Source organism: Massilia agrisoli (assembly GCF_020831365.1).
Taxonomy (GTDB): Bacteria; Pseudomonadota; Gammaproteobacteria; order Burkholderiales; family Burkholderiaceae_D; genus Telluria_A; species Telluria_A agrisoli.
On the sequence record NZ_JAJHPV010000004.1, the window covers coordinates 56,650 to 168,712 of the forward strand.

Consider the following 112,063-nt stretch of genomic DNA (forward strand, 5'->3'; position numbering starts at 1 on the left):
AGCACGCAGGCTGCGCGACTTAGCGGACCTGATCGTGCAGCGGAAAGCGTAAATGAAATTGCTAGAGACTATCAACAGCCCGGCTGAGCTGCGCAAGCTGCCGCGCACGCAACTGACGCCGCTGGCGCACGAACTGCGCCACTTCCTGCTCGACTCGGTATCGAAGACGGGCGGCCACCTGTCGTCCAACCTCGGCACGGTCGAACTGACCATCGCGCTGCACTACGTGTTCAACACCCCGCACGACCGCATCGTATGGGACGTGGGCCACCAGACCTACTCGCACAAGATCCTCACCGGCCGCCGCGACCAGATGCACACGCTGCGCCAGTTCGGCGGCGTCTCGGGCTTCCCGCGCCGCGTCGAAAGCGAATACGACACCTTCGGCACCGCGCACTCGTCGACCTCGATTTCGGCCGCGCTGGGCATGGCGCAGGCGGCCAAGATCAAGGGCGAGCATCGGCACGCCATCGCCGTGATCGGCGACGGCTCGATGACCGCCGGCATGGCCTTCGAAGCGCTCAATAACGCAGGCGTCCAGGAAGACATCAACCTGCTGGTGGTCCTGAATGACAACGACATGTCGATCTCGCCGCCGGTCGGCGCGCTCAACCGCTACCTGGCGCGCCTGATGTCGGGCCAGTTCTACGCTGCCGCCAAAAACGTCGGCAAGTCGGTGCTGCCCGGCCCTGTGCTCGAACTCGCGAAGCGCTTTGAAGAGCACGCGAAGGGCATGGTGGTGCCTGCCACGATGTTCGAAGAATTCGGCTTCAACTACATCGGCCCGATCGACGGCCATGACCTCGAATCGCTGATCCCGACGCTGGAGAACATCAAGAAGCTCAAGGGTCCGCAGTTCCTGCACGTGGTGACCAAGAAGGGGCAGGGCTACAAGCTGGCCGAGGCCGAGCCTATCCTGTACCACGGCACCGGCAAGTTCAACCCGACCGAAGGCATCGTGCCTGCGAAGGCCGGCAAGATCACCTACACCGAAGTATTCGGCAACTGGCTGTGCGACATGGCCGCCGCCGACAAGCGCCTGGTCGGCATTACGCCGGCGATGCGCGAAGGCTCGGGCATGGTGCGCTTCGAACAGCAGTACCCGGAACGCTACTTCGACGTCGGCATCGCCGAACAGCACTCGGTGACGTTTGGCGCGGGCCTGGCCACCGAAGGGCTCAAGCCGGTCGTCGCGATCTACTCGACCTTCCTGCAGCGCGCCTACGACCAGCTGATCCACGACGTCGCGCTGCAAAACCTCGACGTGACGTTTGCGCTTGACCGCGCGGGCCTGGTCGGCGCCGATGGCGCCACCCACGCGGGCAACTACGACATCTCCTACCTGCGCTGCATCCCGAACATGGTCGTGATGGCCGCGTCGGACGAAAACGAATGCCGCCAGATGCTGACGACCGCCTACCGCTACGAAGGTCCGGCCGCGGTGCGCTACCCGCGCGGCGCCGGCATCGGTGCGGAGATCCTGAAGGAGCTGACCTCGATCGAGATCGGCAAGGGCGAGATCAAGCGCGAAGGCAAGGACGTTGCGATCCTCGCGTTCGGCTCGATGGTGGCGCCAAGCGTGGCTGCCGGTGCTGAACTCGGCGCCACGGTGGCCAACATGCGCTTCGTGAAGCCGCTCGATGTGGAACTGGTCAAGTGCCTCGCGGCCGACCACGACTACTTCGTGACGGTGGAAGAGGGCTGCGTGATGGGCGGGGCCGGTGCGGCGGTGGCGGAAGCGCTGGCCGCAGAAGGCATCGTCAAGCCGATCCTGATGCTCGGCCTGCCGGACAAGTTCATCGACCACGGCGACCCTGCCGCGCTGCTGGCTGGCGTCGGCCTCGACGCCAAGGGCATCGCCGCATCGATCCGCCAGCGCTTCATGGCCGGCGAACCGCGCCTCGTCGTCAACAACACCTGATACGCTCGTGTAGGGCGGATAAGCGCAAGCGCATCCGCCTTTCGTGCGCCAATCATACCCTCTTGCCGGAGGACCTTCGCGTACCAGCCTGCGTCGTTCCACTTCCCGGTTTTTTTGCTCAGCGGTTTTGACGATTGGGTCGAATGTCAGGCAGCACTACCCGTTTGGTTAGCGCGTCCAATTCCCGGCTGTGGTAAAGGTCAAGGCATTTGAGCAGGTTGAACTCGGCTACTGGGCCGCCTTGTTCACCTAATGGATTGCGGTACTGCCGGCCAAGGAATCGGTTCACCATCCGGTTGATCTCATCGGGGCTCGTCTCGGCGTCATACCGGGTCCATTCCACCAGCGCGTTCGCGCTACTCGCTGCATCCGCCGCTGCCTGGCCTTGCTGATACCGGGAAATGCAAACGGCTAGCACCATGTCTTTAAAATTAGCTGTGCTGGGCCGCACTGAGGCGCCGGGTGTCTGCGTCGGGTTTGCTTGGCTCTCATTGGCGGCGAGCGCGAGTAATCCAGCCGCTGTGAACACGGCCGCGGCTGCGCGCAGTAGTTGGATCATGGCAAGCTCCAATAGCTGGCCCGACTGGTTCGATAGTTCACGCCATCCTGATTAAAGTAACAATGGTCATAGCATCTGCTTCCGTCCCATAGACTGGCGTGCCCGCTCGCGTCTTGCCAGCCGCTGACCTCAAACAGGATAACCCCATGCTTATCGTTCATGGACTCGTTCCGCGAAACCGGGAAGGGTAGGATGAGGTCTGCCCGTCCCCAACGATATGTGAGAAATTCAATCAGGTCTCGGACCCGGTAGAAATACCATTTCTTGTCGGCGCCGGAAACTGTTTTGCCGACAATGCGCGGTATCGGCATTCCTGAATGATTAAGGATGTAGCTCATTCGTATAGCGCATGTATTTCTCCAGCCAACCGGCGGCGTAAGTCCGATATTTTTTGCTACCGTACCGCCGATCATCGACGCTACCTTTTCGCTTTGATTAACTGGGGAGATTATGCGTTGAGAAGCTGCCCACGCTGCTTTGAATGCCGGCCGTGTCATAGATCCTCGCTGTCGGAAATAATGGAATGAATGTTACCGATCCATTCCCATGTTGCACCTCGACAAGCGCAAACTTCGATCAGTTACCACTCCGCCTGGCGACCCTTACCATCAGCCTTGCCCGTACAGCGTCTCCGCGCGCTGGAACAGGATCCAAGACGTGGCAATGTACTTGTCGCCGCTTCTGGCTACATGCCCCTTGTGCGAGTGCGTAAAGCCGGCCGGCGCGATGATCAGCCGTCCCTGGCGCGCTTCTACCTTGCGCTCCTGGTACAGGAACTCGGTCTCGCCGCCTTCGTCGACGTCGTTCAGGTAAAACTGGAACAGCAGCGCGCGGTGCAGCGTCTCGCAGCTGGCGTTTTGCGGGTAGATCTCTGAATGCCAGTGGTGGTAGCCGCCGCTCGACTGAAGGTATTTCTGCAGGTTGATCGGCCCGGCGCGGTACATGTGCTGGATCAGCGCGTCGATGTTCGGCGCGCCGCATTCGTCGAAATTGGCCAGCGTCAGGACCACCGGCTCGCCGGTTTGTGGATGCGCCACCGTCGGCGACAGCGCTCCCACCAGCAGCATCCGGTACTTGTCCATGTAGGCCCGCAGGTGCTGGCGCACCACCGACAGCATCAGGTTGCCGACGTCGTGCCACTCCTTGTGCGGCCCGATCGTCAGGTCGTAGCTGTCCTTCTTTTCTACATCGACGCCATTGCCGGTCCTGCCGCGGATTACCTTGTCGCTGGCGTTGAAGCGCGCGATGATCTGGCTGCACTGTGCCGGCGTCAGCGCGCCGTCGTAAATCTCGATAAAGTCGCCCACCGTCCTGCCTCCGTTTTCGTTATCCGCACGATAGTACACAAGCCGGGCTGATCAGTCATTTCGTACTTGCGCCCGCTCCTAGTAAACCTGATAGGTTGGCCTTGGCGCGTGGTCGAACCGGGACGTTTCCGGTGTATGTTTCATGTTCAAAATTCAGATAGGGATCTGATGTGGCGAACTACAAGAACCTGATCAAGACGGCGGCCAGCTACGGGCTGATCGTCGCAGCCGGGCTCGGTGCTGGCTATGCGGTGAACGTGGTGCCGGCGATGCTCAAGCCGGCTTATGTGGAGGGCGACTATTCGGCGTATTTCCCGAACGCGCAAACCAAGGTGGTGCTGTACGGGACGTCGTGGTGCCAGTACTGCGCGAAAGCGCGCGATTATCTCAAGACGAACAATATTCCCTACGTCGATCTCGATATCGAGCAGTCGGAACAGGCCCGCAGGCAGCACGCCGCGCTGGGCGGGGGCGGCGTTCCGGTGCTGCTCGTCGGGGACCGCAAGATGACCGGGTTTAACCCGTCAGCCCTGCAGTCGGCAATCAAGGAACTGGGCGGCTGAGAAGCCCGTTAGCGCATCGAAGGCGGCGCGGACAAGACGGCGCGGCGCCGGTTGCACTTTATCCGTCTATATAAATCAATCGGAGACCAGCAATGAAGAAAAAACTCGGCCTGTTCCTGTTTTCACTGGCGTTTGGTGCGTCGTTTGCTTATGCCGGCGAATATGATGCGTGCTTCGCTACTTGCGACCTGAAGTACGAAGACTGCATTTCCAAAGGCTATATCGATGCGAACTACTGCCGCTGGCGCAAGGACGAGTGCAACCGCGCCTGCGTCGGTGAAACGCTGGATTAACAGCCAGGCAGGCCAGAAGGCGCGCTGGCGCGATGCCGGCGCGCCTTTTCCCTTATCCCCGCTTGCGGTCGTTCTGCCACAGGACGTCACTTCCGCCCGCATAGCGGTTCAGCACGCGCGACAGCACGAACATCAGGTCCGACAGCCGGTTCACGTACTGGCGCGGATGCTCGTTGATCTTCTCATCCCTGCCCAGCCTGACGATGCTGCGCTCGGCGCGGCGGCACACGGTGCGGCATACGTGCGCGAGGGCCGCGGCGCGCGATCCGGCCGGCAGGATGAAGTCCTGCAGCGCCGGCAGGGTGGCGTTGTACTTCGCCAGCAGGCCGTCGAGGCGCTCGACGTGGACATCGGTGATCAGCTGGTAGCCCGGGATGCACAGTTCACCGCCAAGGTCGAACAGGTCGTGCTGGATAGAGACCAGCTCCTCGCGCAGGTCGGCCGGCATGTCTTCGCACAGCAGCAAGCCGACGAAGGAGTTGAGTTCGTCCACTTCGCCCAGCGTATTGATGCGGATGCTGTCCTTTTCGGTGCGGCTGCCGTCGCCGAGTCCTGTAGTGCCGTTGTCGCCGGTGCGGGTGGCGATTTTTGAGAGTCGATTGCCCATGGTTGTGCCTTGAGTGCAAAAAAGAATAGGCTGAGCATACGACAAAACCGCTGGAATGTGCTTACAATCGCATCATGTCAGCCTCCATACACGTCAATAACGAGCGACGCCAGCAAGTCGCCGCCGCCCTGCGTGCCCGCGTGCCCGACCGCTGCATCCTGTCGGACCCGGAAGACACGCGTCCCTACGAGTGCGATGGGCTGGCCGCCTACCGCCAGCTGCCGATGATCGTCACCCTGCCGGACAATGAAGAGCAGGTGCTGGCGATTTTGAATGTGTGCCGCGAACTGAACGTGCCGATCGTGCCGCGCGGCGCGGGTACCGGCCTGTCCGGCGGCGCGCTGCCGATCGCCGATGGCGTGGTGATTTCGACGGCGCGCCTGAACCGCATCGTGCGGGTCGAGCCGTATGCCCGCCTTGCCGTGGTCCAGCCGGGCGTGCGCAACCTGGCCATCTCGGACGCGGCGGGGTCGTATGACCTGTACTACGCGCCCGATCCGTCGTCGCAGATCGCCTGCACCATCGGCGGCAACGTGGCCGAGAATTCGGGCGGCGTGCACTGCCTGAAGTACGGCCTGACCGTGCACAACGTGATGCGCGTGCGCGTCGCGACCATCGATGGCGAGATCATCGAGCTGGGCGGCGAATCGCTCGATTCGCCCGGCCTCGACCTGCTGGCTGTGTTCATCGGCTCGGAGGGCATGCTGGGCATCGTCACCGAAGTCACCGTCAAGCTGGTGCCAAAGCCAGCCACCGCGCGGGTCATCATGGCCTCGTTCGACGATGTGGTCACCGGCGGCAATGCCGTGGCCAGCGTGATCGCCGCGGGCATCATCCCGGCCGGGCTGGAGATGATGGACCGGACCTCGTCGCGCATGGTCGAACCCTTCGTCAAGGCGGGCTACGACACCGACGCAGCGGCCATCCTCTTGTGCGAGGCCGACGGCACCAAGCTCGAGGTGGACGAAGAGATCGCCCGCATGACGGCGGTGCTGGAGCAAGCGGGCGCCAGCGCGATCGCGGTGTCGGAAACCGAGGCGGAGCGCATGCGCTTCTGGTCCGGCCGCAAGAACGCTTTCCCGGCCGCGGGCCGCATCTCGCCGGACTACTACTGCATGGACGGGACCATCCCGCGCAAGAACCTGGCCCAGGTACTGATCGGCATCGAGCAGATGGAAACCACCTACGGCCTGCGCTGCGCCAACGTGTTCCACGCCGGTGACGGCAACCTGCATCCGCTGATCCTGTTCGATGCGAACAAGCCGGGCGAATTCGAGCGCGCCGAGGCCTTCGGCGCGGCCATCCTGGCGCTGTGCGTGGAAGTGGGCGGCACCATCACCGGCGAGCACGGTGTCGGCATGGAGAAGATCAATTCGATGTGCGTGCAGTTCACGCGCGAGGAACTCGACGCGTTCTTCGCCGTCAAGCGCGCGTTTGACGTGCCGATGCTGCTCAACCCGGACAAGGCGATTCCGACACTTAACCGATGCGCCGAATTCGGCAAGATGCGCGTCAGCGGCGGCGTGCTGCCGTTCGCTAACCTGCCGCGCTTCTGATGGGAGCCACTTTGCAGTCGATCGATCAATTGAAAGAACAGGTACTGGCGGCAGCGGCTGCGGGCAGCGCATTGCGCATCCGCGGCGGCGGCACCAAGGACTGGTACGGGCAACGCCTTGAAGGACAGGTGCTCGACACCCGCATCCACAGCGGCATTGTCGACTACGAGCCGACCGAGCTGGTGATCACGGCGCGCTGCGGCACGCCGCTGGCCGAAATCGAAGCCGCACTGGCCGAGCGCAACCAGATGCTGGCCTTCGAGCCGCCGCATTTTGGCATTGGTGCCACCTTTGGCGGCGCCGTGGCCAGCGGCCTGTCCGGCCCGCGCCGTGCCACCAGCGGCGCGGTGCGCGACTTCGTCCTGGGCGCCACTCTCCTTGACGGCAAAGGCCAGGTGCTCTCGTTCGGCGGGCAGGTCATGAAGAATGTGGCGGGATACGATGTATCGCGCCTGCTCGCCGGCTCGATGGGCACCCTTGGCGTGATGCTGGAAATGTCGGTCAAGGTGCTGCCGCGGCCGATACGCGAGACCACGCTGCGCTTTGAAACAAGCGAGATCGATACGCTGCGCATGCTGAACGAATGGGGCGGACTGCCTTTGCCCATCTCGGCCAGCTGCTGGCATTGCGGCGTGCTCACCGTCCGGCTGTCGGGCGCGCAGGCGGCCGTTGATGCCGCTGCGCGTGACCTGGGCGGCGAAGTGGTCGACAACGCCGGTGCGTTCTGGTCGCGCCTGCGCGAGCAGCAGCACCCGTTTTTCGCGGACGCTGGCAGCTTGTGGCGCCTGTCGGTGCCGACCAGCGCGGGAGCGATCATCCTCAAGGGAGATCAGCTGATCGAGTGGGGCGGCGCGCAGCGCTGGCTGAAAGCCGACGCCGACGCCGATATGGCGCAGCGCATCCGGCGCACCGCAGCGGCCGTGGGCGGGCATGCGACGCTGTTCCGCGGCGGCGACAAGAGCCTGGGCGTGTTCCATCCGCTCGCGCCTGCGGTGGCGAAGATCCACGAGCGCCTGAAAGCCTCGTTCGACCCATCGAACATCTTCAATCCAGGACGGATGTACTGACATGCAAACCAATCTCGCCGATTTCATCAAAGGCACGCGCGAAGGCGACGAGGCCGAGGCGATCCTGCGCGCCTGCGTCCACTGCGGCTTCTGCACCGCCACCTGCCCGACCTACCAGCTGCTCGGCGACGAACTCGATGGCCCGCGCGGGCGCATCTACCTGATGAAGCAGGTGCTCGAAGGGGCAGAAGTCACGCGCAAGACACAGATCCACCTCGACCGCTGCCTGACCTGCCGCAATTGCGAAACCACCTGTCCGTCGGGCGTCAAATACGGCCGCCTGGTCGACATCGGCCGCAAGGTGGTGGAAGAGCGCGTGCAGCGCCCGCTGGGCGAACGCATCAAGCGCACCGTGCTCAAGGAAGCGCTGCCGCGCAAATGGCTGTTCACGCCAGCCTTCAAGGCGGGGCAGCTGTTCCGCCCACTGCTGTCGCCCAAGCTCCAGGACAAGCTGCCGCGCACCGCCAGCCCGGGCAAGTGGCCCGCGCGCACCCATGCGCGCAAGATGCTGGTGCTGGAAGGCTGCGTGCAGCCTGCGATGGCGCCCAACATCAACGCAGCGACCGCGCGGGTGCTCGACGCGGTCGGCGTGCAACTGGTGATGGCGCCGAAGGCGGGCTGCTGCGGCGCCGTGCGGTACCACATGAACGACCAGGAAGGCGGCCTTGACGACATGCGCCGCAACATCGATGCATGGTGGCCGATGATCGAGCAGGTCGAGGCCATCGTGATGACGGCGTCCGGCTGCGGCGTCACGGTCAAGGAGTATGGCCATCTGCTGGAGCACGACAGCGCGTATGCGGCAAAAGCGAAGCGCATTTCGGAGATGACCCGCGACCTGTCCGAGATCATGCCCGCGTTCGAGGCTGAACTGGCTGCGCGGTTTGCGGGAAAGGTGGGGCCGAGGGTAGCGTTCCATCCGCCGTGCACTTTGCAGCATGGCCAGCAGATCAGGGGGAAGGTGGAAGGGGTGTTGCGGGCCTGCGGCGTCGATGTGAAGCTATGCGCCGAAAACCATCTGTGCTGCGGCTCGGCGGGCACGTATTCGGTGCTGCAGCCGGAGCTTTCTACTGAACTGCGGGACAGGAAACTGGCGAACCTGCATGCCACCCGTCCCGAGCTTATTGTGTCGGCGAACATCGGTTGTGTGACCCACCTTCAGTCAGGTACCGACACGCCGGTATCGCATTGGATCGAATTGATCGACCAGGCCTTGACGACGGCGCTTACCAGTCCAGCGTAGCCGACACGCCCTTGGCATTGACGACCAGGGTCGCCGATTTTTCAACGCTGTAGGCGCCAAGGTCGCCGGTGTGGCCCTGGCCAGCCGGCGACGCGAATGCAGCGGCGCTGGTCAGTACTATGGAGCCTACGATCAAAATAGCTTCCATGTGTTTGGCGATGTTCACAATCGTTCCTTTCTCTCTGGTTTGTATAGACAGATTATGGAATCGAGTGATTTATAAGGCCAATCACATTTCCTGATGGCGCCATTCAGTATTTGAATAACTCATCAGTGGAAATCGGACGATGCGCTTTGCTTAACCGCCCTACAGGTTCAAGCCAACAAAAGCTTTTCGATGTCTTGTGAGATCGACCGCGGCGAGGTCGTCGGGCTGTACCGCTTCACCACCCGCCCATCCTTCCCGACCAGGAATTTGGTGAAGTTCCACTTGATCAGCCCAGTCCCCAGCAGCCCCGGCTTCTCCTTCTTCAGGTACCGGAACAAAGGATGCGCGCCCTCGCCATTGACGTCGACCTTGGCAAACATCGGGAACGTGACGCCAAAATTCCGCTCGCAGAAGGCGCCAATCTCCGCCTCGCTGCCACGCTCTTGTTCGCGAAACTGATTGCAGGGGAATCCAAGCACCACCACGCCCTGGTCGCGGAACTGCTGGTACACCTGCTCCAGGCCTTTGTACTGCGGCGTGAACATGCATGCGCTGGCCGTGTTCACGATCAGCAGCACCTTGCCGCGGTACTGCGCCAGGTCGACCGGCTCGCCCTTGATGTCGGTGGCCTTGAAATCGAATACGCCGGTCACACGATGCCCAGGTGCTCAGTCCCGGCCGACAGGTCGCGGTTCTTGGCGTCCTTGCCCTGCAGCTTGATGGTCAGGCGCAGGTCGTTGACCGAGTCCGCATTGCGCAGCGCGTCTTCGTAGCTGATCTTGTCCGCTTCGTGCAGGTCGAACAGCGCCTGGTCGAAAGTCTGCATGCCCAGCTCGCGCGACTTCTTCATGATCTCCTTGATCTCGTGGACGTCGCCCTTGAAGATCAGGTCCGAGATCAGCGGCGAGTTGAGCATGATCTCCACCGCGACCACGCGGCCCTTGTTCTCCTTGCGGGGAATCAGGCGCTGCGATACAAGGCCCTTCAGGTTCAGCGACAGGTCCATCAGCAGCTGCTGGCGGCGCTCCTCGGGGAAGAAGTTGATGATGCGGTCGAGCGCCTGGTTGGCGCTGTTGGCGTGCAGCGTGGCCAGGCACAGGTGGCCGGTTTCGGCGAAGGCGATCGCGTGTTCCATTGTTTCGCGGTCGCGGATCTCGCCGATCTGGATCACGTCCGGCGCCTGGCGCAGCGAGTTCTTGAGCGCCGCTTCAAAGCTGTCGGTGTCGACGCCCACTTCGCGCTGCGTGATCACGCAATTCTTGTGCGGGTGGACGTATTCGACCGGGTCTTCAATCGTGATGATGTGGCCGTAGCTGTTCTCGTTGCGGTAGCCGACCATCGCGGCAAGCGTCGTCGATTTACCCGAACCGGTCGCGCCGACCATGATCACCAGGCCGCGTTTGGACATGATGATGTCGGACAGGATCGGCGGCAGGTCGAGGTCTTCCAGCTTCGGGATCGTGGTGGTGATCGTGCGCAGCACCATGCCCACGCAGCTCATTTGCACAAACGCGGAGACGCGGAAGCGCCCGAGGTCGCCCGGGCTGATCGCGAAATTGCATTCCTTGGTCAGCTCGAACGCGGCGGTCTGCTTGTCGTTCATGATGGCGCGCGCCAGGTCGGCCGTGTGCGAGGAGCTCAAGGCCTGGCTGGAGACCGGCGTCATCTTGCCGTCGATTTTCATCGCAGGCGGGAAGCCGGCGGTGATGAACAGGTCGGAGCCGCCCTTGCTGGTCATCAGGCGCAGCAGGTCGAACATGAATTTTGAAGCCTGGTCGCGTTCCATCGCGTGTCCTTTATAAGCTTAGCCGGGGAAGTTGTCCGGGATCTTGGCGGCGGAGCGCGCTGCGCTGCTCGAGATGATGTTACGGCGTACCAGGTCGGTCAGGTTCTGGTCCAGCGTCTGCATGCCGACGTTGCTGCCGGTCTGGATCGCCGAGTACATCTGGGCGATCTTCGCTTCGCGGATCAGGTTGCGGATCGCCGGCGTGCCGATCATGATTTCGTGGGCGGCCACGCGGCCATTGCCGTCCTTGGTCTTGAGCAGGGTCTGCGACACCACCGCTTGCAGCGACTCGGACAGCATCGCGCGCACCATTTCTTTTTCATCGGCCGGGAAGACGTCGACGATACGGTCGATGGTTTTCGCCGCCGACGAGGTGTGCAAGGTGCCGAACACGAGGTGGCCGGTTTCGGCCGCCGACAAGGCCAGGCGGATGGTTTCGAGGTCGCGCAATTCGCCGACCAGGATGCAGTCGGGGTCTTCGCGCAGCGCCGAGCGCAGCGCGTTGTTGAACGACAGCGTGTGCGGTCCCACTTCGCGCTGGTTGATCAGGCACTTCTTCGATTCGTGCACGAATTCGATCGGGTCTTCGATGGTCAGGATGTGGCCGTACTCGTTTTCATTGAGGTGATTGACCATCGCCGCCAGCGTCGTCGATTTGCCCGAACCGGTAGGGCCGGTGACCAGCACCAGGCCGCGCGGTTTCATCGCCAGCTCGCCGAAAATCTTCGGCGCGTTCAGGTCTTGCAGGCTTAGGATTTTCGATGGAATCGTCCGCAGCACGGCGGACGCGCCGCGTTCCTGGTTGAACGCGTTGACACGAAAGCGCGCCAGGCCCGGAATCGCAAACGAGAAGTCGACCTCGAGCACTTCTTCGTACTGCTTGCGCTGGCCGTCGTTCATGATGTCATAGATCATGCTGTGCACATCCTTGTGCTCCAGCGGCGGCAGGTTAATGCGGCGCACGTCGCCGTGGACGCGGATCATCGGCGGCAGGCCGGCGGACAGGTGCAGGTCGGAGGCTTTGTTCTTGACGGAGAATGCGAGTAATTCGGAGATGTCCATTTATAATCCCTGTGCCTGATATCGGTGTCTGCTCGATAACACCGTTAGCATTTATTTACCTAAGTGCTTGATTGCTCTAAGAAAATGATTATGTCCACAATCGCCCAGAACTTGCAAGCAGTCGATCACACAATTGTTGCAGCCGCAAACGCCTGCGGCCGCTCCCGCAACGATGTGCAATTGCTTGCGGTGTCCAAGACGTTTCCCCCTGAAGCAGTGGTCGAGGCGATCGCCTGCGGCCAGCGTGCGTTCGGCGAGAACTACCTGCAGGAAGCGCTCGACAAGCAGCTGGCGGTGGCCGCCGCGGTACCGGGTGTCCATATCGAGTGGCACTTCATCGGCCCGATCCAGAGCAATAAGACGCGCCCGATTGCGGCCAGCTTCGCGTGGGTGCACACGGTCGACCGGCTGAAGATTGCGCAGCGCCTGTCGGAGCAGCGCCCGACTGGCATGGCGCCGCTGAACATCTGCCTGCAGGTGAACATCAGCGGCGAAGCAAGCAAGAGCGGCATCGCCGCGGATGAACTGCCGGAGCTGGCGCGCGCGGTTGCGCTGCTGCCGAACCTGCGTTTGCGCGGCCTGATGGCGATTCCCGAGCCGGAGCTGAACCTGGCCCGCCAGCGCGCGCCATTCGCGCGCCTGCGCGAGATGCTGGAACAGCTGCGCGATGACGGTATCGCGGTGGATACGCTGTCGATGGGCATGTCGGCCGACATGGCGGCCGCGATTGCCGAAGGCGCCACCATCGTCCGCGTCGGCAGCGCCATCTTCGGCTCGCGCACATACGAATAAAGGGGAAGCACATGAAGATATCGTTTATTGGTGGCGGCAATATGGCCTCCGCGCTCATCTCCGGCCTGGCTGGCAAGTTCACGACGGGGTCGAACATCCACGTGGTCGATCCGAATCCCGAAGCGCTGGAGCGCTTGCGGCAAGCCCACGGCGTCACCGTGGCGCACGAGATCGGCGACGATATGCGTTCGTCCGAAGTGGTGGTGCTGGCGGTGAAGCCGCAGCAGATGCGCGAGGCCGCGGCACTGCTGCTGCCGCAGCTGCGCGCCGATACCCTGGTGCTGTCGATTGCAGCAGGCATCCGCGGCGCCGACCTGTCGCGCTGGCTGGGCGGGCACCGGGCGATCGTGCGGACGATGCCGAACACGCCGGCGCTGATCGGGCGCGGCATCACCGGCATGGTCGCCATGGACGGCGTCAGCGAGGCGCAGAAAACGGCGGCCGACGCGATCATGAAGGCGGCCGGGCAAACCGTGTGGCTCGATGATGAAGCGCTGATCGATCCGGTGACGGCGGTGTCGGGCAGCGGACCGGCGTATGTGTTCTATTTTCTGGAGGCGATGCAGCAGGCCGCGGTGGAACTGGGCCTGAGCGTGGACCAGGGCAGGGAGCTGGCGGTGGCCACGTTTGCCGGCGCGGCGGAACTGGCGGCGCGCTCGCCGGAGAGCCTGCAGGTGCTGCGTGAAAGGGTGACGTCGAAAGGCGGAACGACTTATGCGGCCATTACCAGCATGGAGCAGGGCGGCGTGAAGGATGCGGTGATCAAGGCGGTGAAGGCGGCGTCGGCACGCGGGCGCGAGCTTGGTGAGGAAATGGGTAGGAACTGAAAACGGCGGATGCGGGCTTCGCCCTTATCCGCCGAACTGCTAGCCGCGCTGGCGCCACGCGGCCAGGCCATCCCGGCCCAGCTTCCACAGCGACAGCCCCGTGGTCAGCATCGGCACCAGCCGCCCGCTGCGCGTGGCAATCAGCCCGCCAACCAGGCCCGCCAGCGACACCGGTATCGCAAAATTCCCGCCCACCTTATGCCGCAGGTTGTGCACCGGCGCCATGATCTCGTGGACTTCGCGCGCCACCGTAATGCGCTGCAGCGCGCACTCGGTCACCAAAGCCTGGCGCCGCGCCGCCAGCGCGGCGCGTGAATGTTTGCCTTTGTTACTCATCCGTGTTCCTCGCACTGCGCGCATACGCGATGTCGTTGCGGATTTCTTCGATGGTGTTTTGCAGCAGCCGCGGCTTGTTGTCGAAGCCGGACTTGACCTTCATCGCGATGATCGCCCCGGCCACGCCAAACAGCGCCGCCATGCCGCCGACGGCCGCGACGCGGTGCGTGTCCCAGAACAGCACGATGACAAGGAAGGCCAGCAGCAGGAAGGCGATCCCGAACAGGATGAGTGCCAGCAGGCCGAACAGCAGGTAGCCCAGCATCCGCTGGGATTCCTCCTCGACCTCCACCGCGGCCAGTTCCAGCCGCGTGTGCACCATGTCGACCAGGGTTGATCCCAGCCGGCCCACCGATTCGAAGATCGCCATATGCTTAGCGGCGCGAGATCAGCACGCCCAGCAGCAGGCCGACGCCGGCGCCGATGCAGACCGACTTCCATGGATTCTCATGGACGTATTCGTCGGTGGCCTTGGCCGCTTCCTTGGTGCCTTCCACGACGCTTTCCTGCAGGTGGATCAGGTCGGCCTTGGCACTGGTCAGCGTCTGCTCGAACTTGGCCTTGGCAGCCTGGAACTCTTCGCCGGTCAGGTGGCCGCCGTGGCGCAGCCAGGCTTCCGCGTCCTGGATCACGGTCTTCAGGTCGTTCATCAGCTGGTCACGGGCGCCGGTCTTGGTTGGGATTGATTGAATCATGAGTTCCTCACATGTTTAAATTATTGATCCACTGTAGGCAGTGCAGCCTTGCGCATATTGCGCTAGAACAACACTGGCCCGCCGTGCTTTTCGGACAACATTATCCTAGCGCGTAGTCTAACGCGACACCAGCAAAAACCGCCGCACCCAACCAATTGTTGTGGCGAAAAGCCGCAAAACAGGCCATCCGCTCGCGTCCGCGGATCAGGGTGTAGTGGTAGAGCGCCATCACGGCCGCCACGGCGATACCGGCGACGAACCAGTAGCGCAGTCCGAGATGCCAGCCGCACACGAGGATGATCGCCAGCGCCGCGCCGTAGCACAGCATGACGGCGGCCACGTCGAAGCGGCCGAAGGTGATGGCCGAGGTGCGGATGCCGATCTTCAGGTCGTCGTCGCGGTCGACCATCGCGTATTCGGTGTCGTAGGCCACGGCCCAGAACACGTTGGCCACCAGCAGCCACCAGGCCACCGCCGGCACGTCGCCGGTTACGGCGGCAAAGCCCATCGGGATGCCGAAGCCGAAGGCGATGCCGAGGTAGGCCTGCGGGATCGCGAAAAAGCGCTTGAAGTAGGGATAGGTGCCGGCAATGATGACGGCCGCCACGGACAGCTGCTTGGTCAGGGTGTTCAGCGGCAGGATCAGCAGGAAGGACACCACGGCCAGCACGCCGGCCACCATCAGCGCTTCCCAGCTCCTGATGCGCCCGCTGGTGAGGGGACGTTCGGCGGTGCGCTTGACGAACTTGTCGATGTCGCGGTCGGCGTAGTCGTTGATGGCGCAGCCGGCCGAGCGCATCAGGACGGTGCCGAGGACGAAAATCGCGACGATGGCGATGTCAGGCCGGCCGCCGGAGGCCATCCACAAGGCCCACAGGGTAGGCCACAGCAGCAAAAGGATACCGATCGGCTTGTCCAGGCGGACCAGCCGGTAATAGAGCGCCAGCTTGTTCATGTCGTGCTTTGCTTATAGTTGATGCAACGCACGATTTTAACCCCTTTGCGGGATGGGCGAGGGCGCGGGCTCAGGCGGCGACGGCTTCGTTGGCCAGCATGTCGATGCCCGGCAGGTCGCAGGCGGCCACGGCGGCGCAGACGGCGTCGATGGCGGCGCGGCGGGTGAAGCTCTTGCGCCAGACGATGACCACGCGGCGTGACGGCGGCGGCGCGTCAAACGGCAGGTAACGCAGCATGCCGTCCTTCGGGTGCATGTCGGTGACGGACGCGCGCGGCAGCACGGTCAGGCCGATGCCGCTGGCCACCATGTGGCGGATGGTCTCGAGCGATGAACCTTCAAAGGTGCGCTGCATGCCATTGCCCGGCGCCGAGAAGCGCGCCATCTCCGGGCACACTTCCAGCACCTGGTCGCGGAAGCAGTGGCCGTTGCCCAGCAGGAGCATGGTTTCCGACTTCAGGTCGGCGGCCGGAATCGATTTGCGGCTGGCCCACGGATGCTGCTTCGGCATGGCAACCACGAAGGGTTCGTCGTACAGCGCCTGCATCGACATGCCGTGGTCGGGCAGCGGCAGCGCCATGATGGCGGCGTCCAGCTCGCCCTGGCGCAGCATTTCCAGCAGGCGCACGGTGAAATTCTCTTGCAGGATCAGCGGCATCTGCGGCACCTGCTCGATCACATGCTTGACCAGCGGCGGCAGCAGGTAGGGGCCGATGGTGTAGATCACGCCCAGGCGCAGCGGGCCGGCCAGCGGGTCCTTGTTTTGTTTTGCCAGTTCCTTGATGGCCGCGGTCTGCTCCAGCACGCGCTCGGCCTGGGCCACGATCTGCGCACCCAAAGGCGTGACGGACACTTCCGCGCCGCCGCGCTCGAACAGCACGACGCCAAGCTCGTCCTCAAGCTTCTTGATCGCCACCGACAGGGTCGGCTGGGCGACATAGCAGGCCTCGGCGGCGTGTCCGAAATGTTTTGCACGCGCGACGGCAACGATGTATTTCAGTTCGGTCAGGGTCATGGGCGTATTCAACCACACTGGGTCGGAAAGATTTTATATTCTACCGGAAAGGTGTCGATATAATTGCCGCGGGGGCTAGTCCAGCTCCAGCATAATCCGTGAAAGGCTTCCATGTCTACGACCTTTGGCCCCGCCGAAGCCCAGGCTTACATCCACAAACTGCTCACGGTGATGCATCACCAGGGCGGTTCCGACCTGTTCATCTCGTCCGACTTCCCGCCCAGCATGAAGCACCAGGGTGCGATGAAGCCGCTGAGCCAGCAACGGCTGACCGGCGAAGTGACGCGCGCCCTGGCCATGTCCTTGATGAACGAGCGCCAGCGCGCCGAGTTCGATGCCGAAATGGAATGCAATTTCGCGATCTCACTGCCCAATGTATGCCGCTTCCGCGTCAACGTGTTTGTGCAGCAGCAGGCCGTGGCAATGGTGGTGCGGACGATTGCCTCCGAGATCCCGAACTTCGAAAAGCTTGGCCTGCCTGAAGTGCTGAAAGACGTCATCATGACCAAGCGCGGGCTGGTGCTGGTGGTGGGCGGCACGGGGTCGGGCAAGTCGACCACACTGGCGGCGATGATTGATTACCGCAACGCCAATTCGGCGGGGCACATCATTACCGTTGAAGATCCGGTCGAATACGTCCACAAGAACAAGAACTGCCTGATCACCCACCGCGAGGTTGGCGTCGATACGCACTCGTGGCACAACGCGCTGAAGAACACCTTGCGCCAGGCGCCCGACGTGATATTGATCGGCGAAATCCGCGACACCGAAACGATGGAGCACGCGATCGCGTTTGCCGAGACCGGCCACCTGTGCCTGGGCACGCTGCACGCTAACAACGCCAACCAGACGATGGACCGCATCATCAACTTCTTCCCTGAGGAGCGGCGCAACCAGTTGCTGATGGACCTGTCGTCGAACCTGCGCGGCATTGTGTCGCAACGGCTGGTGCGCACCGAGGACGGCAAGGGGCGCAAGGCGGCGATTGAGATCCTGCTCAACACGGCGACGATCAGCGAGATGATCCTGAAGGGGAACTTTCACGGCATCAAGGAGATCATGCACAAGTCGCGCGAGCTCGGCATGTGCACCTTCGACCAGGCGCTGTACGAACTCTACAACCAGGGCCACATCAGCTACGACGAGGCCATCCGCAATGCCGACTCGGCCAACGGCCTGCGCCTGCAGATCAAGCTGCGCGGCGACCGCAAGGAGCCGGGCAACGCCAGCGCGACGACGGCCGACGACCTGTCGATGGCGATTGAGGAAGAGCCGGAAGAAGACAAGCCGGCGCAGTGACCTTATTAACTTTGAAGCGATTCCATGCCTGATTTTGAAAACAAGATTTGCACCCGTAGCGAACTGAAGCAGCGCGTTGCTGGGCTGCCGAAACCGGTGGTGCTGACCAACGGCGTGTTCGACATCCTGCACCGCGGGCACGTGACCTACCTGGCGCAGGCGCGCGCGCTGGGCGCCTCGCTGGTGGTGGCGGCCAATACCGATGCGTCGGTCAAGCGGCTCGGCAAGGGCGACGACAGGCCGTTGAACACCTGCGCGGACCGGATGGCGGTACTGGCGGCGCTGGAGTCGGTGGCGCTGGTGGTCGATTTCGACGAGGACACGGCGCTGGAAGTGGTGCAGGAAGCGCGCCCGGAGATTTACGCCAAGGGCGGCGATTACGACATGACGGCGATTCCCGAAGGGCAGGCGGTGCTGGCTTACGGCGGACAAGCGGTCGCGATCGATTTTGAACATGACCGGTCGACGACCAAGCTGTTGACCAAGGTCCGGGCAGGCTAGCGATTCGGCGGATGCGCGCTTCCGTCCGTGCGTATCGCGTAGGGTGGATAAGCGCGAAGCGCGCATCCACCGATTTCACTGTGCGATTACCAGCGGCGAGTATTTCTTCAGGTTCCGATCCGCTGTCAGCATGTGCAAGCTTTCAAAAATTGCCTGTGCAATCAACAATCGATCAAACGGGTCTCGATGGAATTGCGGTAAATTTCGCACCTGGACGGCGTGGCTGAAGCGAATCGCGAGCTCGCGGAAACCACTGTTCTCGACAAATGCGGACAGCATTGCCACGTCCGCACTCAGCTTTCCCAAGCTGGTCTTGATTGAAATTTCCCAGATGCTTGCACTGCTGACGAATACATCTTCTGCGTCGCGAATCAGGCGTCGTGCCGAGCCCTCCAATTTTGGATCATCGCGCACGAACCACAGATAAATATGCGTATCGAGCAATAAGCGCATTACCTGCCTTCAAAGCCGGCAATTACGTCATCGGGTAACGGTGAATCAAAATCATCGGAAATTTCAAACTTGCCCTTCAAGAGTCCAGCACGCCGAGGACGCTTTGCAGCAGGTTCAATGCGCACCAGGCGGACCGCAGGCAGGCCATCCTTTTCGATGACCACTTCCTCACCACAAGCAGCCGCATCCACAAGCTGCGCCAGATGTAGTGCTGCTTCGGGAATAGACACGTTCTTCATGGTCGGCCGCCGTACTCGCGCTTAAATTTAACTTAGCATAAGCCACTGCAAAATCGGGTGCAAGGCTCGCACTTGAGGTCCCGCAGGCCAAAATGAGATTCACCCGCGCGCCGGGGTGAGCCGAATGCAGTGTGGCTTTCCTTGTTCGGGTGCCATTGCGGTTGCCGTCTCGCCGGCCGATACTGACTTTGAACCCACACGGGAGACGATCATGAACGAACAAGCCAACATCGAACTGATCCGGCAGGTGTACGACGCCTTCCTCAACGGCGACAGCCAGCGGCTGTTGTCTTACATGGCGCAAGACATCGACTGGGACGAGCCGCAGGTGCCCAACCTGCCGTTTGCCGGCAAGCGCCAGGGCCGCGACAGTGTCGCGGAGTTTTTCCGGATGGTCGCGACCGCGCAGCAGCTACGCGACTTCAGGCCCGGCGACTTCATCGCACAGGGCGACCGTGTTGTCGTGACCGGCCACTACGAGTGGACCGTCCGCGCGAACGGCGTGGACTGGGGCAGCGACTGGGTGCATCTTTTCACGGTTCGCGATGGCAAGATCACTGCCTTCCGCGAATTTACCGATACCCACCGCGCCGTCGAAGCCTTTCAAACCGGGCAGGCAGGCAGCCGCAACATCCCGGTCACGGACTCGTCGTCGCCACCGTCCATCCACTAGCTCAGGCGCCGCCGGCGTAGCCGTTCTGGCGCCACGCCTCGAACACCACCACCGCCACCGTGTTCGACAAGTTCAGGCTGCGGTTGTCGGGCATCATCGGCAGGCGGATGCGCTGCGAGGGCGGGAAGGATTCACGCCGTTCGGGCGCGAGTCCGCGCGTTTCGCTGCCAAACACAAACACGTCGCCGGGCCGGAAGCTGGCGCTGGCAAACGGCGACGAGCCGTGCGTGGTCAGCGCAAACATGCGCGCGCGGTCGGGCTGTTCCGACGCCAGGTAGTCTTCCCAGCTTTTGTGCACCTTCATGCTGGCGTATTCGTGATAGTCCAGCCCGGCCCGCTTCATCTTGGTGTCGTCCAGCGGAAAGCCTAACGGTTCGATCAGGTGCAGCTGCGCCCCGGTGTTGGCGCACAGGCGGATGACGTTGCCGGTATTCGGCGGGATCTCTGGTTCAACCAGAACAACATGGAACAAGGTGCTTCTCCTTTAAATCAGTGGGGCGGCGTGCGCGCGAACACCAGGTTGCTCACGCGCGCCGCGCCGAAACGCTTGAACGTCGCGGCCAGTTCATTCAGTGTGTAGCCGCTGGTCATCACGTCGTCGACAATGCCGATGTGCTGGCCGCGCACCATCGCCAGCGCATCCGGCGACACGATGAACGCGTTGCGGATGTTGCGGCGCCGCTGGTTCGGCGCCACGCCCGATTGCGCCGGCGTCTCCAGCGCGCGGATCGCCAGGCGCGGCCGCAGCGGAATGCCCAGCAGCTTCGACAGCGGCCGGGCAATTTCCAGCGCCTGGTTGAAGCCGCGTTCGGCCAGGCGCTGCCGCCCCAGCGGAACGGGGCACAGCACGTTCGGCAGCAGGAACTGGCGCTCGGCCCGGACCGTGTCGCCAATCATCTGCGCACACCATGGCGCCAGGGCCAGCCGCCCGCCGAATTTGAGCTGCAACACCAGCTGGTCGAGCGGCGCGGCATAATCCGTCGCCGCCAGTGTCGCGTCGAAGGCGCGCCGGTCGGCCAGGCACGCGCCGCATTCGATCCGCCCGTCGCCATCAAACCCCAGCAGGTTGGCGCAGCGCCGGCAGCGCGCCTTGCGCGGCGCCAGGTGTTCGCCATGGCAAGGCGGGCAGATGACCCCAGTGCAGCGCCCCCCGCACAGGGCGCAGGAGGAGGGCAGCAGCGCGCGTGCCAGCGCAGGTGGCCAGCCTTGCAGACACAGGCGTAAACGGTCGGCCACGGGCTCGCCTCGCAACAAACATGTACACTTCCGCCATTATCTCATTCCCGCGTCACGTATTCGCAACACCGCCATGGCAAATCCCCAGTCCCCTTCCAAAATGAGCGCGCCGATCGACCTGGCGCGTGTACGTACGCTGTTCGCCGATCCTGACCGGGTGGCGCCGTCAGGCTTCCTGCGCCGCGAAATTGCCTCGCGCATGCATGACCGGCTGGCGCTGGTGAAGCTGGCGCCGGCCCAGGTCCTGGATGCGGGCTGCGGCGATGGGGCCGACCTTGGCGTACTGCAAAAGGACTACCCGGCCGCCCAGGTTATCGGGCTCGACGCCAGCGCCGCGATGCTGGCGAACGCGAAAGGGGCGGCGCCGGCATCCGGCCTGAAGTCGATGCTGCACCGCCTGATGCCGGCCAGGACCGGCATCGACCTGGTGTGCGGCGATTTCGGCGCCTTGCCGCTGGGGCCGAACTCCGTCGACCTGGTGTGGTCGAACCTGGCGCTGCACTGGCATCCCCAGCCGGACCGGGTGTTTGCCGAATGGCGCCGTGTGTTGCGCGTGGAAGGCTTGCTGATGTTTTCGAATTTCGGTCCGGACACTTTCCGTGAACTGCGCGCGGCCTTTGCCGAGGTCGATGAGTCGCCCCACGCCTTGCCCTTCGTCGACATGCATGATTTCGGCGACCAGCTGGTGGAGGCGGGCTTCTCGACCCCGGTGATGGACATGGAAGTCATTACGGTCACCTATGACACGCCCGAGGCGCTGCTGGCCGACGTGCGCGCGCTGGGCGGCAACCCGCTGGCGACGCGCACGCGCGGCCTGCTCGGGCGCGCGGCGTGGCAGAACCTGCGCGCCGCGCTGGAGCGGCAGCGCCGTCCCGACGGCAAGCTGGGCCTGACCTTCGAGGTGATCTACGGACACGCTTTCCGTCCGGCGCCACGCAAGACGGCGGCCGGCGAAGCGATCATCCGCTTCGAGCCGCCGCGGCCGCGCTAGCGGGCCGGAACGTGGGTACGCCTCGGCGAAATACAAGGGTCTAGAGCATAACGGCGGCGATTATTCCTTGATGTAGACACTAGTCCTTGAGTATAATCAACGACTAATTTTGTCGACTGTGGCTGGTTCTGCTTAAAAAACGGGCGAACACAGCAGCATAAAAGTCGAGCGCAATAGCAAGCCAGCGTCCACAGGTGCGTTTTCTCCACCGGGTGCGCTGTGATTGGTTCCAACCGGATTCGCGGCAATTGGCGCGGGGACTCGGTATGGAGCCTTTTTGTGCGATGGTTTTGGAGCGTCGGCGGTAGCAGGCCAGGATTGCTGGGCGTTTAAAAATATTCTTATCTTTGGGTGGTTGGGGAAAACATGACATATGCAAAGCGACTTCAAGTCTTGATGCTCGGTCTGGCTGTTACGGCAGCCGGCCTGCCGGCATTGGCCGTGGCTCAGGTGCAGGGGCGTCCGGTTGAGAATCAGTTGAACCTGCAGATGCCTGTAACGCGCATCGCTGACGAAATCAACACGCTGCACACCTGGATGATGATCGTCTGCCTGGTGATCTTCGTCGCCGTGTTTGGCGTGATGTTCTACTCGGTATTCAAGCACCGCCGTTCGCAGGGCCACAAGGCGGCAACCTTCCACGAGTCGACCGCAGTCGAGATCGCATGGACCGTGGTTCCTTTCCTGATCGTTATCGGCATGGCGCTGCCAGCGACCAAGACCGTCGTGGCAATGAAGGACACCTCCAACGCCGACCTGACCATCAAGGTCACCGGCATGCAGTGGAAGTGGGGCTACGACTACCTGAAGGGCGAAGGCGAGGGCATTTCCTTCCTGTCGGCCCTGTCGACCCCGCGTTCGCAGGTTGGCGAGCCTGGCGTGGCCGCGACCGAAGCGCGCACCGAAAACTACCTGATGGAAGTCGACAACGAAGTCGTCGTTCCAGTCAACAAGAAGGTCCGCCTGGTCCTGACCGCCAACGACGTGATCCACGCATGGACCATTCCAGCGTTCGGCGTCAAGCAGGATGCGATTCCTGGTTTCGTGCGCGATACCTGGTTCAAAGCTGAGAAAATCGGTACCTACCGCGGTAACTGCGTTGAACTGTGCGGCAAGGAACACGCGTTCATGCCGATCGTTGTGCGCGTCGTCTCCGATGCCGACTACAGCGCATGGGTAGCAGGCAAGAAGAAGGAAATGGCAGCACTGGCCGATGATCCAAGCAAGGTATGGACCATCGACGAACTGAAAACCAAAGGCGAAACCGTCTACAACGCCAACTGCGTCGCTTGCCACCAGGCAAACGGCAAGGGCGTGCCAGGCGCCTTCGCGCCGCTGGATGGCTCGGCGCTCGTGCTGGGACCGAAAGGCCCGCAGATCGACGTCCTCCTGAATGGCCAGAAGAGCGGCAAGTACCCTTCGGAAATGCCAGCATGGAAACAACTGTCGGATTCGGATATTGCTGCGGTGATCACCTACACCCGCAATAACTGGTCGAACAAGGCATCGGAAAACATCGTTCAACCAGCCGAAGTTCTGGCTGCACGCAAGTAATTAGGAGCTTCAGATGAGCACAAGCACAATCGATCACGCACACGGCCACGACAGCCACGATCACGCGCACGATCATCCACATGGTCTGAGCCGCTGGTTGTTCGCAACCAACCACAAGGACATCGGTACCTTGTACCTGTGGTTCTCCCTCATTATGCTGATGTCGGGCGGCGTTCTCGCGCTCGGCATCCGTACCGAGCTGTTCCAGCCTGGCCTGCAGTTCTTCCAGCCTGAGTTCTTCAACCAGCTGACCACGATGCACGGCCTGGTGATGGTGTTCGGCGCGATCATGCCGGCCTTCGTCGGCTTCGCCAACTGGATGATCCCGCTGCAGATCGGCGCATCCGACATGGCGTTCGCGCGCATGAACAACTTCTCGTTCTGGCTGCTGCCGCCTGCGGCAATCCTGCTGGCCGCGTCGTTCTTCGTGCCTGGCGGCGCAACCGCTGCCGGCTGGACCCTGTACGCACCGCTGTCGACCCAGATGGGTATCGGCATGGACATGGGTATTTTCGCGATGCACCTGATGGGCGCGTCGTCGATCATGGGTTCGATCAACATCGTCGTCACCATCCTGAACATGCGCGCTCCTGGCATGACCCTGATGAAGATGCCGATGTTCTGCTGGACCTGGCTGATCACCGCCTACCTGCTGATCGCCGTGATGCCAGTCCTGGCAGGCGCGATCACCATGACCCTGACCGACCGTCACTTCGGCACCTCGTTCTTTAACGCTGCCGGCGGCGGCGACCCGGTCATGTACCAGCACATCTTCTGGTTCTTCGGACACCCAGAGGTGTACATCATGATTCTGCCTGCGTTCGGTATCGTGTCGCAGATCTTGCCAGCCTTCGCGCGCAAGCCGCTGTTCGGCTACGCATCGATGGTGTACGCAACCGCGTCGATCGCGATCCTGTCGTTCATCGTCTGGGCGCACCACATGTTCACCACCGGCATGCCGGTGACCAGCCAGCTGTTCTTCATGTACGCAACCATGCTGATCGCGGTGCCGACCGGCGTGAAGGTCTTCAACTGGGTTGCCACGATGTGGAAGGGCGAAATGACCTTCGAGACCCCGATGCTGTTCTCGGTCGGCTTCATCTTCGTGTTCACCATCGGCGGCTTCACCGGCCTGATCCTGGCTGTGACCCCGATCGACATCCAGCTGCAGGACACCTACTACGTGGTTGCTCACTTCCACTACGTGCTGGTGGCAGGTTCGCTGTTCGCGCTGTTCGCCGGCTTCTACTACTGGGCGCCAAAGTGGACCGGCCACATGTACAGCGAGTTCCGCGGCAAGTTCCACTTCTGGGCATCGCTGATCACCTTCAACATCACGTTCTTCCCGATGCACTTCCTGGGCCTGGCAGGTATGCCACGCCGCTATGCGGATTACTCGGCGCAGTTCACCGACTTCAACGCCATCGCCACCATCGGCGCGTTCGGTTTCGGCCTGTCGCAAGCGTACTTCCTGTTCTTCGTGGTCCTGCCGACCATCCGTGGCGGCGCCAAAGCTGCCGACAAGCCATGGGATGGCGCGGAAGGCCTGGAGTGGACCGTACCTAGCCCGGCGCCTTTCCACACGTTCGAAACGCCGCCGCTGGTGAAGTAATTGCAGTACCGGCTGCGCGGGCCCGACGGGCCCGCGCAGCGAAGGAAAGAGTGGTAACCATGACTGACCCGAAGAAACCGAATAACCTGAAGACCGGCCTGATCATCGGCGGGATCGCACTGTTCTTTTTCGTCGCGCTGTTCGTCAAGCGCATGTGGTTGATGTGATATGAGCCGCGAACAGTCAGGCAGGATCCAGCTCAATAAAAAGATGCTGGGCAAGTTGGTTGTACTGGCCGTGATGATGTTTGGCTTCGGCTACGCATTGGTCCCGATGTACAAGCAGTTGTGCGAAGTACTCGGCATTAACGTGCTGACGCAGGATGGCATGGCGTCGCGGCCTGAGAATACCCAGGTCGACAAGACGCGCAAGATCACCATCGAACTCGATGGCAATGCGCAGGGACCGTGGCGCTTCCGCCCGACCACGCGCAGCATCGAGGTTCACCCGGGCGAGCTGGCCACCGTGATGTACGAAGTGGTCAACACCCAGGCGCGGACGATCAAGGCGCAGGCGATTCCGAGCTATGCGCCGCAGTCGGCCACGCCGCACTTCATGAAAGTGGAGTGCTTCTGCTTCAAGGAGCAGACGATGGGCCCGAATGAAGCAAGGCAGATGCCGGTCGTGTTCTTCATCGACCCGAAGCTGCCGCGCGAAGTGAAGACGATTACGCTGTCGTACACGTTCTTTGAGATCGCCGGCATGAAGACCGCGGCGAAGTAACAGGGCAGGGCAATGGACGATGAACTGAAGCAGGCCGCGCGCCGCAAGGCGTCGTTCGGCGCCACGATGAAGGCCGTGTTCTGGTCCTTTTTCGGTGTGCGCAAGGGCAGGGATTACGCCAGCGATTCGGCCAACCTGAACCCGGTGCATGTGATCATCGCCGGCTTGATCGGGGCGGTCATCTTCATCGGCGTGCTGGTGATGGTGGTGCGGATCGCGGTAGCACAATAAGATTTAATTTAACAGCAGCAAGACATTCACCGAATACAGTTTGATTTAGGAGATGAAGATGAGTTCAACCAAAGCCGCCGCACCGTACTACTTCGTGCCCGGCCCGTCCCGCTGGCCGCTGTTCGCAGGCATGTCCCTGCTTGCCACGATGATCGGTGCATCGGGCTGGGTCAATGGCGCCTCGTTCGGCCCGATGCTGACCATCGCCGGCATCGCGTCGACGCTGGTGGTGCTGTACTTCTGGTTCGGCGACGCCATCAAGGAATCCGAATCCGGCCTGTACAGCAAGCGTATCGACCTGTCCTACCGCTGGTCGATGAGCTGGTTCATCTTCTCGGAAGTGATGTTCTTCGCGGCCTTCTTCGGCGCGCTGTTCTACGCCCGCGCCATCTCGATGCCGTGGCTGGCCGACCTGGACCACAAGGTCATCTGGCCTGACTTCTCGGCACAGTGGGGCAACACCGGTCCTGCAGGCGTCGTCGACAGCTTCCAGACCATGGGCCCGTTCCCGATCCCGACCATCAACACCGCGCTGCTGCTGCTGTCGGGCGTGACCCTGACCATCTCGCACCACGCCCTGCTGGCTGGCAAGCGTTCGAAGACCATCGTCTGGCTGGCTGCTACCGTGCTGCTGGGCGCCATCTTCATGGGCTTCCAGGTGTATGAATACATGCACGCTTACAGCGAACTGAACCTGAAGCTGACCTCGGGCATCTACGGCTCGACCTTCTTCATGCTGACCGGCTTCCACGGCTTCCACGTGACCGTCGGCGCGATCATGCTGGCAGTCGTGCTGTACCGCCTGATGAAAGGCCACTTCACGCCGGAGAACCACTTCGGCTTCGAAGGCGCCGCCTGGTACTGGCACTTCGTCGACGTCGTCTGGCTCGGCCTGTACGTCGTCGTCTACTGGCTGTAATTGCCGGAGGGGCGACCCTCCACTCGAAAAAGCCGCACGTGGGATAATCCTGCGTGCGGCTTTTTTGCCGAATCGCCGATCGTTTAGCAAACCAACAAAAACGCCATGAAAATCCTCGTCGCCCTAGCCTTCATCATGATTATCGCCAGCCTTGGCTCGGCGCTGTTCTTCCTGATGCGCGACAAGGGCAAGAGCCCGCGCACGATGCGCGCGCTGGCCATGCGCGTCGGCCTCTCGGTCACCTTGTTCCTGCTCATCCTGCTGGCCAATAAGCTCGGCTGGATCACGCCGACCGGCATCCGCTGATCCCGATGCGCGCCTTCCGCTTCCGCCCGATTCCGTTCGTCGCCACCGTACTGCTGGTGGCGCTGGGGATTTCGCTCGGCCAGTGGCAGGACCGCCGCGCCGCCGGCAAGATCGCGGTGCAGGAGCAGGTCGACGCCGCCGCCAAAGCCGCGCCGCTCGCGCTGGGCGGCGCGCTGGTCGATGCTGGCGCCGCCGAACACCGCAAGGTGACGGCCACCGGCGAGTTCGTGGCCGGGTGGCCGATCCTGCTCGACAACCGCCCGCAAGAAGGCAAGGGCCCCGGTTTTTACCTGTTGATGCCGATGCGCCTTGGCGGCACCGATACCCACGTGCTGGTGGCGCGCGGCTGGCTGCCGCGTCCCGCGGGCGCCGCGGGCCTGAAGCCTGCCTTCGACACCCCGGCCGGCACGGTGACGGTCAGCGGCGTGGCGCGCGCGACCCTCGGCAAGGTGATGCAGCTCGGTAGCGCGCCGCCGGTGGCGCCGGGCGCGATTTTGCAGAACATCGAAGTGGCGCAGTTTGCACAGGCCAGCGGCCTGAAACTGCAGCCCTTCTTCATCGAACAGACCGACCCAGTGCAGCCCGGCGAACAGCTGGTGCGCGACTGGCCGGCTCCCTCCCTAGGCGTAGAAAAGCACCAGGGCTACGCTTTCCAATGGTATGCGCTGGCTGTGATGGCGCTGCTGTTTTTCGTGATTACAGGATTCAGACGTGGACCAAAACCAGACCAGTAACATCAACAAGAAGCGCACCGGGCGCTGGAAGCTGTTCGCCGTGCTGCTCGTATGCGCGTCGCCCCTGCTGCTGTCGTACCTGGCCTATTACGTGATCAAGCCGACCGGCCGCACCAACTACGGCGACCTGATCGACCCGCGCCAGTATCCGATCCCGCAGCTTGGCGCGACGACGCTAGACGGCAAGCCGGCCAGCCTCGAACAGTTCAAGGGCAAATGGATCATGCTCAACGTCGACAACGGCGACTGCCAGCAGGCTTGCAAAGACCAGCTGGTGCAGATGCGCCAGCTGCGCCTGATGCAGGGCAAGGAGCGCGAGCGTATCGAGCGCGTCTGGCTGATCACCGACGCCACGCCGCTCGACACCATGCTGATGCGCGTGGTCGAAGGCACCCACTTCCTGCGCGCGCCGGCCGGTGAGGTCGCCAAATGGCTGCCGGTCGAGCAGGGCGGCAACGCGGCCGACCACATCTACCTCATCGACCCGCTCGGCAACCTGATGATGCGCTTCCCGAAGGACGCCGACCCGGCCAAGGTGAAGAAGGACATCGGCAAGCTGCTCAAAGCTTCCGCGATCGGCTGATCCATGGAGACCTCGGCACTGGTACTGCTGGCCTTGAAAGGCCTGCTGGCGGCAAGCCTGCCGCTGGCGATGGTGTGGATGTCGTCCGACGCCAATAAATACCGCAAGCTGGTCTGGGTGATCGTGTTCCTGACCTTCGACCTGATCGTGTTCGGCGCCTTTACGCGCCTGACCGACTCCGGCCTCGGCTGCCCGGACTGGCCTGGATGCTACGGCGCCGCCAACCCGTTCATCGCGCATGAGCAGATCGCCGCAGCCGAAGCCTTGATGCCGACCGGCCCGGTGACCGTGGTCAAGGCCTGGATCGAAATGACTCACCGCTACCTCGCGATGGGAATCGGCGCGCTGATCATGGCGCTGATGGCCACCAGCTGGATCCAGTGGCGCAAGACGCGCCGGGCCGAGTTCTCGCCGGCGATTCCGACCGCGCTGTTCTTCTTTGTGTGCGTGCAGGGCGCGTTCGGCGCCTGGACCGTGACCCTCAAGCTGCAGCCGGTGATCGTCACGATCCACCTGCTGCTCGGCATGGGCCTGCTGGCCCTGCTGGTGTGGATGGGCGGACGCCAGGACCACGCGATGCATCGCTTCCCGGCTGCCGGCAGCAACGCGCCCGTGCTGGCGGCGCTGCGCCCGCTGGCGATCGTGTCGTTCGTGCTGCTGTTCGTGCAGATCGCGCTGGGCGGCTGGGTCAGCACCAATTACGCCACGCTGGCCTGCACCGACTTCCCGCTGTGCGGAGGCAAGGTGGTGCCCGACATGGACTTCGAACATGGCTTTACCTTGTGGCGCGAGCTGGGCAAGACGGCGGCGGGCAGCTACCTGCCGTTTTCCGCGCTGACCGCGATCCACTGGGTGCACCGCAACTTCGCCTTCGTCGTGTTCGCGGTGGTTGGCTGGACCGCATGGCGCGCCTGGCCGCACGCGGGCCTTGGCAAGACCGCCCGCTTGATGGCCGTTGCGCTGGGCGCGCAGTTCGTCACCGGCGTGGCCACCGTGTTCCTCGACTTCCCGCTGGCCATCGCTGTACTGCACAACGCCGGCGCTGCCGTCCTGGTGCTGTTGGTGACCATGTTAAACTACCAGTTAAAGTATCAACTCGTTCCTGCGCAACGCGCTCCCGCAAGCGCGCTTTCGCCGCAAGCCTCACACCCCTGATGATGACCCAGACCGCAATCCCAAAACCGACCAGCCGTGTCGCCCAGTACCTTGCGCTGACCAAGCCGCGCGTTACCCAGCTGGCGGTGTTCTGCGCCGTGATCGGCATGTTCCTCGCCACCGATGAATTGCCGCCATGGCGCACCGTGCTGGCCGCCACGGCCGGCATCTGGCTGCTGGCGGGCGCCGCCTTCGCGGTGAACTGCATTCTTGAAGCGAAGATCGACGCGCGCATGGCGCGCACCGCCCGCCGCGCCACCGCAATGGGCGAACTGACCAACACCCAGACCATCGCGTTCTCCGCGCTGATCGGCGGGGCCGGCATGTGGATCCTGTACTTCCTGGTCAATCCGCTGACGATGTGGCTGACCTTCGTGACCTTTGTCGGCTACGCGGTCATCTACACGATGATCCTCAAGCCCGCCACGCCGCAGAACATCGTCATCGGAGGCCTGTCGGGCGCGATGCCGCCGGCGCTGGGCTGGGCGGCGATTGCCAACGACGTGCCGATGGAAGCATGGCTGCTGGTGCTGATCATTTTCGTCTGGACCCCGCCGCACTTCTGGGCGCTGGCCATGTACCGCCGCGACGACTACGCGCGCTCCGGCCTGCCGATGCTGCCGGTCACCCACGGCATGAACTTCACCGGCTTCCACGTCTGGCTGTACTCGATCATGCTGGCCGCGACCACGCTGCTGCCGTTCATCGTGAAGATGAGCGGCTTGATCTATCTCATTTCGGCGATCGTGCTCAATGCGGTCTTCCTCTGGCATGGCTGGCGCGTGTACCGCCACTACAGCGACCAGGTCGGCCGCAAGGCCTTCGCCTGGTCGATCATGTACCTGTCGCTGCTGTTCGCCGCACTGCTGGTCGACCACTACATCAAGCTCTGACATGAAAAAACTGCTTTCGATTTTTGCGCTGGCGCTGCTGCTGGCCGGCTGCGACAAGCTGCCAAGCCAGCCGCCAAGCTTCAAGAACACCGACCTGACTGGCCTCGACTACGCCAAGGACTTCGCGCTGACCGACCATACCGGCAAGCCGCGCACCCTGGCCGACTTCAAGGGCAAGGTGGTGGTGGTCTTCTTCGGCTTCACCCACTGCCCGGACGTCTGCCCGACCACGCTGGCCGAGATGGCAGGCATGATGAAGGCGCTCGGCCCGCAGGCGGACGACGTGCAGGTGCTGATGGTGACAGTCGACCCGGAGCGCGACACGCAGGAACTGCTGGCCCAGTACGTGCCGGCGTTCGACAAGCGCTTCATCGGCCTGCGCGGCACGCCTGAGCAGACCGCGGCCGTGGCCAAGGAGTTCAAGGTGTTCTACGCCAAGGTGCCGGGCAAGGAGCCGGGCAGCTACACGATGGACCATACCGCCGCCAGCTACGTGTTCGACCGCAATGGCAAGGTGCGCCTGTTCGTCCGCTACGGCCAGGGCGTCGAGCCGCTGGTACACGACATCAAGCAATTGCTGTAGTCCCCACAAAAAACAAAGAACAACATGGACCGACGCGAAGGACCGACCAACTACGCCAAGCTGGCCGCCATCTCACTGCTGACGATAGGCTGCCTGTACGTACTGCGCCCCTTCCTCGCTGCGATCCTGTTCGCCGGCGCCGTCGTCATCTCGTCCTGGCCCCTGTACATGCGGCTGCTCGCCGCCATGCGCGGCCGCCGCACGCTGGCGGCGCTGACCATGACGCTGTCGCTGACCTTTGTCGTCATCATGCCGCTGGCACTGGTGGCCTACAACCTGGCCGACGATGTCGGCCACTTCTACGAACAGCTGCGCATCGCGGTCGAAACCGGCAACGCCGACCCGCCGCTGTGGCTGCGCCGCATCCCGATGGTGGGGGAATCGATCTACGCCTATGCGGTGGAGCTGATGCACAGCCGCGAGCAGATGCTGGAACTGGCGCGCAACATGCTTGAGCCGGCCCGCAAATACCTGCTGAGCGGCGGCATGGTGCTCGGCGCGGGCGTGGCCCAGATGAGCCTCGCCGCCTTTGTCAGCTTCTTCCTGTACCGCGACGGCCTGCAGCTGGTGTCGTCGGTGGCCGTGGCCATGCAAAAGGTGATCGGCGAGGGCGCCGCCAAGGTCGCCGAGATCGTCAGCCAGACCGTGCGCGGCGTGATGTACGGCCTGCTCGGCACCGCGCTGGCGCAGGCGCTGGTGGCGGCCCTGGGCTTTGCCATTGCCGGTGTGCCGGGCGTGCCGCTGCTGGGCGTTGCCACTTTCATCATGTCGCTGGTGCCGATCGGCCCTCCCGTCATTTGGGGCGGCGCCGCACTGTGGCTGTTCGACCAGGGCAGCACCGGCTGGGGCGTCTTCATGATCGTCTGGGGCCTGGTCCTGATCAGCGGTGTCGACAACGTCGTCAAGCCGCTGTTGATCAGCCGCGGCAGCGACCTGCCATTCCTGCTGGTGCTGCTCGGGGTGCTGGGCGGCGTGCTGGCCTTCGGTTTCGTCGGCCTGTTTATCGGACCGACCCTGCTCGCCGTCGGCTACTCATTGATGCGCGATTGGACTGGCGTCAAGCCCGCGGTGCCCCCAGCCGAAGACTGAAGGTCTATACTCGGCAGGTCGAAACGCACATGGAGCATCCATGAACGGCGTTGCCCTGATTGACCCCGCACTCGCCGGCGCCAGGCATCTCCTGCGCCAGCTCAATCCCGCCGCCGCCGAATTCAACGACGGCTACCGCATGCTGGTTGAACTGGTGCCCGAGGCGATCTGGATCAATTGCGGCGGCCAGATCGTGTACGCCAACCCCGCAGCCCTGCGCATGTTCGGCGCATGCGACCCGGCGCTGTTGTCGGGCAGCGAAGCGCTGGCCCGGGTCCCGCTTGAGTCGCGCCACCAGATGGCGCAGTTTGTTTCGGTCGACGCAGGCTGTACGCAGCAGCCGCCGCGCTGCCCGCTGCAGCTGCGCCGCCTCGATGGCACCCTGGTCGACGTCGAGTACTTCGGCTGCGCGGTCCGCTTCAACGACTGCGAGTCGGTAATGAACGTCGCGCATGACGTCACCGAACGGCGCGAGCACGAACAGGCCATCGAACACCAGGCCACCCACGACCTGCTCACCGGGCTGCCCAACCGCGCGCTGTTCCTCGACCGCCTTGCGCTGGCAATCCGGCGCGCCGAGCGGCACCACGGGCGGCTGGCCGTCATGTTCGTCGACCTCGACAAGTTCAAGCACGTCAACGACACGCTCGGCCACGCCGCTGGCGACCAGCTGCTGTGCACTGTCGGCGCCCGGCTGGCGCAGTGCGTGCGCGACGCCGACACGGTGGCGCGCCTCGGCGGCGACGAATTCGTGCTGCTGCTCGACCATCCTCTGGGCGAGAGCACGCCCGCGATGGTGGCCGAACGGGTCGCACGGCGCCTGGGCGAGCCGGTGACCCTGGGCGGGCATGAGCACGTGGTGACCGGCTCGGTCGGCATCAGCATCTACCCCGACGACGGCGGCCAGGCCGAGGAGCTGCTGCGCCAGGCCGACATCGCGATGTACCGCGCCAAGGAGGGAGGGCGCAACGGCTTCCAGTTCTTCACCCATGACATGCAAAGCCGCCTCGACGCCCGCATGATGCTCGAGCAGGGCCTGCACCGCGCGCTGCAGCGCGACGAATTCGTGCTGCACTACCAGCCCCAGGTCGACCTGCGCAGCGGTCGGGTGGTCGGTGTCGAAGCGCTGCTGCGCTGGCAGTCGCCGGAGCTGGGCCTGGTCCAGCCTTTCCAGTTCATCCCGGTGGCCGAGGAGAGCAGCCTGATTACCCAGATCGGCCAGTGGGTGCTGGACAGGGCCTGCGCCACCTTGCGCGCCTGGCTCGACGCCGGCGTGCCGGTGGTGCCGATCGCCGTCAACGTGGCCGCCTCCCAGTTCGCCGACATGGCGATGGACCAGGTGGTGCGCGCCACCCTGGCGCGCCACGGCGTCGAACCGCGCCTGCTCGAGCTGGAGCTGACCGAAAGCCTGTCGATGGAAGACCCGGAGGCGTCGGTCGCCCTGATGCACCGCCTGAAGGCGACCGGCATCTCGATGTCGATCGACGACTTCGGCACCGGTTATTCCAACCTGGCCTACCTGAAGCGCTTCCCGGTCGACAAGCTGAAGATCGACCAGTCGTTCACGCGCGGGCTCACCTGCGAACCCGGCGACCGCGCCATCGTCACCGCGGTGATCCGCATGGCCCACAGCCTCGGGCTGCGCGCGATTGCCGAAGGCGTTGAAACCGAAGGCCAGTTGCGGGTGCTGGCCGAACAGGGCTGCGACGAAGTGCAGGGCTTTTACTTCAGCCGGGCGCTGTCCGGTTCCGCAATGGTGGCGATGCTGGCCGGGCAGGCGAAGATCGGTCTTGCGCCAGCGGCCGTGGCTTGCGAACGCCGTACGGTGCTGCTGGCCGCCGCCGACCCGCTGCTGCGCGAGGACTTGCTGCGCGTGGCCGGCCGCGCCGGGTACCACGTCCTGCTGGCGCACTCTGTCGACGACGCCTACGAGCTACTGGCGGGGAACGCGGTTGGCGTGGTGCTGGCCGGCCAGGAACTGGCGGGCGATTCGGCCATCGGCTTTTTCGGGCGGATCAAGCACATGCACCCTCGGACTGTGCGCGTGCTGGTGACTGACGATACGAGCGCAACCAACCTGGCCGACGCGATCAACCGCGGCTCCATCCATCAATTTGCCACCAGGCCGTGGTGTGATGCGATGCTCGACGGGCTGCTCGCCACCTCCTATTCGTATTACGAGCGTAGCTGCAACGAAGGCACTGAGGTATCCGGCTAGCGCGTTAAAGATACAACGCGTGTTGCTAACCGACGACACGAGCGCAACAAATCCGGCTGGCGCGATCAATCGGGGCGCGATCTGCAAAATCGCCCCCAAACCATGGCCAGACCTTGCCCTCACTGGGTTGCGCGCCGGGGCCCCGGTGATATTACGCGTACTTCTGATGCATCTTTATCCACATCGGGCGGGTTTGTATTAAATATCGCTCATGGCCGTGTCACAATATCCCCGATATACTCCAGCCTTCATATAATGCACTGGGGAAAAAAATGAAGGGCGTCGTATTCACGGAGTTCATGGAGCTGGTCGAGTCGCGCATGGGTCTGGACATGCTGGACCGGATCATCGGCGAGTCCGACCTGCCAAACGACGGCGCCTACACCTCGGTCGGCACCTACGACCACGCCGAGCTGGTACGGCTGGTCACGGCGCTCTCCAACGCCACCGGCCTCACCACCTCCGACCTGGTGCTGATGTTCGGCGAACACCTGTTCGTGCGCTTTTCGGTCGGCTATCCGGCGCTGTTTGGCGACGTCGCGAACTCCTTCGACTTCCTTGAGCGGATCGACGGCGTGATCCACGTCGAAGTGCGCAAGCTGTATCCGGACGCCGAGCTGCCAAGCCTGCAGTGCGAGCGTCCCGCACCGGGCCAGCTGGTGCTCACCTACAGTTCGCCGCGCGGCTTCGCCGACCTGGCCGAGGGCCTGATCAAGGGCTGCATCAAGCATTTCGGCGAGCCGATCACCGTTGTCCGCACCAACCTCGAGAAAGAAGGCGGCGTGCACCGCGCGCGCTTTAACCTGACAACCGGGCACGCATGACGGAACAAGTAGTCAGCACGGTCGCCTCGCGCAGCCTGATCCGCGAACGCACGGCCCGCAAGGAAGCTGAAACCCTGCTCGAACAAAAGAGCCGGGAGCTGTACGACATCAACCTGAACCTGCGCCAGCTGAACTCCCACCTGGAGGAGAGCGAGACGCGCTACCGCACGCTGGTTGAGCTGATGCCGGACGCGATCTGGATCCATACGGGCGGGCGCATCGTGTTCATGAACCCGGCGGCCCAGCAGCTGTTCGGCGCCTGCGCGCCCGAACAGCTGCTGGGCCGCGAAGCAATCGACCTGATTCCCGACGAGTTCCGCGCCCAGATGGCGCAAGGGATCTTCGGCGACCTCGCGGCGGCGCAGGAGCAGCCGCGCTGCGCGCTGCGCGTGGCCAGGGTCGATGGCTCGCTGGTCGACGTCGAATTCTTCGGCTGCGCGATCCGCTTCAACGACGCCGAATCGGTAATGAACGTCGCCCACGACATCACCGAGCGGCGCCAGCACGAAATGGCGATCGAACACCAGGCCACCCACGACCTGCTGACCGGGCTGCCCAACCGCGCGCTGTTCCTCGACCGGCTGGCGCAGGCGATCCGGCGCGCCGAACGGCACGGCGAACGGCTTGCGGTCATGTTCGTCGACCTGGATAAATTCAAGAACATCAACGACACGCTCGGCCACGCCAGCGGCGACGACCTGTTGCGCATGGTGGCCGACCACCTGCGCCAGTGCGTGCGCGGCTCCGACACCGTCGCGCGACTGGGCGGCGATGAATTCGTCCTGCTGCTCGATAACCCGCTGGGCGACACCACGCCGGCCATGATCGCCGAGCGCATCGCCGCGCGCCTCGGCGAGCCTGTCATGCTGGGCGGGCAGGAGCACGTGGTCACCGGCAGTATCGGCATCAGCATCTACCCCGAAGACGGCACCCGGGCCGAAGCGCTGCTGCGCCAGGCCGACATTGCGATGTACCGCGCCAAGGAAGGCGGCCGCAACAGCTTCCAGTTCTTCACCCAGGAGATGCAGAACCGCCTGGACGCGCGCGTGGCGCTGGAGCAGGGCCTGCACCGTGCGCTCCAGCGGGACGAATTCGTCCTCCACTTCCAGCCGCAGGTCGACCTGCGCAGCGGCCGCATCGTCGGCATGGAAGCGCTGCTGCGCTGGCAGTCGCCCGAGCTCGGGCTGGTGCCGCCGATGCAGTTCATCCCGGTGGCCGAAGAAAGCAACCTGATTAACGCGATCGGCCTGTGGGTGCTGAACAAGGCCTGCGCCACCTTGCGCGCCTGGCTGGATGCGGGCGTGCCGGTGGTGCCGATCGCGGTCAATGTGGCGGCCTCGCAGTTTTCCGACCAGGAGATGGACGAGCTGGTACGCAGCACGCTCGAACGCCACCGGGTTGAACCGGGACTGCTCGAGCTGGAGCTGACCGAAAGCCTGTCCATGGTCGACCCGGAAGCCTCGATCGAACTGATGCGCCGCCTGAAGGCGACCGGCATCGGCATGTCGATCGACGACTTCGGCACCGGCTATTCAAACCTCTCGTACCTGAAGCGCTTCCCGGTCGACAAGCTGAAGATCGACCAGTCGTTCACCCGCGGGCTGACCAGCAATCCGGAAGACCGCTCGATCGTCACGGCAGTCATCCGCATGGCGCACAGCCTCGGGCTGCGCGCGATCGCCGAAGGCGTCGAGACGGAAGGGCAGCTGCGGCTGCTGGCGGCGGAGGGCTGCGACGAGATCCAGGGCTACTATTTCAGCCGCCCGGTGCCGGAACAGGCGATGCTGGCGATGCTGGAGCGCGGCATGGGCATGGACATGGCGCCGCTCGCGCGCAGCGTGCAGCGCCGCACGGTGATGCTGGTCGACGACGAGCCGCAGGTGCTGTCGACCTTCCGCAAGATGCTGGACGGGCAGGGCTATGAGGTGCTGACCGCGCACGGCCTGCCGGAAGCGTACGAGCTGCTGGCCGGGCATGAAGTAGGCGTAGTGATTTCGGACCAGGAACTGATCGGCAATACGGGGATCGACTTCTTCCAGCGCATCAAGCGCATGTACCCGCGCGTGGTGAGGGTGCTGCTGACGGCCGATACCACGCCGGCCAACCTGGCCGATGCGATCAACAAGGGCGCGATCTACAAGTTTGTCGAGAAGCCATGGCGCGACGAGGATTTGCTCGGCGTGCTCGCCAGCGGGTTTGCGCATTACGAGAGGTTGTAGCGCCGGCGCGTGTCCGCGGATGCGGCCCTTGGCCTTATCCGCCCTACGCATGCGTCAACGGTTTTCGTGCGGTTGATAAAGCCGAGGGCCGCATCCGCGTGTCCGCCGATGCGTCAACGGTTTTCGTACGGTGGATAAAGCCGAGGGCCGCATCCGCGTGTCCGCCGATGCGTCAACGGTTTTCGTGCGGTGGATAAAGCCGAGGGCCGCATCGGCGTGTCCGCCGATGCGTCAACGGTTTTCGTACGGTGGATAAAGCCGAGGGCCGCATCCGCGTGTCCGCCGATGCGTCAACGGTTTTCGTGCGGTGGATAAAGCCGAGGGCCGCGTCCGTGTGTCCGCCGATGCGTCAACGGTTTTCGTGCGTGGATAAAGCCGAGGGCCGCATCCGTGTATCCGCCGATGCGTCAACGGTTTTCGTGCGGTGGATAAAGCCGAGGGCCGCATCCGTGTGTCCGCCGATGCGTCAACGGTTTTCGCACGGGACATAAAGCCGAGGACCGCATCCGCGTGTCCGCCGATGCGTCAACGGTTTTCGTGCGGCGGATAAAGCCGAGGACCGCATCCGCGTGTCCGCCGATGCGTCAACGGTTTTCGTGCGGTGGATAAAGCCGAGGACCGCATCCGCGTGTCCGCCGATGCGTCAACGGATTTCGTAGGGCGGATAAGGCCAAGGGCCGCTTCGCTAAGGAGTATCCGCGTGCACGCGGATACCGTTTCGCAGGCGAATCGCGTGCGATTCGAAACCCCTGCTTCACCATCCGCCGAACGTGTGCTTAATCGTGCTCGTCGTGGTCCTCGGGACGGTGCAGGCGCGGTATCACCTTCACCAGCACAATCCGCGGCCCGTTCATTTTCTTGACCACGATATCAAACTGCGGGAACTCGATCCGCTGTCCCTGCTTCGGAATATCGCCCAGCTTCACCATCAGCAGTCCACCCACCGATTCCACCTCGTCCATGCCAAGCGTCTCGTTGTCGATGTCGATGCCGAGGCTGCGTTCGAGGGAGAAGATCGGCAGGCTGGCCTTGCCGATCAGGGTGCCGTCCGGCTGGCGCAGCCAGTCGTTTTCATTGAGCCTGAATTCGTCGTGGATCTCGCCGACCATGGCGCCGAGCAGGTTGTCGAGCGTGATAAAGCCAACCGGGCGTTTGCCCTTTTCGCCGATCAGCGCAAAGTGCGGCGCCCCTTCGCGGAAACGGCGGAACATCTGCTGCGCCGGCGTGCGCGCGGACACCGTCTCGACGGGGCGCAGGAACGAGGTCAGTTCGGTGATCTTCTTGCCCGACTGCTGGGCGAAGAACAAGTCCTTCAAGTGGATCACGCCCAGCACTTCTTCGCCGGTGGCGTCAAAGTAGGGATAGCGGCTGAAGCGGTTGCGCTGCACCGTCTGCAGGTTTTCTTCCAGCGACTTGCTGGCGTACAGCGCGATCACTTCATTAATCGGCCGCATCAGGTCCAGCACCGTCAGCGCGCTGAAGTCGAGCGACTGCGCCAGGATGTGGCGCTCGTCGCGGGTGAACTTTTCGCCCGGCTGGCTGGTGCGCAGGATCAGCTTGAGTTCTTCGTTCGAGTAGTGCGAATCGTGGCCGCCTTTGCCTGACAGGCCGGCCACGCGCAGCACGAAGTTGGCGCTGCCGTTGAGCAGGTAGATGGCCGGGTACATCATCCAGTAGAAGGCGTATAGGGGCGGTGCGCTCCACAGGCCGACGACTTCAGGATTGCGGATCGCCATCGACTTCGGGGCGAGTTCACCGATGACGATGTGCAGGAAGGAGATGACGCTGAAGGCCACCACGAAGGAGATGCCGTGCAGCAGCTGCGGCGACTCGACGCCGACGGCAAGCAGGATAGGTTCGAGGATGCGGGCGAATGCCGGTTCGCCGACCCAGCCGAGGCCGAGCGATGCGAGGGTAATGCCGAGCTGGCAGGCGGACAGGTAGGCGTCAAGCTGGCCGTGGACCTTGCCGAGGATGCGGCCGCGCAGGCCCTGGGTCTTTGCAATCGCGCGCACGCGGGTCTTGCGCAGGGTAACGATGCCGAATTCGGCCGCCACGAAAAAGCCGTTGAGCACCACGAGGATGAGGGCAAGTACTACTAGTAGAAAATTTTCCATGAAGTAAGGTTAATTGAACAGCACGGGCTGTCGAACAAGCATTGTACAGTTCATGCCGAATGCAAGACACCCTGGTGAATTGCCGTCATGATGGCCTCCACCGCCGGATGGGCGATCTTGCGTTCGTTCGAGATGGCGTAGCATTGCTCCCGCACCTCGGGCACGTCGCCGACCAATGAGGCGCCGAACTGCTCCTTCATGTCGGCGGCGGCCATGCTGGAGGCAAAGAACAGGCCGGCGCCGCGGCGGCCAAATGTGGCGAGCAGGGCGTTGTCGTCAAACTCGCCCACCACGTCAGGGCGCAGGTTGTGATGGTCGAACCATTCGTCGATCTTGCCGCGCAAGACGTTGTTACGGGTGGGCAGGAGAAACGGCGCGCGGTCCAGGCTGCGGGGGAAACCGGCGCTGTAGGCCTCGGCCAGCGGCGCGGCGCCGACCACGATGGTCGGGCTTTCGAGCAGCAAATGGCTGAACACCCGTAGCGGCGTGCCCGAACGCACCGCGCGGTCGGTCAGCACCAGGTCGAGCTTGTGCAGGGCGAGGTCGGTCAGCAGGCCATCGAAGGGGCCTTCGTTGCACACCAGGCGCACAGGCGGCGTCAGCTGCATGGTCGCTTCCAGCAAACGGAACGCCGTGGGCTTAGGCAGCGAGTCCGAAATGCCGACAGTGAGGCGGGTGCGGGTGGTTTCGGGCTGGCCGAGCGCTTCCTGCATCTGTTCGCCCAACAAAAAAATCTGATCGGCGTAGGATAGCGCGGTGCGACCGGCCTCGGTCAGCACCAGGCGCCGGCCTTGCTGGGTGAACAGGGATTTCCCCAGCGACTGCTCCAGCAGGCCCAGTTGGGTGCTGACGGTCTGGATGGCAAGGCCCATGCGCGTGGCAGCGCGGGTGATCCCGCCTTCCTTGGCGACGACCCAAAAATAGTAGAGATGCCGAAAATTGACGCCGCTGTCTTTCATCTGACTTCCGTTTTTACGAAGTAATGCTTCAATTATCTCCTATTTTTAAATTGGCAAAGGCAAACTACACTCCTGCAGTTAACTAACAATATCGAGGGGAAGCATTTTATGAAGCATTTCAGGTGGTCATTTATTGTCGCAATCGTCTGTCTCGCCGTCGCCGGCTGGTGGGGATACCAGAACGCGGGCCTGGGCGGCGCGATGACCGCGCTCGGCATTGCCGTCATCCTTAGCGTGATGGAAGTCTCGCTGTCGTTCGACAACGCGGTGGTCAATGCGTCGGTCCTCAAGAACTGGGACGAATTCTGGAAGAAGCTGTTCCTTGGCCTGGGCATCATCATCGCGGTGTTCGGCATGCGCCTGGTGTTCCCGCTGGTGATCGTGGCCGTTGCCGCCGACCTGGGCATGGCCGAGGTGTGGAACCTGGCGCTGACCAACCCGAAGGCATTCTCGATGCACCTGACCAACCACCATGCGGAAGTGGCGGCGTTCGGCGGCATGTTCCTGCTGCTGGTTTTCCTGAATTTCCTGCTCGATGACGAGAAAGAGCTGCACTGGCTCGGCAACGTCGAGAAGAAGATCGGCTCGCTTGGAAAGGTATCGTCGATCGCCGTGATGATTGCGCTGGGCACCCTGATGGCCAGCATGACCATGGTCGAGGAAGCCCAGAAGATGATCGTGCTGATGGCCGGCCTGTGGGGCATCCTGATCTATGTCGGCGTCGACATGATCTCGAGCTTGCTGGAAAAAGGCGAAGAGGGCGGCGGCGAAATGGGCGAGATGGTCAAGCGCGGCGGTATCGGCGGCTTCCTGTACCTGGAAGTGCTGGACGCATCGTTCTCGTTCGACGGCGTGATCGGCGCGTTCGCGATCACCAGCGACGTTGTGATCATCATGCTGGGCCTGGCCATTGGCGCGATGTTCGTGCGCTCGATGACCATCTTCCTGGTCGAAAAGGGCACGCTGGACCAGTACGTCTACCTTGAGCACGGCGCGCACTATGCCATCGGCATCCTGGCCGCGATCATGTTGGCAAGTATGAAGTTCCATATCCCGGAGATTTTCACGGGCCTGATCGGCGTGGCCTTTATTGTCGCCTCGCTGTGGTCGTCGCTGCGCTACAACAAGCAACAGCACCTCGAGCAGGTGAAGATGGGCGTGCGCCACCATTAAGTAACACGCTGCGGCCAACAGTGCGCAGCGCGTATTGCATCTGTCAGTGACACCTCCCCGTCCGGTTACCGGACGGGCCGGGGAGCGGTCAGCGGCTGGTGCAATATGCGCTGCGCATTGTGCGTTTACGGCCCGCCTCTCAAAACCGCTTGACACCGGCCTCCGATATGTTTACTGTATTAATCACCTAATACACTAGACATCATGGCCATCCACTCCTCCAAGCTGTTTTCCATCGCCACCGGATCATCCGAGCCGATCTACCGGCAGCTGGTCGACCAGGCCCAGCGCCTGGTCGCTGGCGGCCAGCTGGCGCCCGGCGACGCCATGCCCTCCGTGCGCGAGGTCGCGCAGGCGCTTGCGCTCAATCCCATGACCGTGTCGAAGGCCTACGGCATCCTCGAACTGGAGGGTGTGCTGACGCGCAAACGCGGCATGGGCATGTTCGTCGCCGACGCACCGAAAGGCACGCACAGCGTCGCCAGCCGCATCGAGCTGCTGCGGCCCACGCTGGAGCGCGCCGCGCTGGAAGCGCGCCAGCTTGAACTCGACCACGACACCGTTCTCACCCTGTTCACCAAACTACTCAAGGAAAAACAATGAGCACTGCGATCATGCATGCGAAAGGCATCAAGAAGTCATTCTCCGGGCACGCAGTACTTAACGGACTCGACCTGGAGGTGAAGCCGGGCCAGGTGATCGGCCTGCTGGGCCGCAATGGCGCCGGCAAGTCGACGCTGATCGAATGCCTGCTTGGCCTGCGCGAGCTCGATGCCGGGCAGGTGTCGATTTACGGCGAAGATGTGGCAAACCTGTCGGAGGCGACCCGTGCGCGCATCGGCTATGTGCCGCAGAAGTCCGACCTGTTCGAGTGGCTGACGCCGGACCAGATGCTGGCTTACTTCAAGGCGCTGTACCCGCGCTGGAACGACGCCAAGGTCGAGGGCCTGCTGGAGCGCTGGGGCTTCGATGCGCTGATGCGTAACAAGGCAATCGGCAAGCTGTCGGGCGGCGAGCGCCAGCGCCTGTCGATCATCCGCGCGCTGGCGCATGATCCGTCCCTGCTGGTGCTGGACGAACCGGTTTCCGCGCTGGACCCGGTGGCGCGCCGCGACTTCCTGCGCGAGCTTGTCGACAGTGTCATCGAGCGTGGCACCACCGTGATTTTTTCTACCCATATCCTGACCGACCTCGAACGCGTGGCGGTGGACGTGGCTTTCCTCAAGGACGGCAAGATCGTGCTGCAGGGCGGCCTGGATTCATTGCTGGAGAAGGCCCGCCTCAGCCTGGAAGACCTGTTTGTCGAGGTGACGCAATGAGCGCGGTCCTTGCCGATTTCGGCCTGATCTGGCGTCACTCGGTCGCACCAGGCAGGCTGCGCAAAGTCATTGCTGGCGTCTGCGCGGCGCTGGCGATTGGTGCGGGCATGTTCGTCTACCGCGAAAGTGGCGGGCACCTTATGCCGCGCGACACGCTCCTTGTGTCCCTCCCGTGGCTTTTCCTCGGCATGCTGTACTGGCTGGATCTCGTGTCGGGCGCGGTCAGGCAGGATACGCCGGCCAATGCCAGGCTGGCGCCGCGCCTGCGCCTGCGCGCCATGCAGCTGGTCGGATCGTGCTGGCTTGTATTCGTTCTCCTGATCACGCTGGCGCTGAGTAGCGCTTTTGGCAATCCCGCCCTGTGGGCGGCGGCCGCCGCAGGCTGGCTGCTTGGGAGCGCCATGGTGCGAATCGGTTTCCAGTCAGGCATTGCGTTCATGTCCTTGCCTTTCCTGCTGATGCTGTTGCCGCACGAGGCCCTCCCGGCCGTGCGCTCCTTCGCCGGAACGGCGGCCGGCATCACAGCATGCGCACTGTGGATCGGCCTGGTTGTGTGGTTCGGCGCCCGCACGCTGTTCCCGCGCGGCGACCGCCACTTCGACCAGCGTGTGGTTGTCGAAAAAGGCGTGCGACAGTCGCAGGGCAACCATGCCGCGAGCATGCGCTCAAGCTTGTACGCCACGGAGCTGGCTCGCGCCAGCCATGCTCGAAACAGTGCTGGCGAGCTTGTGTTGCATGCGCTCGGTCCCGGCGCCCATTGGAGCGTATCGGCACGGATGTTCGTGGTGCTGGCCGCAGTGCTGGTCGCGGGAAGGGTGCTCATTGAGGTGATGGCGGCAGACAGCAAGGCGCTGGCCCCCTTTGTCGGCGGCTTCATCATCATGCCGCTGCTGTTGTCGTTCGCGGCGATCCCGCAACGGATAGTCGGCCGCGCCAGCGCGAGCCAGGGTGAGCAGGCCCTGCTGCGCCTGGCGCCGGTGGTGCCGCGCATGGACCAATACAACGGCGCGCTGGCCAGTGCACTGCTGCGCCGCGCGCTGGGCGAGTGGGCGATTGTCACTGCGGCCCTGGTTGCCGTCACGGGGGCGGTTGACGCGCACCCCAGCATTTGGCTGCTGCAGTTCGCGGCGTGCTGCCTCGCCATGCCGTTGATGACGATGGTCTTGCGCGACTACGCCCGCGCGCCCGCGCTGAGCATGGCCTACATGTACCTGGCGGCTGTTTACCTGGTCTTATCGGCGGGCGCGGCCTATTACGCGATGCTGCGCCTGACGATCGTGCCGGTCGCCGTCGTGTCATTTATCCTCGGCGTCGGCGCGACTGCATACCTGGCGGCGTCGCGGCGGCGCGCCATGGTCGGGGCGCCGGTGGCATTTCCCGCAGGCCGGCTGGCGGCGTAATCAGCGCGCCGGTTTCTGGACCAGCGCAGAGCCGACGCCGTGCCGCCTGGCTTCGCTGACGGCGGTTACGGTGCCATCCGCATGGAAGGCGATGGCGTTGGCCGCACCGATTTCTTCCGGCACCGGGTTGAACTTGTGGCCGATCCGCTCCAGCCCCTTCGCCTGCAAGGTGCCGGCGAAGCCGGGTTCGATGTCGGTGATGGTGTCGTTGCGCTGGCTCATGCGCGGCGCGTTCAGCGCGCGGTCCATCGGCATGCCGAAGTCGACGTGGTTGACGATGGTCTGCAGGACCGTGGTGATGATGGTCGACCCGCCCGGGCTGCCGAGGGTGAACGCGGGTTTGCCGTCGCGTAGTGCGATGGTCGGGGCCATGCTGCTGCGCGGGCGCTTGCCGGCTTCGGGCACGTTCGGGTGCGGTCCGCTGAAATCGAAGTCCGTCAGTTGGTTATTCAAGATGAAGCCATAGCCCGGCACCGTGATGCCGCTGCCGCCCCACGATTCGATCGTGAAGGTGTAGGCGACGATATTGCCTTGCTTGTCCGAGACCGTGAGGTGGGTGGTGTGGGCGCTTTCCGCCAACAGGCGCGCCGCTTGCGGGCGCAGCGGCACGCTGGCGTCGTCCTGGAACGGGTAGGGATCGCCCGGCCCGGTCTTGCCGAGCGCGCGCTCCATGCTGACCTGTGCGCGGCGGCGCGCCGCGTAGTCCTTGCTCAGCAAACCTGCGACCGGGACGTCGACATACTCCGGGTCGCCCGCGTAGGCGTTGCGGTCCGCAAAAGACAGCCGGCTCGCTTCGAGGTAGAGGTGCTCGGCGCTAGCGCGCGGCAGTGCTTTCAGGTTGAAACCTTCGAGGATGTTCAGCGCTTCGCCGATTGCGATGCCGCCGCTGCCCGGCAGCCCCATGCCATAGATCTCGTAGCCGCGGTAGGTGGTGCGAACCGGAAGGCGGATGCGCGATTCGTAGTTGGCCAGGTCGGCCATGGTTATCGCGCCGCCGCGCACCTTGACGCCGCTGGCGACCGGCGGCGTGTTCACCGCGCCGACAATCGCGCGCGCCATCGGGCCGCTGTAGAAGGCGCGGTAGCCCTTGGCCGCGATCTCGCGGTACGCCTTGGCCATGCCTGGGTTTTTCAGCACGTGGCCAGGCGGCAGTGCCTTGCCGCCCTTTAGGTAGAGGGCGCTGGTGCTGGCAAAGCGGCGAAATTTTGTTTCATTCTGGGCCGTCAGATGAGAGAAAGTTTCACTGACCGGGAAGCCCCTGGTGGCCACGCCAATCGCTGGCGCAAGCACGTCCTTGAACGACATCGTGCCGTAGCGCGCCAGCGCTTCGTGCCAGCCGCGCACCGTCCCCGGCACGCCGACCGATGCGCCGCTGGCGACGGCCGTCTCGAAGTCGATCTCGCGTCCGTTGGACAGGAACAGCGACGGCGTGGCGGCGGCGGGCGCGGTTTCGCGGTGGTCGATCGTGATCACGCGCTTGTCCCTGGCCAGGTAGACCATCATGAAGCCACCGCCGCCGATACCGCAGCTGAACGGATCGGTCACGCCCAGCGTGGCCGCCGCAGCCACCGCTGCATCGACCGCGTTGCCTCCCTTGTTAAGGATCGCCATCGCCGCTTGCGAGGCCTGGTCGCTGATGGTGGCCACGGCGCCGCCGGTGCCGGTGGCGACCGGTGTCTTGGCGGTTGCCGTCGGGTAGGCGGCGAGCAGTGACAGTGAAAGGGCGGTGGCGAGGAGGCGGCTTGTCATGCTTGGCAGGGGCGAGGGTTCAGATGTTGGTGACGCTGACGGTGACCGGATGTGGCGGTGGCGCCTGGTTGGACATGCGCACCGGCGGCGGCTCGGTTGTCGCCAGCACGATGCGCACGCCCTTGAGCAGCTTCGACTCGAAGGCGGGCTGGTCGATGTCGAGCTTGAACGGCTCGGATGCGGTTTTGCCGACCAGCGTGAAGTGGTAGATGATGATGCCGGCCCAGACGCAGCGCGCGTCTTGCGGGCAGCGGCTGTCGTCGGCGCGTTCGTAGCGCAGGCTGATGGTTTCGCCGAGGGCGAGCGTCTGCTGCGGCTGGAGGGTCAGCGTGGCGTCGTTCACGGGAGCCTCGCGGATGGTGGCGCATGCCGCGAGAAAGCATGCTGCTGCGAGAGTCAGATAGCGGGCGCGGTACACGTTCATGGCGTTATCCCATCGGTAGATGCGATGAGTGTATCAAACTTGCCATCGGCGGGACGCGCGCCCCAATGCAAGAAGGCGCCCGCAGGCGCCTTCGTTCGGTCAGTCCGTACCGGCTTAAACGAAAGCCGCCAGCGAACCTTTCATTTTCTTCAGTGCCGCCGCCTCGATCTGGCGGATGCGCTCGGCGGACACGCCGAACTCTTCAGCCAGGGTGTGCAGCGTGGCGCCCGAACCATCGTCGTTGGCCAACCAGCGCGCTTCGATAATGCGGCGCGAACGCGGGTCCAGCTTCGACAGCGCGGACTCCAGTCCTTCCGACTGCAGGCGCGTGACCTGTTCGGCTTCGAGCACCTTGGTAGGCTCCGACAGGTCGGACGACAGGTAGGCGATCGGCGAGAACTTGTCGTCTTCGTCGTCGGTCGGCGATTCGAGCGCGATGTCGCGGCCCGACAGGCGCGTTTCCATTTCGATGACTTCTTCGCGCTTGACGTCGAGCAGCTTGGCCAGCGCATCGATCTGGGTCGGCGACATGGCGTCCAGGCCCTGCTTGTTGCTGCGCAGGTTGAAGAACAGCTTGCGCTGTGCCTTGGTCGTCGCGACCTTCACCAGGCGCCAGTTCTTCAGGATGTACTCATGCATTTCGGCCTTGATCCAGTGCATGGCATAGGACACCAGGCGAACGCCCTGGTTAGGGTCGAAACGCTTGACCGCCTTCATCAGTCCGATATTGCCTTCCTGGATCAGGTCGGCGTGCGGCAGGCCGTAGCCCAGGTAGCCGCGCGCGATCGAGACCACCAGGCGCAGGTGCGACAGCACCAGTTCCTGCGCGGCGCCGAGGTCGTTGTTGTCGCGCAGGCGTTTAGCCAGCGACTGTTCTTCCTCGTGCGTCAGCATCGGCAGGCGGTTGACCGCCGAAATGTAGGCATCGATATTGCCAAGATTGCCAGTAAACCCGAGTCCGAGAGCACGACTTCCAGTCGGAACCAGTGCGGATTGTGCGGACGTCATAGTCATCTATTTCCTCGTATGTGAGCAGTGCTGCATCGTCAATTTGCCATGGCAGCTTAGCCCATGGAGCGGCTGTTACGGTTATTTACCAGACGCGAGCGGCAGTTTTTTCGATAGCTCCGCTTTGCGTTGGTCATATATTAGCACTCTCCAGCGGAGAGTGCCAATCGCACCCAGATTTGCTTTTCAACACTGATTTTTGCTTGCCGCTTGGAAACAATTTCACCAGGTTTCACTCTATGGCGAGTCCGGTTGTGCCGGCTTGATTTGAGTCAAAGGCGATGCAGAGGAATCATGCACCAAGGGCCTTAGGATGGCCTTAAGACACCTTAAGACAGCCGCACGATCGACGAGTTCATTCTAACTTCAGGGGGAGGGAGTTTCTGTACGATGACTCACGTACGCGCTTGAAGCGTGACCTTGCTGCTACCCCGGCGCGGCGGCCGGGATAGCAAACCTGCCCTTAAGCCAGCCGCGCCAGGTGGCGGCGGATCGACAGCATGGCGCCGACCAGGCCGAGTGCGGCGCTGATGGCCAGCAGGCCGAGGCTTTCCAAAGGACCGAGCGGCATCAGCTGGAACTCGGACGCATACAGTCGTGCAAACTCGGCAACCGCGCTGTTGAGCGGCTGCAGCGACAAGGCGACCGCCCCAAGCGCCACCACGCCAGCCGCAAGGCCGAGCAGCATGCCGGTGTAATAGAAGGGGCGGTGGATGAAGTTGTCGGTCGCGCCAAGCAGCTTGGCCATCGTGATCTCTTCACGCTGGGTCAGCACCTGCAGGCGGATGGTGTTGAACACCACCGCGATGACGACCATGCCGAGGGTGGCCGCCAGCAGCAGCAGCACCAGCCGCAGCACGTTAAGCAGCGCGGCCAGGCGCTTGACCCAGGCCGAATCCACATGCACCGACTCGACATTCGGCAGTACGCGCAGCTTGTCGGCCAGGGCGTCGATGCTGGCGGCGTCCTGCGCGCTTTCGTAGCCGTCGAGCTTGAGGACATAACTGTCGGGCAGCGGATTTTCGCCGAGCGTGTCGAGCACCTCGGCGGTCGCACTCTTGGCCTTGAGCTTTTCCAGCGCTTCTTCGCGCGGCACGAAGGTGATGACGGCGCGCTGGACGCCGACGCTCTTTTGCAGCGCCGGGGCAAGGGCGCGCGCCTGCTCGCGGGTCGCACCGGGCGACACGAACAGGCTCAGTTCAGGTTCGACCGCGAGCTGCTGCGACAGCGGCCTGACGTTATCGAGCAATGTCAGCCCCGCAAACGGCAGCGCCAGCGCGATGGCGACGACGATCACATTAAAGAAAAAGCTGCCCGGCGCGCGGCGGATGGTGGCAAACGCGCCATCGAGGGCGAAGCGGTGTTGGCGGATCCAGCTCTTCATGCCGCACCCCCAACCAGCTGGCCGTGTTCGATGTGGATCACGCGCTTTGCGCTGTCGAGCACCTGCTCGTCGTGGGTCGAGATCAGGCAGGTGACGCCGACCGCGTTAAACGCGCGCAGCGCGTCGAGCACCTTGTCGGCGCTGGCACGGTCCAGGTTGGCCGTCGGTTCGTCGGCCAGGATGATCTGCGGGCGGTTGACGATCGCGCGGGCGATCGCCACGCGCTGCTGCTCGCCGCCGGACAGTTCGAGCGGCATGGCGGGCGCGCGGTCCAGCATGCCGACTTTTTCAAGCGCGGCGCGGGCGCGCTGCTCGGCCTCGCGGCGCGGCGCGCCGGTTACCAAGAGCGGCAGCATGGTGTTGGCCAGTACGCTGCGGTCGGTCAGCAGGCGCTGGTCTTGCAGCACCAGGCCCAGTTTGCGGCGCAGGAAAGGCACCCCGGCGTGACCGAGCTTGCCGATGTCCTGGCCGTTGACCAGCACCCGTCCGGCGGTCGGGCGCTCGATCGCGGCGATCATCTTGAACAACGTGGATTTGCCCGCGCCGGACGGGCCGGCCAGGTAGGCCAGCTCGCCCTTGGCGATGTTGAACGATACGTCGCGCAGGGCGACAGCATCGGCGGAGTACTGCTTTGACACCGATTGAAATTCGATCATGAGGCCTTATCCGAGCAGCGCTTCGACAAATTCGTCAGCCTTGAATGGCTGCAGGTCTTCGATCTTCTCGCCCACGCCGATGAAATACACCGGCACCGGACGGGTGCGCGCAATGGCAGCCAGCACACCGCCTTTCGCGGTGCCGTCCAGCTTTGTGATGACGAGGCCAGTCAGGGTCAGCGCGTCGTCGAAAGCCTTGACCTGCGCCAGCGCGTTCTGTCCCGTGTTGCCGTCAATGACCAGCAGCGTCTCGTGCGGGGCGCCGTCCATGCCCTTGCCGATCACGCGCTTGATCTTGCGAAGTTCTTCCATCAGGTGCAGCTGCGTCGGCAGGCGTCCGGCCGTATCGACCATCACCACGTCCATGCGCCGCGCCTTACCCGACTGCACCGCGTCGAACGCGACGGCGGCCGGGTCGCCCGACTCCTGCGAGATCACGGTGACGTTGTTGCGCTGTCCCCAGACCATCAGCTGTTCGCGGGCGGCGGCGCGGAAGGTGTCGCCCGCGGCCAGCAGCACGGACTGTTTATAGGTCTGCATGTGCTTGGCCAGCTTGCCGATGGTGGTCGTCTTGCCGGCCCCGTTGACGCCCGCGATCATCATCACGAGCGGTTCGTAGCGGCCCAGTTCAAGCGGCTTCTCGAGCGGGCGCAGCATGTCGGTCATCAGCACCTTGAGCGCGGCCTTGACGGCGGCCGCGTCGAGCAGCTTGTCTTCCTTGACTTTCTTGCGCAGGCCGTCGAGCAGGTACTGGGTGGCGTCCATGCCGGCGTCGGACATCAGCAGCGCCGCTTCCAGTTCTTCGTACAGGTCTTCGTCGATGCGCGCGCCGACGAACAGCAGGCTCAGGTTGTTGGACGTCTTGGACAGGCCAGCCTTAAGGCGGTCCATCCATGACTTCTTGCGGTCCGCTTCGCTGCCGAGGCGTTCTGCGGTTTCGGGGATCAGTTCTGCGGCTTCGGCCACCGGCGCCGGGGCAGGGGCAGGGGCAGGGGCAGGGGCAGGCGCCGGCACAGGCACAGGCACAGGCACAGGCACAGGCACAGGCACAGGCACAGGCACAGGCACAGGCACAGGCACAGGCGTTGGCGCGGGCGGCGGCTGGATGACCGGCGGCGCGGTGAATGTCGAGGTGGTTCCGTAGCGCCGCGCCATGCCCGAAGGGGCTGGCGCCGGGGAGGTGGCCGGGGCCGGGGCTGCCTGGACCGGAGCTGGCGCCGCCGGAGGGACGGCAGGGGCTGGTGTTGGCGCTGGTGCAAAGGCTGCAGGCTGGACAGGCGCAGCTTGTACAGGCGCAGGCTGGACAGGAGCAGGCGCAGGAGCAGGCGCAGGAGCAGGCGCAGGAGCAGGAGCAGGTACGCGGGCGGCGGGTTCTACATGAACAGGTGCAACCGGCGCGGGAGCGGGCGGAGCAGGCGGCGGCGCGACCGGCTCAGGCGGATGGCTCTCTTCCGTGCGGAGAATTTTTTTGAAGAAACTAAACATGGGTCTGTATCGGCGGGCGCTGCATGCACATTCCCCTGAAAGCGGGGAACGATGAATTGGATCGCGCGTATTTTACCAGAGCAGGGCCCGTGTTTCTTGTCATCCTGTCTAATTGACAAGTGCGGCGCGGCTGCTGCGCCAGCGTTGGACTGCCCCGGCGATGCCTTCGAGGTCGAGTACGCATTCTGGCCCGAGCTGGCGCATCAGTTGCGCGGCGCAGGCCCCGCCCACCCAGACGTCGGCGGCGCCGTCGAGGCGCTCGCGCAGCTGCGAAATATTGTCCATTGCGGCGCGGCAGGAGACGCCCGCCGAGAACGACAGCGCCACGATGTCGGCGCGATGCGCCTTGGTCGCGGTGACGATATCGGACAGCGGCGTCTGGACACCCAATGAAATGCAGGAGGCGCCTTCCAGCGCAAACAGCGCTTCGGCCATCAGCAGGCCAAGTCCATGCCGTTCGATCGGAACGGTCGTCAAGAGGATGCGCGGGGCGGCCTGCTCGCGGTCGGTCTGCTGGCTGGCGGTGAAGATGGCGGCCCGCATCACGCTTTGCAGCGTCTCGGCATACAGGTGTTCTTCAAAAATGGCCAGCCGTCCGGCGGCCCAGGCGTCGCCCACCAGCGTGGTCAGGGGAGCCACCAGGTCGGTGACGAAGTTGCGCAGGCCGAGGCGCAGCTGCGCCTGCATCATCGCCTGGCGCAGTTCATGGACGCGGTGGGCGGTGATCAGCGCCATGCATTCGGCCAGCATCGGGTCGTCGGCATCCGGCGGCGGCAGCGCGGACTTGCGCGCCGCCAACTGGGCCAGCTCATTCAGTTCCTCACCCGGCAAGTGGACGATTTTCCCCGGGCGGTAGCCGTTGTCGATCAACCGCTTAATTAATTGCAACCGACTGCGTTGCTCCGACGTATATATCCGTTCACCGTTGGCATCCCGGCCCGGCTTGGGGAAGTCGTAGCGCCTTTCCCAGACGCGCAAGGTTTCCTTGGCGATTCCGGTCTCCCGTTCTACCTCGCTGATGTTGGTCATGCGGTCGTCGTTGCTTGTTGTGCTCATGGGAAACCCTGTAATGGAGCCGGTATGTATAGGACAGTTTTTTCATTGTAAGCGGATTTATGGTGGTTTTGCCACGAGATTCAAAAGAAAAGAAGAATTGTTGTATGATTTGAATAGGACAAATCAATTGACAAACGCAAGGAAGTTGTTGAATATCCGTCTCATGAGCGTTTTGTCATGGACAAAAATTAACCTGCAAGGAAGCACATGAAAATCGCAGTTATCGGCGCCGGCGTCTCCGGCCTGTCAAGCGCCTACCGCCTGGTCCAGGCCGGCGCCGACGTCACCCTGTTCGAAGCGGGCAGCTACTTTGGCGGGCACAGCAACACAGTCGATGTCGAGGTCGACGGCTTCCGCTTCGGCGTCGATACCGGCTTCCTGGTGTTTAACCAGCGCACCTACCCGAAGCTGATTGCCCTGTTTGAAGAACTTGGGGTGGACAGCGTCGGCAGCGACATGTCGTTTTCCGTCAAGTTACCCTTGCCAGGCCGCATGCTTGAGTGGGCGGGCAGCAATCTCGACACCGTGTTCACCCAACGCCGCAACCTGTTCAATCGACGTTTCTTGCGCATGCTGCGCGACATCGTGCGCTTTAACAAGGAAGCAACCAGCCTGGCCACCGGCAACGGGCCGATGCCGCCGGAGTCGCTCGGGCAGTTCCTGTCCGGGCGCCGCTACAGCGACGAATTCCGCAACTGGTACCTGCTGCCGATGGCGGCCTGCATCTGGTCCTGTCCCGCCGGTCAGATGCTGGCCTTCCCGGCCGCCACCTTCATCCGCTTCTGCCACAACCACGGGCTGCTGCAGGTGAGCGACCGCCCGCAGTGGCGCACCGTGCGCGGAGGATCGCGCAACTACGTCGACAAGCTGCTGGCCGCCATCCCGACCCGCCGCCTCGTCATGCCGGTACGCTCGGTCACGCGCGCGCCAAGCGGCGGTGCGCGCTCGGTACGTGTCGAGACGGCCGCCGGAGCGGAGCAGTTCGACCAGGTGGTGCTGGCCTGCCACAGCGACCAGGCGCTGGCGCTGCTGGGCGACGCCCGCGCCGACGAACAGGCCGTGCTCGGCGCCATTGCCTACCAGCCCAACCGCGCGGTGCTGCACACCGACGCCAGCTGCCTGCCAGCCAGCACCCGCGCATGGTCGGCCTGGAACTACCAGAGCACGGCATCTGCCACCCCCCAGGTCTGCGTGCACTACCTGATCAACAAGCTGCAGCCGCTGCCTTGCCGCACGCCGGTGATTGTCTCGCTCAATCCCATCGACGAACCCGACCCGCGCCTGGTACTGGGCGAGTTCGACTACGCGCATCCCGTGTTCGACGCCGCCGCCATCGCCGCGCAAAGCCGGCTGCCTGCGCTGCAGGGTGTCCAGAACACCTGGTTCGCCGGCGCCTGGACCGGCTACGGCTTCCATGAAGACGGGCTGGCGTCCGGGCTGTCGGTGGCAGCCGCGCTGTCGGCGCGCCTCGCAGGGCAGGGCGATGCAGTCGCCTGACGCAACATCGCCGCAGCTGTGCTTCGGCCAGGTCCGGCACCGCCGCTTGCGGCCGCGCGAGAATGCGTTCGCCTACGGCAGCTACTACCTGCGCCTGCCGCTGCGCGCGATGGGCAGCCGCGGCTTCGGCTGCAGGCTGGCGTCGCGCAACCGCTTCAACCTGCTGTCGTTTGTCGACGCCGACCATGGCGACGGCAAGCGCCCCCTGGTGGAATGGATCGACGCGCTGCTAGCCGCCGAGGGCGTGCACGACGCCGACGGCGAGATCTGGCTGCAGGCGATGCCGCGCGTGCTCGGGTATGCCTTCAATCCCGTCTCGTTCTGGTTCTGCCACCGCGCCGACGGCGCCCTGCGCGCCGTGCTGTGCGACGTGCGCAATACCTTCGGCGAACGCCATTTCTACCTGCTCGACACTGGCGCCGCCATCGCCAATGGCAGCGAGCTGAGGGCCCGCAAGGTGTTCCACGTATCGCCGTTCTGCCGTGTCGAAGGCGGCTACCGCTTCCGCTTCATGCGTGCGCGGCGCGGCCAGTCCGAGCACACCCTGGCCTGCATCGATTACGACGATGCCGACGGCCTGCTGCTGCAAACCAGCCTGTCCGGGTTGGCGGTGCGCCTGTCCGACGCCGGCGCGGCGCGCGCGTTCTTCGCTTTTCCCCTGATGACCTTTGGCGTCGTCGCGCGCATCCACCTGCAGGCCCTGCGCCTGTGGCTGCGCCGCGTGCCGTTTTATTCCAAACCCGCTCCACCTGAACAGAAGGTAAGCCGATGAGTTCCGATCTGATGCCGTCCGCAGCCGCGGTCCCCCTGCCAGCGCGTGCGCGCAAGCAGTCCATTCCATCTTCTGGCCGCGTGGCCCTGCGCCTGCTAAGCAAAATCCAGCACGGCACGCTGCACCTGCGCACGCCGGCTGGCGAGCACCTTGTGTTTGGCGCGGGCGGCGTGCCGGTCACGCTCGAACTGCACAACTGGAAGGTATTCGCGGCGGCCCTGCGCTCCGGTGATATTGGCTTTGCCGAGTCGTACATCGCGGGCGACTGGCACACCAGCAGCCTGCCTGGCCTGCTCGAACTGCTGGCGAACAACCGGGCCCAGGTCGAGTCGGCGCTGTACGGCAGCTGGTGGGGAAGGCTGGCCTACCGCGTGCGCCACCTGCTTAACCGGAACAGCCGCGCAGGCAGCCGCAAGAACATCCACGCCCACTACGACATCGGCAACGACTTCTACAAGCTGTGGCTCGATCCGTCGATGACCTACTCGAGCGCGCGCTTCACCGCGGCCAGCGGCGCCGACCTGGCGCTCGCCCAGGCCGAAAAGTACCGCGCCGTGCTTGGCCAGCTGCGCCTGCGGCCCGGCCAGCGGGTGCTGGAAATCGGCTGCGGCTGGGGCGGATTCGCCGAGGCCGCCGCGCGCGAAGCGGGCGCCCATGTCACCGGGCTGACCCTGTCGGAGCAGCAGCTCGCCTACGCCACCCAACGGCTGCAAGGCGCCGGCCTGGCGCACCTGGCCGACCTGCAGCTGTGCGACTACCGCGACAGCGACGGCCAGTACGACGCCATCGCCTCGATCGAGATGTTCGAAGCGGTGGGCGAGGCCTACTGGCCGAGCTACTTCGAGTGCATCAAGCGCAACCTCAAGCCAGGCGGGCGCGCGTGCGTGCAGACCATCGTCATCGCCGACGAGCTGTTTGACCGCTACCGCAAGGGGACCGACTTCATCCAGCAGTACGTGTTCCCCGGCGGGATGCTGCCGTCGCCGCAGGTGTTTACCCGCATGGCGGAGGACAGCGGCCTTGTCGTCACGCGCCAATTCGCATTCGGCATCGACTACGCCGATACCCTCGCGGCCTGGCGCACCGCCTTCCACGCCAGGCTTGACGCGGTGCGCGACCAGGGTTTCGACGAGCGCTTCATCCGCACTTGGGACTTCTACCTGGCCTACTGCGAGGCCGCGTTCAGGGCGGGCAATACCAATGTCGTGCACTTCACGTTGGAGAAGCCCTGATGGCGCGCCGCCTGCTGCTCGCACTGTTGGCGGGCTTGCTCGCCGGCGGCGCCGCCCTTGCGGCCATGCCGCAGGTCGCGCCTGACCTGCCAGGCGCGCGGATGGCGGGACAGGGTACCTTCACCTGGTTCGGCATGAAGATCTACGATGCCAGCTTGTGGGTCGGGGAAGCCGGTTATGCGCCAGGTGCGCCGTTTGCGCTTGAACTGCATTACGCGCGCGCCCTGAGCGGCGCGCGGATCGCCGAAGCCAGCGCCGACCAGATGGAAAAAACCGGCGGCGGCACCGCAGCCCAGCGCGCGCTGTGGCTGGAGCAAATGCGCGCCGTTTTCCCGGACGTGAAGGAAGGCAGCAGGATCACCGGGGTGTTCCTGCCCGGCGGCGCGGTGCGCTTCCACCTTGGCGCTTCCGTGCTCGGCACCATCGCTGAGCCGGGGTTTGCGCAGGCCTTTGCCGGCATCTGGCTCGGCCCCCGCACCACCGCGCCGCGCCTGCGCGAAGCGCTTTTGCGGGAAGCGGCGCGGCGATGACACACCTGGCCATGCCCCAGCTGGTGTCCTACGGCCTGCTCGGCCTGCCGCTGGCGATGGTCGCGCTGCCCATCTACGTTTATCTTCCGAAGTTTTACGCCGAACATTCAGGCTTGTCGCTGACACTGATCGGCGCCGCGCTGCTGGCCGCGCGCGTCGGGGCAGCCTTCCTCGACCCGCTGCTTGGTTGGTGGATCGAGCGCGGGCGCGGCGGCTTTGCGCGCTACGTCGCTGGCGGATCGCCGGTGCTGCTGGCCGGATTCGTGGCGCTGTTCCATCCTCCCGTGCTGGAAGGCGCGGCAGCGCTGGCATGGTTCCTCGGTACGCTGATGCTGGCCTATCTGGGCTTCGGGCTGGTGACCATCGCCCACCAGAGCTGGGGCGCGGCGCTGACCCAGGCCCCGAGCGAACGCGCGCGCGTGACCGGGGTGCGCGAAGCGTTCGCGCTGGCGGGCGTGGTGCTGGCAGCGGCGGTTACCAGCGCCGCCGGATATGTGGCCCTGTCGGTGTCGTTCGCGCTGGCGCTGGGAGGCGCGGCGCTGCTGCTGTTGGCAAGGGCGCCGCGTCCCGCGATGGCGCCCGCTGCCAGCGCCACGGGCTTGCAGGGAATGGCCGCGCCGTTCGCCAACCGGCGCTTTCGTGCGCTGTTTGCCGTCCTGCTCGTCAACGGGGTGGCATCGGCGATCCCCGCCACCCTGTTCCTGTTTTTCGCCTCCGACCGGCTGCGCCTGGCGCCGATGGCGGGCTTGTTCCTGAGCCTTTACTTCGTCGCCGCGGCGTGCTCGGTCGCGCCGTGGGTGGCTGCCGCGCGCCGGGTAGGGGAAGCGCGCGCATGGGCTGGCGGCATGCTGGTCTCGGCGCTGGTGTTCATATGGGCGTTCGGGCTGGGCGAGGGCGATGCGCTCGCCTTTGGCGCGATCTGCCTGCTGTCTGGCTTTGCGCTGGGCGCCGACCTGGCGCTGCCGCCCGCGCTGCTGGCCGGCGTGATCGCCAGCGAAGGCGACGCAGGCCAGCGCGAAGCAGCCTATTTCGGCATCTGGAACTGGGGCGTTCAAATCACATTGGCACTGGCGGCGGGCATCTCGCTGCCCTTGCTCGACTGGCTGGGCTATGTACCCGGCGGCACCGCTGGCACCGGCGCGCTCGCTGGCGCCTACGCGCTTCTTCCATGCGTCCTGAAACTGCTGGCCGCCGCAATGCTGTGGCGCGCCCCTTTACGCGATTGCTGAACAACCAAAAAGGAAACCGCTATGAGAATCTCAACTGTATTGATCGCGGCCGCTGCGGCCGTCACACTCACTGCCTGTACCGCGCCCAAGCCTTCGCAGTACGCCAGCGAAAAGCCGGTGTTGGATGTGCAGTCCTACTTCAACGGCACGCTCGACGCGCACGGCATGTTCCAGGACCGCTTCGGCAAGGTGGTCAAGCGCTTCGTGGTCGTGATGCGCTGCAGCTGGAACGGCGATGTGGGCACCCTGGATGAAGACTTCGTCTACTCCGACGGCACGCGCCAGAAGCGCGTGTGGACCTTGCAAAAAACGGGGCCCGCGACCTTTACCGCAACCGCGCCCGACGTCGTCGGCACCGCCGAAGGCATCGTCTCGGGTAACTCGCTGCGCTGGCGCTACGTGCTGTCGCTGCCGGTTGGCGAACGGGTCATCGACGTCAACATGGACGACTGGATGTTCCTGATCGACGACAAGGTCATGCTCAACCGGACGGCGATGAGCAAGCTCGGTGTCGACCTGGGCAACGTCACGTTATCGTTCACCAAGCGGTCGCCGTGAACCCGCGCATCGAACACTGGCAGGGCAAGCGGGTCTGGGTGATCGGGGCGTCGACCGGCATCGGCCAAGCCACTGCGGACCTGCTGCATGCGCTGGGCGCCACGGTAGCCCTGTCGGCGCGCAGCGGCGGCAAGCTGCAGGCTGCCGCCGCCGACATGATGCGTGCGATCGCCGCGCCGCTGGACGTCACCGACCATGAGAGCGTGATGGCCGCCAGCGAGCGGATCGTCAGGGAGTGGGGCGGCATCGACCTGGTGCTGCTGGTCGCCGGCGGCTACAACGAGATGCGCGCCGATGCCTTTGACCTCGACGCGGCCAATGCGCTGGTGGACCTCAACCTGCGCGGCGCGTTCAACTGCATCGACGTGGTGCTGCCGCAGCTGCTGCGGCAAGGGTACGGCGGCATCGGGATCGTCGCCTCGGTGGCCGGTTACGGCGGGCTGCCGAAGGCGCTGGTGTACGGACTGACCAAAGCGGCGCTGATCAACCTTTCGGAGTCGCTCTACCTCGACCTGCGCCCGCGCGGCATCGCCGTGTACCAGATCAATCCGGGCTTCGTCGACACGCCGCTCACGGCAAATAACGATTTCCCGATGCCCGCGCTGATGACGCCCGCCGACGCGGCGCTGGCGCTGGTCGACGGCCTGGAAAAGGGAGAGTTCCACATCCACTTTCCGCGGCGGTTCACCAATTCGCTGCGCCTGGCGCGCTTGCTGCCATACCGCCTGTACTTCTGGCTGGTCCACAAGGTGACGGGACTATGAGCCGCTCGCCCGAACTCGAACGGCTGGTGCGGTTTTACGAAACCATCGAACCCGCGACCCTCGAGGCGCGGCTGGCCGCCGTGTATGCGCCCGATGCGCATTTCAAGGACCCGTTCAATGAGGTGCAGGGGCATGCGGCCATCGGGCGCATTTTCTCCCACATGTTTCACCAGGTTAATGACCCACGTTTTGTGGTTGTCACCGGAATCCAACAGGGCAAGGATGCCTTCGTCACCTGGGAGTTTCGCTTCCGCATGAAGCGCTACAACCCGGAATTGCAGTGCATCCGCGGCGCCAGCCATCTTGTTTTCGACGACGCCGGCGCCGTGAAAGTGCACCGTGACTACTGGGACGCGGCCGAAGAGCTGTACGAAAAGATACCTTTACTGGGCGCTTTCATGAAAATGCTAAAACGCTCTGCCGCACGATAGAAAAATATTAGGGCCACTGCTGTGACAGTTTGCCTTCGATCCGCTAAGATTCTGGTCAGGGATGTCCTTTAATAACAATCACTTAGCATACGGCAACAGCCTGGAGAGACTGTGAAAGAAAACGATCATTTGCAAGCGCAACTTGCACTTCAAAAAGTGCAATCGTTCGGCGCCGTGGCTGCCAGGTATATCGTTTGCGGCCTGTTCATCGCCCTGATCGCACTGCTGGCAACGTCCGGCGAACTGGTCAGCGCATTCGACGCGCCAATTCCAATGCCGGCGGAACTCGGGCTTAAATAAGCCTGTTCCGCCAGCTTTCCAAAACGTCCTTATGTCGCCGCTTTCGAGGCCTGCGCGGTCTGGCGGATGGTCTCGAGCGTTGCATTCGGCGTGATCAGGTTGCCGTCGTAGCGTAACTCGATCAGCGCAGGCAGCTGGGTCGCACGCGTGTGTTCCAGTGCGCGCGCCAGTGCCGGGCCGAAGGCTTCCGTCGTGTCGACCTGCTCGCCGTGGGCGCCGTAGGCGCGCGCCAGCGCCGCGAAATCCGGGTTGTGCAGCTCGGTGCCTGACACGCGGCCCGGATAGTCGCGCTCCTGGTGCATGCGGATCGTGCCGAACATCCCGTTGTTAAACACGATGATCACCACACCCGCCTTGTACTGCACTGCGGTCGCCAGTTCCTGCCCGTTCATCATGAATTCGCCATCGCCAGCGAAGGTGACCACGGTGCGTTCCGGGTTGACGATCTTGGCGGCGACGCCGGACGGCACGCCGTAGCCCATGGCGCCGTTGGTCGGCGCCAGCTGGGTGCGCATGCCGCCGTAGCGGTAGAAGCGGTGCGCCCACGACGCGTAGTTGCCGGCGCCGTTGGTGATGAACGTGTCATGCGGGACCGCCTTCATCAGGTCCTGCACCACCTGCCACAGGTCGAGCGGCGCCTTGCCGTCCTTGAAGACCGGCGGCTGCTCCTGGTATGCGGCCAGTTCTGCCTTTGCCTCCGCCACGCTGGCGCTCCACGCGCTCGAATCGACCGGCGCCATCGCGGCCAGCATCGCGCAGGCCTGCGGCGCGCCGCTGTTGATCATCAGGTCGGCCTGGAATACGCTGCCCAGCTCCTCGGCGTCGCAATGGAAGTGCACCAGCTTTTGCTGCGGCACCGGTGACGACAGCAGTGTGTAGCCGCCGGTCGTCATCTCGCCAAGGCGCGGGCCGATGGCGATGACCAGGTCGGCGTTTTTGACGCGGGCGGCCAGTTTTGGATTGATGCCGATGCCGACGTCGCCGATGTAGTTAGGGTGCGCGTTGTCGAGCAGGTCCTGGAAGCGGAAGGTGCAGCCCACCGGCAGCGCGTTCGCTTCGGCGAAGCTGCGCAGGTCGGCGCAGGCCTGGGCGTTCCAGGTGCCGCCGCCAAGCAGCACCACCGGGCGCTTCGCTTCAGCCAGCATGCCGCGCAAGGTGTCGATTTGCGCTGCGGAAGGCGAGGCCTGCACCGGCTGGTAGCGGCGGGTATCGGCCACGGTGGCGGTCTCGATCAGCATGTCTTCGGGCAGGGCCAGCACCACCGGACCCGGGCGGCCGCTGGTGGCCACCTGGAAGGCGCGCGCGATGTATTCAGGGATGCGGTCGGCGCGGTCGATCTGGGTGACCCATTTGGCCATCTGGCCGTACATGCGGCGGTAGTCGATTTCCTGGAACGCCTCGCGGTCCATGAAATCACCGCCGACCTGGCCGATGAACAGGATCATCGGGGTCGAGTCCTGGTAGGCGGTGTGCACGCCGATCGACGCATTGGTGGCGCCAGGCCCGCGGGTGACGAAACAGATGCCGGGCTGGCCGGTCATCTTCCCGTAGGCCTCGGCCATGAACGCGGCGCCGCCTTCCTGGCGGTTGATGATGAAGCGGATGCTTGAATCATGCAGTGCGTCGAGCACGTCGAGATAGCTCTCGCCGGGCACGCCGAAGGCGGTGTCCACGCCATGGATCTTGAGCGCGTCGACCAGGATCTGGCCGCCGGTACGGGAAGGATGCGTCATGTGTCATGCCTCTTAGTTTAGGTATGCCTCATTCTATGCGAGCCGCTGGCGGCCGGGCTTTTGAAATAACGACACCAAATTTAAGAATCAGCCGCCATGACGCATCCTTTATCCTCAGCCCGCCGCTGGATAGGTATAGGTTGAGCCGATACCCAGTGGGATATCGAACGCCCAGAATCCGAGCAGGAAGGAAGTCCACAGCACCAGCATGGCGATTGAATACGGCAGCATCAGCGCGATCAGGGTGCCGATGCCGGTCGATTTCACGTATTTGCGGCAGAACACGACGATCAGCGGGAAGTAGGGCAACAGCGGGGTAATGATATTGGTCGACGAGTCGCCCACCCGGTAAGCCGCCTGGGTCAGGTCGGGCGAGACGCCAAGCTCCATCAGCATCGGCACCATGACCGCCCCGATCAGGGCCCATTTGGCCGAGGCCGAGCCGACCAGCAGGTTTACTGAGCTCGTCAGCAGCACGATGCCGACCAGTGTGAACCCCATCGGGAAGGACATCTCCTTGAGCCATATCGCGCCTTTGATCGCCATCAGCGCGCCGAGGTTCGACTGGCCAAACGCATAGATGAACTGCGCGCAGAAGAACGCCATCACAATGTAGTACCCCATCCCGCTCATCGCCTGGCTCATGCCCTTGACGATGTCGCGATGGTTGCTCACGGTGCCGGCCACATAGCCATAGACGACGCCAGGGATCAGGAAGAAGATGAAGATGATCGCGACGATGGACTGCATCAGCGGCGCGGACGAATGCGTCAGCTGGCCGTTGGTTGGGGAGCGCCATGCCGAGGTTTCAGGCAGGACCGACAACACCAGCAGGGCCAGGCTGGCAAGCATTGCGACAGTGGCCCAGCGCAGGCCTTTGCGCTCGCTGGCCTGCAAGGCGTCCATCTTCGGCAGGTCGGCAGGGTCGCCATCGACCGCGGTGGCTTTCAGGCGCGGCTCGATGAACTTGTCGGTCAGGACCCATCCGATGAGGACGACCAGGAAGGTGGAGGCGGTCGTGAAGAAGAAGTTATTGAGGGGATTGATGACGATGTTGGCGGCAGCCGGATCGGATGACAGGCGGGCAGCGACCTGGGTCAGGCCTGCCAGCAGCGGATCGAGGCTGGACGGCACGAAGAAGGTAGCCGAAAAGCCGCCCGACACGCCTGCGAAAGCGGCGGCGATGCCAGCCAGCGGATGACGCCCCGCCGCGTAGAAAATTACCGCGCCCAGCGGGATGACCAGCACGTAGCCGGCGTCGACCGCGACATGGCTCAGTACGCCAACGGCGACCAGTACCGGGGTCAGCAGGAATTTGGGCGTGACCGCCAGGATCGAGCGCAAACCGGCATTGATGAAGCCCGTGTATTCGGCCACGCCCAGGCCGAGCATGGCCACCAGCACCACGCCCAAGGGCGGGAAGGTGACGAATGTATTGACGAGTTTGGCGATAAAATCGGTCAGCGCAACGGGCGCCAGAAGGTTTTTGATTTCAATGGCCTGGCCCGACCGCGGGTCGATTTCGTTGAAGCTAACGCCAGACAAGGCCCAGGATACAAGCCAGACAACGGCCATCAACATGGCGAACAGGACGGCGGGGTCCGGCAGCTTGTTTCCAACCACTTCAATGGCATTGAGCGCGCGCGCCAGCCAGCCGGCCTTTGCTGCCGTAGCGTGTACAGACATGTTTATTCCCTTCTGGGGGCAAAATTGATAATGAATTTAATGGATGAGTGTGGCAGAAAAAGTTGGCGCCGGGAAGCCCGGCCAGCGCGCAAGGGCCCCGCCTGCACCTGTTACAATACGCCCCGTGAAGCAGGCCAAGGCAGCCGCTGGCTGGCGTGTAATGCGTCGGCGGGAGGAAGGTCCGGACTCCACAGAGCAGGGTGACGGTTAACGGCCGTCCGCTGAAAGCTTCCCGCGCAAGCGGGGGTATAAGGCGAGGAATAGGGCCACAGAGACGAGCGTATTAAGTTACGGTGAAACGCGGTAACCTCCACCTGGAGCAATTCCAAATAGGCACGCGTTGATGTTGCTCGCGGAGCGTGCGGGTAGGAAGCTTGAGCGCCGGAGTAATTCGGCGCCTAGAGGAATGGCTGTCATAGCGAACGTTCGCAAGGGCGTTCGCCGTATACAGAATCCGGCCTATCGGCCTGCTTTACACTTATATTCCGGCCCCGGCACACCCGCGGGCCACGCGCCGGGGGACCTGATCGATGACTCAATACATCCTCGCCCTCGACCAGGGCACCACCAGTTCCCGCGCCATCCTGTTCGACCGCGAAGGCCGCATCCGCGGCGCCGCGCAGCAGGAATACCCCCAGCATTTTCCCCAGCCCGGATGGGTCGAACACGACCCGCGCGATATCTGGAACAGCCAGTTGAAAGTGGCGCGCGAGGTGCTGCGCGCCAGTCATGTCACGCATGCGCAGGTTGCCGCAATCGGCATCGCCAACCAGCGCGAGACCACCGTGGTCTGGGACCGCGCGACGGGCGAGCCGGTGGCCAACGCCATCGTGTGGCAGGACCGGCGCACGGCGGGCGAATGCGACCGCCTGCGCGCCGAAGGGCTGGCCGAACGCATCAGCCAGCGCACCGGGCTTGAACTTGACGCCTATTTCTCGGCCAGCAAACTGGCGTGGCTGCTGGAGCACGTGCCGGGAGTCCGCGCGCGCGCCGGGCGTGGCCAGCTGGCGTTCGGCACCGTCGATAGCTGGCTGGTATTCAAACTATGCGGGCGCCATGTCACGGATGTGAGCAACGCGTCGCGCACGATGCTGTTTAATATCCACGAGATGCGGTGGGACCATGAACTGCTGGACCTGTTCGGCATTCCCGATTCGATGCTGCCTGAAGTCGTCGAAAGCGCGGGCGAGATCGGGGCTGCGTCGAGCGAGTGGTTTGGCGGCCCGGTTCCGATAGCGGGTATCGCGGGCGACCAGCAGGCCGCCATCTTCGGACAGGCATGCCATCGTCCAGGGATGGTCAAGAACACCTACGGCACCGGGTGCTTCATGCTGATGCACGCGGGGCGGCGCCCGGCGGTGTCGCACAACCGGTTGCTGTCGACGGTGGGCTGGAGCGTCGGCGGGACAACGGACTACCTGATCGAAGGCAGCGTGTTCATGGGAGGCGCGACGGTGCAGTGGCTGCGCGACGGGCTGGGCATCATTCGCGAGTCGCACGAAGTAGAGGCGCTGGCGTCAAGCGTGCCTGATAACGGCGGCGTATTCATGGTGCCTGCGTTTGCCGGTCTTGGCGCGCCCCACTGGGACCCGTACGCGCGCGGCACGCTGGTCGGCATGACGCGCGGGACCAACAAGGGCCACATCGCGCGCGCGGCAGTGGAGGCGATTGCGTACCAGAGCGCGGAGCTGCTGGCGGCGATGTGCAAGGATGCGTCGGTGCCTGTGGCCGAAGTGCGGGCCGACGGTGGGGCTGCGCGCAATGACTTGCTGATGCAGTTCCAGGCCGATTTGCTGGGCGTTCCGGTGGTCAGGCCGAAGGTGACCGAGACCACTGCGCTGGGCGCTGCGTACCTGGCCGGGCTGGCGGTGGGGTTCTGGGAGTCGCAGGAGGAGATTGCGGCGCAGTGGCAGGCCGAGCGCAGGTTCGAGCCGTCGATCGGCGACGATGAGCGGCGCGGGTTGATGGGGCGATGGGATGAGGCGGTGGGAAGGTCCAAGGGGTGGGCTTAGTTGAGTCGGCGGCCAGTGCCGGTGCGCGCGAGGACCCCGTGCAGCTCTACTAGTTGGCCATCGTCCTTCGCCGAAGTTGGAATGCCCCCGATACTGCGCAGGCGTTTTGGATCGATAAAAATCCTTCCATCCTTTTCTATCACGGGCGACCAGGACACTATGCCAGCTTCTTCGCTCACCAGGATCGGCTTTTCGGTTACCGGAAAACTTGGACCGTATTCGCCGATGCCCGACTTGAAATGCCGCGCCCCGGCGCCCGCCTCACCACGATAGATATGGTCGACCTTGACTTCCATTGTCTGGCAACCGCCCTGGTTCGATACGCAAACGGTTTGTGTACCGTCGGGGCGAACATTCGCTTTGGCAGGGCAGGGCGGCGGGCAATTCTCGGTTCCTGATGGTTGCAGAATGACCCGCTGGACGCGGCCAATCAGCAGTACATCTTGGGCGGAGACCATGGAGCATGCGCCGAACAGGGCAGTGGCGATGAGCTTGAACTTGGCCATTCTTCTCTTCGAATAACCTGGCAATCAGTTGCTTCATCTTACCTGCCATCACCGCAGAAAAATCCGCAAATTATTTCACTTGCCGAGATGCGGGTGGATTGCGAAAACTCGGACATTCGCTTCGCGAATGGTAGTACATCTAAATCGAGATCACCCGCTGACGAACGAACGAATCGTCTGAGGCATTAAATGTCGATTCCTGGGCGACTGCTGGCGGTTGCCAAAGGACCGGAATCAACCCACAGCGGACGTCCGCAGACTTGCTCAGGATCCAACAATGCTGGCCTGTCCCCTAGTGCGCCGCAAGCCGACCCAGAACAACCCGCCCAGCACGAAGCACAGAATCGATGTCATTACCTCGAATAGGCTTACCTGTGCTGGGGCTGTTGGAACGACCGCGAGAATGACTGGCAAGGCCGCTGCTCGAAGCATGAAAACCGCCGATGTGGCGTAGAGCAAAGGCCGGGATAAGGGTAAGGATCGAATGTTACCTGCTGTAGATAACGCAGCAAACCCAACGAGGAAGAGAAGCATCGCAATACTGGAGATTACTACTGGAGCAACCCAGGTCCCCTGCATTGCTGACTCAACAATGTTTGGAGGCGCTCCCAATGCCGCTATCAAGCCTGGACCTGAGAAAACTGCTCCCACATGAAGAACGGCAGCCCCTAATATTACGACGCCACCCAGTTGTAGTGGCCAACGTCCATTTCGCTTTTGCATTGCTCTGATCGCTTTCAAATATTGTGAACTTGCTTTAGAACCCTCTTTGAGGAGCGAGATTGTGTGTCGAGACGTTGACTGCACGGTAGACCTGTACCTCGACTCAATTGATGAGACATTCGCAGGCGCGAGTTCTTGCTGCATTTTTTCGACAATAACGCCTCGGCAAGCGGATCCTCGAAGCAATGCGATGAATTGCAGAAATAGCGGGCTGAAATGTACTTTTTCCCTCAACGCCATCAGCGCTTGCAGTTGCAGCTATGTCCGCGTTTGGCCGATTGCAGACGTGTTCTAGCGACCGCCTTTGGGCCGGGTTCCCGTCACACGGAGCATGACCGCTGTCGATCAGACGCACATCCCGTCCATGCACAGTCAAGGACCTCGCTTGGCGAGCAGAAAGAGCAGCGGAATCTCCAGGCGTTCAGACCAGGCCCTCTCGCTGTGATCGGTGCCGGGGAAAACCCGGTGCATGTAATTGGCGTCCGTGTAGCCACGTTCACGGATGACTTCAGCGCCGAAATCGAAGCTGGGACCGTACATCGCATCCAGGGTCTCGGTGCCGCGGTCCAGATAGAGGCGGCGTCCGGCCGGATCCGGCAGATGCTCGCTCAGGTAGGCGAAGGTGGCCATGGGGATGGCGGCATTCCGTTCGAACTTGCCGATCCAGTGAACGGACAGCCCGGCTGCACCGCCAAACACGCGCGGGTATTCGCTCATGGCATAGACCGAAAGAACGGCGCCCCGGCTCGAACCCATGACGAATGTCGACTCGCGCCCTCGCCGGGTCGCATAACGGCTGTCGATCACCGGCTTGAGTTCGTCGACGAGAAAGCGCAGATAGTTGTCCGATTGCGCCTTTCGTTCCATGTAGGTGTCGAGCATGAATCTGCGTTGCTTAGGAGCCAGGCGCTCCAGTACTTTTTTTGGAAAGTATTCCGAGGCGCGGAATTTGTCCCGATTCCAGATGGCGACGACGATCGTTGGGGCAATCTGCCCATTGCGCATCAATCTGTCGAGCGTTATATCGACGTGCCAGGCCTGTTTGTTCCAGGTCGTGGTTGGGTCGAACAACATTTGGCCATCATGCATGTAGAGCACCTGAAACCGCTCGCCTCGACGGACGCGCTCCACGTAGTCGGTCGGCAGCCACACGTCCACCGGTCGATTTTCAATATGGCGCGAGGGAAGTTCGATGCGCTCCAGGCTCCCGGTCGACGGCTTGGGCTGCCGGTCCTGCGCCCGCGCTGACGATAGCGTCAAGGCGGCGGACATGCACATCAATATGGCGAAGAAGCGAACAGGGTGGAAGGAGGGCATGAATGCTTTGAGGAATGAACAACGAAAAGCATTGTAACTTGGACCGCTCCTGGCCCGAACCCGTCCGTTGGATCAGCATAACAGGTGAGGCAATGCAAAGTCGTAGAGTGTATGTCGGCCGGTCCCATTGGCGCAGCCCAAAGCTGCCCTCTCAAAGTACTAATCGAAACCGCCGACTGGCGATTGCGATTTCGCGTGGGGGACTTCGAGCGAATAATCAAAACCCGATCCGCGATTTCGCCGGCGTCGTCTTCAAACGAATATCCTGGCCGCTCACCTCATCGCGCCCATCCGCCGCCGCGTATCCCAGCCCATCTAATAAAGTCTTGCGCATGTCCCTCGGCGACACCCCGGCCAGCTTGTCGAGCACTGCGGACGACAGCTCCGGCGCAAACTTCACCAGCTTCAGCTCGGCCACCAGCCCCGCATAAATCCGCTGCGCGATCCCGGCGGCCTGCTCCGGCGTTGGCGCCGGCACGTCGTACACGGCCATCCGGTTGAGCAGCGGCGCTGGTATTCCATCGGTGCTGTTCGCGGTCAGCACCCAAAAAATCTGGCTCGCATCGATTTCCACATCGATGAACTCGTCGCGGAACGCGCGCGAGGTCTCCGGCTCCAATAACTGGTACAGTGCCGCCAGCGGATCGGACTGGGTCGAGCCGCTTGCTTTTTCCACCTCATCGAGCACCACTACCGGGTTGGCATATTGACCACGGACCAAACGCTCGGCCACCTTGCCGCACTTGGCGCCTTTCCAGCTGGCCGAACTGCCTGTAATAACAAAGCCGGCCGACAAGGCGTTCATGCTGATCAGTTCACACTCGGTTGCCATCGCCCTGGCCAGCCGCTTGGCAAAGTGGGTTTTTCCCACCCCGGGGTCGCCCAGCAGCAGGATCGGCATCACATTGATTCCGCCGTCGCCTGCATTGGCCAGCGCCACGTAGCGGCGCAGGTCAGCCACCACTTCGTCGAAGTTGGGGCATTCGTCCATCAGGGGAGCGAGCGCGTCGGTGGAGGAGGGCGTGGTGACAAAGCGCTCGGCGCCGTTGTCGAGCATGCGTTCGTAGAACGCTTCGAGCTCCGGCGAGCGGCCCTTGCTGCGGTCGAGGGCGCCTTGCACTTCACTCAGGTCGTACACGGCGCGGGTACGGGCTAGGGTGATGTTCATGACATTCTCCTGACGCTTGGTTTGCCTTGCACCTGCGCCTTTATCCTAACTCTACTACTTGGTTTCTGCAATTTCACTTGTAACCAAAGTTGTTGCTAAAAAGTAAGCTGGTATTGATTTTGTTTTAGCTCAATCAGGCGGAAATCGCCACCGTACAGATGAAGTAGCACATTCAATGTCTTTTCTAAGTGCCTGTTTTATGACACATTTTCTCGCGATGCCGCTTCAACGAAGTGCGCTAAGTCATTGACTTCATTAGAAAAATTCCGATTTTCGATACGGAAACCGCTTGACCCACTTCAATGCTTACTCTAAAGTGGGCAACAGTGTGAAAAAGTGTAGTTTTGTGGGAGACAAAGAAGCTTCCCGAACTAAAACAGCAGTTACATAAAATCAATCCAGAACCAGGCTAAAACGTGTTTCAAGGTGCGTCCGCAATCAACCTCGATGCGAAAGGCAGGATGTCAATTCCGGCCAAGCATCGTGACGCACTCGCGGTTCAGTGCGAAGGACGGCTCACGCTTACCAAGCACCCGCACGGCTGCCTGCTGTTCTTCCCGCGCCCGGTCTGGGAATCGCATCGCGACCAGATCGCCGCCTGGCCCATGTCCGCGCGCGCGTGGCAGCGGATTTTCCTTGGTAATGCCTGCGATGTCGAGATGGATTCGGCAGGCCGCATCCTGATTTCGCCGGAACTGCGCCAGGCCGTCGGCTTGACGCGCGACGTGATGCTGCTCGGCATGGGCACCCATTTCGAGATCTGGGACGCCGCCAAGCTGGCCGAAAGCGAGCAGGAAGCTGTTGCCGGCGGCATGCCCGACGTCCTTTCCAATTTCTCCTTCTAAAAGGCGCCAGCGAATGACCACAGTGGCGGCGCCTGAGTTCCAGCACCGGACGGTGCTGCTCAATGAAGCGGTAGATGCGCTTAACATCGAAGGCGCGCGCGCCGACGGTATCTATATAGATGGCACCTTCGGCCGCGGCGGCCACAGCCGCCTGATCCTGTCGAAGCTGGGGCCGAAGGGCCGCCTGTTCGGCTTCGACAAGGACCTGCAGGCCATCGCCACCGCCAACCAGATCAACGACCCCCGTTTCGAGATCGTGCACGACAGCTTCGCCACCATGAAGAGCGCGCTGCAGGAGCGCGGCGTGCACCACGTGGACGGCATCCTGCTCGACCTGGGCATCTCTTCGCCGCAGGTCGACGACGCCGCGCGCGGCTTCAGCTTTCAAAAAGACGGTCCGCTCGACATGCGCATGGATACCACGCGCGGCGTCTCGGCGGCCGAGTGGCTGGCAACGGCAACCGAACAACAACTGGAAAAGGTAGTGCGCGATTATGGGGAAGAACGGTTTGCTTTTCAGATTGCAAAGGCGATTGTTGCTAGCCGGGCAGTCGAACCAATTTCAACCACACGACAGCTTGCCGGTATCGTGGCAAACGCGGTCAAGACCCGCGAAAAGGGCAAGGATCCGGCCACCCGTACCTTTCAGGCTATCCGGATTTTCGTCAATAAAGAGCTTGAAGATCTCGAGACAGGCTTAGGCGAAGCGTACGCGCTGCTCGCGCCCGGCGCGCGCCTGTCGATCATCAGCTTCCATTCGCTGGAAGACCGCATGGTCAAGCAGTTCCTGGCCAGTAAAGCCAAGGTCGAGCAGCCGGACCGCCGCCTGCCGATCCGCGCCGTCGACCTGCCGCAGCCGTTGATGAAGCTGGTCGCCAAGATCAAGCCTTCCGAGGCCGAGGTGAAGGACAACCCGCGTTCGCGCTCCGCGGTCCTGCGCGTGGCCGAACGCCTGCCGTTCGCCGGAGCTGCCGCATGAGCTTCAAGATCAACCTGGTCCTCGCCGCGCTGCTGGTGAGCTGCGCGCTGGCGCTGGTGAACTCGCAGTACAAGGCGCGCAACCTGTTCATCGAACTGGAAAAACTCCAGCAGCAGTCGCGCCAGCTCGACATCGACTGGGCCCAGCTCCAGCTCGACCAGTCGACCCTGGGCAAGAACGCCCGCATCGAAGAGATCGCGCGCACTGAACTGAACATGGCGCCGTTGTCGCCGGCACGTACCCAGTACCTCACGGAGGGCGACAAATGAAGCGCAACGCTAACGGCGTGAACTCGCGGGTCGCTGCCTCGAAAGGGGTGTCGTTCTCGAAAAGCCCGGTGCTGGCGGTCAGCCTGCCGACCTGGCGTTCGCGCGTCGTCTTGTTTGTGCTGTTCGCGGCATTTGCGGCGCTGGCCGTGCGCGCCCTGTGGCTGCAGGGGATGTCCAACGAGTTCCTGCAAAAGCAGGGCAAGAGCCGCTACGAGCGCACCATCGAACTGCCGGCCACGCGCGGCAAGATCATGGACCGCAACGGCCAGGTGCTGGCGTCGTCGCTGCCGGTCAAGGCGGTGTGGGCGATCCCGGAAGACGTACTCAAGTCGCCGCCTGAAAAGCTGGCCGAACTGGCGCGCCTGCTCGAGATGAGCGATGCCGAACTGCGCAAGAAGCTCGATTCGGACCGCACTTTCGTGTACCTGAAGCGCCAGGTCGAAATGGACGTGATCGCGAAGATCGACAAGCTCGCAATCGCCGGCCTCGACACGCGCAAGGAATACAAGCGCTTCTACCCGCAGGGCGAAGTGATGACCCACGTGGTCGGCTTCACCAACGTGGAAGACGCCGGCCAGGAGAGCATGGAACTGGCGCAGCAGAAGACCCTGCAGGGCGCCACCGGCAGCCGCCGCGTGATCAAGGACCGCCTGGGCCGCATCGTCGAAGACGTCGGCCTGTCGAAGCAGCCGCACGACGGCAAGGACCTGACCCTGTCGGTCGACAGCAAGCTGCAGTACATCGCCTTCTCCAGCATTAAAGAAGCGGTCGAGAAGTTCAACGCCAAGGCCGGCGCCGCCGTGGTGCTGGACGTGAAGACCGGCGAAGTGCTGGCGCTGGCCAACTACCCGACCTACAATCCGAACGACCGCCGCAAGCTGACCGGCGAGCAGTTGCGCAACCGCGTGGTGACCGACACCTTCGAGCCCGGCTCCACGCTCAAGCCGTTCACGGTGGCGCTGGCGCTGGAAACCAGGCGCGTAACGCCAGAGACCATGTACGAAACCGCGCCGGGCTTCATGGTCATCGGCGACCGCCGCATCCGCGACATGCACACCTACGGCGCGCTCAGCGTCGCCGAGATCATCCAGAAGTCGTCCAACATCGGCATGGCCAAGATCGCGCTGCCGATTCCGCCGCAGGAGATGTGGGAGATCTTCACCAAGTCGGGCTTCGGCCAGCAGCCTAAATTCGGCTTCCCTGGCGCCGTGGCTGGCCGCGTGCGTCCGTATAAATCGTGGAAGCCGATCGAACAGGCCAACATGGCCTTCGGCCACGGCATTTCGGTATCGCTGCTGCAGCTGGCCCGTTCGTACATGATCTTCGCGCGCGACGGCGACATCATCCCGCTGTCGTTCCAGAAGGTCACCGAGCAGCCGGTCGGCCAGCAGGTGATCTCGCCAAAGACGGCGCGCCAGATGCGCATGATGCTCGAGAGCGTGGTCGGCCCTGAAGGCACCGCGTCGAAGGCGCAGGTGCCAGGCTACCGTGTCGGCGGCAAGACCGGTACGGCGCAGAAGCTGATCAACGGCCGCTATTCGAACAACCGCAACGTGGGTTCGTTTGTCGGCATCGCGCCGATGTCGAACCCGCGCTTCATCATCGCCGTCATGCTCGACGACGTCAGCGGCGTGTACCGCACCGGCGGCTGGGTCGCCGCGCCGACATTTGCCGCGCTGGCCGCCAACGCGCTGCGCGCCGCCAACGTGCCGCCCGATTCAACCGTCACCGATATCATCATTCCTGAAAACCCTCTGGAGGACAGCCTGTGACCCCGGTTAGCATCCAGGACATCTGCCAGTGGATCCGCGACACTGCGCCCAACGCGCAGCTGGCATCCGACTCGCGCCGCATCAAGGCGGGCGACGTTTTCTTCGCCTACAAAGGCGAGGGTAACGACGGCCGCGACTACATCAAGACCGCCGTCGAGCAGGGCGCAGCCGCCGTGCTGTTCGAAGCCACCGACTATGCCTGGGATAACGCACTCGATGTGCCGCACCTGGCCGTCGAGCACCTGAAACGCCACGCCGGCGAGATCGCCCATGCGTTCTACGGCATGCCGGACGCGGGCATGTTCACCGTCGGCGTTACCGGCACCAACGGCAAAACGTCGTGCGCGGTCTGGCTCGGCCAGGCCATGTCGCGCCTGGGCAGCCCGACCGCCGTCATCGGCACGCTCGGCGTTGGCCTGTTCAGCGGCCGCGGCGAACCTGAATACGACGTCACCGGCTACACCACGCCTGACGCGGTACTGCTTGCAGGCAAGCTTGCGCAAGTACGCCAAGCGGGCGCTGCCTCGCTGGCGATCGAGGTATCATCGATTGGTTTGGAGCAGGGCCGTACCTCCGGCATGCATTTCGATGTCGCGTTGTTCACCAACCTGACGCGCGACCACCTCGACTATCACGGCGACATGGCCAGCTACGAAGCGGCCAAGATTAAATTGTTTGAATGGCCTCACCTGAAGACCGCTGTACTTAACCTGGACGACCCAGCCGGATTGCGCCTCGTGGAGCACCTGCGCGCCAAGTTCGGCGATGCGCTCGCGCTGATCGGCTACACGCTGCGCGACGCAGTCGCCCAGCCGCAGCTCGACGGCGTCGCCATCCTGCGCGCGTCGCAGTTCCGCAGCCGCCACGCGGGCACCGACTTCCACCTTGAATCGCCGTACGGCGCCGCTACCGTCAAGACCCAGCTGGTCGGCCACTTCAATATCAGCAATGCGCTGGCGGTGCTCGGCGCGCTGCTGGCCAAAGGCACTCAGCTCCGCGCCGGCGTCGATGCGCTCGAAGCGCTGACCCCGGCCCCGGGCCGCATGCAGCAGGTCGGTGGCCAGGACGCGCCGATGGTCGTCATTGATTACGCCCACACCCCAGACGCACTGGAGAAAACCCTGCAGGCGCTGCGCCAGGTGGCCGATGAGCGCGGCGGCCAGCTGTGGTGCGTGTTCGGCTGCGGCGGCGACCGCGATCCGGGCAAGCGCCCGCAGATGGGCGCCATCTCGCAGATCGCGCAGCACGTGCTGGTCACCAGCGACAATCCGCGCAGCGAAGAACCGGGCGAGATCATCGACCAGATCGTTCGCGGCATGGACAAGAACCACCCTGAATCGACCTTCCAGGCGATCGAAGACCGCGCTGCGGCGATCCTCTCGGCGGTCAAGCACGCCGCGAAGCAGGATGTCATCCTGGTTGCCGGTAAAGGCCACGAGCCGTACCAGGAAATCAAGGGCAAGAAGATGCCGTTTTCCGATGCAGACCACGCCGCGCTGGCCTTCGCCGCGCGCGTTACCATGATGAGGACAAACTGATGCGCGGCTCACTGGCACTGATGGTCCCGTCGATCGCGGGCGCACGCATGACGCAGAACGCGACCTTCGAATCGGTCACCACCGACAGCCGCACGGCTAGCGCCGGCGAGCTGTTCGTCGCGCTGCGCGGCGAGAACTTCGACGGCCACGACTTCCTCGAACAGGTCGCCAGCCGCGGCGTGGGCGCGGTCGTCGTCGAGCAGCTGCCGCCGGGACTGAAGCTGCCAGCCATCGTGGTGCCGAATACACTCGTCGCGCTGGGCCAGATCGCCAACTTCTGGCGCACCCGTTTTGACATCCCAGTCATCGGCGTCACCGGCAGCAACGGCAAGACCACGGTCAAGGAAATGATCGCGTCCATCCTCGCGGCGGCGTACGGCGAAGAAGGCCGTCTCGCAACCCGCGGCAACCTGAATAATGAAATCGGCGTCCCGCTGACCCTGATGCGGCTGACCGAAGCGCACAAGGCCGCCGTGGTCGAACTGGGCATGAACCATCCCGGCGAAATCGGCCGCCTGACCGCGATCGCGGCGCCGGCCATCGGCCTGGTGAACAATGCGCAGCGCGAGCACCAGGAATTCATGCACACCGTCGAAGCGGTAGCGCAGGAAAACGGCGCGGTCATCGCGGGCCTGCCGGCTGACGGCGTGGCCGTGTTCCCGGCCGACGACACCTACACCGACCTGTGGATGGGCCTCGCGCAGCAGCGCGGCCAGCGCAAGGTCATCACCTTCGGCCTCACCAGCGCCGCCAACGTCAGCTGCGCGCACCGCGCATCGGGCGCCGGCAGCGAACTCGATGTCACGGTCGCCGGCACCGGCAAGGGCGACGGCACCTTTACCGTGCAGCTGGCGGCGTTCGGCCTGCACAACGTGCGCAACGCGCTCGCTGCCATCGCCTGCGCCGTCGCGGCAGGCGTCGAACGCGACGCCATCGTGCGCGGCCTTGAGTCGTTCGCGCCGGTCAGCGGCCGCCTGCAGCGCAAGCAGGCCGCATGCGGCGCGACGGTCATCGACGACACCTACAACGCCAATCCGGATTCCGTGCGCGCCGCCATCGACGTGCTGGCCGAAGCGGCCGAGCCGCGCATCCTGGTGCTGGGCGACATGGGCGAAGTCGGCACGCAGGGACGCGAGTTCCACGAAGAGATCGCAGCCTATGCGGCCAGCCGCGGCATCACCACCGTGCTGGCGACGGGCGAACTGGCGCGCCACATGACGGCCGCCGGCGCACAACATTTTGAGCAGTTTGACGAGTTATTGGCAGCACTGGACGCAAAGCTGGGCACCAAATCTGACGCAACTGTGTTGGTGAAGGGCTCGCGCTTCATGAAGATGGAACGCGTGGTTCAGCACCTGCTTGGACAACACAACTCTGGCAAGGAAGCCCACTAATATGCTGCTCTGGCTCGCACAATTCTTCCAGGACGAAATCGGTCCGCTGCGCGTTTTTAACTTCATCACCTTCCGTGCGGTGTTCGCCACCATCACGGCGGTGCTGATCGGCCTGATCGCGGGTCCGTTCGTCATCCGCAAGCTGGTGCAGATGAAGGTTGGCCAGGCAGTGCGCACCAACGGTCCGCAGACCCACCTGAAAAAGCACGGCACCCCGACCATGGGCGGCGTGCTGATCCTGATCGCCATCGGCGTATCGACCCTGCTGTGGGCCGACCTGTCGAACCGCCTGATCTGGCCTGTGCTGGTGGTCACGCTGGGCTACGGCGCCATCGGCTGGGTCGACGACTACCGCAAAGTGGTGTACCAGGACCCGGAAGGCATGCGCTCGGGCGAAAAGTACTTCTGGATGTCGCTGATCGGAATCGCCGCCGCGCTGTACCTGGCGTTCTCGGTGTCCGCCGCGACTCCTGCCAAGGTGTGGGAACTGTTCTTCGCGTGGGTGCAGTCGGGCTTCTCGATGGACCTGCCGCCAAAGGCCGACCTGATCGTCCCGTTCTTCAAGACCATCAGCTATCCGGTCGGCGTGTGGGGCTTCATCGCGTTGACCTACTGCGTCATCGTCGGCTCCAGCAACGCGGTCAACATCACCGACGGCCTCGATGGCCTGGCCATCATGCCAACCGTGATGGTCGGCTCGGCGCTTGGCCTGTTCGCTTACCTGACCGGTAGCGCGACTTATTCGAAATACCTGTTCATCCCGCACATTGCAGGCGCGGGCGAACTGCTGATCTTCTGCGGCGCGATGGCTGGCGCGGGCCTGGCCTTCCTGTGGTTTAACGCGCACCCTGCGCAGATGTTCATGGGCGACGTCGGCGCGCTGGCGCTGGGCGGCGCGCTCGGCACCATCGCCGTCATCGTGCGCCAGGAAATCGTCCTGTTCATCATGGGCGGCATTTTCGTGGCCGAGACCATCTCGGTAATGATCCAGGTGAGCTGGTTCAAGTACACCAAGAAGCGGTACGGCGTGGGGCGGCGGGTATTCCTGATGGCGCCTTTGCACCACCACTTTGAACAAAAGGGCTGGAAAGAGACCCAGGTCGTGGTCCGCTTCTGGATTATCACGATGATGCTGGTCCTGATCGGCCTGTCCACACTGAAGCTGCGCTAATAATGATCTACGAAGGCAAAAAGGCACTGGTGCTGGGGCTCGGGGAATCCGGGCTCGCAATGGCGCAATGGCTGGCACGCTGCGGGGCAACCGTGCGCGTGGCGGACACGCGCGCCGAGCCACAGCGCCTGCCGGCCTTGCACGACACCGTGCCTGGCGCGGAATTCGTCGGCGGCCCACTGGCGGCAAGCCTGGTCGACGGCGTCGACTTCGTGGCGGTCAGCCCTGGCCTGATGCCGCAGCGCGAGCTGGCCGACATCACCCCTTCGGCGCAAGAAAAGAACATCCCTGTCTGGGGCGAGATCGAACTGTTCGCACAGGCGCTCGCACACCTGAAACAGGAGCGCGGTTACGCGCCGAAGGTCATCGCGATCACCGGCACCAACGGCAAGACCACGGTCACCAGCCTTACCGGCCTGCTGTGCGAACGCGCGGGCTTGACGACGCGCGTGGCCGGCAACATCAGCCCGGCGGCGCTTGACGTGCTGCGCGAAGTGCTCGATGCGGACGAACTGCCGCAAGCCTGGATCCTTGAGCTGTCCAGCTTCCAGCTGCACGCCACCTTCAGCCTCGACGCCGATGCGGCGACGGTGCTGAACGTGACCCAGGACCACCTTGACTGGCACGGCGACATGGCGTCCTACGCCAATGACAAGGCCCGCATCTTCGGTGAGCACACCGTCCGCGTGCTGAACCGCGACGACGCAGCGGTGATGCGCATGGCCGCGCCAACCGCCGATGTGGTCACCTTCGGCACCAACGAGCCGGCGCAGGCCGGGTCGTTCGGCCTGCAGAACGAGCGCGGCGTGCTGTGGCTCGCCGTCGGCGTGCCGGGCGAAGAAAGTGAAAAGAAGCGTCGCAAGAATGAGCCGGTGGAAGAGGTGCCTTGCATCGTCAACCGCCTGATGCCGGCCGACGCGCTGCGCATCCGCGGCATTCACAACGCATCGAACGCGCTGGCGGCGCTGGCCCTGTGCCGCGCCATCGGCCTGCCGTTCGCGGCGCTGCTGCACGGCCTGCGTGAATACCAGGGCCAGCCGCACCGGGTCGAACTGGTCACCACGATCGATGGCGTCGACTTCTATGACGACAGCAAGGGCACCAACGTCGGCGCAACCGTCGCGGCATTGAATGGCCTTGGCAAGGCATTCGGCAGCGAGAACCAGAAAATTGTGCTGATCGCCGGCGGCGACGGCAAGGGCCAGGAATTCGATCCGCTGGCCGAACCTGTCTCGCGCTACGTACGCGCGGTAGTGCTGATCGGCCGCGACGCGAAGCTGCTGCGCAGCGCGATCGAACCAGCCGGCGTCGACATGGTCGATTGCGCAACGCTGCCTGAAGCAGTGCAGCGCGCCGCGGGACTGGCGCAGGGCGGCGATTGCGTGCTGCTGTCGCCTGCGTGCGCCAGCATGGACATGTTCACCAGCTACGCGCACCGCGCGCAGGTGTTCGTCGATGCGGTGCGCGAACTGGCACTGGAAAAGGGACAGGACATCTGATGGCCATCCAGCTTCCATTCAAATTCTCCGGATCGTCGTCCGACGCCCTGTCGGGTGGCCGCGCGCGTCCGTCGAAAATGATGGAATACGACCAGCCGCTGGTCTGGGTAACGCTGCTGCTGATGCTGTTCGGGATGGTGATGGTGTATTCCGCCTCCATCGCGCTGCCTGATTCGCCGAAGTTTGCGAACTACAAGAACAACTACTTCCTGCAGCGCCAGGCGATCTTCATCGTGGTGTCGGTGATCGCCGCGCTGTTCGTGTTCCGCATCCGTATCGCGGTGTGGCAGCGCTATGCGCCGATGATGTTCGTCGCTACGCTGGTGCTGCTGGCGATCGTGCTCATTCCAGGCATCGGCGTGTCCGTCAACGGCGCCCAGCGCTGGCTGAACCTGAAGATCTTCAACCTGCAGCCGTCCGAAGTGATGAAGATCGCCGCAGTGCTGTACGCGGCCGACTACACGGTGCGCAAGCAGGAATACATGCACAAGCTGACCAAGGGCTTCATGCCGATGGCCGCCGCGATCACCCTGATTGGCGGCCTGCTGCTGCTCGAACCCGACCTCGGCGCGTTCGGCGTCATCGTCTGCATCGCCATGGGCATCCTGTTCCTGGGCGGGATCAACATCGTCTGGTTCGGCGGCATCGTGATGCTGCTGGTGGCGACGTTCGGCGCGATCATCGCGCTGTCGCCATTCCGCCGCGCCCGCATGTTCGCCTACCTTGATCCGTGGCAGGAAGACAACGCGCTGGACAAGGCTTATCAGCTGACCCACTCCCTGATCGCTTTCGGCCGCGGCGAGTTCTTTGGCGTTGGCCTCGGCGGCAGCGTCGAAAAGCTGCACTACCTGCCGGAGGCGCACACCGACTTCATCATGGCCGTCATCGGCGAAGAACTCGGCCTGGCCGGCGTGCTGGTCGTGATCGCGATGTTCTACTGGCTGGTCAAGCGCGCCTTCGACATCGGCCGCCAGGCCATCGCCATCGACCAGGTGTTCGCGGGCCTGACCGCAAAAGGCATCGGCATCTGGATCGGCGTGCAAACCTTCATCAACATGGGCGTGAACCTCGGCCTGCTGCCAACCAAGGGACTGACCTTGCCTTTGATGAGCTACGGCGGCTCGGGCGTGCTGTTCAACTGCGTGGGACTGGCGATTTTGCTGCGTATCGATTACGAAAACCGTGTTCTGATGCGCGGAGGCCGCCCATGAAGCGCCTGATGATCATGGCTGCCGGCACCGGCGGGCATATTTTCCCTGGCATCGCGATTGCGCAGACCATGCGCCAGCGCGGCTGGGATGTAAGCTGGCTGGGCACCTCGCATGGCATGGAAACCGACCTGGTGCCGAAAAACGGCATCGAGATGGACACCATCGACTTCGCGGGCATGCGCGGCAAGGGCCTCGGCCACACCGTGCAAGGCGCCTTCAAGATGGCGGCCAGCTTCGTCACCTGCATGGGCATCATCCGCCGCCGCAAGCCGGATGTCGTGCTTGGCATGGGTGGCTACGTCTGCGTGCCTGGCGGGATGATGGCGCGCTGCGCCGGCGTGCCGCTGGCACTGGTCAATGCCGACGCCGCGCTGCTGTTGTCGAACAAGACGCTGGCGCCGATCGCCCAGCGCGTGATGTTCGGCTTCCCGGCCGACTTCGGCCGCGCCGCGAACAAGGCAGTCGTCACCGGCAACCCGGTGCGCAAGGAAATCCTGGACATGCCGTCGCCGGAGGCGCGCTTCGCATCGCGCACCGGCGTGCTGCGCATTTTGGTGGTCGGCGGCAGCCTGGGCGCCAAGGTGCTCAACGACAGCGTGCCTGCCGCACTGGCGATGCTGGCGCAGGGCGAACGTCCGCTGGTGACCCACCAGTCGGGCAAGAAGAACATCGATGCGCTGCGCGCCTCGTACGCCGCAGCTGGCGTCGAAGCGAACGTGGTCGACTTCATCGACGACATGGCGGCTGCCTACGCCGACGCCGACATCGTGATCTGCCGCGCAGGCGCGATCACAGTGTCCGAGCTGACGGCGGCCGGCGTGGCCAGCGTGCTGGTGCCTTTCATGGCGTCGACGACCAGTCACCAGCGTGATAACGCGGTGTGGATGGCAAAGCAGCATGCGGCAATCCACCTGCCGCAAAAGGAATTGAGTGCAAAAAGTATGGCGGCCTTGCTGCAATCGCTGACCCGCAACGACTGCCTTGAGATGGCGGTGGCGGCAAAAGCGGTGGGCAAGCGCGACGCGAACGACGCGATCGCCAATGTGTTGGAACAACTGGCCGGAACGGACAAAAAAGCATGAAGCACAAGATCAAGAATATCCATTTCGTCGGTATCGGCGGCAGCGGCATGAGCGGCATCGCCGAAGTGCTGCTTAACCTCGGCTACAACGTGTCGGGCTCGGACCTCGGCACCAACGCAGCTACCCAGCGCCTCGAAGAACTGGGCGCGACCGTGATGCGCGGCCACGCCGCCGAAAACGTCGCAAACGCAGATGCGGTGGTCACCTCGACCGCCGTCCAGGCCGACAATCCGGAAGTTGTCGCTGCCCGCGCGGCGATGACCCCGATTGTGCCGCGCGCGATCATGCTCGGTGAACTGATGCGCCTCAAGCGCGGCATCGCGATTGCCGGCACCCACGGCAAGACCACCACCACCAGCCTGGTCGCCTCGGTTCTGGCGCAGGGCGGCCTCGATCCGACCTTTGTCATCGGCGGCCGCCTGACCAGCGCCGGCGCCAACGCCAAGCTGGGCACCGGCGAATATATCGTGGCCGAAGCCGACGAATCGGATGCGTCTTTCCTGAACCTGTCGCCGATGCTGGAAGTGATTACCAATATCGACGCCGACCACATGGACACCTACGAGCACGATTTCGAAAAGCTCAAGGCCGCCTTCGTGCACTTCACGCACCGCCTGCCGTTCTACGGCCGCGCGATGCTGTGCATCGATGACGTGCATGTGCGCTCGATCCTGCCGCAAGTGACCAAGCCGATCACCACCTACGGCTTCTCTGAAGACGCCCAGGTGCGCGCCGTGAATGCGCGCGCCGAAGGCCTGCAGATGCACTTCACCGTCATCCAGGCCGGCTACCCGGACACCGACTTCGTGCTGAACCAGCCTGGCATGCACAACGTGCAGAACGCCTGCTCGGCGATTGCGATCGCGCGCGAACTCGGTATCGAAGACGAAGCCACCCAGCAGGGCCTGGCCGAATTCCGCGGCGTTGGCCGCCGCTTCACCCGCTACGGCGACGTGGCCATTCCTGGCGGCGGTACGTTCGCGCTGGTCGACGATTTCGGCCACCACCCGGTGGAAACCGAAGTCACGCTGAAGGCCGCGCGCGCCGCCTATCCTGGCCGCCGCCTGGTGCTGGCGTTCCAGCCGCACCGCTTCAGCCGGACGCGCGACCTGTTTGAAGACTTCGTCAAGGTGCTGTCGGCGCCGGACGTGCTGGTGCTCTCGGAAGTGTATGCGGCGGGCGAGCAGCCGATCGTCGCTGCCGACGGACGCGCGCTGGCGCACGCGCTGCGCGTTGGCGGCAAGATCGAACCGATTTTCGTTGAGTCGATGACCGACATGCCGGCCACCCTGATGAACGTGGTGCGCGACGGCGACGTCGTGATCACGATGGGCGCCGGCTCGATCAGCGGCATTCCCAACAAACTGACAACCTATGGAGAAGCCTCGAAGTGAGCGCAACTACCACCAATGAATTCGGCAAGGTCGGCGTGCTGTTCGGCGGCCGCTCCGCCGAGCGCGAAGTGTCGCTGATGTCCGGCACCGGCGTGCTGGAAGCCTTGAAGGCCAAGGGCGTCGACGCCCACGCCTTCGATCCGGGCGAGCGCAGCATCGCCGAGCTGGCTGCTGAAAAATTCGACCGCGTGTTCATCGCGCTGCACGGCCGCTTCGGCGAAGACGGCAGCCTGCAGGGCGCGCTGGAACAGCTGAACATTCCGTACACCGGCAGCGGCGTGATGGCCTGCGCGATCGGCATGGACAAGGTCTACACCAAGAAGATCTGGCTGATGGATGGCCTTCCGACGCCTAAGTACGCAACGCTCGATGCCGGCTCGGACCTGTCGAAAGTCGTGGCCGAACTGGGCCTGCCGGTGATGATCAAGCCGCCGCTCGAAGGCTCGACCATCGGCATCACCAAGGTCATGCTTGAGGCCGAACTGCAAGCCGCGGTGGAGCTGGCCGCGAGCCTGGGCGACGTTGTGCTGGCCGAGCAGTTCGTGACCGGCCGCGAGTTCACCGTCGCAGTGCTGGGCAAGGGCCGCACCGCAAAGGCGCTGCCGATCGTCGAGATCGTGGCGCCGGGCGGTAACTACGATTACCAGAACAAGTACTTCACCGACGACACGCAGTATTTCTGCCCGGCGGTGCTCGATGACGCGACCACCGCTGAAATCCAGCGCCTCGCTGTACTGGCCTATAACGCGCTTGGCTGCGAAGGCTGGGGACGCATCGACTTCATGCTGCGCGAATCGGACAACAAGCCGTTCCTGATCGAGGCGAACACCTCGCCGGGCATGACCTCGCATTCGCTGGTGCCGATGGCTGCGCGCGCGCTGGGTATCAGCTATGAAGACCTGTGCGTGGAAATCCTGCGCTCGGCACGCCTTAAGATGGCGAAGGGACAGGGCTAAGCGCGAATGTGGCAAGACGTAAGGGCCTTGAACGCAACGGCGAACACTTTAATTGCGCTGGTTGTCATCGCGCTGCTGGGTTCAGGCGTTTGGTGGATCTCGCAGCGTCCGATGTTTGACCTGCGCACGGTGTATGTGCAGCACATGTACGGGATGGACCTGAAGCATGTGAACAAGCTGACGCTGACGCAGGGCATGCTGGGCAAGGTGAAGGGCAATTTCTTCACGACGGACCTGGAGCAGGTGCGCGGCGCGTTCGAGCAGGTGCCCTGGGTACGGCGCGCAACGGTCAGGCGCGAGTGGCCGGACCAGCTGGTAGTGGAAGTGGAAGAGCACGAAGCGCTGGGCACGTGGGGCGCGGACGGCAGGCTGTTGTCGGTGAAGGGCGATATCTTCACCGCCAACTTGGCCGAGGCGGACGAGGACCATGAACTGCCGGCCTTCGATGGCCCGAAGGGCAGCGAGAAGGAAGTGCTGGCACGGTTCCTCCACCTGCGCGACTGGTTTGCGCCGGTGAGCCTGATACCGGCGGAGTTGAACCTGTCGTCGCGCTATGCATGGACAGTGGTGTTCACCAACGGGATGCAGGTGGCGCTGGGCAGGGAGCAGGACGCGACGACGCTGAAGGCGCGGGTCGACCGGCTGGTGGGGATTTATCCGCAGTTGTCGAACCTGTTGAAAGAGGGGATCGCGACGGTGGACATGCGGTACCAGAACGGGCTTGCACTATCGGCCCACGGCCTGTCGGTACCGAAGGACATAACGAAGCCTGTAAAGGCTGTAACAAAAAAAACGAATTCAACCAGCAGCACAAACCGGAATAAACAGTAGGCCAGCAAAATGACAAAAGACGCGAAAAATCTGATCGTCGGACTCGACATCGGCACCTCCAAGGTGGTGGCGGTGGTGGCCGAGGTGATGGCCGACGGACGGCATGAGGTCATCGGGCTCGGACAGCACGAGTCGAAAGGCCTGAAGAAAGGCGTCGTCGTCAACATCGAGGCCACCGTCGAGTCGATCCAGCGCGCGCTTGAAGAAGCCGAGCTGATGGCCGACTGCAAAATCCGCAACGTGTATGCCGGTATCGCGGGCAGCCATATCCGCTCGTTCAATTCGAGCGGCATGGTCGCGATCAAGGACAAGGAAGTCACCGCCACCGACGTGGCGCGCGTGATCGAAACGGCCAAGGCCGTGACCATTGCCACCGACCAGCAGCTGCTGCACACGGTGCCGCAGGAATTCATCGTCGACAAGCAGGAAGACGTGCGCGAGCCGATCGGCATGAGCGGCGTGCGCCTCGAAGTGCGCGTGCACATCGTGACCGGCGCGGTGTCGGCGGTACAGAACATCGTCAAGTGCGTACGCCGCTGCGGCCTTGAAGTGTCGGACCTGATTTTGCAGCCGATGGCGTCCGCCGATGCGGTGCTGACGGCCGACGAAAAAGAGCTGGGCGTGGTCCTGATCGACATCGGCGGCGGCACCACCGACATCGCCGTGTTCTCGGACGGCGCCATCCGCCATACCGCGGTTATTCCAATCGCCGGCGACCAGATCACCAACGACATCGCGATGGCGCTGCGCACGCCGACATCGGAAGCCGAAGAAATCAAGATCCGCTACGGCGTGGCCAAGCAGGTGCTGGCCGACCCGGGCGAAACGCTCGAAGTGCCGGGCCTGGGCGACCGCGGACCGCGCAGCCTGTCGCGCCAGGCGCTGGCCGCCGTGATCGAGCCGCGCGTCGAAGAACTGTTCGCGATGGTGCACCAGGCGGTGCGCGATTCCGGCTACGAAGGCGTGCTCTCGTCGGGCATCGTCCTGACCGGCGGCACCTCGATCATGCCGGGCATGGCCGAGATGGCCGAAGACATCTTCCTCAAGCCGGCGCGCCTTGGCACGCCGGACTACCGCGGCCAGCTGGCTGACGTCGTGCGCAGTCCGCGCTATGCGACTGTCCTCGGCCTGCTGCTGGAAGCGAAGAAGCAGTATTTGCGTGGGCACATCGTGACGCGTCAGGATGGCTCGGTGAAGGCGGTGTGGCAGCGGATGAAGGAATGGTTCTTAGGTAATTTTTAAGTTGCAAAGCAGGGCGGGGCAGCACGATTCGGCATTGTCTTTAAAGAGATTTTTATAAATAACCGCAGTTTTCAATCTCCAGGTTTCATATTCATAAGAGCCCTGGCGCTTGGAAACGGCAAATTCATCAGGAGTACATCATGGAGTTCGATATGGTTGATAACGCAGCACTGGGAACCGTCATCAAGGTCGTCGGCGTCGGCGGCGCAGGTGGCAATGCGGTTCAGCACATGATCAACAAGGGCGTTTCCGGCGTCGAGTTCATCGCCGCCAACACCGACGCCCAGGCACTGGCCGCGTCGTCGGCGCATAACATTATCCAGATCGGCGAGACCGGCCTGGGCGCAGGCATGAAGCCGGCGGTCGGCCGCCAGCTGGCGGAAGAATCGCGCAACCGCATCGAAGACTCGCTGCGCGGCGCGCACATGGTTTTCATCGCCGCAGGCATGGGCGGCGGCACCGGTACCGGCGCGGCGCCAATCGTCGCGGAGATCGCCAAGTCGATGGGCGCGCTGACCGTGGCCGTCGTATCGAAGCCGTTCTCGTACGAAGGCCAGAAGTGCATGGACATCGCTGAAGAAGGCCTTGAAGCCCTGTCGGCGCACGTCGATTCCCTGATCATCATCCTGAACGAAAAGCTGGAAGACATCTACGAAGATGAATCGATGCTGGACTGGATGAAGCACGCCGACGATGTACTGAACAACGCGGTTGCGGGTATCGCCGAGATCATCAACGTCCCTGGCCATATCAACGTCGACTTCAACGACGTCAAGACCATCATGGGCGAGCAGGGCAAGGCGATGATGGGCACCGCGACCGCATCGGGCGTGGACCGCGCACGCATCGCGGCCGAGCAGGCAGTGGCATCGCCGCTGCTCGACGGTATCGACCTGTCCGGCGCGCGCGGCGTGCTGGTCAACGTCACCGCAAGCCGTGGCCTGAAGGGTAAGGAGATCAAGGAAGTCATGGCTGCGGTGCGCGCGTTTGCAGCGCCTGACGCATCGATCGCGCAAGGTATCGCGTACGACGACGAGATGGGCGACGATATCCGTGTCACCGTAGTGGCCACTGGCCTGGGCAAGGCCAAGAAGGCAATGCAGCTGGTCCAGACCCCGATGCTGCGCACCGGTACCCACAACCAGCCGATGATGGCGTCGGGCGGCATGGGCGCGGCTTCGGCAGGCGTCACCATGGGTTCCGCATCGGGCGTGGGCGGCGCGATGGACGGCATGAAGCAGCCGGCCGTATGGCGCCGCGAGCAGGCGTCGGAGCAGGTCCAGGCGATGCAGCGCAATGGCGTCGAGACCTACGACATTCCAGCGTTCCTGCGCAAGCAAGCTGACTAAGTTTTAAGCGTACTCGTTCGCCATAGGGCGGAAGAGCGCAGCGTCATCCGCCGAGTTCAAATCGGCGGATGACGCTTCGCTCTTCCGCCCTACTTTTTGGGGCGTCGCCAGCAGAAAAATGGCGGATCAGGCATACTGGACAACCATTTCCCCCAACAACACTACAAGGAGTCATACATGACCATTAAAATCGGCGACCGCCTCCCGGAAGGCACCCTGGCTGAATTCGTAGAGACCGAAACCGAAGGCTGCGCACTCGGCCCGAACACTTTCCAGGTAGCTGACTTGGTCAAGGGCAAGAAGATCGCGATCTTCGGCCTGCCTGGCGCCTACACCCCAACCTGCTCGGCACAGCACGTGCCAGGCTATGTCCAGCACGCAGCCGAATTCAAGGCCGCCGGCGTCGATGAAATCTGGTGCATCTCGGTCAACGACGCGTTCGTGATGGGCGCGTGGGGCCGCGACCAGAAGGCGACCGGCATCGTTCGCATGATGGCTGACGGTAACGCAGCTTTCTCGAAGGCACTGGGCCTGGACGCTGACTTCTCCAAGTTCGGCATGGGCACGCGCTCGCAGCGCTACTCGATGCTGGTGGAAGACGGCGTCGTCAAGCAACTCAACGTAGAGCAGGGCGGCGGCTTCGAAGTGTCGAATGCCGAGACGATGCTGAAGCAGCTGGCTTAAGCCTCAGCTAACTCGCTGTCCGCTCTCGTAGGGCGGAAGAGCGAAGCGTCATCCGCCATGCATGCGCCAACGCGGCTCATGGCGGATAACGCTTCGCTCTTCCGCCCTACATTTATTTGAATGCTCGCTTTATGAACCAAACAAGAACAACTGCCGTCAACGGCAACCTGCGCAGCATCTACGCGATGCTGATCGCCGTCGCCATGTTCTCGCTGATGGACACGGCCATGAAGCTGCTGTCCCAGACCTATCCCGCCGTGCAGGTGGCGGCGCTGCGGGCGCTGTCGTCGATGCCGCTGGTGATCGGCTACCTGGTGTGGCGCGGCGCATTCAAGAAGATCACCCAGGTGCGCTGGCCGCTCCAAGTGCTGCGCGGCGTGCTGGGCATCGCCATGCTGGCCTTGTTCGCCTTCGGCCTTAAAAACCTGTCGCTGGCCGAGGCCTACACCATCTTCTTTATCGCACCGGCACTGATCACGGCGCTCTCGGTATTCTTCCTGAAAGAGACCGTCGACGCCCAGCGCTGGATCGCCATCGTCGTCGGCCTGGTGGGCGTGCTGGTGGTGCTGCGCCCCACCGGCGAAGGCATGCTGACCCTGGGCGGCTTCGCCGTCCTGGGCGCGGCCGCCTGCTACGCGGTGTCGGCCATCGCGGCGCGCATCCTGGCGCGCACCGACCGCGCCGAGCACGTGATGTTCTGGCTGATCATGCTGATGGGCTTCGGCGCCACCATCATCGCCGCGCCGAACTGGGTGGCGGTACGCGCGGCGGATACCTGGCTGCTGGTAGGCCTTGCCATCAGCGGCTTCCTCGGCCAGATCGCCATCACCGAGGCGTTCAGCTCGGGCGAGGCGTCAAGCGTGGCGCCGTTCGAGTACTCGGCGCTGGCCTGGGGCGTGGCGATCGACTGGCTGCTGTGGCAGACCCTGCCCGACGAATACACCTTGCTGGGCGCGGCCATCATCATCGGCAGCGGCATCTACCTGATCCGCCATGAACGGGTGCATTCGGAAAGCGAACATCCCTGACGCCGCCAAATGCAGGGTGATTTCAACCCGGATATAATCCGGGGATGCTTAAACAAAGAACCGTCAAACAAGAGGTGCGCACCACTGGTGTGGGCCTGCATTCCGGTACCAAGGTCGTACTGACCCTGCGCCCGGCGGCCGTCGATACCGGCATCGTGTTCCGCCGCGTCGACCTCGACCCTGTTGTCGAATTCCCATCGACCGCGTCGATCGTCGGCGACACCCGCATGGCGTCGGTGCTGATCAAGGACGACGCCCGCGTGTCCACCGTCGAACACCTGATGTCGGCCTGCGCCGGCCTTGGCATCGACAACCTGTACGTGGACGTGTCGGCCGAAGAAATCCCGATCATGGACGGTTCCGCATCCTCCTTCGTGTTCCTGCTCCAGCAGGCCGGCGTCGAAGAGCAGGGCGCGCCGAAGAAGTTCATCCGCGTGCTGAAGGACGTCGAGGTGCGCCAGGGCACCGGCAACAACGAAAAGTCGGCGCGCCTGTCGCCGCACGACGGTTTCAAGCTCGACTTCTTCATCGAATTTAACCACCCGGCGGTCGACGGCACCATGCAGCGCGCCGAGGTCGATTTCGGCGACGTCTCGTATGTCCACGACGTGGCGCGCGCCCGTACCTTCGGCTTCATGCAGGACGTGGAAAGCCTGCGCGGCATGGGACTGGCGCGCGGCGGCTCGCTGGAAAACGCGATTGTGATGGATGAGTACCGGATCCTCAATTCCGACGGCCTGCGCTACGAAGACGAATTCGTGCGCCACAAGATCCTCGACGCGATCGGCGACCTGTACCTGGTCGGCCATCCGCTGATCGCCAGCTACCACGCCCACAAGTCGGGCCATGCGCTGAATAACCTGCTGCTGCTGGAATTGCTGAAGGACCCGGCGGCCTACGAGATCGTGTCCTTCGATTCGCTGGAGAAGGCGCCGCAGTCCTACCAGCGCCAGATGGCAAGTGAGTGGTCGCTTACCTGATTAACGCCGCCGCGCCGCCATCGCCTTGATGGCGGCAATCAGTTTCTCGTTCTGGGGCGTCGCTTCCAGCGCATCGCCCAGCTCCTCGAACGCGGTCACCGCCGTATCCGGCATCGACAGCTTGCGGATCTCCACCACGGGCCCTGCAGCGCGGGTGACCTGGACTTTCAGCTTGATGTTATCGACCTGCCAGCCGCGCTTTTGCAAGTCTGCCTGCAATTTAGGCAGCTGCTGCTTGAGGCGCGCCGCCACCGCCGAGGTCGGCGTCGCCAGCAACAGCTGGCCCTGTTCGAAGGCCATCACGTCGCACTGCGCAAACATCGGCGGCAGGGCGTTGGCGCAATCCTTCTGCAGGCTGGCCATGCGCATCGCCGCTGGCATCAGGCTGGCCATGCGGTCGTTCTTGCGCAGGAAATCCGTCGCGCCGAACGCTTTATAGGTCTTGGTTCCATAAATATGCATAGCGCGAAACATATCACAGCTGCCGCTTGGCGTGGAGCTATTGCACGTTGGTACTAAAGCAAGCATAATCCGGCACGCGGACGCTTTCCAAGAACTTGCCGCCTTCATCTGGACGTCCCATGCTGTTCTCATCGATTTCCTTCCTGTTCTTCTTTTTCCCCGTCTTCCTCTTCCTGTATTACCTGCTGCCGTGGAAAAACGCGGTGCTGCTGGTCGCCAGCCTGGTTTTTTACGCCTGGGGCGAGCCGCGCTTCGTGCCGCTGTTGCTGTTTTCGGCCGCGCTCAATTACGCGGCGGGCTTGCTCATTGCGCGCAGCACCGCGCGGCGCAAAACCTGGCTGGCCATTGGCGTGTCGGCCAATGTGTTGCTGCTGGCCTGGTTCAAGTACATCGGCTTTCTCGGCGAAGCGGTCAACGCGGCTTTCCACGCGCGCCTGCCGGTGCCTGAAATCGTGCTGCCGCTCGGGATCTCGTTCTTCACCTTCCAGGGCATCTCTTACCTGATCGACGTCTACCGCGGCGACGTCCCGGCGCAGTCGAGCTTCATGCGCTTCGCCACTTACAAGGCGATGTTCCCGCAGCTGATTGCCGGCCCGATCGTGCGCTACAAGCAGATTGCCGCCGACATCGGCGAGCGCACCTTGTCGAACCAGCGCCTGCTGGCCGGCTTCCAGCTGTTTGCCATCGGCCTGGCGCAGAAGGTCCTGATCGCCAACACGGTGGCGTATCCGGCCGACCGGCTGTTCAACGCGGACTACAACCTGCTGTCGGCGCCAACCGCCTGGATTGGCTTGCTGTGCTACACGCTGCAGATCTACTACGACTTCTGCGGCTATTCCAACATGGCGATCGGTATCGGCCACATGACCGGCTTTACCTATCCGCCCAACTTCAACCGGCCTTACTCGGCACGCTCGGTCACCGAATTCTGGCAGCGCTGGCATATCAGCCTGTCGTCGTGGTTCCGCGACTATCTGTACATCCCGCTGGGCGGCAACCGGCTCGGCCCGACCCGCACCTACCTGAACCTGGCGATCGTCTTCCTGCTGTGCGGCCTGTGGCACGGCGCCGCATGGACCTTCGTGATGTGGGGCTTCTGGCATGGCGCGCTATTGATCATCGAGCGCATGGGTGCCAAGGCGTGGCTGGACCGCCTGCCATGGCCGCTGGCGCAGGCCTGGACCCTGTTCGCCGTGATGCTCGGATGGGTGTGGTTCCGCGCGGATGACCTGCCGTCGGCGGTCGGCTTCATGACGGTGCTGTTTGGCGGCGCAGAAAATCCGGGCGCGCATCCATGGCAGGGCGAAATCGGCTCGCTCGAACTGACCGCCATCCTGGTGGGACTGGCGCTGGCGCTGCCACGCCCGCGCGAGGGCAGGCTGTCCATTGCGGCGTCGGGTATCGGGCACTGGCGCTACCTGCCGCTGTCGCTCACCGCCGTTGTCGTCTGCGCGTGCTTCCTGGCGGGCGGCACCTACAATCCATTCATCTACTACCGGTTCTGAGATGGCGCTGCTACGCAAACACCTGGCGAAAATCGTGATCGTCGCCCTGATGTCGGTGCCGCTGGTGGCGACCTTCGTGGGCGCGCCGGCCGCCAGCGGCGAACAGCGCAAGCTGGCGGCGGCGCCATCGATGCCGACCGGCTGGCGCGAGGCGCTGGCCCTGCCGGCCGCCCTCGACCCCTGGATCAACGACCATTTCGGCTGGCGGATCCGCATGGTGGAGATCTACACGCGCCTGCGCCACGACCTGTTCGGCCGCTTCCCGACCAACCAGGTGATTGGCGGGCGCGATGGCCGTATCTTCCTGGCCGCGCATAATCGCGCCGGGGAGGGCGAGCCATACACCGCGATTGCGCTGGCGTGCGGCTGGCAGTTCCGCGACGGTCCCGAAATCCTCGCCGAAATGAACCAGTTCTCGCGACTGTTCGACGCGGCCGGCATTGACGCCAAGCTGTTGATCGTGCCATCGGCGCCGATCGTCTACCTTGAACAGCTCCCCGCCTGGCAAGCCGAGCGCTGCACGGTGGACGGCGCGCCGGCCTACCAGGTGCTGGCCTCGCCCGGGCTCGACCCCAGGGCGCGCGAACGGGTGATGTTCCCGCTCAAGGAGATGCGCGCCATCCGCGGCCGCGACGCGATGTTCCCGCTGACCTTCTTCCACTGGAGCGGAGCCGGGCCGCGCGCCGTGGCCGGCATGACGCAGGAGCGCTTCTGGAAGCGGCCGGCGGCCGGCGGCACCCCGATTCCGCTGGTGGAAAAGCGGGTCCCGTCGGACGTGCACTTCCTGTTCCCCGGTATCGAGCATGACAGCGTGGCTGGCGAGCCGGACTTCACCGGCACCACAATCACCTCCTGTTACGGGCCCGATTGCTTCCCCGGCATGAAGTCGATCATGGAAAAACTGGTCGTCGCGGGCCGGTTCACCAATACGGCGCCAGGACTGGCCCCGCGCCTGGTCATGGTTACCGATTCGTTCGGCTACGCCGGCGCGCCCTGGTTCTCGCGTTATTACAATGAGGTCGTGTACCTGTCGACCAACAGTCTTTCCCAGGCGACGCCGGCCGAAGTCGAACAATTGCGCAGCTTGCTGTTCCGCCGCGGCAGCAAGGACGAGGTGCTGTACCTGTATCACGACGCCACCGTCTATTCGAACCGGATCGGCACCGACCTGAAAACGCTTCGGCCCTAGCGCGAAACGGAAACTGTTTATATGGGGCACACCTTGTACTCCAGACCATAAACCCCATTTGCCATGGGTTCGCGTGATAAAATCACTGTCTTTTTGCCATAGTCGACCTCGCGATGATGTAATTTTGCTATTATCCGGGTTTCTTTTTCGGCGTTTTTTTCAAGAATTCAAGCATGTCATTACTGACTCAGATTTTCGGTAGCCGTAACCAACGGCTGCTTAAGCAATACCAAAAGACGGTTCGCGAGATCAACGCACTTGAACCGCAGATCGAAAAGCTGTCCGACGCTGAACTCCAGGCGAAAACTCCCGAATTCAAGGCGCGCGTCGCCGCGGGCACCTCGCTGGACGAGATTCTGCCGGAAGCCTTTGCCGTGTGCCGCGAAGCGGCGCGCCGCGTGCTGAAGATGCGCCATTTCGACGTCCAGATGATCGGCGGCATGGTCCTGCACTATGGCAAGATCGCCGAGATGGGCACGGGCGAGGGCAAGACGCTGATGGCAACCCTGCCGGCCTACCTCAACGCGCTGTCCGGCAAGGGCGTGCACGTCATCACCGTCAACGACTACCTGGCGCAGCGCGATGCCGAGTGGATGGGACGCCTGTACGGCTGGCTGGGCCTGACGACCGGTATCAACCTGTCGCAGATGGACCATGACACCAAGCAGAAGGCCTACGCCTCGGACATCACCTACGGCACCAACAACGAGTTCGGCTTCGACTACCTGCGCGACAACATGGTCTACGAGGCCAGCGAGCGCGTGCAGCGCGGCCTGAACTTCTCGATCGTCGACGAAGTCGACTCGATCCTGATCGACGAAGCGCGCACCCCGCTGATCATCTCCGGCCAGGCCGAGAACAATACCGAGCTGTATTACAAGCTGAACGAAGTGCCGGGCATGCTGACCCTGCAGATCGGCGAAGAGACGCCGGACGGCAAGGGCAAGATCGAAGTCCCTGGCGACTACACCAAGGACGAGAAGGCGCACACCGTGCTGCTGACCGAGCGCGGCCACGAGCACGCCGAAGAGATCCTGACCAAGATGGGCCTGCTGCCGGAAGGCGCATCGCTGTACGACGCGGCCAACATCACGCTGATCCACCACCTGTACGCCGCGCTGCGCGCGCACGCGCTGTACCACAAGGACCAGCAGTACGTGGTGCAGAACAATGAAGTGGTGATCGTCGACGAATTCACCGGCCGCCTGATGACGGGCCGCCGCTGGTCGGACGGCCTGCACCAGGCTGTCGAAGCAAAGGAGGGTGTGCGCATCCAGAACGAGAACCAGACCCTGGCCTCGATCACCTTCCAGAACTACTTCCGCATGTACGGCAAGCTGGCCGGCATGACCGGTACCGCCGACACCGAAGCGTACGAATTCCAGGAAATCTACGGCCTTGAAACCGTGGTGATCCCGCCGAACCGTCCTTCGCAGCGCAAGGACCGCCAGGACCAGGTCTACAAATCGGCCGACGAGAAGTACCAGGCCATGCTGGTCGATATCCGCGACTGCGCCGAACGCGGCCAGCCGGTACTGGTGGGTACCACCTCGATCGAAAACTCCGAACTGCTGTCGGGCATCCTGAAGAAGGCCGGCATCGAGCACAACGTCCTGAACGCGAAGCAGCACGCCCGCGAAGCGGAAATCATCGCGCAGGCGGGCCGTCCGAAGATGGTCACCATCGCCACCAACATGGCCGGCCGCGGTACCGACATCGTCCTGGGCGGCAACGTCGAAAAGCAGATCCAGTTCATCGAAGCCAATGCCGAACTGTCGGACGCCGACAAAGCGGCGCAGTCGCAGAAGCTGCGCGACGAATGGCAGTCGCTGCACGACCTGGTCGTGAAAGAAGGCGGCCTGCACATCATCGGCACCGAGCGCCACGAATCGCGCCGCGTCGACAACCAGCTGCGTGGCCGCTCCGGCCGCCAGGGCGACCCGGGCTCGTCGCGCTTCTACCTGTCGCTTGACGACGCGCTGCTGCGCATCTTCGCCGGCGACCGCGTGCGCGCGATCATGGACCGACTGAAAATGCCGGAAGGCGAACCAATCGAAGCGGGCATCGTCTCGCGCTCGATCGAATCGGCGCAGCGCAAGGTTGAAGCGCGCAACTTCGACATCCGCAAGCAGCTGCTCGAATACGACGACGTCGCCAACGACCAGCGCAAGGTGATCTACACCCAGCGTAACGAACTGCTGGAAGCGACCGACATTTCGGAGCTGATCGCATCGCTGCGCGCGGGCGTGTTCACTGACCTGGTACGCACCTACGTGCCGGCCGAATCGGTTGAAGAACAGTGGGACGTCCCGGCACTGCAATCGGCCCTGGCCAACGAGTGGAACCTCAACGTGCCGCTGGCCGACATGCTGGCAGCCGACCATAACCTGAACGACGAAGATATCCTCGAGCGCGTGCTGGCTGCGGCTGAAGAATCGTACGCGGCGAAGGTCGCCATCGTCGGCAAGGAATCGTTCGGCGGCTTCGAGCGCAACGTCATGCTGCAAAGCGTGGACACCCACTGGCGCGAACACCTCGCGGCGCTGGACCACCTGCGCCAGGGTATCCACCTGCGCGGCTATGCGCAGAAGAACCCGAAGCAGGAATACAAGCGCGAAGCGTTCGAACTGTTTGGCGCGATGCTCGACATGATCAAGAACGAAGTCGTGCGCACCATCATGACGGTACGCATCCAGTCGCGCGAGGAGATCGACGCGGCGGAAGCGGCGATGGCGCAGTCGCACGTTGAAAACCTCAACTTCCAGCACGCGGACTTCAATCCAGACGCGGCGCCGGAAGAACTGCTGGCCCCGACGGCAGCGCCAGCGATGGCGGCCGAAGAAGGCTACATGGGCATCAAGGTCGGCCGCAACGACCCATGCCCTTGCGGCAGCGGCAAGAAGTTCAAGCAGTGCCACGGCAAGCTGGCATAAAGCAGCCGGCGGAATAAAAAGGGAGGAAGAACGAAAGTTCTTCCTCCCTTTTTTTATTCCCGTCGTTCCCGCGAAGGCGGGAACCCATACATCAGGCGATCCGTCGGGTCCTTCCTACCTCCGCCAGTGCTTGCGGGTCATGGATTTCCGCATCCGCGGAAACGGCGTGCGATGGCCACTTGCGCCCGCCATGGCACAAAGTTGACGATGCGCAACTCGGCCGAGCCCGCTTACTGCAATCGTAGAGCATCGTTCCCTGATTCGGAGGATGTCATGAAATCGATTCGCAGCGCAGGTGTCGTCGTTGCCGGTTTGCTGATTGCCTTGTGGTGGGCGGTCCAGCCGCCGCGCCACGAACCCCAGGCGGGAGGCAGCCTCAAGGCGCAGGAGCAGGCCCAGTGCCCGGCCAACACGCAGCTGGAAGACAAGCTGTGCACCTGCCCTGAAGGCACCAATTGGACCGGCTCGCAATGCATGCAAGTCTGGTCGAGCGCGGGCGCGGCGCCGGTGCGCGGCTAGGCGAGCCCGATCGCCGGCGCGCTACCCGCGCGCCGCGCTGCCACCTTGGCATGCCGCGGCGCGCCGGCTGCCGCGTCATGGGCCAGCTTGAACAGTCCCACCGTCTGGGCCAGCGCGCTTGCCTGGTCGCGCATTTCCTGGGCTGCCGCGGCCGCCTGCTCAACCAGCGCGCTGTTTTGCTGGGTCATGGCGTCCATCTCGCCGATCGCGCCGCTGACCTGTTCGATCCCGTCGCTTTGTTCGCGGCTGGCGCTGCTGATCTCGGCCATGATGCCGGTGACCTTGCCCACGCTCTCGACCACCTTGGTCATCGTGCTGCCAGCCTGCCCGACCAGCTGCGAGCCGAGTTCCACCTGGTTGACCGAGTCGTCGATCAGCGCCTTGATTTCCTTGGCTGCCGCCGCGGAGCGCTGCGCGAGATTGCGCACCTCCGACGCCACCACGGCGAAGCCGCGACCCTGTTCTCCGGCGCGCGCGGCTTCGACCGCGGCGTTGAGCGCGAGGATATTGGTCTGGAAGGCGATGCCGTCGATGACGGCGATGATGTCGACGATCTTGCGCGACGAATCGTTGATCGAACCCATCGTCTTGACCACCTGTTCCACCACCTTGCCGCCTTCGGCCGACACTTCGGACGCCGATTGCGCCAGCGCGTTCGCAGCGCGTGCGCTATCGGCATTCTGGCGCACGGTGGACGTCAGCTGGTCCATCAGCGTGGCCACTTCGGCCAGCGCCGATGCCTGGTGTTCGGTGCGTGCCGACAGGTCGCGGTTGCCAGTGGCGATTTCAGCCGAGGCGGTGGCAATCGCATCGGTGCCGGTGCGCACCCGTCCGACGATCGCGGCCAGGTTGTCGCGCATGGCGCTGATGCCGTACACGAGGCTGGACGTGTCCCCGTCCCTGGTGGCGACATGGACCGACAGCTCACCGTCGGCGATACGGCCCGCCAGTTCGGCCGCATAAGCCGGTTCGCCGCCGAGCTGGCGCAGCAGGCCGCGGGTGATGATGACCGCGATGACTACGCATGCAAGCAGCGTGAACAGGGTGACGCCCGCCACCATGTAAAGCGACTGGTCGAAGACTGCATGGGCGGTCTCATTGGCGGCGGTAATCTCGGCCGTGACCGATTTGATCAGCACATCGATGTCCGCGACGATCTGGCGCCGCAGCGGGCTGCAATCGTTGACCAGGAATTCACCGTACTCGGCCATCTTGCCCGCTTCGCGAAAGGCGCGCGGGCGCTCCAGTTCGCGCGCCATCAGCAGCAGGCCCTGCCTGACTTTGTCGAACTCGGGGTTGCCGGCGAAGCGCGGACTCAACTCATCGAGCTTCGCCAGGTAAATCGCGCGCTGCTGCTCGAGGATCGTCAGTTCGCTGACCGCCTGTTGATTATCCGTGAAGATAAAAGCGTTGCGCGCGGCCAGGCCGGTTTGCGCCAGGGCTTCGCGCGCCGCGAACAGCGGGTCCAGTTTGAGCTGCTGCACGGTTTCCTGCTTGCTGACGGCGTCCGAAATCGCCGCCAGGCGAAGCAGGGACATCGCTGCAAGGACCAGCATCAGAACGACCAGCGCGCCGAAGCCAAGGCTTAGCTTGGTTCCAATTTTTAAATCGTGGCGGATTTGCATTGCTGTTCCTTTGTTAAATCGTCGGCAAGCGCGAGATAGTATCTGTGACAATTGCTAAAAGCAATGGTTGTTGTTTATATGTAACTTAATGTTTAACCAGCCCCGATAACTTGAACTTATGGCCACCGTTTTGGTGCATCGGCAATATGGTCAAAACCGCACGCTCTACGGCGAGGCGGTACAATAGCGGCTTCAATTCATCCGCTAGAGAACCCGCCATGGCCGTCAATTCCCCACTCCCCGTCGCTGAAGACCTGAAGCCCGTCCACGGCATTGAAATCGGCTTTGCCGAAGCCGGCATCAAGAAGCCGGACCGCAAGGACGTGCTGGTGATGAAGCTGGCGCCGACGGCCACCGTGTCGGGCGTATTCACCAAGAACCGCTTCTGCGCGGCGCCGGTCCAGGTCAGCAAGGCCAACCTGGCCGCCGCCGCCGCGGGCGGCGAAAAAATCGTCGCACTGCTGGTCAACACAGGCAACGCGAATGCGGGCACCGGCGAGGCCGGCCTGGCCAATGCGCAGGCCACCTGCGCGGCGCTGGCCAAGCTGCTCGACTGCCATCCGCAGCAGGTCTTGCCGTTTTCGACCGGCGTGATCCTCGAACCGCTGCCGGTCCAGAAGGTCGTTGCAGGCCTGCCTGACGCGGTCGCCAACCTCCAGCTCGACAACTGGTACAACGCGGCCGAAGCGATCATGACGACCGATACGCAGCCGAAGGCCGCGTCGCGCACCGTCACCATCGGCGGGCACACCGTCACCATGACCGGCATCAGCAAGGGCGCCGGCATGATCAAGCCGAACATGGCGACCATGCTGGGCTACCTCGCGTTCGACGCCAAGGTCGCGCAGCCGGTGCTGGACCAGCTGGTGCGCCACGCGGCAGACCACTCGTTCAACTGCATCACCATCGATGGCGACACCTCGACCAACGACTCGTTCATGCTGATCGCCACCGGCGCCGGCAGCCTGGTGATCGACTCGGCCGACACGGCCGAATACGAAGCGCTGAAGGAAGCCGTGACCGACATCTCGCGCAACCTGGCGCAGCAGATCATCCGCGACGGCGAAGGCGCGACCAAGTTCATCACCATCACGGTGGAAGAGGGCAGCAACGTCGAAGAGTGCCGCAAGATCGCTTACTCGATCGCCCACTCGCCGCTGGTCAAGACCGCGTTCTTCGCGTCCGACCCTAACCTGGGCCGCATTCTCGCCGCCATCGGCTACGCCGGCGTGGACGACCTCGACGTGACGAAGCTGGACATGTACCTCGACGACGTCTGGGTCGCCAAGAACGGCGGCCGCAATCCGGACTACCAGGAAGCGGACGGCCAGCGCGTGATGAAGCAGAGCGAGATCACCGTGCGGGTCAAGCTGGCGCGCGGCGACGCCACCGCCACCGTCTGGACCTGCGACCTGTCGCACGACTACGTCACCATCAACGCCGACTACCGCTCGTAAGGCCACATGACTCCACTCGAACAGTTCCTGCTGCGCGCGGAAGCGCTGCTGCAGCGGGTGGAGGCGGTGCTGCCGCCGGCGTATCCGCGCGAGCCGGACTGGAAGCGCAGCTTTGCCTTCCGCTGGCGCAAGCGCACCGGCGGCACCAGCTACCTCCAGCCGGTCACGCATGTGTCGTCGATCAGCCTCGGCGACCTGCATAACATCGCCAGGCAAAAGCAGCAGATCGAGCAGAACACGCGCCAGTTCGTGCAGGGCCGCCCGGCCAACAACGTGCTGCTTACCGGCGCGCGCGGCACTGGCAAGTCGTCACTGATCAAAGCCTGCCTGAACCAGTTTGCGGCCGACGGCCTGCGCCTGATCGAAGTCGACAAGGAAGATCTGGCCGAACTGGCCGACATCGTCGACCTGGTCGCAGGACGCCCTGAGCGCTTCGTGATCTTTTGCGACGACTTGTCCTTTGAAGAGGGCGAGAGCGGCTACAAGGCGCTCAAGGTGGCGCTGGACGGCGGCATCTCGGCGCAGTCGGACAACGTGCTGATTTACGCGACATCGAACCGCCGCCACCTGATGCCGGAGCGGATGTCCGACAACGCCAGCTACACGCATGGCGGCGACGGCGACCTGCACCCCGGCGAGACGGTCGAAGAAAAGATCTCGCTGTCGGAGCGGTTTGGGCTGTGGCTGTCGTTCTATCCATTCAAGCAGGACGACTACCTCGACATCGTGGCGCACTGGCTGGGCAGCTTCGGCTGCGATGCGCAGCAGGTCGAGGCGGCGCGCACGGAAGCGCTGCAGTGGGCCTTGCAGCGCGGTTCCCGTTCGGGCCGCGTCGCATGGCAGTTCGCTAAAGACTATGCAGGAAAGCACCCGCAATGAGTGACACGCAAGCACGCCCGATCGATGTGGCGGTTGGAATCCTGATGAAGCCGAACGGCGATGTGCTGCTGGGCCAGCGGCCGGAAGGCAAGCCGTATGCGGGCTATTGGGAATTCCCGGGCGGTAAAGTCGATGCGGGCGAGTCCATTCTCGATGCGCTCAAGCGCGAATTTGTCGAGGAGTTGGGTATCGAGGTGGTCAGCGCCGAGGAGTGGTGCGGCATCGAGCACGTGTATGAACACGCGCACGTGCGGCTGCATTTCTTCATCAGCCGCGAGTGGCGCGGCGAGCCGCAGAGCCTTGAGGGGCAGGCGTTTGCGTGGCAGGGGACGGTGGGCGTGGAGCCCTTGTTGCCGGCGACGATACCGTTGTTGGCGTGGCTGGATAAAGTGCGGTACGTGTGATCCGTCGTTCCCGCGAAAGCGGGAACCGATACGACGCACGCTCGGCATGGGTTCCCGCTTTCGCGGGAACGACGGATCGTCAGCCGTTGTCCTTGTCCGGCAAGGTCTCATCATCGACCGATGGCCCCGGAATCACGAACTTCTCTTCGGCCCATGCGCCGAGATCGATCTGTTTGCAGCGCTCCGAACAAAACGGGCGGTACTTGTTGGCTTCGGTCCATTCGACCTTTTTGCCGCAGGTGGGGCAGGCTACTACTGGCATGATTGACTCACAGCGTTAAAAGTTGCAAAGCGTGAGTTCGAACGGCACATCGTCTTCCAGCGGCTTCGGTTTCAAATCGCCGCCCTGCGTTGTGAAGCGAACCCACAACATGTATTTGTTGGCGGATATCTCGGGAATCGCACCGATCGATTCGTCGAGGGTCAGGCGCAGCATCTGGTACACCTTCCCCTGCAGCATTTGCTGGTAGCTTCCCGACAGGGCGATCATTTTCACCGGGCCGCCGGAATCGCGCAACAGGCGCAGCACCAGCGACAGCGCGTCGAACAGCGGCGCCAGCGGCGCAAACCAGTTGGCGATGTCGTTGTAGCGCTGCTGTGCGGGCCGCTGCTGCCAGGCGTAGTACGACGGCAGGTCGAACTCGCAGGCGCCGCCCGGGATGATGGTGCGGCCGCGGATGCTCATCAGCCATTCGTTGTCGCGGATGTTCTGGCCGGTCTTGCCTTGCGCCGCCACCAGTGCGCCGCTGACCGTCTCCAGTTCGTTAAGCACGGCGTCGAGCATTTCGGGCACGACCTTCGGGTTGGAGCGGAAGCTGAGCAGGCTTTGCTTCTGGCGCTCCAGTTCCTGCAGCAGGTCGGATTTGAGGTCGGCGCGGCCGGCAACTTCGAGCATGTCGAAGATGGTGGCCAATGCAACGTGGTGTTGCATCGCGTGTTCCTGGTTCACAAAGAACTTGAACTTCTCGTACAGGTCTTCCAGCCGCAACAACGTGCGAATCCGCTCGTTGAAAGGATATTCGTAGACGATCAAAATGACATCCCTGTAAATGTAGGCTGAACGACAATCACGTGATTCTGAACCAAGCGACGGAAAATTACAAATGCTCCAACGGTAATCGGGACATTCTTTCGGAAAAACCCAGATATTTCTCGTGTAAAGACGCGATTTGCGGCCCCAGCGCATCGAGCCCGCCGTCATTGACGACCACGTCGTCGGCCGCGGCCAGCCGCTGCGCGCGCGTGACCTGGGTGGCCATGATGGCGCGCACCTGCGCTTCGCTCATGCCGTTGCGCGCCATCACGCGCGCAACCTGGACATCCTCAGGGCAGTCGATCGCCAGTATGCGTTCGACCCGCTCGCGCCATGTGCCCGATTCGATCAGCAGCGGCACCACAAACATCACATACGGCCCGGTGGCGACGACGGCGGCCGCATAGGCGGCATCGCGGATGCGCGGGTGCAGGATGGCTTCGAGGCGGTGGCGCGCGGTGCTGTCGGAGAAGACCAGCGCGCGCATGGCCGCGCGGTCCAGCGCGCCAGCTGGCGTGGCGAAGCCGGCGCCGAACTCGTCGAGTATGGCCGGCATCGCGGCGCCGTGGGGCGCAGTCAGGGAGTGGGCGATTTCGTCGGTGTCGATCACCGATGCGCCGAGGGCGGCAAACATGTTGGCGACGGTTGTCTTGCCGCAGCCGATGCCGCCCGTCAGGCCGACGCTGAACCGGCGCCGGGGCGTGCTGTCGGCGCCGGTCGCCATGGTCAGCCCAGCAAGCCCTGGGTGAACCCGGAGATCCGGGTCCCGAACAGCAGGGCGATCAGTCCGGCCGCAGCCAGGTAGGGGCCGAACGGGATCGGCTTTTCGCGGCCGTGCTTGGTGAACACGATCAGGCTGATGCCGACCACCGCGCCGACTACCGACGACAGCAGGATAATCGTCGGCAGCATGGTCCAGCCGAGCCAGGCGCCAAGCGCCGCCAGCAGCTTGAAGTCGCCGTAGCCCATGCCTTCCTTGCCGGTGACCAGCTTGAACAGCCAGTAGATGCCCCACAGGACCATGTAGCCGGCGGCCGCGCCGATGACGGCTTCGTGCAGCGGGACGAACATGCCGTTCAGGTTGACGAGCAAACCCAGCCACAGTAGCGGGTAGGTCAGGTCGTCGGGCAGCAGCTGGGTGTCGAAGTCGATGAAGGTCATCGCGATCAGCATCCAGGCAAACACCAGCGTGGCCAGGCCCATCCAGCCGGCGCCGAAGGTCCATACCATCAGCGCCGACACGATGCCGGTCAGCAGTTCGATGGCCGGATAGCGCGGCGAGATCGGCGCCTTGCAGGCGCGGCATTTGCCGCGCAGCGCGAGCCAGCTGACCACCGGGATATTTTCCATCGCGGTGATCTGGTGGCCGCAGTGCGGGCAGGCCGAGCGCGGCACCATCAGGTTGAAGCGGTCAGTGTGCGGCAGTTCCTTGCCGCTTTCGTGCGCAACGTAGTTGTCCGACTCGCGCTGCATCATTTTCGGGATGCGGTAGATAACCACGTTCAGGAAGCTGCCGATCAGCAGTCCGAGCAGGCCGGCGGCAAGCGCCGCGGCGCCTGATCCGGCAGGGGCGAACAAAAGTGTTTCCGGTAGCATGGTGCTCCACAGTCGAGTCAAAGGGGATGATGCCCTACATCATCCTATTGTAGGGCGTTTCCGGCCTGCTTGGCACCCCTTAACGCTTGCCACTGGGCAAATTTTTCACCGATGTAGAGATCGCCGTCGTAACTCAGGTGGTCCTTGTCACGGTAGAGCAGCTTGCCATCTTTCATTGCCCAGCAGAGCTTGTCATCGCATAGCAGGTCACGGGTACGGAACAGCTTGACGGTTGGGAAATCGCGCAGGATGGCGGCCACCAGTGTGTCGTTGCCCGGCGTTTGCTGGTCGACTTCAGCGCGCGGCAGGGCGCACGGCGAGCGCGTGGCGGACGACGCGATGCCGGCCCGCTTGATGCATGCGCGCGGATCGAAGCTCAGGATCGGCACGTCCTCCATCAGGATCACCTGCTTGCCCGCTTCGACGAAGCGGCGGATGGTGTCGCGCGCCGCCGCATGGATCACGCGCGCCTCCGGCGTACTGTCATCGAGCCGGAGATGGGTCGAGAACACCACCGTCCTGATGCTGGCCGTGCCAAGCGCTTGTTCGAGCATTCCCTGCGTGGCTTGCTGGTAAGGCTCATTGCCGGGCTCCAGGCCCCAGTAGGGGTGGCGCGTGCCAAGGTACAGCAGGTTCTCGCCCTGGCCGTTGTAGTACCTGGTCAACCCGGCCGCCACATGGTAGGCGTGGCTGTCGCCGAGCAGCGCTACCGTTGGTTGCTGGTCCGGCCGCGCAAGCAGGCAGTATTGGTAGACGGTGTCGAAACCGTAGCGCTTCTTGCAGGTAGCGGCATTTTCCACATCCTCGACCAGCACCAGCGACTTCTGGTGGCGTGCATTATCAACGATGGCATCGCGCTGCGGCATGCCCGCTTTGGCCCAGATGGCAATGCCGCTTGCGGCCAGCACGGCCATCAGGCAGGCCAGGACGGCCGGGGTGTGGCGACCCGGCCCAAAGCGTAGCGGCCGCTCGACGAGGCGCCAGGTCAGCCAGGCCAGCGCGATGGCCAGCACCACCAGGCCGGCGCGCAGTTGCGGCGCGGGAGTGCCCGATTCGACGATGTGGGCGAACGACAGCAGCGGCCAGTGCCACAGGTAGAGCGGGTAGCTGACCAGGCCAAACCAGACCAGCACGCGGTTCGACAGCACGAAGCGGTTGAACCAGGCTTGGGAACCGGCGCCGATCACCAGCACCGCGCCGGCCACCGGCAGCAGCGCATACCAGCCGGGGAACTGGCGCTCGCGCGTGATGATGGCTAGGCCAATGGCCAGCAGCAGCGCGCCTGCGGATGACCGCAGGTTCGGCGAAACGGCCGTCGCGGCGCGCGCGAACACGGCGACAGGCTGCGCCTTGTGCAGCGAGCATGCGAGCACTGCTCCAAGCAGCAGTTCCCACGCGCGGCTGGCTGGCGAGTAGAAAGTGGCGCCGGGGAAGGCGCTGATGCCCGCCACATTGACCGCAAACGACAGCAGGGCAAGGCCGGCGCTGACCAGCAGCAGGTTGAGCCGAAGCTTTGACGCCAGCAGCAGGACCACCGGCCACACGATATAGAACTGTTCTTCGATCGCCAGCGACCACAAATGCAGCAGCGGCTTGGTATCGGCGCCGCGGTCGAAGTAGCCGACCTCCTGCCACAATACGACGTTGGAAACGAAGCCGGCGCCGCCCGCAAGGTGCAGGCCGAGCTGTTTAAGTTCATCGGGGAACAGCGCAAACCAGCCAAACGCCAGGCAGGCTGCCATCACCAGCAGGAGCGCAGGGAAGATCCGCCTGATGCGGCGCGCGTAGAAGCGGGCGAAGCTGAACTTGCCGTGTTCGATCTCCCTGGCGAGGATGCCGGTGATCAGGAAGCCGGAGATGACGAAGAAAATGTCAACGCCGATAAATCCGCCAGGAGCCAGCGCGGGAAAGGCATGGAACAACACCACCGCCAGCACCGCCACGGCGCGCAGGCCATCGATATCGGCGCGGTACTTTGGGTGGTGGGAGAGATCGACGCTGGCGGCGCTTGCGGGGAGGGCGAGGTCGACAGTGTTGTAACTGCGTTTCATGGATGCCGCCCTTGTCTTCTCGGAGTGTACTGGGGCGCGTTCCGCCCCGGCCGGGGCGGAACGCTATGAAGGTCGACAGGCCTTGTCAGGCGACCTTGTATTGCATCAGGCGCTGCACCAGCGCGCGGCTGACCTGGTCGATTTCCGAGCTGCTGTTCAGGCTCTCGATGGTCAAGCGTACGCTAGCTGGAATCTCGCCGCTGCGGATGTCCTTCACGTTTGCCACCGCTTCGCATTCGCCGTTCACCCATACCAGCTCCACTTCAAGCACGAAGCGCGCCGAGCGGCTCAGCGACTCATACTCGATGTCAGTGCTGCCGCCGCGGTTGCCCGCGGCCAGCTTGCGGTGCAGTATGGTCGAGTCGAGCAGGCGCACGTCCTGTTTTTTCAGCTCGGCGCCGAGTGACTGCTCGAACAGCTTGGCCAGCTGGCTGCGCGAACGCGATTGCTTCTGGCTGTTGTGCTGCACGCCAATGGCGATGGTGCGGCTGTCTTCTACCTTGCCGCTGCGCGAGACGTCTTCGATCAGCAAGCGGCTGTTGCCGTGCCAGCCTTCTGGCATCTGGTCGAGCTGGCGGTTGAAGTAGAGCACCAGCGCCGGGCGCTTCTGGCCTGCGTACCACTGGCGGAAGTTGCCGTCCACCGTTTCATCGGCCAGCATCGGCGTCTCGGCTGCGTCCATGCTGCCGTTGTGATGCGACTGGGGCGCTTGCCTGAGCGGCTCCGGCAGCGCCAGGCTCTGGGCCTGGGCGCCACCGGCAACGGTCAGCAATGCAGCGAGGATGAATGGCTTCATTAGCGCGACTCCCTGACCTCGACGTAGTAGTGCGCCACGTTCTGCGCACCCATCGACGACTCTTCATAGGTCGACACGCCGTTCGGCTCCATGTGGATGCGGGTCCACGCCGACGGCTTCTCGGTCGGCGCGAAGCCGCTGTCGAAGAAGCTGGTGCGCGCTTCCAGCACCTGCTGGAAGTCGGTGCGGTTGCGCAGCAGCGCGACAACCTTCAGGGTGCCGGTCGGGTTGCGGCGGGCGCCTTGCTGCTCGACGGCGATCTTGCCAGCGCGGCTGTTCTGCAGCGCCTTGTCGAGAATGACGACCTGGTCGAATTGGATGCGCGCGTTTGGCGCCATCTGGTCGTTGACGCGCACACCCATCTGGGCGCCTTCCTGGTAAGGGGTCTGGCAACCGGCCAGCAGCGCGGCGGCTGCGAGTACTGGGGCGATGAGTTTCATGATTTCCTTGTGATTTAAGTTCTGCTCTTGATCCAGATAAGGACGTTGCCGTTCTTGTCGATCCATTTGTTGATGACCAGCTTGTCGGACTGCACCGGCGCGCCGCCTTCGTCGAACAGGGTGACGCCGATCTTGTCCGGCAGTCCGGCGTGCTTGAAGGACGCAGCGTGTATCGTCTCGGGCAGGTTGTTCCAGTAGCGGACATCCGCGCGCGGCTTTACGTTTGCCGAGATGATCGACGAGATCGCGCCGACGGCGGCCAGGCCGCCCATTACGCGTCCGCCGCCGGTGCCGCCGACCGCCGACATCATCACGCTGCTTTCTGAAGCGATCGACGTCAGCGCCATGCCGATCTGGCCGGTGGTGTCCTTGAAGCTGGCTTTGCCGGCGATCAGCCGGTCGATCGGGCGTCCCCCGCGCGACGAAGCCTGGAAGTACACGTCTTCAATCAGCTGCGGCTTGTAGGCCTTGCCGTCGATATCGACGTTGAGGCTGCGCTCGGGCGTGCGCTTGGGACCCCGGTAGACGATCTCCTGGTTGTCGATGCCGTCGCCGACCTTGCGCGGGCTACCGCCGAGTTCGGCGATCACCAGCACGTTCGCGCCAGCTGGCGGAACCGGCAGGCCTGCGCGCAGGCGTTTCGCTTCATCGTAGGCGTCCCTCGCCTGGCCGTTGGAGCCGAGCAGCTGGTTGGTCCAGCCCTCCAGCAGCATCAGGCTGGTGAAATCGGAGCGGTTTTGCTGCTCCTCGGCGAACGCGTCCTGCATCAGGCCGGACCGGAAAGACGCGCGCGCGTTTTCATAGTCGGCGTCAACCAGGTAGGCCAGGCCGCGGTAGTAGAAGGCCATGGCGCGTTCGTACGGCTCGCCTTTGTATTCCTTGGCGCCTTCTTCGTACCACAGCGAGCGTGCATTGGCGGCCGCCTGCGAATCGGCGAACATGCCTTCGATGACGGTCAGCGCGTCGTCGAAATGCTGGTTCGCTTCGGGCAGGCGCGCGGCGGAAAACGCCGCCAGGCCAGCCTGCACGGTGTGCAGGGTGACGTCCTTGGCGGGCGACGCCTTCAGGCGCGCCAGCGCTGCCGGGTAGTCGGCATGCGCTGGCGGCGCAGCGCACAGCGCCGCCGCCAGAACCGCCGCCGCGAGCGGCTTAGCGGTAAAGGATGTCATCCCGCGCTTCTTTCTTGAACTCGTACATGCCCGACCAGACGATCGTGCCGTACTCCAGGTCGATCAGCTCGAACGTGATCTGGTGGTAGCGCGATACATTGCCGCTGCTGGTCGACGCTGCGTCCATCGACGTGATGCGCCCACCCAGGCGGAAGTCGCCGCCGGCTTGCGCCTTGGTGCTGCGGATGGTGCCGCGGTCAGCCTGGCCGCTGCGCTTCGCTTCGCGCTCTTTCTCGACCATGTTGCCGTAGTGGCGAGCCACGAATACCAGGCGGCCGTTCGACGCGCGGTTCAATTCCACGCGCAGGCGGTCGGTGATGCTGTTCTTGTTGATGCGCGACGAGCTGTCGTTGCTGAAGTACTCGGAATCGACGATCACGCGCGGCGCAGTGGCGCGCCCGGCGATTTGCGGGTTGGACAGGATGTCGCGGACCATCTTGTCGGTCATCGACACCACGTCCTGCGATTCGACGCCCACGCCGGCCACGGTCGCTGACGGCGACGACACGTCCTGGTAGACGACGCGGCGCCCGGCGCTGTTGTCGAGGTTCGGGGCCGCGCACCCGGTCAGGAAGGCGGTACCCAGCATCACTGCCGGAATAAGTTTGCTGATCATGTCTGGTCCCGTCTTATTTTGCGGCGATGGTCGGCGCGGCGTAGATGGCCGGCAGGTAGGCGGTCTTCAGTTCAGGGTAGATTTCCTGGGTCAGCTTGAGCGCTTCAGCGAAGTCCTTGTGCGCCGAGTTTTTGGCGTACATGTAGACGGCCAGGTCCTGCACCGAGTTGAACGACAGGTCCGAATTGGCGCGGATGAACTCTTCGCCGCCGACCATCTTCATTGCCACTGCGCGGCCGGCGGACTCGCCCACTGCCTGGCCGATGATGCCGCCGAAGAATGGGATTTGCTCAGCCATTTTCTGGCCAGCCTGGGCGCCCAGGAAACCGCCGATTGCGGAGCCCGCGCTGGCGCTGCGGCCTTTTTCAACCCAAACGGCAACAGTGCCGTCTTCGGTGTACGGCGACATGTATTTGCCGGTGTTGCCCAGGATTGGCTTTGGCGCCAGGATGGCGGTCGGTGCGGCCAGTTGTGGCGCCTGGTAAGTTGCGCAGCCAGTCAGGGTCAATGCGATAGCCAGTGCGATAGCGGATTTCATTTTCAGGTTTTCCCTATAATTGTTAATGTGACAAATTATAGTCAGACCAATTTCAAAATCGCAACGACAATTGCGTGAATACAACCATTTTGTAGGATTTTCCCTACATATAGCTTGGCGGTAGCCAGGAGGATATCGGCCATAAAAAAACCTCGCCCTTTTGCAAGGAGCGAGGTTTTTTGCGCGCCGCGGTTGCTGGCTGGCTTTACACCACCGCACCCAGCTTGAAGATCGGCAGGTACATGGCAATGACCAGTCCGCCGATCAGCACGCCCAGGATCACCATGATCAAAGGTTCCATCAGCGACGACAGCGCGCTGACGGCCTCGTCGACTTCTTCCTCGAAGAAGTCGGCCACCTTGCCCAGCATCGCGTCGAGCGAGCCGGATTCTTCGCCGATCTGCACCATCTGCGTCACCATGTTCGGGAACACGTTGGCGTTCTGCATGGCCGAGGTCAGGCTGGTACCGGTCGATACTTCGTTCTGGATCTTGCGCGTGGCGTCGAGGTACACCGCGTTACCGGCCGCGCCGCCGACCGAGTCGAGCGCTTCGACCAGCGGCACGCCGGCCGCGAACATGGTCGCCAGCGTGCGGGTCCAGCGCGCAATCGTTGCCTTTCGAATGACCTCGCCAAACACCGGCACCTTCAGCAGGGTAACGTCCATGAAACGCTGCACCTTCAGCGAGCGCTGCCATGCCTGGAAGAAGAAATAGATCACGCCAAACAGGCCGCCGAATATCAGGTACCACCAGGCGACGAAGAATTCGGAGATCGACATCACCATCAGGGTCGGGGCCGGCAGGTTGGCGCCGAAGCTCTGGAATACGGATTTGAAAGCAGGCACCACCCAGATCATGATGATGGCGGTGACCACGAACGCGATCGCCAGGATCGAGATCGGGTACATCAGCGCCGACTTGATCTTGGCCTTGATCGCGATCGTCTTTTCCTTGTAGATCGCCAGGCGGGTCAGGAGGTCTTCCAGGATACCGGCCTGCTCGCCCGCGCCCACCAGGTTGCAGAACAGCGGGTCGAAGTAGAGCGGATATTTGCGGAACGCGTTGTTCAGGCTGGTACCGGTCTCGATGTCGCTGCGCAGGTCCATGATCAGCTTGGCCATCGACGGGTTGGCGTGGCCCTTGCCGACGATGTCGAACGATTGCAGCAGCGGCACGCCGGCCTTCATCATCGTCGCCAGCTGGCGCGTGAACATCGAGATGTCCTTGTCGGTGATCTTCTTGCCGCTGCGGTGAACCTTCTTCTTTACCTTGGTCACCATCACGCCCTGGCGGCGCAGGGTGACGTTGACGATGGCCTCGCCGCCGGCACGCAGTTCGCCGCGCACCGTCTTGCCGGACTTGTCCTTGCCTTCCCAGACGTAGACGCTTTCCTTGACCGCGCCGGCCGCTTTCGTTTGTGACGTTGCCATTTATGTTTCCTATTCGTTGGTGCAGCCGAGCACTTCTTCCAGGCTGGTCAATCCCTGCTTTACCTTCATCAGGCCTGAACGGCGCAAGGACTTGACGCCTTCCGCTTCCGACTGCGCCGCGATTTCCATCGAATTGCCGTGCGCAAGAATAATTTTTTCAATCGCCGGGGTGATCGGCATGATCTGGTAGATGCCGACCCGGCCCTTGTAGCCGCTGCCCAGGCAACGCTCGCAGCCAACCGGGCGATAAGGCTTCCAGTCGCCTTCGAGTTCGTTTTCGCGGAAACCCGCGGCCAGCAGCACTTCGCGGCTGGTGTCGGCCGGCTGCTTGCAGGTGCACAGGCGGCGCGCCAGGCGCTGGGCGGTAATCATAATGACCGACGAGGCGATGTTGAAGGGCGCGACGCCCATGTTCATCAGGCGCGTCAGGGTCGATGGCGCATCGTTGGTGTGCAGGGTCGAGAACACCATGTGGCCGGTCTGCGCGGCCTTGATCGCGATGTCGGCGGTTTCAAGGTCGCGGATCTCGCCGACCATGATGATGTCCGGATCCTGGCGCAGGAAGGATTTGAGGGCGACCGGGAAGGTCAGGCCGGCCTTGTCGTTAACGTTGACCTGGTTGACGCCGGGCAGGTTGATCTCGGCCGGGTCTTCCGCGGTCGAGATGTTGATGCCCGGCTTGTTGATCACGTTCAGGCAGGTGTACAGCGAGACGGTTTTACCGGAACCGGTCGGGCCGGTGACCAGCACCATGCCGTACGGGCGCTGGATGGCGTCGAGCAGCAGTTCTTTCTGGTCCGGGTCGTAGCCGAGCGCGTCGATGCCCATCTGGGCCTGGGTCGCGTCGAGGATACGCATGACGGTTTTTTCGCCGAACAGGGTGGGCAGGGTGCTGACCCGGAAATCGATGGTCTTTACCGGCGACAGGATCAGGCGCATGCGACCGTCCTGCGGCACGCGCTTTTCGGAGATGTCCAGCTTGGCCAGCACCTTGATGCGCGAGACCAGCTTGTCACGGATGGTAATCGGCGGCTGGGCATGCTCGCGCAGCACGCCGTCGACGCGCAGGCGAATGCGGTAGAACTTCTCGAAGGGCTCGAAGTGGATGTCCGACGCGCCCATGTTGACCGCATCCATCAGGATCTTGTTCAGGAACTTGACGATCGGCGCGTCTTCGATGTCGTTGCCCACTTCGGCCAGCGGCGCTGCCTGGGTGTCTTCCTCGAACTGGATGTCCTGGTCGTCGCCGACCATTTCGCTCAGGGTCTGCTCGGCGCTCTTCATCAATTTGGCGAGCAGCGCGATCAGGGCGTCGTGGGCCACGATGACCGGTTCGACCGAGGCTTCGCTCTGGAACTTGATCTGGTCGAGCGCCTGGGTGTTGGTGGGGTCCGAGATGGCCACCGACAGCTTGTTGCCGCGCTTGGCCAGCGCCACCACGCGTTGCCCCTGCATCAGCTTGTTGTCGATCGCTTTCGGCGGCAGCGCGTCGATGCTCAGCGTCTGCAGGTCCATCAGCGGGTAGCCGAAGGTTTCGGCGCAGAACGCGGCGAGCGACCGCGCATCGATGCTGCCGCCCGCCACCAGCGCGTCGATGAAAGGCACCTTGTCGGCAGCGGCCTGTTTTTGCAGCGCGTCGGCCTGCGCGGCCGGCAAGCGTCCGGCCTGCACCAGCGCACGCGCCAGTCCCGACATCGGTGTGCCTGAAGCCGTGTTCGGTAGGACTGATGCCATAGACGCGCGTGGTTAAATGATCAAGAGACGACAAAGGCGCCGTGCCAGGAGTGGCCCGATACGGCGTGTTGCCTCAGATCATGCCTCCGGGCATCACATTTGTAAAGAGTTGTCTCCGGCGCAGACGCGCTTATACCACGTAGACGAAATGGCACGGCGACACAAAGTTATCTTATATGAACTGTTTTGGCGCCAGGCGCTGCAGGCGGGCCACTTTGATGGCCTGGTTCTGCACATGCAGCACTTCGATGACGCAGTTGCCCAACTTGACGGCGATCGGCGCGTCGGGGATTTCCTGCAGCTGTTCGAGCAGCAGGCCGTTGAGGGTCTTCGGGCCGTCCAGCGAGAAGCCGAGTCCCAGCTGCTTGTTGATGTCGCGTAGCGGCGTGGCGCCGTCCAGCAGGCATTCGCCCTTGGCGTCCCAAGCAAAGGTTTCGCTGCGCGACGCGCCGGGTACCGAAGTGGTGAATTCGCCGATCATTTCCTCGATGATGTCGTCGAGGGTC

Annotated in this window: 113 protein-coding genes and 1 other RNA gene (2 of these 114 running past the window's edge); 68 read left to right on the plus strand and 46 right to left on the minus strand. The window is 63.5% G+C overall.

All coding sequences use genetic code 11. The features are described from left to right. Nucleotides 1-52 carry the end of a polyprenyl synthetase family protein gene (locus tag LMJ30_RS01620; protein ID WP_229430591.1) on the plus strand. The gene continues 842 nt to the left of window position 1, outside the view, so only the last 52 of its 894 coding nucleotides appear in the window; its start codon lies off the left edge, out of view; it ends in the stop codon at nt 50-52. Beyond that, the gene (dxs, locus tag LMJ30_RS01625; protein WP_229430592.1) at nt 53-1,921 is read left to right on the plus strand and encodes a 1-deoxy-D-xylulose-5-phosphate synthase; all 1,869 of its coding nucleotides are present in this window, start codon (nt 53-55) and stop codon (nt 1,919-1,921) included. Nucleotides 1,922-2,039: 118 nt separating this feature from the next. Here dxs and LMJ30_RS01630 read toward each other — a convergent pair whose 3' ends face one another. The 3 genes from LMJ30_RS01630 to LMJ30_RS01640 form a co-directional block, all read right to left on the minus strand. Further along, nucleotides 2,040-2,480: a T6SS amidase immunity protein Tai4 family protein gene (locus tag LMJ30_RS01630; RefSeq protein ID WP_229430593.1), complete on the minus strand. Its 441-nt coding sequence runs from the start codon at nt 2,478-2,480 to the stop codon at nt 2,040-2,042. After that, the gene (locus LMJ30_RS01635; protein WP_307729211.1) at nt 2,477-2,977 is read right to left on the minus strand and encodes a type VI secretion system amidase effector protein Tae4; all 501 of its coding nucleotides are present in this window, start codon (nt 2,975-2,977) and stop codon (nt 2,477-2,479) included. The genes LMJ30_RS01630 and LMJ30_RS01635 overlap by 4 nt, the downstream gene beginning before the upstream one ends. 111 nt (nt 2,978-3,088) lie before the next feature. Further along, on the minus strand, nt 3,089-3,787 hold the full coding sequence (locus tag LMJ30_RS01640; protein ID WP_229430594.1) for a 2OG-Fe(II) oxygenase: 699 nt from the start codon (nt 3,785-3,787) through the stop codon (nt 3,089-3,091). Nucleotides 3,788-3,957: 170 nt separating this feature from the next. On the opposite strand from LMJ30_RS01640, the gene LMJ30_RS01645 reads away from it, so the two are divergent. Both LMJ30_RS01645 and LMJ30_RS01650 read left to right on the plus strand, forming a co-directional pair. After that, nucleotides 3,958-4,350 (plus strand): glutaredoxin family protein, encoded by a 393-nt coding sequence (locus tag LMJ30_RS01645; RefSeq protein WP_229430595.1) that lies wholly within the window; start codon nt 3,958-3,960, stop codon nt 4,348-4,350. A gap of 92 nt (nt 4,351-4,442) precedes the next feature. Next, nucleotides 4,443-4,643 carry a hypothetical protein gene (locus LMJ30_RS01650; protein WP_229430596.1) on the plus strand — a complete coding sequence of 67 codons (201 nt, stop codon included), beginning with the start codon at nt 4,443-4,445 and terminating at the stop codon, nt 4,641-4,643. A gap of 52 nt (nt 4,644-4,695) precedes the next feature. On the opposite strand, the gene LMJ30_RS01655 is transcribed toward LMJ30_RS01650, so the two are convergent. Beyond that, nucleotides 4,696-5,250 (minus strand): cob(I)yrinic acid a,c-diamide adenosyltransferase, encoded by a 555-nt coding sequence (locus LMJ30_RS01655; protein ID WP_229430597.1) that lies wholly within the window; start codon nt 5,248-5,250, stop codon nt 4,696-4,698. 74 nt (nt 5,251-5,324) lie between these two features. Here LMJ30_RS01655 and LMJ30_RS01660 point away from each other — a divergent pair, with 74 nt between their 5' ends. The 3 genes from LMJ30_RS01660 to glcF are packed head-to-tail and all read left to right on the plus strand — an operon-like array spanning nt 5,325 to nt 9,116. Then, nucleotides 5,325-6,806: an FAD-linked oxidase C-terminal domain-containing protein gene (locus LMJ30_RS01660; RefSeq protein WP_229430598.1), complete on the plus strand. Its 1,482-nt coding sequence runs from the start codon at nt 5,325-5,327 to the stop codon at nt 6,804-6,806. Further along, entirely contained in the window at nt 6,806-7,873 is a 1,068-nt protein-coding gene (glcE, locus tag LMJ30_RS01665; protein WP_229430599.1) for a glycolate oxidase subunit GlcE, read from the plus strand. The genes LMJ30_RS01660 and glcE overlap by 1 nt, the downstream gene beginning before the upstream one ends. A gap of 1 nt (nt 7,874) precedes the next feature. After that, nucleotides 7,875-9,116, plus strand: coding sequence for a glycolate oxidase subunit GlcF (gene glcF / locus LMJ30_RS01670; protein WP_229430600.1), 1,242 nt, complete (start codon nt 7,875-7,877; stop codon nt 9,114-9,116). Here the strand turns inward: glcF and LMJ30_RS01675 are convergent. The 4 genes from LMJ30_RS01675 to LMJ30_RS01690 form a co-directional block, all read right to left on the minus strand. Further along, complete coding sequence (locus LMJ30_RS01675; RefSeq protein ID WP_229430601.1) at nt 9,100-9,282, minus strand: hypothetical protein; 183 nt, start codon at nt 9,280-9,282, stop codon at nt 9,100-9,102. The genes glcF and LMJ30_RS01675 overlap by 17 nt on opposite strands. A gap of 149 nt (nt 9,283-9,431) precedes the next feature. Beyond that, complete coding sequence (locus LMJ30_RS01680; protein WP_229430602.1) at nt 9,432-9,917, minus strand: glutathione peroxidase; 486 nt, start codon at nt 9,915-9,917, stop codon at nt 9,432-9,434. Continuing rightward, on the minus strand, nt 9,914-11,050 hold the full coding sequence (locus LMJ30_RS01685) for a PilT/PilU family type 4a pilus ATPase (RefSeq protein WP_229430603.1): 1,137 nt from the start codon (nt 11,048-11,050) through the stop codon (nt 9,914-9,916). Before LMJ30_RS01685 ends, LMJ30_RS01680 begins: the two co-directional genes overlap by 4 nt. An 18-nt stretch (nt 11,051-11,068) precedes the next feature. Further along, the gene (locus tag LMJ30_RS01690) at nt 11,069-12,112 is read right to left on the minus strand and encodes a type IV pilus twitching motility protein PilT (protein ID WP_229430604.1); all 1,044 of its coding nucleotides are present in this window, start codon (nt 12,110-12,112) and stop codon (nt 11,069-11,071) included. Nucleotides 12,113-12,202: 90 nt separating this feature from the next. On the opposite strand from LMJ30_RS01690, the gene LMJ30_RS01695 reads away from it, so the two are divergent. Both LMJ30_RS01695 and proC read left to right on the plus strand, forming a co-directional pair. After that, a complete protein-coding gene (locus LMJ30_RS01695; RefSeq protein WP_229430605.1) occupies nt 12,203-12,904 on the plus strand; it encodes a YggS family pyridoxal phosphate-dependent enzyme in 702 nt (233 codons plus the stop codon). Between the two features lie 11 nt (nt 12,905-12,915). Next, a complete protein-coding gene (proC, locus tag LMJ30_RS01700) occupies nt 12,916-13,731 on the plus strand; it encodes a pyrroline-5-carboxylate reductase (RefSeq protein ID WP_229430606.1) in 816 nt (271 codons plus the stop codon). Between the two features lie 39 nt (nt 13,732-13,770). Here the strand turns inward: proC and LMJ30_RS01705 are convergent, their stop codons facing one another. From LMJ30_RS01705 to LMJ30_RS01725, 5 genes are all read right to left on the minus strand, one after another. Further along, nucleotides 13,771-14,067, minus strand: coding sequence for a hypothetical protein (locus tag LMJ30_RS01705; protein WP_229430607.1), 297 nt, complete (start codon nt 14,065-14,067; stop codon nt 13,771-13,773). After that, nucleotides 14,060-14,437 carry a phage holin family protein gene (locus LMJ30_RS01710; protein ID WP_229430608.1) on the minus strand — a complete coding sequence of 126 codons (378 nt, stop codon included), beginning with the start codon at nt 14,435-14,437 and terminating at the stop codon, nt 14,060-14,062. The genes LMJ30_RS01705 and LMJ30_RS01710 overlap by 8 nt, the downstream gene beginning before the upstream one ends. A 4-nt stretch (nt 14,438-14,441) precedes the next feature. Beyond that, nucleotides 14,442-14,762, minus strand: coding sequence for an ElaB/YgaM/YqjD family protein (locus LMJ30_RS01715; protein ID WP_229430609.1), 321 nt, complete (start codon nt 14,760-14,762; stop codon nt 14,442-14,444). 100 nt (nt 14,763-14,862) lie between these two features. Continuing rightward, complete coding sequence (gene ubiA / locus LMJ30_RS01720) at nt 14,863-15,717, minus strand: 4-hydroxybenzoate octaprenyltransferase (RefSeq protein WP_229430610.1); 855 nt, start codon at nt 15,715-15,717, stop codon at nt 14,863-14,865. Nucleotides 15,718-15,787: 70 nt separating this feature from the next. Then, the gene (locus LMJ30_RS01725) at nt 15,788-16,732 is read right to left on the minus strand and encodes a LysR substrate-binding domain-containing protein (protein WP_229430611.1); all 945 of its coding nucleotides are present in this window, start codon (nt 16,730-16,732) and stop codon (nt 15,788-15,790) included. A gap of 111 nt (nt 16,733-16,843) precedes the next feature. Here LMJ30_RS01725 and LMJ30_RS01730 point away from each other — a divergent pair, with 111 nt between their 5' ends. Beyond that, nucleotides 16,844-18,031, plus strand: coding sequence for a PilT/PilU family type 4a pilus ATPase (locus LMJ30_RS01730; protein ID WP_267869513.1), 1,188 nt, complete (start codon nt 16,844-16,846; stop codon nt 18,029-18,031). 24 nt (nt 18,032-18,055) lie between these two features. After that, on the plus strand, nt 18,056-18,532 hold the full coding sequence (locus tag LMJ30_RS01735) for an adenylyltransferase/cytidyltransferase family protein (protein WP_229430612.1): 477 nt from the start codon (nt 18,056-18,058) through the stop codon (nt 18,530-18,532). 75 nt (nt 18,533-18,607) lie between these two features. Here LMJ30_RS01735 and LMJ30_RS01740 read toward each other — a convergent pair whose 3' ends face one another. Continuing rightward, nucleotides 18,608-18,985: a type II toxin-antitoxin system VapC family toxin gene (locus LMJ30_RS01740; RefSeq protein WP_229430613.1), complete on the minus strand. Its 378-nt coding sequence runs from the start codon at nt 18,983-18,985 to the stop codon at nt 18,608-18,610. Beyond that, the gene (locus LMJ30_RS01745) at nt 18,985-19,224 is read right to left on the minus strand and encodes a type II toxin-antitoxin system Phd/YefM family antitoxin (RefSeq protein ID WP_229430614.1); all 240 of its coding nucleotides are present in this window, start codon (nt 19,222-19,224) and stop codon (nt 18,985-18,987) included. Before LMJ30_RS01745 ends, LMJ30_RS01740 begins: the two co-directional genes overlap by 1 nt. A gap of 211 nt (nt 19,225-19,435) precedes the next feature. Between LMJ30_RS01745 and LMJ30_RS01750 the strand changes: the two genes are divergently transcribed. Then, a complete protein-coding gene (locus tag LMJ30_RS01750; RefSeq protein ID WP_229430615.1) occupies nt 19,436-19,897 on the plus strand; it encodes a nuclear transport factor 2 family protein in 462 nt (153 codons plus the stop codon). Between the two features lies 1 nt (nt 19,898). Here LMJ30_RS01750 and trmL read toward each other — a convergent pair whose 3' ends face one another. Beyond that, nucleotides 19,899-20,369 carry a tRNA (uridine(34)/cytosine(34)/5-carboxymethylaminomethyluridine(34)-2'-O)-methyltransferase TrmL gene (gene trmL, locus LMJ30_RS01755; RefSeq protein WP_229430616.1) on the minus strand — a complete coding sequence of 157 codons (471 nt, stop codon included), beginning with the start codon at nt 20,367-20,369 and terminating at the stop codon, nt 19,899-19,901. A 17-nt stretch (nt 20,370-20,386) separates the two neighbouring features. Beyond that, nucleotides 20,387-21,133 carry a ComF family protein gene (locus tag LMJ30_RS01760; protein WP_229430617.1) on the minus strand — a complete coding sequence of 249 codons (747 nt, stop codon included), beginning with the start codon at nt 21,131-21,133 and terminating at the stop codon, nt 20,387-20,389. A 73-nt stretch (nt 21,134-21,206) separates the two neighbouring features. Between LMJ30_RS01760 and LMJ30_RS01765 the strand changes: the two genes are divergently transcribed. The 16 genes from LMJ30_RS01765 to LMJ30_RS01840 all read left to right on the plus strand — a co-directional run bounded on the left by LMJ30_RS01765 (nt 21,207) and on the right by LMJ30_RS01840 (nt 37,767). Further along, the gene (locus tag LMJ30_RS01765; RefSeq protein ID WP_229430618.1) at nt 21,207-22,124 is read left to right on the plus strand and encodes a methyltransferase domain-containing protein; all 918 of its coding nucleotides are present in this window, start codon (nt 21,207-21,209) and stop codon (nt 22,122-22,124) included. A 366-nt stretch (nt 22,125-22,490) separates the two neighbouring features. Then, on the plus strand, nt 22,491-23,678 hold the full coding sequence (coxB, locus tag LMJ30_RS01770) for a cytochrome c oxidase subunit II (RefSeq protein WP_229430619.1): 1,188 nt from the start codon (nt 22,491-22,493) through the stop codon (nt 23,676-23,678). Between the two features lie 13 nt (nt 23,679-23,691). After that, nucleotides 23,692-25,290, plus strand: a complete 1,599-nt coding sequence (gene ctaD / locus LMJ30_RS01775) for a cytochrome c oxidase subunit I (RefSeq protein ID WP_229430620.1) — start codon at nt 23,692-23,694, stop codon at nt 25,288-25,290. A 168-nt stretch (nt 25,291-25,458) separates the two neighbouring features. Then, the gene (locus tag LMJ30_RS01780) at nt 25,459-26,013 is read left to right on the plus strand and encodes a cytochrome c oxidase assembly protein (RefSeq protein ID WP_229430621.1); all 555 of its coding nucleotides are present in this window, start codon (nt 25,459-25,461) and stop codon (nt 26,011-26,013) included. A 12-nt stretch (nt 26,014-26,025) separates the two neighbouring features. Beyond that, on the plus strand, nt 26,026-26,244 hold the full coding sequence (locus LMJ30_RS01785; protein WP_229430622.1) for a DUF2970 domain-containing protein: 219 nt from the start codon (nt 26,026-26,028) through the stop codon (nt 26,242-26,244). A 58-nt stretch (nt 26,245-26,302) separates the two neighbouring features. Next, nucleotides 26,303-27,163, plus strand: a complete 861-nt coding sequence (locus LMJ30_RS01790; RefSeq protein WP_229430623.1) for a cytochrome c oxidase subunit 3 — start codon at nt 26,303-26,305, stop codon at nt 27,161-27,163. A gap of 105 nt (nt 27,164-27,268) precedes the next feature. Continuing rightward, nucleotides 27,269-27,469, plus strand: coding sequence for a twin transmembrane helix small protein (locus LMJ30_RS01795; protein ID WP_229430624.1), 201 nt, complete (start codon nt 27,269-27,271; stop codon nt 27,467-27,469). Nucleotides 27,470-27,474: 5 nt separating this feature from the next. Then, the gene (locus tag LMJ30_RS01800; protein WP_229430625.1) at nt 27,475-28,203 is read left to right on the plus strand and encodes an SURF1 family protein; all 729 of its coding nucleotides are present in this window, start codon (nt 27,475-27,477) and stop codon (nt 28,201-28,203) included. After that, complete coding sequence (locus tag LMJ30_RS01805) at nt 28,181-28,786, plus strand: SCO family protein (protein WP_229430626.1); 606 nt, start codon at nt 28,181-28,183, stop codon at nt 28,784-28,786. Before LMJ30_RS01800 ends, LMJ30_RS01805 begins: the two co-directional genes overlap by 23 nt. A 3-nt stretch (nt 28,787-28,789) precedes the next feature. Next, nucleotides 28,790-29,941 (plus strand): COX15/CtaA family protein, encoded by a 1,152-nt coding sequence (locus LMJ30_RS01810; protein ID WP_229430627.1) that lies wholly within the window; start codon nt 28,790-28,792, stop codon nt 29,939-29,941. Beyond that, the gene (gene cyoE, locus LMJ30_RS01815) at nt 29,941-30,834 is read left to right on the plus strand and encodes a heme o synthase (protein WP_229430628.1); all 894 of its coding nucleotides are present in this window, start codon (nt 29,941-29,943) and stop codon (nt 30,832-30,834) included. Before LMJ30_RS01810 ends, cyoE begins: the two co-directional genes overlap by 1 nt. A 1-nt stretch (nt 30,835) precedes the next feature. Next, the gene (locus LMJ30_RS01820; protein ID WP_229430629.1) at nt 30,836-31,417 is read left to right on the plus strand and encodes an SCO family protein; all 582 of its coding nucleotides are present in this window, start codon (nt 30,836-30,838) and stop codon (nt 31,415-31,417) included. A gap of 24 nt (nt 31,418-31,441) precedes the next feature. Next, nucleotides 31,442-32,506, plus strand: a complete 1,065-nt coding sequence (locus LMJ30_RS01825; RefSeq protein ID WP_229430630.1) for an AI-2E family transporter — start codon at nt 31,442-31,444, stop codon at nt 32,504-32,506. A 40-nt stretch (nt 32,507-32,546) separates the two neighbouring features. After that, nucleotides 32,547-34,724: an EAL domain-containing protein gene (locus LMJ30_RS01830; protein ID WP_229430631.1), complete on the plus strand. Its 2,178-nt coding sequence runs from the start codon at nt 32,547-32,549 to the stop codon at nt 34,722-34,724. Between the two features lie 272 nt (nt 34,725-34,996). Continuing rightward, entirely contained in the window at nt 34,997-35,548 is a 552-nt protein-coding gene (locus tag LMJ30_RS01835) for a heme NO-binding domain-containing protein (protein ID WP_229430632.1), read from the plus strand. Then, entirely contained in the window at nt 35,545-37,767 is a 2,223-nt protein-coding gene (locus LMJ30_RS01840) for an EAL domain-containing protein (RefSeq protein WP_229430633.1), read from the plus strand. Before LMJ30_RS01835 ends, LMJ30_RS01840 begins: the two co-directional genes overlap by 4 nt. A 776-nt stretch (nt 37,768-38,543) precedes the next feature. On the opposite strand, the gene LMJ30_RS01845 is transcribed toward LMJ30_RS01840, so the two are convergent. Both LMJ30_RS01845 and LMJ30_RS01850 read right to left on the minus strand, forming a co-directional pair. Then, nucleotides 38,544-39,884: a hemolysin family protein gene (locus LMJ30_RS01845; protein WP_229430634.1), complete on the minus strand. Its 1,341-nt coding sequence runs from the start codon at nt 39,882-39,884 to the stop codon at nt 38,544-38,546. 50 nt (nt 39,885-39,934) lie between these two features. Next, nucleotides 39,935-40,843 carry a LysR family transcriptional regulator gene (locus tag LMJ30_RS01850; RefSeq protein ID WP_229430635.1) on the minus strand — a complete coding sequence of 303 codons (909 nt, stop codon included), beginning with the start codon at nt 40,841-40,843 and terminating at the stop codon, nt 39,935-39,937. 108 nt (nt 40,844-40,951) lie between these two features. Here LMJ30_RS01850 and LMJ30_RS01855 point away from each other — a divergent pair, with 108 nt between their 5' ends. The 4 genes from LMJ30_RS01855 (at nt 40,952) to LMJ30_RS01870 (ending at nt 44,735) form a co-directional block, all read left to right on the plus strand. Next, a complete protein-coding gene (locus LMJ30_RS01855; RefSeq protein ID WP_229430636.1) occupies nt 40,952-42,016 on the plus strand; it encodes a DUF475 domain-containing protein in 1,065 nt (354 codons plus the stop codon). Nucleotides 42,017-42,220: 204 nt separating this feature from the next. Then, on the plus strand, nt 42,221-42,619 hold the full coding sequence (locus LMJ30_RS01860) for a GntR family transcriptional regulator (RefSeq protein WP_229430637.1): 399 nt from the start codon (nt 42,221-42,223) through the stop codon (nt 42,617-42,619). After that, nucleotides 42,616-43,335, plus strand: a complete 720-nt coding sequence (locus tag LMJ30_RS01865; RefSeq protein ID WP_229430638.1) for an ABC transporter ATP-binding protein — start codon at nt 42,616-42,618, stop codon at nt 43,333-43,335. Before LMJ30_RS01860 ends, LMJ30_RS01865 begins: the two co-directional genes overlap by 4 nt. Beyond that, nucleotides 43,332-44,735, plus strand: a complete 1,404-nt coding sequence (locus tag LMJ30_RS01870; protein WP_229430639.1) for a hypothetical protein — start codon at nt 43,332-43,334, stop codon at nt 44,733-44,735. The genes LMJ30_RS01865 and LMJ30_RS01870 overlap by 4 nt, the downstream gene beginning before the upstream one ends. Here LMJ30_RS01870 and ggt read toward each other — a convergent pair whose 3' ends face one another. From ggt to LMJ30_RS01905, 7 genes are all read right to left on the minus strand, one after another. Further along, on the minus strand, nt 44,736-46,484 hold the full coding sequence (ggt, locus tag LMJ30_RS01875) for a gamma-glutamyltransferase (protein ID WP_229430640.1): 1,749 nt from the start codon (nt 46,482-46,484) through the stop codon (nt 44,736-44,738). It abuts the gene before it with no gap. 19 nt (nt 46,485-46,503) lie between these two features. Then, the gene (locus tag LMJ30_RS01880; RefSeq protein WP_229430641.1) at nt 46,504-46,908 is read right to left on the minus strand and encodes a hypothetical protein; all 405 of its coding nucleotides are present in this window, start codon (nt 46,906-46,908) and stop codon (nt 46,504-46,506) included. Between the two features lie 114 nt (nt 46,909-47,022). Continuing rightward, on the minus strand, nt 47,023-47,922 hold the full coding sequence (gene rpoH / locus LMJ30_RS01885; protein ID WP_229430642.1) for an RNA polymerase sigma factor RpoH: 900 nt from the start codon (nt 47,920-47,922) through the stop codon (nt 47,023-47,025). A gap of 457 nt (nt 47,923-48,379) precedes the next feature. Then, nucleotides 48,380-49,300, minus strand: coding sequence for a permease-like cell division protein FtsX (gene ftsX / locus LMJ30_RS01890; RefSeq protein ID WP_229430643.1), 921 nt, complete (start codon nt 49,298-49,300; stop codon nt 48,380-48,382). Further along, on the minus strand, nt 49,297-49,956 hold the full coding sequence (locus tag LMJ30_RS01895) for a cell division ATP-binding protein FtsE (protein ID WP_229430644.1): 660 nt from the start codon (nt 49,954-49,956) through the stop codon (nt 49,297-49,299). Before LMJ30_RS01895 ends, ftsX begins: the two co-directional genes overlap by 4 nt. Before the next feature lie 6 nt (nt 49,957-49,962). After that, on the minus strand, nt 49,963-51,111 hold the full coding sequence (ftsY, locus tag LMJ30_RS01900) for a signal recognition particle-docking protein FtsY (RefSeq protein ID WP_229430645.1): 1,149 nt from the start codon (nt 51,109-51,111) through the stop codon (nt 49,963-49,965). Between the two features lie 438 nt (nt 51,112-51,549). Further along, complete coding sequence (locus LMJ30_RS01905; protein WP_229430646.1) at nt 51,550-52,497, minus strand: MerR family transcriptional regulator; 948 nt, start codon at nt 52,495-52,497, stop codon at nt 51,550-51,552. Between the two features lie 207 nt (nt 52,498-52,704). Between LMJ30_RS01905 and LMJ30_RS01910 the strand changes: the two genes are divergently transcribed. From LMJ30_RS01910 to LMJ30_RS01950, 9 genes are all read left to right on the plus strand, one after another. Beyond that, entirely contained in the window at nt 52,705-53,994 is a 1,290-nt protein-coding gene (locus LMJ30_RS01910; protein WP_229430647.1) for an NAD(P)/FAD-dependent oxidoreductase, read from the plus strand. After that, nucleotides 53,981-54,766, plus strand: a complete 786-nt coding sequence (locus LMJ30_RS01915) for a DUF1365 domain-containing protein (RefSeq protein ID WP_229430648.1) — start codon at nt 53,981-53,983, stop codon at nt 54,764-54,766. Before LMJ30_RS01910 ends, LMJ30_RS01915 begins: the two co-directional genes overlap by 14 nt. Beyond that, the gene (locus LMJ30_RS01920; RefSeq protein ID WP_229430649.1) at nt 54,763-55,998 is read left to right on the plus strand and encodes an SAM-dependent methyltransferase; all 1,236 of its coding nucleotides are present in this window, start codon (nt 54,763-54,765) and stop codon (nt 55,996-55,998) included. Before LMJ30_RS01915 ends, LMJ30_RS01920 begins: the two co-directional genes overlap by 4 nt. Then, nucleotides 55,998-56,528, plus strand: a complete 531-nt coding sequence (locus LMJ30_RS01925; RefSeq protein WP_229430650.1) for a chalcone isomerase family protein — start codon at nt 55,998-56,000, stop codon at nt 56,526-56,528. The genes LMJ30_RS01920 and LMJ30_RS01925 overlap by 1 nt, the downstream gene beginning before the upstream one ends. Next, nucleotides 56,525-57,757, plus strand: coding sequence for an MFS transporter (locus tag LMJ30_RS01930; protein WP_229430651.1), 1,233 nt, complete (start codon nt 56,525-56,527; stop codon nt 57,755-57,757). The genes LMJ30_RS01925 and LMJ30_RS01930 overlap by 4 nt, the downstream gene beginning before the upstream one ends. 21 nt (nt 57,758-57,778) lie before the next feature. Further along, nucleotides 57,779-58,315 (plus strand): DUF3833 domain-containing protein, encoded by a 537-nt coding sequence (locus tag LMJ30_RS01935; RefSeq protein ID WP_229430652.1) that lies wholly within the window; start codon nt 57,779-57,781, stop codon nt 58,313-58,315. Beyond that, entirely contained in the window at nt 58,312-59,079 is a 768-nt protein-coding gene (locus LMJ30_RS01940) for an SDR family NAD(P)-dependent oxidoreductase (RefSeq protein WP_229430653.1), read from the plus strand. The genes LMJ30_RS01935 and LMJ30_RS01940 overlap by 4 nt, the downstream gene beginning before the upstream one ends. Continuing rightward, nucleotides 59,076-59,510, plus strand: coding sequence for a nuclear transport factor 2 family protein (locus LMJ30_RS01945; RefSeq protein WP_229430654.1), 435 nt, complete (start codon nt 59,076-59,078; stop codon nt 59,508-59,510). Before LMJ30_RS01940 ends, LMJ30_RS01945 begins: the two co-directional genes overlap by 4 nt. A gap of 111 nt (nt 59,511-59,621) precedes the next feature. Further along, nucleotides 59,622-59,810, plus strand: a complete 189-nt coding sequence (locus LMJ30_RS01950) for a hypothetical protein (RefSeq protein ID WP_229430655.1) — start codon at nt 59,622-59,624, stop codon at nt 59,808-59,810. A gap of 29 nt (nt 59,811-59,839) precedes the next feature. Here the strand turns inward: LMJ30_RS01950 and LMJ30_RS01955 are convergent, their stop codons facing one another. Together LMJ30_RS01955 and LMJ30_RS01960 are read right to left on the minus strand one after the other, a co-directional pair. After that, nucleotides 59,840-61,543, minus strand: coding sequence for a thiamine pyrophosphate-binding protein (locus LMJ30_RS01955; RefSeq protein WP_229430656.1), 1,704 nt, complete (start codon nt 61,541-61,543; stop codon nt 59,840-59,842). Nucleotides 61,544-61,657: 114 nt separating this feature from the next. After that, nucleotides 61,658-63,229 (minus strand): AbgT family transporter, encoded by a 1,572-nt coding sequence (locus LMJ30_RS01960; protein ID WP_229430657.1) that lies wholly within the window; start codon nt 63,227-63,229, stop codon nt 61,658-61,660. 126 nt (nt 63,230-63,355) lie between these two features. Here LMJ30_RS01960 and rnpB point away from each other — a divergent pair. Both rnpB and glpK read left to right on the plus strand, forming a co-directional pair. Then, an RNA gene (gene rnpB / locus LMJ30_RS01965) (RNase P RNA component class A) lies at nt 63,356-63,707 on the plus strand. A 52-nt stretch (nt 63,708-63,759) separates the two neighbouring features. Beyond that, nucleotides 63,760-65,241 carry a glycerol kinase GlpK gene (glpK, locus tag LMJ30_RS01970; protein WP_229430658.1) on the plus strand — a complete coding sequence of 494 codons (1,482 nt, stop codon included), beginning with the start codon at nt 63,760-63,762 and terminating at the stop codon, nt 65,239-65,241. On the opposite strand, the gene LMJ30_RS01975 is transcribed toward glpK, so the two are convergent. From LMJ30_RS01975 to LMJ30_RS01985, 3 genes are all read right to left on the minus strand, one after another. Next, the gene (locus LMJ30_RS01975; protein WP_229430659.1) at nt 65,238-65,747 is read right to left on the minus strand and encodes a hypothetical protein; all 510 of its coding nucleotides are present in this window, start codon (nt 65,745-65,747) and stop codon (nt 65,238-65,240) included. The genes glpK and LMJ30_RS01975 overlap by 4 nt on opposite strands. Nucleotides 65,748-66,842: 1,095 nt before the next feature. Then, nucleotides 66,843-67,787, minus strand: coding sequence for an alpha/beta hydrolase (locus tag LMJ30_RS01980; RefSeq protein WP_229430660.1), 945 nt, complete (start codon nt 67,785-67,787; stop codon nt 66,843-66,845). Between the two features lie 217 nt (nt 67,788-68,004). After that, nucleotides 68,005-68,955, minus strand: a complete 951-nt coding sequence (locus LMJ30_RS01985; RefSeq protein ID WP_229430661.1) for an AAA family ATPase — start codon at nt 68,953-68,955, stop codon at nt 68,005-68,007. 416 nt (nt 68,956-69,371) lie between these two features. Here LMJ30_RS01985 and mraZ point away from each other — a divergent pair, with 416 nt between their 5' ends. The 18 genes from mraZ to lpxC all read left to right on the plus strand — a co-directional run bounded on the left by mraZ (nt 69,372) and on the right by lpxC (nt 89,179). Continuing rightward, nucleotides 69,372-69,800 (plus strand): division/cell wall cluster transcriptional repressor MraZ, encoded by a 429-nt coding sequence (gene mraZ, locus LMJ30_RS01990; RefSeq protein WP_229430662.1) that lies wholly within the window; start codon nt 69,372-69,374, stop codon nt 69,798-69,800. A 13-nt stretch (nt 69,801-69,813) separates the two neighbouring features. Next, the gene (rsmH, locus tag LMJ30_RS01995; protein WP_229430663.1) at nt 69,814-70,779 is read left to right on the plus strand and encodes a 16S rRNA (cytosine(1402)-N(4))-methyltransferase RsmH; all 966 of its coding nucleotides are present in this window, start codon (nt 69,814-69,816) and stop codon (nt 70,777-70,779) included. Then, the gene (gene ftsL / locus LMJ30_RS02000) at nt 70,776-71,048 is read left to right on the plus strand and encodes a cell division protein FtsL (protein WP_229430664.1); all 273 of its coding nucleotides are present in this window, start codon (nt 70,776-70,778) and stop codon (nt 71,046-71,048) included. Before rsmH ends, ftsL begins: the two co-directional genes overlap by 4 nt. Continuing rightward, the gene (locus LMJ30_RS02005) at nt 71,045-72,820 is read left to right on the plus strand and encodes a peptidoglycan D,D-transpeptidase FtsI family protein (protein ID WP_229430665.1); all 1,776 of its coding nucleotides are present in this window, start codon (nt 71,045-71,047) and stop codon (nt 72,818-72,820) included. Before ftsL ends, LMJ30_RS02005 begins: the two co-directional genes overlap by 4 nt. Further along, nucleotides 72,817-74,358, plus strand: coding sequence for a UDP-N-acetylmuramoyl-L-alanyl-D-glutamate--2,6-diaminopimelate ligase (locus tag LMJ30_RS02010; protein WP_229430666.1), 1,542 nt, complete (start codon nt 72,817-72,819; stop codon nt 74,356-74,358). Before LMJ30_RS02005 ends, LMJ30_RS02010 begins: the two co-directional genes overlap by 4 nt. After that, a complete protein-coding gene (locus LMJ30_RS02015; RefSeq protein WP_229430667.1) occupies nt 74,358-75,752 on the plus strand; it encodes a UDP-N-acetylmuramoyl-tripeptide--D-alanyl-D-alanine ligase in 1,395 nt (464 codons plus the stop codon). The genes LMJ30_RS02010 and LMJ30_RS02015 overlap by 1 nt, the downstream gene beginning before the upstream one ends. A gap of 1 nt (nt 75,753) precedes the next feature. Then, the gene (gene mraY / locus LMJ30_RS02020) at nt 75,754-76,923 is read left to right on the plus strand and encodes a phospho-N-acetylmuramoyl-pentapeptide-transferase (RefSeq protein WP_229430668.1); all 1,170 of its coding nucleotides are present in this window, start codon (nt 75,754-75,756) and stop codon (nt 76,921-76,923) included. 2 nt (nt 76,924-76,925) lie between these two features. Beyond that, nucleotides 76,926-78,422 carry a UDP-N-acetylmuramoyl-L-alanine--D-glutamate ligase gene (murD, locus tag LMJ30_RS02025; RefSeq protein ID WP_229430669.1) on the plus strand — a complete coding sequence of 499 codons (1,497 nt, stop codon included), beginning with the start codon at nt 76,926-76,928 and terminating at the stop codon, nt 78,420-78,422. Then, the gene (gene ftsW, locus LMJ30_RS02030; RefSeq protein ID WP_229430670.1) at nt 78,422-79,633 is read left to right on the plus strand and encodes a putative lipid II flippase FtsW; all 1,212 of its coding nucleotides are present in this window, start codon (nt 78,422-78,424) and stop codon (nt 79,631-79,633) included. Before murD ends, ftsW begins: the two co-directional genes overlap by 1 nt. Next, nucleotides 79,630-80,715, plus strand: a complete 1,086-nt coding sequence (murG, locus tag LMJ30_RS02035; protein ID WP_229430671.1) for an undecaprenyldiphospho-muramoylpentapeptide beta-N-acetylglucosaminyltransferase — start codon at nt 79,630-79,632, stop codon at nt 80,713-80,715. Before ftsW ends, murG begins: the two co-directional genes overlap by 4 nt. Then, entirely contained in the window at nt 80,712-82,109 is a 1,398-nt protein-coding gene (gene murC, locus LMJ30_RS02040; RefSeq protein WP_229430672.1) for a UDP-N-acetylmuramate--L-alanine ligase, read from the plus strand. Before murG ends, murC begins: the two co-directional genes overlap by 4 nt. Beyond that, the gene (locus tag LMJ30_RS02045) at nt 82,106-83,065 is read left to right on the plus strand and encodes a D-alanine--D-alanine ligase (RefSeq protein ID WP_229430673.1); all 960 of its coding nucleotides are present in this window, start codon (nt 82,106-82,108) and stop codon (nt 83,063-83,065) included. Before murC ends, LMJ30_RS02045 begins: the two co-directional genes overlap by 4 nt. A 6-nt stretch (nt 83,066-83,071) precedes the next feature. Then, complete coding sequence (locus LMJ30_RS02050; protein WP_229430674.1) at nt 83,072-83,896, plus strand: cell division protein FtsQ/DivIB; 825 nt, start codon at nt 83,072-83,074, stop codon at nt 83,894-83,896. Between the two features lie 9 nt (nt 83,897-83,905). Continuing rightward, entirely contained in the window at nt 83,906-85,138 is a 1,233-nt protein-coding gene (ftsA, locus tag LMJ30_RS02055; RefSeq protein ID WP_229430675.1) for a cell division protein FtsA, read from the plus strand. A gap of 140 nt (nt 85,139-85,278) precedes the next feature. Further along, nucleotides 85,279-86,487 carry a cell division protein FtsZ gene (ftsZ, locus tag LMJ30_RS02060; RefSeq protein ID WP_229430676.1) on the plus strand — a complete coding sequence of 403 codons (1,209 nt, stop codon included), beginning with the start codon at nt 85,279-85,281 and terminating at the stop codon, nt 86,485-86,487. Between the two features lie 177 nt (nt 86,488-86,664). After that, entirely contained in the window at nt 86,665-87,171 is a 507-nt protein-coding gene (locus LMJ30_RS02065) for a peroxiredoxin (RefSeq protein WP_229430677.1), read from the plus strand. A gap of 185 nt (nt 87,172-87,356) precedes the next feature. Continuing rightward, entirely contained in the window at nt 87,357-88,199 is an 843-nt protein-coding gene (locus tag LMJ30_RS02070) for a DMT family transporter (protein ID WP_229431046.1), read from the plus strand. 44 nt (nt 88,200-88,243) lie between these two features. Continuing rightward, a complete protein-coding gene (gene lpxC / locus LMJ30_RS02075) occupies nt 88,244-89,179 on the plus strand; it encodes a UDP-3-O-acyl-N-acetylglucosamine deacetylase (protein WP_229430678.1) in 936 nt (311 codons plus the stop codon). Here lpxC and LMJ30_RS02080 read toward each other — a convergent pair whose 3' ends face one another. After that, complete coding sequence (locus LMJ30_RS02080; protein ID WP_229430679.1) at nt 89,180-89,641, minus strand: DciA family protein; 462 nt, start codon at nt 89,639-89,641, stop codon at nt 89,180-89,182. A gap of 119 nt (nt 89,642-89,760) precedes the next feature. On the opposite strand from LMJ30_RS02080, the gene LMJ30_RS02085 reads away from it, so the two are divergent. From LMJ30_RS02085 to LMJ30_RS02100, 4 genes are all read left to right on the plus strand, one after another. Beyond that, the gene (locus LMJ30_RS02085; protein ID WP_229430680.1) at nt 89,761-91,146 is read left to right on the plus strand and encodes an MBOAT family O-acyltransferase; all 1,386 of its coding nucleotides are present in this window, start codon (nt 89,761-89,763) and stop codon (nt 91,144-91,146) included. Between the two features lies 1 nt (nt 91,147). Next, nucleotides 91,148-92,335, plus strand: a complete 1,188-nt coding sequence (locus LMJ30_RS02090) for an alginate O-acetyltransferase AlgX-related protein (protein ID WP_229430681.1) — start codon at nt 91,148-91,150, stop codon at nt 92,333-92,335. Nucleotides 92,336-92,508: 173 nt separating this feature from the next. Continuing rightward, nucleotides 92,509-95,268, plus strand: a complete 2,760-nt coding sequence (gene secA / locus LMJ30_RS02095) for a preprotein translocase subunit SecA (RefSeq protein ID WP_229430682.1) — start codon at nt 92,509-92,511, stop codon at nt 95,266-95,268. A 273-nt stretch (nt 95,269-95,541) separates the two neighbouring features. Then, entirely contained in the window at nt 95,542-95,787 is a 246-nt protein-coding gene (locus LMJ30_RS02100; RefSeq protein WP_229430683.1) for a hypothetical protein, read from the plus strand. Here the strand turns inward: LMJ30_RS02100 and LMJ30_RS02105 are convergent. Beyond that, a complete protein-coding gene (locus tag LMJ30_RS02105) occupies nt 95,784-97,412 on the minus strand; it encodes a methyl-accepting chemotaxis protein (RefSeq protein WP_229430684.1) in 1,629 nt (542 codons plus the stop codon). The genes LMJ30_RS02100 and LMJ30_RS02105 overlap by 4 nt on opposite strands. A 218-nt stretch (nt 97,413-97,630) precedes the next feature. On the opposite strand from LMJ30_RS02105, the gene argJ reads away from it, so the two are divergent. The 3 genes from argJ to LMJ30_RS02120 are packed head-to-tail and all read left to right on the plus strand — an operon-like array spanning nt 97,631 to nt 100,152. Further along, on the plus strand, nt 97,631-98,869 hold the full coding sequence (argJ, locus tag LMJ30_RS02110; RefSeq protein WP_229430685.1) for a bifunctional glutamate N-acetyltransferase/amino-acid acetyltransferase ArgJ: 1,239 nt from the start codon (nt 97,631-97,633) through the stop codon (nt 98,867-98,869). A 6-nt stretch (nt 98,870-98,875) separates the two neighbouring features. Continuing rightward, nucleotides 98,876-99,748, plus strand: coding sequence for an ATP-binding protein (locus LMJ30_RS02115; protein ID WP_229430686.1), 873 nt, complete (start codon nt 98,876-98,878; stop codon nt 99,746-99,748). Then, entirely contained in the window at nt 99,745-100,152 is a 408-nt protein-coding gene (locus tag LMJ30_RS02120) for an NUDIX domain-containing protein (protein WP_267869514.1), read from the plus strand. The genes LMJ30_RS02115 and LMJ30_RS02120 overlap by 4 nt, the downstream gene beginning before the upstream one ends. Before the next feature lie 79 nt (nt 100,153-100,231). On the opposite strand, the gene LMJ30_RS02125 is transcribed toward LMJ30_RS02120, so the two are convergent. The 13 genes from LMJ30_RS02125 to LMJ30_RS02185 form a co-directional block, all read right to left on the minus strand. Beyond that, entirely contained in the window at nt 100,232-100,414 is a 183-nt protein-coding gene (locus tag LMJ30_RS02125; protein ID WP_229430687.1) for a DNA gyrase inhibitor YacG, read from the minus strand. A gap of 15 nt (nt 100,415-100,429) precedes the next feature. Further along, nucleotides 100,430-101,185 (minus strand): cell division protein ZapD, encoded by a 756-nt coding sequence (gene zapD, locus LMJ30_RS02130; RefSeq protein ID WP_229430688.1) that lies wholly within the window; start codon nt 101,183-101,185, stop codon nt 100,430-100,432. A 64-nt stretch (nt 101,186-101,249) separates the two neighbouring features. Next, nucleotides 101,250-101,909 (minus strand): dephospho-CoA kinase, encoded by a 660-nt coding sequence (coaE, locus tag LMJ30_RS02135; protein ID WP_229430689.1) that lies wholly within the window; start codon nt 101,907-101,909, stop codon nt 101,250-101,252. Between the two features lie 2 nt (nt 101,910-101,911). After that, entirely contained in the window at nt 101,912-102,781 is an 870-nt protein-coding gene (locus tag LMJ30_RS02140; protein WP_229430690.1) for a prepilin peptidase, read from the minus strand. Between the two features lie 44 nt (nt 102,782-102,825). Next, a complete protein-coding gene (locus LMJ30_RS02145; protein ID WP_229430691.1) occupies nt 102,826-104,832 on the minus strand; it encodes an acyltransferase family protein in 2,007 nt (668 codons plus the stop codon). Between the two features lie 85 nt (nt 104,833-104,917). Continuing rightward, nucleotides 104,918-105,628 (minus strand): hypothetical protein, encoded by a 711-nt coding sequence (locus LMJ30_RS02150; protein WP_229430692.1) that lies wholly within the window; start codon nt 105,626-105,628, stop codon nt 104,918-104,920. Continuing rightward, entirely contained in the window at nt 105,628-106,068 is a 441-nt protein-coding gene (locus LMJ30_RS02155; protein WP_229430693.1) for a putative periplasmic lipoprotein, read from the minus strand. Before LMJ30_RS02155 ends, LMJ30_RS02150 begins: the two co-directional genes overlap by 1 nt. Nucleotides 106,069-106,082: 14 nt before the next feature. After that, on the minus strand, nt 106,083-107,237 hold the full coding sequence (locus LMJ30_RS02160; RefSeq protein WP_229430694.1) for a COG3014 family protein: 1,155 nt from the start codon (nt 107,235-107,237) through the stop codon (nt 106,083-106,085). Continuing rightward, nucleotides 107,218-107,853 (minus strand): LpoB-related protein, encoded by a 636-nt coding sequence (locus LMJ30_RS02165; RefSeq protein WP_229430695.1) that lies wholly within the window; start codon nt 107,851-107,853, stop codon nt 107,218-107,220. The genes LMJ30_RS02160 and LMJ30_RS02165 overlap by 20 nt, the downstream gene beginning before the upstream one ends. A gap of 13 nt (nt 107,854-107,866) precedes the next feature. Further along, nucleotides 107,867-108,391 carry a hypothetical protein gene (locus LMJ30_RS02170; protein WP_229430696.1) on the minus strand — a complete coding sequence of 175 codons (525 nt, stop codon included), beginning with the start codon at nt 108,389-108,391 and terminating at the stop codon, nt 107,867-107,869. Nucleotides 108,392-108,596: 205 nt separating this feature from the next. Beyond that, on the minus strand, nt 108,597-109,823 hold the full coding sequence (locus tag LMJ30_RS02175) for a type II secretion system F family protein (protein WP_229430697.1): 1,227 nt from the start codon (nt 109,821-109,823) through the stop codon (nt 108,597-108,599). Between the two features lie 9 nt (nt 109,824-109,832). Then, the gene (pilB, locus tag LMJ30_RS02180) at nt 109,833-111,557 is read right to left on the minus strand and encodes a type IV-A pilus assembly ATPase PilB (RefSeq protein WP_229430698.1); all 1,725 of its coding nucleotides are present in this window, start codon (nt 111,555-111,557) and stop codon (nt 109,833-109,835) included. Between the two features lie 172 nt (nt 111,558-111,729). After that, nucleotides 111,730-112,063: the 3' portion of an HlyC/CorC family transporter gene (locus LMJ30_RS02185; protein WP_229430699.1), read on the minus strand. It continues 953 nt past the right edge of the window; 334 of the gene's 1,287 nt are visible here — the last part of the coding sequence; its start codon lies off the right edge, out of view — the gene reads right to left on this strand; its stop codon occupies nt 111,730-111,732.

Bases quoted from the DNA above. Each gene is read 5' to 3' on its own strand.
- dxs (WP_229430592.1), top strand. From the start codon at position 53: ATGAAATTGCTAGAGACTATCAACAGCCCGGCTGAGCTGCGCAAGCTG.
- LMJ30_RS01630 (WP_229430593.1), bottom strand. From the start codon at position 2,480: ATGATCCAACTACTGCGCGCAGCCGCGGCCGTGTTCACAGCGGCTGGA.
- LMJ30_RS01635 (WP_307729211.1), bottom strand. From the start codon at position 2,977: ATGACACGGCCGGCATTCAAAGCAGCGTGGGCAGCTTCTCAACGCATA.
- LMJ30_RS01650 (WP_229430596.1), top strand. From the start codon at position 4,443: ATGAAGAAAAAACTCGGCCTGTTCCTGTTTTCACTGGCGTTTGGTGCG.
- LMJ30_RS01655 (WP_229430597.1), bottom strand. From the start codon at position 5,250: ATGGGCAATCGACTCTCAAAAATCGCCACCCGCACCGGCGACAACGGC.
- LMJ30_RS01660 (WP_229430598.1), top strand. From the start codon at position 5,325: ATGTCAGCCTCCATACACGTCAATAACGAGCGACGCCAGCAAGTCGCC.
- glcE (WP_229430599.1), top strand. From the start codon at position 6,806: ATGGGAGCCACTTTGCAGTCGATCGATCAATTGAAAGAACAGGTACTG.
- glcF (WP_229430600.1), top strand. From the start codon at position 7,875: ATGCAAACCAATCTCGCCGATTTCATCAAAGGCACGCGCGAAGGCGAC.
- LMJ30_RS01685 (WP_229430603.1), bottom strand. From the start codon at position 11,050: ATGGAACGCGACCAGGCTTCAAAATTCATGTTCGACCTGCTGCGCCTG.
- LMJ30_RS01690 (WP_229430604.1), bottom strand. From the start codon at position 12,112: ATGGACATCTCCGAATTACTCGCATTCTCCGTCAAGAACAAAGCCTCC.
- LMJ30_RS01695 (WP_229430605.1), top strand. From the start codon at position 12,203: ATGTCCACAATCGCCCAGAACTTGCAAGCAGTCGATCACACAATTGTT.
- proC (WP_229430606.1), top strand. From the start codon at position 12,916: ATGAAGATATCGTTTATTGGTGGCGGCAATATGGCCTCCGCGCTCATC.
- LMJ30_RS01705 (WP_229430607.1), bottom strand. From the start codon at position 14,067: ATGAGTAACAAAGGCAAACATTCACGCGCCGCGCTGGCGGCGCGGCGC.
- LMJ30_RS01710 (WP_229430608.1), bottom strand. From the start codon at position 14,437: ATGGCGATCTTCGAATCGGTGGGCCGGCTGGGATCAACCCTGGTCGAC.
- LMJ30_RS01715 (WP_229430609.1), bottom strand. From the start codon at position 14,762: ATGATTCAATCAATCCCAACCAAGACCGGCGCCCGTGACCAGCTGATG.
- ubiA (WP_229430610.1), bottom strand. From the start codon at position 15,717: ATGAACAAGCTGGCGCTCTATTACCGGCTGGTCCGCCTGGACAAGCCG.
- LMJ30_RS01725 (WP_229430611.1), bottom strand. From the start codon at position 16,732: ATGACCCTGACCGAACTGAAATACATCGTTGCCGTCGCGCGTGCAAAA.
- LMJ30_RS01730 (WP_267869513.1), top strand. From the start codon at position 16,844: ATGTCTACGACCTTTGGCCCCGCCGAAGCCCAGGCTTACATCCACAAA.
- LMJ30_RS01735 (WP_229430612.1), top strand. From the start codon at position 18,056: ATGCCTGATTTTGAAAACAAGATTTGCACCCGTAGCGAACTGAAGCAG.
- LMJ30_RS01740 (WP_229430613.1), bottom strand. From the start codon at position 18,985: ATGCGCTTATTGCTCGATACGCATATTTATCTGTGGTTCGTGCGCGAT.
- LMJ30_RS01745 (WP_229430614.1), bottom strand. From the start codon at position 19,224: ATGAAGAACGTGTCTATTCCCGAAGCAGCACTACATCTGGCGCAGCTT.
- LMJ30_RS01750 (WP_229430615.1), top strand. From the start codon at position 19,436: ATGAACGAACAAGCCAACATCGAACTGATCCGGCAGGTGTACGACGCC.
- LMJ30_RS01765 (WP_229430618.1), top strand. From the start codon at position 21,207: ATGGCAAATCCCCAGTCCCCTTCCAAAATGAGCGCGCCGATCGACCTG.
- coxB (WP_229430619.1), top strand. From the start codon at position 22,491: ATGACATATGCAAAGCGACTTCAAGTCTTGATGCTCGGTCTGGCTGTT.
- ctaD (WP_229430620.1), top strand. From the start codon at position 23,692: ATGAGCACAAGCACAATCGATCACGCACACGGCCACGACAGCCACGAT.
- LMJ30_RS01780 (WP_229430621.1), top strand. From the start codon at position 25,459: ATGAGCCGCGAACAGTCAGGCAGGATCCAGCTCAATAAAAAGATGCTG.
- LMJ30_RS01785 (WP_229430622.1), top strand. From the start codon at position 26,026: ATGGACGATGAACTGAAGCAGGCCGCGCGCCGCAAGGCGTCGTTCGGC.
- LMJ30_RS01790 (WP_229430623.1), top strand. From the start codon at position 26,303: ATGAGTTCAACCAAAGCCGCCGCACCGTACTACTTCGTGCCCGGCCCG.
- LMJ30_RS01795 (WP_229430624.1), top strand. From the start codon at position 27,269: ATGAAAATCCTCGTCGCCCTAGCCTTCATCATGATTATCGCCAGCCTT.
- LMJ30_RS01800 (WP_229430625.1), top strand. From the start codon at position 27,475: ATGCGCGCCTTCCGCTTCCGCCCGATTCCGTTCGTCGCCACCGTACTG.
- LMJ30_RS01810 (WP_229430627.1), top strand. From the start codon at position 28,790: ATGGAGACCTCGGCACTGGTACTGCTGGCCTTGAAAGGCCTGCTGGCG.
- cyoE (WP_229430628.1), top strand. From the start codon at position 29,941: ATGATGACCCAGACCGCAATCCCAAAACCGACCAGCCGTGTCGCCCAG.
- LMJ30_RS01820 (WP_229430629.1), top strand. From the start codon at position 30,836: ATGAAAAAACTGCTTTCGATTTTTGCGCTGGCGCTGCTGCTGGCCGGC.
- LMJ30_RS01825 (WP_229430630.1), top strand. From the start codon at position 31,442: ATGGACCGACGCGAAGGACCGACCAACTACGCCAAGCTGGCCGCCATC.
- LMJ30_RS01830 (WP_229430631.1), top strand. From the start codon at position 32,547: ATGAACGGCGTTGCCCTGATTGACCCCGCACTCGCCGGCGCCAGGCAT.
- LMJ30_RS01835 (WP_229430632.1), top strand. From the start codon at position 34,997: ATGAAGGGCGTCGTATTCACGGAGTTCATGGAGCTGGTCGAGTCGCGC.
- LMJ30_RS01840 (WP_229430633.1), top strand. From the start codon at position 35,545: ATGACGGAACAAGTAGTCAGCACGGTCGCCTCGCGCAGCCTGATCCGC.
- LMJ30_RS01845 (WP_229430634.1), bottom strand. From the start codon at position 39,884: ATGGAAAATTTTCTACTAGTAGTACTTGCCCTCATCCTCGTGGTGCTC.
- LMJ30_RS01850 (WP_229430635.1), bottom strand. From the start codon at position 40,843: ATGAAAGACAGCGGCGTCAATTTTCGGCATCTCTACTATTTTTGGGTC.
- LMJ30_RS01855 (WP_229430636.1), top strand. From the start codon at position 40,952: ATGAAGCATTTCAGGTGGTCATTTATTGTCGCAATCGTCTGTCTCGCC.
- LMJ30_RS01860 (WP_229430637.1), top strand. From the start codon at position 42,221: ATGGCCATCCACTCCTCCAAGCTGTTTTCCATCGCCACCGGATCATCC.
- LMJ30_RS01865 (WP_229430638.1), top strand. From the start codon at position 42,616: ATGAGCACTGCGATCATGCATGCGAAAGGCATCAAGAAGTCATTCTCC.
- LMJ30_RS01870 (WP_229430639.1), top strand. From the start codon at position 43,332: ATGAGCGCGGTCCTTGCCGATTTCGGCCTGATCTGGCGTCACTCGGTC.
- ggt (WP_229430640.1), bottom strand. From the start codon at position 46,484: ATGACAAGCCGCCTCCTCGCCACCGCCCTTTCACTGTCACTGCTCGCC.
- LMJ30_RS01880 (WP_229430641.1), bottom strand. From the start codon at position 46,908: ATGAACGTGTACCGCGCCCGCTATCTGACTCTCGCAGCAGCATGCTTT.
- rpoH (WP_229430642.1), bottom strand. From the start codon at position 47,922: ATGACTATGACGTCCGCACAATCCGCACTGGTTCCGACTGGAAGTCGT.
- ftsX (WP_229430643.1), bottom strand. From the start codon at position 49,300: ATGAAGAGCTGGATCCGCCAACACCGCTTCGCCCTCGATGGCGCGTTT.
- LMJ30_RS01895 (WP_229430644.1), bottom strand. From the start codon at position 49,956: ATGATCGAATTTCAATCGGTGTCAAAGCAGTACTCCGCCGATGCTGTC.
- ftsY (WP_229430645.1), bottom strand. From the start codon at position 51,111: ATGGCGCGGCGCTACGGAACCACCTCGACATTCACCGCGCCGCCGGTC.
- LMJ30_RS01905 (WP_229430646.1), bottom strand. From the start codon at position 52,497: ATGAGCACAACAAGCAACGACGACCGCATGACCAACATCAGCGAGGTA.
- LMJ30_RS01910 (WP_229430647.1), top strand. From the start codon at position 52,705: ATGAAAATCGCAGTTATCGGCGCCGGCGTCTCCGGCCTGTCAAGCGCC.
- LMJ30_RS01915 (WP_229430648.1), top strand. From the start codon at position 53,981: ATGCAGTCGCCTGACGCAACATCGCCGCAGCTGTGCTTCGGCCAGGTC.
- LMJ30_RS01920 (WP_229430649.1), top strand. From the start codon at position 54,763: ATGAGTTCCGATCTGATGCCGTCCGCAGCCGCGGTCCCCCTGCCAGCG.
- LMJ30_RS01925 (WP_229430650.1), top strand. From the start codon at position 55,998: ATGGCGCGCCGCCTGCTGCTCGCACTGTTGGCGGGCTTGCTCGCCGGC.
- LMJ30_RS01930 (WP_229430651.1), top strand. From the start codon at position 56,525: ATGACACACCTGGCCATGCCCCAGCTGGTGTCCTACGGCCTGCTCGGC.
- LMJ30_RS01935 (WP_229430652.1), top strand. From the start codon at position 57,779: ATGAGAATCTCAACTGTATTGATCGCGGCCGCTGCGGCCGTCACACTC.
- LMJ30_RS01945 (WP_229430654.1), top strand. From the start codon at position 59,076: ATGAGCCGCTCGCCCGAACTCGAACGGCTGGTGCGGTTTTACGAAACC.
- LMJ30_RS01955 (WP_229430656.1), bottom strand. From the start codon at position 61,543: ATGACGCATCCTTCCCGTACCGGCGGCCAGATCCTGGTCGACGCGCTC.
- LMJ30_RS01960 (WP_229430657.1), bottom strand. From the start codon at position 63,229: ATGTCTGTACACGCTACGGCAGCAAAGGCCGGCTGGCTGGCGCGCGCG.
- glpK (WP_229430658.1), top strand. From the start codon at position 63,760: ATGACTCAATACATCCTCGCCCTCGACCAGGGCACCACCAGTTCCCGC.
- LMJ30_RS01975 (WP_229430659.1), bottom strand. From the start codon at position 65,747: ATGGCCAAGTTCAAGCTCATCGCCACTGCCCTGTTCGGCGCATGCTCC.
- LMJ30_RS01980 (WP_229430660.1), bottom strand. From the start codon at position 67,787: ATGCCCTCCTTCCACCCTGTTCGCTTCTTCGCCATATTGATGTGCATG.
- LMJ30_RS01985 (WP_229430661.1), bottom strand. From the start codon at position 68,955: ATGAACATCACCCTAGCCCGTACCCGCGCCGTGTACGACCTGAGTGAA.
- rsmH (WP_229430663.1), top strand. From the start codon at position 69,814: ATGACCACAGTGGCGGCGCCTGAGTTCCAGCACCGGACGGTGCTGCTC.
- ftsL (WP_229430664.1), top strand. From the start codon at position 70,776: ATGAGCTTCAAGATCAACCTGGTCCTCGCCGCGCTGCTGGTGAGCTGC.
- LMJ30_RS02005 (WP_229430665.1), top strand. From the start codon at position 71,045: ATGAAGCGCAACGCTAACGGCGTGAACTCGCGGGTCGCTGCCTCGAAA.
- LMJ30_RS02015 (WP_229430667.1), top strand. From the start codon at position 74,358: ATGCGCGGCTCACTGGCACTGATGGTCCCGTCGATCGCGGGCGCACGC.
- mraY (WP_229430668.1), top strand. From the start codon at position 75,754: ATGCTGCTCTGGCTCGCACAATTCTTCCAGGACGAAATCGGTCCGCTG.
- murD (WP_229430669.1), top strand. From the start codon at position 76,926: ATGATCTACGAAGGCAAAAAGGCACTGGTGCTGGGGCTCGGGGAATCC.
- ftsW (WP_229430670.1), top strand. From the start codon at position 78,422: ATGGCCATCCAGCTTCCATTCAAATTCTCCGGATCGTCGTCCGACGCC.
- murG (WP_229430671.1), top strand. From the start codon at position 79,630: ATGAAGCGCCTGATGATCATGGCTGCCGGCACCGGCGGGCATATTTTC.
- murC (WP_229430672.1), top strand. From the start codon at position 80,712: ATGAAGCACAAGATCAAGAATATCCATTTCGTCGGTATCGGCGGCAGC.
- LMJ30_RS02050 (WP_229430674.1), top strand. From the start codon at position 83,072: ATGTGGCAAGACGTAAGGGCCTTGAACGCAACGGCGAACACTTTAATT.
- ftsA (WP_229430675.1), top strand. From the start codon at position 83,906: ATGACAAAAGACGCGAAAAATCTGATCGTCGGACTCGACATCGGCACC.
- ftsZ (WP_229430676.1), top strand. From the start codon at position 85,279: ATGGAGTTCGATATGGTTGATAACGCAGCACTGGGAACCGTCATCAAG.
- LMJ30_RS02065 (WP_229430677.1), top strand. From the start codon at position 86,665: ATGACCATTAAAATCGGCGACCGCCTCCCGGAAGGCACCCTGGCTGAA.
- LMJ30_RS02070 (WP_229431046.1), top strand. From the start codon at position 87,357: ATGCTGATCGCCGTCGCCATGTTCTCGCTGATGGACACGGCCATGAAG.
- lpxC (WP_229430678.1), top strand. From the start codon at position 88,244: ATGCTTAAACAAAGAACCGTCAAACAAGAGGTGCGCACCACTGGTGTG.
- LMJ30_RS02080 (WP_229430679.1), bottom strand. From the start codon at position 89,641: ATGCATATTTATGGAACCAAGACCTATAAAGCGTTCGGCGCGACGGAT.
- LMJ30_RS02085 (WP_229430680.1), top strand. From the start codon at position 89,761: ATGCTGTTCTCATCGATTTCCTTCCTGTTCTTCTTTTTCCCCGTCTTC.
- LMJ30_RS02090 (WP_229430681.1), top strand. From the start codon at position 91,148: ATGGCGCTGCTACGCAAACACCTGGCGAAAATCGTGATCGTCGCCCTG.
- secA (WP_229430682.1), top strand. From the start codon at position 92,509: ATGTCATTACTGACTCAGATTTTCGGTAGCCGTAACCAACGGCTGCTT.
- LMJ30_RS02100 (WP_229430683.1), top strand. From the start codon at position 95,542: ATGAAATCGATTCGCAGCGCAGGTGTCGTCGTTGCCGGTTTGCTGATT.
- LMJ30_RS02105 (WP_229430684.1), bottom strand. From the start codon at position 97,412: ATGCAAATCCGCCACGATTTAAAAATTGGAACCAAGCTAAGCCTTGGC.
- argJ (WP_229430685.1), top strand. From the start codon at position 97,631: ATGGCCGTCAATTCCCCACTCCCCGTCGCTGAAGACCTGAAGCCCGTC.
- LMJ30_RS02115 (WP_229430686.1), top strand. From the start codon at position 98,876: ATGACTCCACTCGAACAGTTCCTGCTGCGCGCGGAAGCGCTGCTGCAG.
- LMJ30_RS02120 (WP_267869514.1), top strand. From the start codon at position 99,745: ATGAGTGACACGCAAGCACGCCCGATCGATGTGGCGGTTGGAATCCTG.
- LMJ30_RS02125 (WP_229430687.1), bottom strand. From the start codon at position 100,414: ATGCCAGTAGTAGCCTGCCCCACCTGCGGCAAAAAGGTCGAATGGACC.
- coaE (WP_229430689.1), bottom strand. From the start codon at position 101,909: ATGGCGACCGGCGCCGACAGCACGCCCCGGCGCCGGTTCAGCGTCGGC.
- LMJ30_RS02140 (WP_229430690.1), bottom strand. From the start codon at position 102,781: ATGCTACCGGAAACACTTTTGTTCGCCCCTGCCGGATCAGGCGCCGCG.
- LMJ30_RS02145 (WP_229430691.1), bottom strand. From the start codon at position 104,832: ATGAAACGCAGTTACAACACTGTCGACCTCGCCCTCCCCGCAAGCGCC.
- LMJ30_RS02150 (WP_229430692.1), bottom strand. From the start codon at position 105,628: ATGAAGCCATTCATCCTCGCTGCATTGCTGACCGTTGCCGGTGGCGCC.
- LMJ30_RS02155 (WP_229430693.1), bottom strand. From the start codon at position 106,068: ATGAAACTCATCGCCCCAGTACTCGCAGCCGCCGCGCTGCTGGCCGGT.
- LMJ30_RS02160 (WP_229430694.1), bottom strand. From the start codon at position 107,237: ATGACATCCTTTACCGCTAAGCCGCTCGCGGCGGCGGTTCTGGCGGCG.
- LMJ30_RS02165 (WP_229430695.1), bottom strand. From the start codon at position 107,853: ATGATCAGCAAACTTATTCCGGCAGTGATGCTGGGTACCGCCTTCCTG.
- LMJ30_RS02170 (WP_229430696.1), bottom strand. From the start codon at position 108,391: ATGAAATCCGCTATCGCACTGGCTATCGCATTGACCCTGACTGGCTGC.
- LMJ30_RS02175 (WP_229430697.1), bottom strand. From the start codon at position 109,823: ATGGCAACGTCACAAACGAAAGCGGCCGGCGCGGTCAAGGAAAGCGTC.
- pilB (WP_229430698.1), bottom strand. From the start codon at position 111,557: ATGGCATCAGTCCTACCGAACACGGCTTCAGGCACACCGATGTCGGGA.